Source organism: Micromonospora sp. DT227 (assembly GCF_049841835.1).
Lineage (GTDB): Bacteria > Actinomycetota > Actinomycetes > Mycobacteriales > Micromonosporaceae > Micromonospora.
Map to the genome: position 1 here is coordinate 38,345 of NZ_JBNCLA010000008.1, position 115,343 is coordinate 153,687.

At 73.1% G+C, this 115,343-nt stretch carries 89 protein-coding genes, 1 tRNA gene and 1 pseudogene (1 of these 91 cut by a window edge); 56 read left to right on the top strand and 35 right to left on the bottom strand.

What is annotated here, in order from left to right; genetic code table 11:
- Positions 1 to 202 precede the first annotated feature (202 nt).
- Positions 203 to 1,513 carry a serine hydrolase domain-containing protein gene (locus ACLQ2W_RS24870; protein ID WP_425789500.1) on the bottom strand — a complete coding sequence of 437 codons (1,311 nt, stop codon included), beginning with the start codon at positions 1,511 to 1,513 and terminating at the stop codon, positions 203 to 205.
- 88 nt (positions 1,514 to 1,601) lie between these two features.
- Here ACLQ2W_RS24870 and ACLQ2W_RS24875 point away from each other — a divergent pair, with 88 nt between their 5' ends.
- The 5 genes from ACLQ2W_RS24875 to ACLQ2W_RS24895 all read left to right on the top strand — a co-directional run bounded on the left by ACLQ2W_RS24875 (position 1,602) and on the right by ACLQ2W_RS24895 (position 7,161).
- A complete protein-coding gene (locus ACLQ2W_RS24875) occupies positions 1,602 to 2,075 on the top strand; it encodes an NfeD family protein (RefSeq protein WP_396861255.1) in 474 nt (157 codons plus the stop codon).
- 4 nt (positions 2,076 to 2,079) lie between these two features.
- Positions 2,080 to 3,186 carry an SPFH domain-containing protein gene (locus ACLQ2W_RS24880; RefSeq protein ID WP_425789097.1) on the top strand — a complete coding sequence of 369 codons (1,107 nt, stop codon included), beginning with the start codon at positions 2,080 to 2,082 and terminating at the stop codon, positions 3,184 to 3,186.
- Positions 3,187 to 3,317: 131 nt separating this feature from the next.
- Positions 3,318 to 4,112, top strand: a complete 795-nt coding sequence (locus tag ACLQ2W_RS24885; RefSeq protein ID WP_425789099.1) for a hypothetical protein — start codon at positions 3,318 to 3,320, stop codon at positions 4,110 to 4,112.
- A gap of 102 nt (positions 4,113 to 4,214) precedes the next feature.
- Positions 4,215 to 6,419, top strand: coding sequence for a transglycosylase domain-containing protein (locus ACLQ2W_RS24890; protein ID WP_425789101.1), 2,205 nt, complete (start codon positions 4,215 to 4,217; stop codon positions 6,417 to 6,419).
- Between the two features lie 181 nt (positions 6,420 to 6,600).
- Positions 6,601 to 7,161 carry a dihydrofolate reductase family protein gene (locus ACLQ2W_RS24895; RefSeq protein WP_425789103.1) on the top strand — a complete coding sequence of 187 codons (561 nt, stop codon included), beginning with the start codon at positions 6,601 to 6,603 and terminating at the stop codon, positions 7,159 to 7,161.
- Between the two features lie 76 nt (positions 7,162 to 7,237).
- Here ACLQ2W_RS24895 and ACLQ2W_RS24900 read toward each other — a convergent pair whose 3' ends face one another.
- On the bottom strand, positions 7,238 to 9,076 hold the full coding sequence (locus ACLQ2W_RS24900; protein WP_425789105.1) for a thiamine pyrophosphate-requiring protein: 1,839 nt from the start codon (positions 9,074 to 9,076) through the stop codon (positions 7,238 to 7,240).
- A gap of 111 nt (positions 9,077 to 9,187) precedes the next feature.
- Here ACLQ2W_RS24900 and ACLQ2W_RS24905 point away from each other — a divergent pair, with 111 nt between their 5' ends.
- Genes ACLQ2W_RS24905 through ACLQ2W_RS24915 form a run of 3 tightly spaced genes read left to right on the top strand, consistent with a single transcriptional unit; the run spans position 9,188 to position 13,431 of the window.
- Positions 9,188 to 9,997 (top strand): TrmH family RNA methyltransferase, encoded by an 810-nt coding sequence (locus ACLQ2W_RS24905; protein WP_405090325.1) that lies wholly within the window; start codon positions 9,188 to 9,190, stop codon positions 9,995 to 9,997.
- Positions 9,998 to 10,039: 42 nt separating this feature from the next.
- Positions 10,040 to 11,491 (top strand): argininosuccinate synthase, encoded by a 1,452-nt coding sequence (gene argG / locus ACLQ2W_RS24910; RefSeq protein ID WP_281938741.1) that lies wholly within the window; start codon positions 10,040 to 10,042, stop codon positions 11,489 to 11,491.
- Between the two features lie 50 nt (positions 11,492 to 11,541).
- Complete coding sequence (locus tag ACLQ2W_RS24915) at positions 11,542 to 13,431, top strand: PucR family transcriptional regulator (protein WP_425789108.1); 1,890 nt, start codon at positions 11,542 to 11,544, stop codon at positions 13,429 to 13,431.
- A gap of 95 nt (positions 13,432 to 13,526) precedes the next feature.
- Here the strand turns inward: ACLQ2W_RS24915 and ACLQ2W_RS24920 are convergent, their stop codons facing one another.
- Positions 13,527 to 14,876, bottom strand: a complete 1,350-nt coding sequence (locus ACLQ2W_RS24920) for a hypothetical protein (RefSeq protein ID WP_425789110.1) — start codon at positions 14,874 to 14,876, stop codon at positions 13,527 to 13,529.
- Between the two features lie 48 nt (positions 14,877 to 14,924).
- Between ACLQ2W_RS24920 and murD the strand changes: the two genes are divergently transcribed.
- The 7 genes from murD (at position 14,925) to ACLQ2W_RS24955 (ending at position 22,082) form a co-directional block, all read left to right on the top strand.
- Positions 14,925 to 16,274, top strand: coding sequence for a UDP-N-acetylmuramoyl-L-alanine--D-glutamate ligase (gene murD, locus ACLQ2W_RS24925; RefSeq protein ID WP_425789112.1), 1,350 nt, complete (start codon positions 14,925 to 14,927; stop codon positions 16,272 to 16,274).
- A 13-nt stretch (positions 16,275 to 16,287) separates the two neighbouring features.
- Entirely contained in the window at positions 16,288 to 17,052 is a 765-nt protein-coding gene (locus ACLQ2W_RS24930; RefSeq protein WP_425789114.1) for a protein phosphatase 2C domain-containing protein, read from the top strand.
- A 174-nt stretch (positions 17,053 to 17,226) separates the two neighbouring features.
- Positions 17,227 to 17,607 carry a hypothetical protein gene (locus tag ACLQ2W_RS24935; protein ID WP_425789116.1) on the top strand — a complete coding sequence of 127 codons (381 nt, stop codon included), beginning with the start codon at positions 17,227 to 17,229 and terminating at the stop codon, positions 17,605 to 17,607.
- A gap of 59 nt (positions 17,608 to 17,666) precedes the next feature.
- Positions 17,667 to 18,680, top strand: coding sequence for a UDP-N-acetylmuramate dehydrogenase (locus ACLQ2W_RS24940; protein ID WP_425789118.1), 1,014 nt, complete (start codon positions 17,667 to 17,669; stop codon positions 18,678 to 18,680).
- Between the two features lie 204 nt (positions 18,681 to 18,884).
- A complete protein-coding gene (locus tag ACLQ2W_RS24945; protein WP_425789120.1) occupies positions 18,885 to 19,220 on the top strand; it encodes a CATRA system-associated protein in 336 nt (111 codons plus the stop codon).
- On the top strand, positions 19,217 to 20,671 hold the full coding sequence (locus ACLQ2W_RS24950) for a CATRA conflict system CASPASE/TPR repeat-associated protein (RefSeq protein WP_425789122.1): 1,455 nt from the start codon (positions 19,217 to 19,219) through the stop codon (positions 20,669 to 20,671). Before ACLQ2W_RS24945 ends, ACLQ2W_RS24950 begins: the two co-directional genes overlap by 4 nt.
- Before the next feature lie 37 nt (positions 20,672 to 20,708).
- A complete protein-coding gene (locus tag ACLQ2W_RS24955) occupies positions 20,709 to 22,082 on the top strand; it encodes a hypothetical protein (RefSeq protein ID WP_425789124.1) in 1,374 nt (457 codons plus the stop codon).
- Here the strand turns inward: ACLQ2W_RS24955 and ACLQ2W_RS24960 are convergent.
- Genes ACLQ2W_RS24960 through ACLQ2W_RS24970 form a run of 3 tightly spaced genes read right to left on the bottom strand, consistent with a single transcriptional unit; the run spans position 22,075 to position 26,386 of the window.
- Positions 22,075 to 24,384: a CHAT domain-containing protein gene (locus ACLQ2W_RS24960; RefSeq protein ID WP_425789126.1), complete on the bottom strand. Its 2,310-nt coding sequence runs from the start codon at positions 24,382 to 24,384 to the stop codon at positions 22,075 to 22,077. The genes ACLQ2W_RS24955 and ACLQ2W_RS24960 overlap by 8 nt on opposite strands.
- Positions 24,381 to 25,541 (bottom strand): VWA domain-containing protein, encoded by a 1,161-nt coding sequence (locus tag ACLQ2W_RS24965; protein WP_425789128.1) that lies wholly within the window; start codon positions 25,539 to 25,541, stop codon positions 24,381 to 24,383. The genes ACLQ2W_RS24960 and ACLQ2W_RS24965 overlap by 4 nt, the downstream gene beginning before the upstream one ends.
- On the bottom strand, positions 25,538 to 26,386 hold the full coding sequence (locus ACLQ2W_RS24970) for an AAA family ATPase (protein ID WP_425789130.1): 849 nt from the start codon (positions 26,384 to 26,386) through the stop codon (positions 25,538 to 25,540). The genes ACLQ2W_RS24965 and ACLQ2W_RS24970 overlap by 4 nt, the downstream gene beginning before the upstream one ends.
- Positions 26,387 to 26,701: 315 nt before the next feature.
- On the opposite strand from ACLQ2W_RS24970, the gene ACLQ2W_RS24975 reads away from it, so the two are divergent.
- Positions 26,702 to 27,685: a hypothetical protein gene (locus tag ACLQ2W_RS24975; protein ID WP_425789132.1), complete on the top strand. Its 984-nt coding sequence runs from the start codon at positions 26,702 to 26,704 to the stop codon at positions 27,683 to 27,685.
- Entirely contained in the window at positions 27,682 to 28,680 is a 999-nt protein-coding gene (locus ACLQ2W_RS24980) for a hypothetical protein (RefSeq protein ID WP_425789134.1), read from the top strand. The genes ACLQ2W_RS24975 and ACLQ2W_RS24980 overlap by 4 nt, the downstream gene beginning before the upstream one ends.
- Positions 28,681 to 28,738: 58 nt before the next feature.
- Here the strand turns inward: ACLQ2W_RS24980 and ACLQ2W_RS24985 are convergent, their stop codons facing one another.
- The 3 genes from ACLQ2W_RS24985 to ACLQ2W_RS24995 form a co-directional block, all read right to left on the bottom strand.
- Positions 28,739 to 29,215 carry a DUF6114 domain-containing protein gene (locus ACLQ2W_RS24985; protein ID WP_425789136.1) on the bottom strand — a complete coding sequence of 159 codons (477 nt, stop codon included), beginning with the start codon at positions 29,213 to 29,215 and terminating at the stop codon, positions 28,739 to 28,741.
- Between the two features lie 2 nt (positions 29,216 to 29,217).
- Positions 29,218 to 29,847 (bottom strand): DUF6230 family protein, encoded by a 630-nt coding sequence (locus ACLQ2W_RS24990; protein WP_107156882.1) that lies wholly within the window; start codon positions 29,845 to 29,847, stop codon positions 29,218 to 29,220.
- A gap of 176 nt (positions 29,848 to 30,023) precedes the next feature.
- The gene (locus tag ACLQ2W_RS24995; protein ID WP_396771888.1) at positions 30,024 to 30,767 is read right to left on the bottom strand and encodes a TetR/AcrR family transcriptional regulator; all 744 of its coding nucleotides are present in this window, start codon (positions 30,765 to 30,767) and stop codon (positions 30,024 to 30,026) included.
- A 180-nt stretch (positions 30,768 to 30,947) separates the two neighbouring features.
- Here ACLQ2W_RS24995 and ACLQ2W_RS25000 point away from each other — a divergent pair, with 180 nt between their 5' ends.
- The 3 genes from ACLQ2W_RS25000 (at position 30,948) to ACLQ2W_RS25010 (ending at position 34,601) form a co-directional block, all read left to right on the top strand.
- Positions 30,948 to 31,634, top strand: a complete 687-nt coding sequence (locus ACLQ2W_RS25000; RefSeq protein WP_425789138.1) for a Tat pathway signal sequence domain protein — start codon at positions 30,948 to 30,950, stop codon at positions 31,632 to 31,634.
- 181 nt (positions 31,635 to 31,815) lie between these two features.
- Positions 31,816 to 33,114, top strand: coding sequence for an aspartate aminotransferase family protein (locus tag ACLQ2W_RS25005; protein WP_425789140.1), 1,299 nt, complete (start codon positions 31,816 to 31,818; stop codon positions 33,112 to 33,114).
- Positions 33,111 to 34,601, top strand: coding sequence for a CoA-acylating methylmalonate-semialdehyde dehydrogenase (locus tag ACLQ2W_RS25010; RefSeq protein WP_425789142.1), 1,491 nt, complete (start codon positions 33,111 to 33,113; stop codon positions 34,599 to 34,601). The genes ACLQ2W_RS25005 and ACLQ2W_RS25010 overlap by 4 nt, the downstream gene beginning before the upstream one ends.
- Here the strand turns inward: ACLQ2W_RS25010 and ACLQ2W_RS25015 are convergent.
- Positions 34,573 to 35,970, bottom strand: coding sequence for an acyltransferase family protein (locus ACLQ2W_RS25015; RefSeq protein WP_425789144.1), 1,398 nt, complete (start codon positions 35,968 to 35,970; stop codon positions 34,573 to 34,575). The genes ACLQ2W_RS25010 and ACLQ2W_RS25015 overlap by 29 nt on opposite strands.
- 212 nt (positions 35,971 to 36,182) lie before the next feature.
- On the opposite strand from ACLQ2W_RS25015, the gene ngcE (ACLQ2W_RS25020) reads away from it, so the two are divergent.
- From ngcE (ACLQ2W_RS25020) to ACLQ2W_RS25035, 4 genes are all read left to right on the top strand, one after another.
- Complete coding sequence (gene ngcE / locus ACLQ2W_RS25020; protein ID WP_425789502.1) at positions 36,183 to 37,532, top strand: N-acetylglucosamine/diacetylchitobiose ABC transporter substrate-binding protein; 1,350 nt, start codon at positions 36,183 to 36,185, stop codon at positions 37,530 to 37,532.
- Positions 37,533 to 37,539: 7 nt separating this feature from the next.
- Positions 37,540 to 38,451, top strand: coding sequence for a carbohydrate ABC transporter permease (locus ACLQ2W_RS25025; RefSeq protein ID WP_425789146.1), 912 nt, complete (start codon positions 37,540 to 37,542; stop codon positions 38,449 to 38,451).
- Positions 38,452 to 38,549: 98 nt separating this feature from the next.
- Positions 38,550 to 39,323: a carbohydrate ABC transporter permease gene (locus ACLQ2W_RS25030; RefSeq protein WP_199199721.1), complete on the top strand. Its 774-nt coding sequence runs from the start codon at positions 38,550 to 38,552 to the stop codon at positions 39,321 to 39,323.
- Positions 39,324 to 39,348: 25 nt separating this feature from the next.
- Positions 39,349 to 39,873 (top strand): hypothetical protein, encoded by a 525-nt coding sequence (locus tag ACLQ2W_RS25035; RefSeq protein ID WP_425789148.1) that lies wholly within the window; start codon positions 39,349 to 39,351, stop codon positions 39,871 to 39,873.
- A 386-nt stretch (positions 39,874 to 40,259) separates the two neighbouring features.
- On the opposite strand, the gene ACLQ2W_RS25040 is transcribed toward ACLQ2W_RS25035, so the two are convergent.
- The gene (locus tag ACLQ2W_RS25040; protein ID WP_425789150.1) at positions 40,260 to 41,249 is read right to left on the bottom strand and encodes an N-acetylglucosamine kinase; all 990 of its coding nucleotides are present in this window, start codon (positions 41,247 to 41,249) and stop codon (positions 40,260 to 40,262) included.
- A gap of 158 nt (positions 41,250 to 41,407) precedes the next feature.
- On the opposite strand from ACLQ2W_RS25040, the gene ACLQ2W_RS25045 reads away from it, so the two are divergent.
- From ACLQ2W_RS25045 to ACLQ2W_RS25080, 8 genes are all read left to right on the top strand, one after another.
- Positions 41,408 to 42,355: a MurR/RpiR family transcriptional regulator gene (locus tag ACLQ2W_RS25045; RefSeq protein WP_281938786.1), complete on the top strand. Its 948-nt coding sequence runs from the start codon at positions 41,408 to 41,410 to the stop codon at positions 42,353 to 42,355.
- Complete coding sequence (locus ACLQ2W_RS25050) at positions 42,352 to 43,101, top strand: sugar isomerase domain-containing protein (protein ID WP_405090291.1); 750 nt, start codon at positions 42,352 to 42,354, stop codon at positions 43,099 to 43,101. The genes ACLQ2W_RS25045 and ACLQ2W_RS25050 overlap by 4 nt, the downstream gene beginning before the upstream one ends.
- A gap of 25 nt (positions 43,102 to 43,126) precedes the next feature.
- Positions 43,127 to 44,536 carry an N-acetylglucosamine/diacetylchitobiose ABC transporter substrate-binding protein gene (gene ngcE / locus ACLQ2W_RS25055; RefSeq protein WP_405090290.1) on the top strand — a complete coding sequence of 470 codons (1,410 nt, stop codon included), beginning with the start codon at positions 43,127 to 43,129 and terminating at the stop codon, positions 44,534 to 44,536.
- 23 nt (positions 44,537 to 44,559) lie between these two features.
- A complete protein-coding gene (locus ACLQ2W_RS25060; RefSeq protein ID WP_425789153.1) occupies positions 44,560 to 45,501 on the top strand; it encodes a carbohydrate ABC transporter permease in 942 nt (313 codons plus the stop codon).
- Between the two features lie 13 nt (positions 45,502 to 45,514).
- Positions 45,515 to 46,471, top strand: a complete 957-nt coding sequence (locus tag ACLQ2W_RS25065; protein WP_425789155.1) for a carbohydrate ABC transporter permease — start codon at positions 45,515 to 45,517, stop codon at positions 46,469 to 46,471.
- 107 nt (positions 46,472 to 46,578) lie between these two features.
- On the top strand, positions 46,579 to 48,279 hold the full coding sequence (locus ACLQ2W_RS25070) for a bifunctional 3'-5' exonuclease/DNA polymerase (protein ID WP_425789157.1): 1,701 nt from the start codon (positions 46,579 to 46,581) through the stop codon (positions 48,277 to 48,279).
- A gap of 143 nt (positions 48,280 to 48,422) precedes the next feature.
- A complete protein-coding gene (locus ACLQ2W_RS25075) occupies positions 48,423 to 49,016 on the top strand; it encodes a nucleotidyltransferase family protein (protein WP_107156896.1) in 594 nt (197 codons plus the stop codon).
- A gap of 143 nt (positions 49,017 to 49,159) precedes the next feature.
- The gene (locus ACLQ2W_RS25080; protein WP_425789505.1) at positions 49,160 to 49,882 is read left to right on the top strand and encodes a VOC family protein; all 723 of its coding nucleotides are present in this window, start codon (positions 49,160 to 49,162) and stop codon (positions 49,880 to 49,882) included.
- 185 nt (positions 49,883 to 50,067) lie between these two features.
- Here ACLQ2W_RS25080 and ACLQ2W_RS25085 read toward each other — a convergent pair whose 3' ends face one another.
- The 4 genes from ACLQ2W_RS25085 to ACLQ2W_RS25100 form a co-directional block, all read right to left on the bottom strand.
- Positions 50,068 to 50,877, bottom strand: coding sequence for a metal-dependent hydrolase (locus ACLQ2W_RS25085; RefSeq protein WP_281938795.1), 810 nt, complete (start codon positions 50,875 to 50,877; stop codon positions 50,068 to 50,070).
- Positions 50,878 to 50,956: 79 nt separating this feature from the next.
- Positions 50,957 to 53,563: a protein kinase domain-containing protein gene (locus ACLQ2W_RS25090; RefSeq protein WP_425789160.1), complete on the bottom strand. Its 2,607-nt coding sequence runs from the start codon at positions 53,561 to 53,563 to the stop codon at positions 50,957 to 50,959.
- 76 nt (positions 53,564 to 53,639) lie between these two features.
- Entirely contained in the window at positions 53,640 to 55,025 is a 1,386-nt protein-coding gene (locus ACLQ2W_RS25095) for a glycosyltransferase family 4 protein (protein ID WP_425789162.1), read from the bottom strand.
- Between the two features lie 55 nt (positions 55,026 to 55,080).
- A complete protein-coding gene (locus ACLQ2W_RS25100) occupies positions 55,081 to 57,024 on the bottom strand; it encodes an amylo-alpha-1,6-glucosidase (protein ID WP_425789164.1) in 1,944 nt (647 codons plus the stop codon).
- A 42-nt stretch (positions 57,025 to 57,066) separates the two neighbouring features.
- On the opposite strand from ACLQ2W_RS25100, the gene ACLQ2W_RS25105 reads away from it, so the two are divergent.
- Positions 57,067 to 59,769, top strand: a complete 2,703-nt coding sequence (locus ACLQ2W_RS25105) for an MGH1-like glycoside hydrolase domain-containing protein (protein WP_425789166.1) — start codon at positions 57,067 to 57,069, stop codon at positions 59,767 to 59,769.
- A gap of 24 nt (positions 59,770 to 59,793) precedes the next feature.
- Here ACLQ2W_RS25105 and ACLQ2W_RS25110 read toward each other — a convergent pair whose 3' ends face one another.
- A complete protein-coding gene (locus tag ACLQ2W_RS25110) occupies positions 59,794 to 61,125 on the bottom strand; it encodes a hypothetical protein (RefSeq protein ID WP_425789168.1) in 1,332 nt (443 codons plus the stop codon).
- Between the two features lie 215 nt (positions 61,126 to 61,340).
- On the opposite strand from ACLQ2W_RS25110, the gene ACLQ2W_RS25115 reads away from it, so the two are divergent.
- The 3 genes from ACLQ2W_RS25115 (at position 61,341) to ACLQ2W_RS25125 (ending at position 63,908) form a co-directional block, all read left to right on the top strand.
- On the top strand, positions 61,341 to 62,024 hold the full coding sequence (locus ACLQ2W_RS25115; RefSeq protein ID WP_425789170.1) for an HAD family hydrolase: 684 nt from the start codon (positions 61,341 to 61,343) through the stop codon (positions 62,022 to 62,024).
- Between the two features lie 22 nt (positions 62,025 to 62,046).
- Positions 62,047 to 62,832, top strand: a complete 786-nt coding sequence (locus tag ACLQ2W_RS25120; protein WP_425789172.1) for a DUF4184 family protein — start codon at positions 62,047 to 62,049, stop codon at positions 62,830 to 62,832.
- 368 nt (positions 62,833 to 63,200) lie between these two features.
- Positions 63,201 to 63,908: an AMIN-like domain-containing (lipo)protein gene (locus tag ACLQ2W_RS25125; RefSeq protein ID WP_425789174.1), complete on the top strand. Its 708-nt coding sequence runs from the start codon at positions 63,201 to 63,203 to the stop codon at positions 63,906 to 63,908.
- Positions 63,909 to 63,953: 45 nt separating this feature from the next.
- On the opposite strand, the gene ACLQ2W_RS25130 is transcribed toward ACLQ2W_RS25125, so the two are convergent.
- From ACLQ2W_RS25130 to ACLQ2W_RS25150, 5 genes are all read right to left on the bottom strand, one after another.
- Positions 63,954 to 64,229, bottom strand: coding sequence for a hypothetical protein (locus ACLQ2W_RS25130; RefSeq protein WP_405090278.1), 276 nt, complete (start codon positions 64,227 to 64,229; stop codon positions 63,954 to 63,956).
- A gap of 47 nt (positions 64,230 to 64,276) precedes the next feature.
- Positions 64,277 to 64,708, bottom strand: coding sequence for a hypothetical protein (locus tag ACLQ2W_RS25135; RefSeq protein WP_107156907.1), 432 nt, complete (start codon positions 64,706 to 64,708; stop codon positions 64,277 to 64,279).
- Between the two features lie 206 nt (positions 64,709 to 64,914).
- Positions 64,915 to 65,202: a ribbon-helix-helix domain-containing protein gene (locus ACLQ2W_RS25140; protein ID WP_107156908.1), complete on the bottom strand. Its 288-nt coding sequence runs from the start codon at positions 65,200 to 65,202 to the stop codon at positions 64,915 to 64,917.
- Positions 65,199 to 65,474, bottom strand: coding sequence for a hypothetical protein (locus ACLQ2W_RS25145; protein ID WP_281938818.1), 276 nt, complete (start codon positions 65,472 to 65,474; stop codon positions 65,199 to 65,201). The genes ACLQ2W_RS25140 and ACLQ2W_RS25145 overlap by 4 nt, the downstream gene beginning before the upstream one ends.
- A 28-nt stretch (positions 65,475 to 65,502) precedes the next feature.
- A complete protein-coding gene (locus ACLQ2W_RS25150; protein ID WP_425789177.1) occupies positions 65,503 to 66,081 on the bottom strand; it encodes a DsbA family protein in 579 nt (192 codons plus the stop codon).
- A gap of 206 nt (positions 66,082 to 66,287) precedes the next feature.
- Between ACLQ2W_RS25150 and ACLQ2W_RS25155 the strand changes: the two genes are divergently transcribed.
- The 4 genes from ACLQ2W_RS25155 to ACLQ2W_RS25170 are packed head-to-tail and all read left to right on the top strand — an operon-like array spanning position 66,288 to position 70,619.
- Positions 66,288 to 67,571, top strand: a complete 1,284-nt coding sequence (locus ACLQ2W_RS25155) for an ABC transporter substrate-binding protein (protein WP_425789179.1) — start codon at positions 66,288 to 66,290, stop codon at positions 67,569 to 67,571.
- Positions 67,568 to 68,563 (top strand): carbohydrate ABC transporter permease, encoded by a 996-nt coding sequence (locus ACLQ2W_RS25160; RefSeq protein ID WP_107156912.1) that lies wholly within the window; start codon positions 67,568 to 67,570, stop codon positions 68,561 to 68,563. Before ACLQ2W_RS25155 ends, ACLQ2W_RS25160 begins: the two co-directional genes overlap by 4 nt.
- 1 nt (position 68,564) lies before the next feature.
- Positions 68,565 to 69,401 (top strand): carbohydrate ABC transporter permease, encoded by an 837-nt coding sequence (locus ACLQ2W_RS25165; RefSeq protein ID WP_281938826.1) that lies wholly within the window; start codon positions 68,565 to 68,567, stop codon positions 69,399 to 69,401.
- A 9-nt stretch (positions 69,402 to 69,410) separates the two neighbouring features.
- Positions 69,411 to 70,619 (top strand): ABC transporter ATP-binding protein, encoded by a 1,209-nt coding sequence (locus ACLQ2W_RS25170; RefSeq protein WP_425789182.1) that lies wholly within the window; start codon positions 69,411 to 69,413, stop codon positions 70,617 to 70,619.
- A 111-nt stretch (positions 70,620 to 70,730) separates the two neighbouring features.
- Here ACLQ2W_RS25170 and ACLQ2W_RS25175 read toward each other — a convergent pair whose 3' ends face one another.
- On the bottom strand, positions 70,731 to 71,834 hold the full coding sequence (locus tag ACLQ2W_RS25175; RefSeq protein ID WP_425789184.1) for a winged helix DNA-binding domain-containing protein: 1,104 nt from the start codon (positions 71,832 to 71,834) through the stop codon (positions 70,731 to 70,733).
- A gap of 201 nt (positions 71,835 to 72,035) precedes the next feature.
- On the opposite strand from ACLQ2W_RS25175, the gene ACLQ2W_RS25180 reads away from it, so the two are divergent.
- The 3 genes from ACLQ2W_RS25180 (at position 72,036) to ACLQ2W_RS25190 (ending at position 77,354) form a co-directional block, all read left to right on the top strand.
- Complete coding sequence (locus tag ACLQ2W_RS25180) at positions 72,036 to 72,554, top strand: hypothetical protein (RefSeq protein ID WP_425789186.1); 519 nt, start codon at positions 72,036 to 72,038, stop codon at positions 72,552 to 72,554.
- Positions 72,555 to 72,700: 146 nt separating this feature from the next.
- The gene (locus tag ACLQ2W_RS25185; RefSeq protein ID WP_425789187.1) at positions 72,701 to 76,789 is read left to right on the top strand and encodes a polymorphic toxin-type HINT domain-containing protein; all 4,089 of its coding nucleotides are present in this window, start codon (positions 72,701 to 72,703) and stop codon (positions 76,787 to 76,789) included.
- 10 nt (positions 76,790 to 76,799) lie between these two features.
- The gene (locus ACLQ2W_RS25190) at positions 76,800 to 77,354 is read left to right on the top strand and encodes a hypothetical protein (protein ID WP_425789189.1); all 555 of its coding nucleotides are present in this window, start codon (positions 76,800 to 76,802) and stop codon (positions 77,352 to 77,354) included.
- Between the two features lie 193 nt (positions 77,355 to 77,547).
- Here ACLQ2W_RS25190 and ACLQ2W_RS25195 read toward each other — a convergent pair whose 3' ends face one another.
- Positions 77,548 to 78,030: a GNAT family N-acetyltransferase gene (locus tag ACLQ2W_RS25195; RefSeq protein ID WP_425789191.1), complete on the bottom strand. Its 483-nt coding sequence runs from the start codon at positions 78,028 to 78,030 to the stop codon at positions 77,548 to 77,550.
- An 89-nt stretch (positions 78,031 to 78,119) separates the two neighbouring features.
- Here ACLQ2W_RS25195 and wrbA point away from each other — a divergent pair, with 89 nt between their 5' ends.
- From wrbA to ACLQ2W_RS25215, 4 genes are all read left to right on the top strand, one after another.
- On the top strand, positions 78,120 to 78,737 hold the full coding sequence (gene wrbA / locus ACLQ2W_RS25200; protein WP_405090270.1) for an NAD(P)H:quinone oxidoreductase: 618 nt from the start codon (positions 78,120 to 78,122) through the stop codon (positions 78,735 to 78,737).
- Between the two features lie 160 nt (positions 78,738 to 78,897).
- Positions 78,898 to 80,298: an FGGY family carbohydrate kinase gene (locus tag ACLQ2W_RS25205; RefSeq protein ID WP_425789194.1), complete on the top strand. Its 1,401-nt coding sequence runs from the start codon at positions 78,898 to 78,900 to the stop codon at positions 80,296 to 80,298.
- Between the two features lie 101 nt (positions 80,299 to 80,399).
- Entirely contained in the window at positions 80,400 to 83,018 is a 2,619-nt protein-coding gene (locus ACLQ2W_RS25210; protein WP_425789196.1) for a sensor histidine kinase, read from the top strand.
- Positions 83,015 to 83,437: a roadblock/LC7 domain-containing protein gene (locus ACLQ2W_RS25215; protein WP_425789198.1), complete on the top strand. Its 423-nt coding sequence runs from the start codon at positions 83,015 to 83,017 to the stop codon at positions 83,435 to 83,437. Before ACLQ2W_RS25210 ends, ACLQ2W_RS25215 begins: the two co-directional genes overlap by 4 nt.
- Before the next feature lie 68 nt (positions 83,438 to 83,505).
- Here ACLQ2W_RS25215 and ACLQ2W_RS25220 read toward each other — a convergent pair whose 3' ends face one another.
- Positions 83,506 to 84,996: a GH1 family beta-glucosidase gene (locus tag ACLQ2W_RS25220; protein ID WP_425789200.1), complete on the bottom strand. Its 1,491-nt coding sequence runs from the start codon at positions 84,994 to 84,996 to the stop codon at positions 83,506 to 83,508.
- 838 nt (positions 84,997 to 85,834) lie between these two features.
- On the opposite strand from ACLQ2W_RS25220, the gene ACLQ2W_RS25225 reads away from it, so the two are divergent.
- The 3 genes from ACLQ2W_RS25225 to ACLQ2W_RS25235 all read left to right on the top strand — a co-directional run bounded on the left by ACLQ2W_RS25225 (position 85,835) and on the right by ACLQ2W_RS25235 (position 90,641).
- Positions 85,835 to 88,732, top strand: a complete 2,898-nt coding sequence (locus ACLQ2W_RS25225) for a glycoside hydrolase family 48 protein (RefSeq protein WP_425789202.1) — start codon at positions 85,835 to 85,837, stop codon at positions 88,730 to 88,732.
- A 346-nt stretch (positions 88,733 to 89,078) separates the two neighbouring features.
- Positions 89,079 to 89,960, top strand: a complete 882-nt coding sequence (locus ACLQ2W_RS25230; protein WP_281938848.1) for a phosphatase PAP2 family protein — start codon at positions 89,079 to 89,081, stop codon at positions 89,958 to 89,960.
- Between the two features lie 9 nt (positions 89,961 to 89,969).
- Entirely contained in the window at positions 89,970 to 90,641 is a 672-nt protein-coding gene (locus ACLQ2W_RS25235; protein ID WP_425789204.1) for a maleylpyruvate isomerase N-terminal domain-containing protein, read from the top strand.
- An 85-nt stretch (positions 90,642 to 90,726) separates the two neighbouring features.
- Here the strand turns inward: ACLQ2W_RS25235 and ACLQ2W_RS25240 are convergent, their stop codons facing one another.
- Together ACLQ2W_RS25240 and ACLQ2W_RS25245 are read right to left on the bottom strand one after the other, a co-directional pair.
- The gene (locus ACLQ2W_RS25240; protein ID WP_425789206.1) at positions 90,727 to 91,611 is read right to left on the bottom strand and encodes a DUF1028 domain-containing protein; all 885 of its coding nucleotides are present in this window, start codon (positions 91,609 to 91,611) and stop codon (positions 90,727 to 90,729) included.
- Between the two features lie 128 nt (positions 91,612 to 91,739).
- Positions 91,740 to 92,951 (bottom strand): low temperature requirement protein A, encoded by a 1,212-nt coding sequence (locus ACLQ2W_RS25245; RefSeq protein WP_425789208.1) that lies wholly within the window; start codon positions 92,949 to 92,951, stop codon positions 91,740 to 91,742.
- A 143-nt stretch (positions 92,952 to 93,094) separates the two neighbouring features.
- Between ACLQ2W_RS25245 and ACLQ2W_RS25250 the strand changes: the two genes are divergently transcribed.
- Positions 93,095 to 94,075, top strand: coding sequence for an LLM class F420-dependent oxidoreductase (locus ACLQ2W_RS25250; RefSeq protein ID WP_425789507.1), 981 nt, complete (start codon positions 93,095 to 93,097; stop codon positions 94,073 to 94,075).
- 1 nt (position 94,076) lies between these two features.
- Entirely contained in the window at positions 94,077 to 94,877 is an 801-nt protein-coding gene (locus ACLQ2W_RS25255; protein WP_425789210.1) for an SDR family oxidoreductase, read from the top strand.
- Between the two features lie 74 nt (positions 94,878 to 94,951).
- Here the strand turns inward: ACLQ2W_RS25255 and ACLQ2W_RS25260 are convergent, their stop codons facing one another.
- The 6 genes and pseudogenes from ACLQ2W_RS25260 to ACLQ2W_RS25285 all read right to left on the bottom strand — a co-directional run.
- The gene (locus ACLQ2W_RS25260; protein ID WP_425789212.1) at positions 94,952 to 97,264 is read right to left on the bottom strand and encodes a transglutaminaseTgpA domain-containing protein; all 2,313 of its coding nucleotides are present in this window, start codon (positions 97,262 to 97,264) and stop codon (positions 94,952 to 94,954) included.
- Positions 97,258 to 98,412, bottom strand: a complete 1,155-nt coding sequence (locus ACLQ2W_RS25265; protein ID WP_425789214.1) for a DUF58 domain-containing protein — start codon at positions 98,410 to 98,412, stop codon at positions 97,258 to 97,260. Before ACLQ2W_RS25265 ends, ACLQ2W_RS25260 begins: the two co-directional genes overlap by 7 nt.
- A gap of 2 nt (positions 98,413 to 98,414) precedes the next feature.
- Positions 98,415 to 99,410, bottom strand: a complete 996-nt coding sequence (locus ACLQ2W_RS25270; protein ID WP_107156932.1) for an AAA family ATPase — start codon at positions 99,408 to 99,410, stop codon at positions 98,415 to 98,417.
- Between the two features lie 28 nt (positions 99,411 to 99,438).
- A complete protein-coding gene (locus ACLQ2W_RS25275; protein WP_425789216.1) occupies positions 99,439 to 102,066 on the bottom strand; it encodes a fibronectin type III domain-containing protein in 2,628 nt (875 codons plus the stop codon).
- Positions 102,067 to 102,208: 142 nt separating this feature from the next.
- Positions 102,209 to 103,093 (bottom strand): hypothetical protein, encoded by an 885-nt coding sequence (locus tag ACLQ2W_RS25280; RefSeq protein ID WP_425789509.1) that lies wholly within the window; start codon positions 103,091 to 103,093, stop codon positions 102,209 to 102,211.
- A gap of 1,974 nt (positions 103,094 to 105,067) precedes the next feature.
- Positions 105,068 to 105,409: pseudogene (locus ACLQ2W_RS25285) on the bottom strand (hypothetical protein); the annotation flags it as partial.
- Positions 105,410 to 105,439: 30 nt separating this feature from the next.
- Here ACLQ2W_RS25285 and ACLQ2W_RS25290 point away from each other — a divergent pair.
- A tRNA-Leu gene (locus ACLQ2W_RS25290) sits at positions 105,440 to 105,523 on the top strand.
- A gap of 2 nt (positions 105,524 to 105,525) precedes the next feature.
- On the opposite strand, the gene ACLQ2W_RS25295 is transcribed toward ACLQ2W_RS25290, so the two are convergent.
- Positions 105,526 to 106,740, bottom strand: a complete 1,215-nt coding sequence (locus tag ACLQ2W_RS25295; protein WP_425789511.1) for a recombinase family protein — start codon at positions 106,738 to 106,740, stop codon at positions 105,526 to 105,528.
- Positions 106,740 to 106,919, bottom strand: a complete 180-nt coding sequence (locus ACLQ2W_RS25300) for a hypothetical protein (RefSeq protein ID WP_425789218.1) — start codon at positions 106,917 to 106,919, stop codon at positions 106,740 to 106,742. Before ACLQ2W_RS25300 ends, ACLQ2W_RS25295 begins: the two co-directional genes overlap by 1 nt.
- Positions 106,920 to 107,599: 680 nt before the next feature.
- Between ACLQ2W_RS25300 and ACLQ2W_RS25305 the strand changes: the two genes are divergently transcribed.
- The 3 genes from ACLQ2W_RS25305 (at position 107,600) to ACLQ2W_RS25315 (ending at position 114,769) form a co-directional block, all read left to right on the top strand.
- The gene (locus tag ACLQ2W_RS25305) at positions 107,600 to 109,918 is read left to right on the top strand and encodes a TerB N-terminal domain-containing protein (RefSeq protein ID WP_425789220.1); all 2,319 of its coding nucleotides are present in this window, start codon (positions 107,600 to 107,602) and stop codon (positions 109,916 to 109,918) included.
- The gene (locus ACLQ2W_RS25310) at positions 109,915 to 111,357 is read left to right on the top strand and encodes an ATP-binding protein (RefSeq protein WP_425789222.1); all 1,443 of its coding nucleotides are present in this window, start codon (positions 109,915 to 109,917) and stop codon (positions 111,355 to 111,357) included. The genes ACLQ2W_RS25305 and ACLQ2W_RS25310 overlap by 4 nt, the downstream gene beginning before the upstream one ends.
- Positions 111,358 to 111,439: 82 nt before the next feature.
- Positions 111,440 to 114,769 (top strand): DEAD/DEAH box helicase, encoded by a 3,330-nt coding sequence (locus ACLQ2W_RS25315; RefSeq protein WP_425789224.1) that lies wholly within the window; start codon positions 111,440 to 111,442, stop codon positions 114,767 to 114,769.
- A 137-nt stretch (positions 114,770 to 114,906) separates the two neighbouring features.
- Here ACLQ2W_RS25315 and ACLQ2W_RS25320 read toward each other — a convergent pair whose 3' ends face one another.
- A protein-coding gene (locus ACLQ2W_RS25320; protein WP_425789226.1) for a TIGR02710 family CRISPR-associated CARF protein crosses the window boundary here: on the bottom strand, positions 114,907 to 115,343 show its final stretch. The gene runs 1,012 nt beyond the window's last position; the window shows 437 of its 1,449 coding nt (coding positions 1,013-1,449); the start codon falls outside the window, past its right edge; it ends in the stop codon at positions 114,907 to 114,909.

Below are 115,343 nucleotides of genomic sequence, written 5' to 3' on the forward strand. Positions count from 1 at the left end.
GGGCGGGGGGCGCCGGTGCCGGGCGCGGGGCGGTCAGGCTTGATCCCTGCGCCGGTCACGGTCGCCCCCGGCCCGTCGGGTGCCGTGTCCGCGGCTCGGTTCCGCAGTCGTGGGTGAGGTCTTGCGGGGCGCTACGAAGTTGATGGCGTGGACGGGTCGGGGGGTGAGTCGTCCATGTACTCAAGTTGGTAGGCGCCCCGGGTCAGGGGGCCTGGTCGGGGGAGCGGGTCAGGACGAAGGTGGCGATGTCGAGTGCGACCGCCTCGCCGGAGTCGTCGCGGACGACGGTGAGGACCTCCCCGTCCTGCGGGCCGGACCGGCCCCGCCAGCGGTCCGGCCCCTGCGGGGTGAAGCGGAGCGGCGGGCCGCCCATCGGCCCACCCACCAGGTCACCGGCCGGATCGGCGCGGAACTCGTACTCGACGCCCATCCACCACCAGCGGCCGGTCAACTCGGCCGCGTCGGCGGCGGGGGGAGCGGCCGGACGCCACGGGGCGGGCGCGGGCGGCTCGGCGTCCAGCACCCGGGTGAGCACGTCGCGGGCCATCCCCACGACGTGGTGCCCGCGCAGCCCGTACGCGTTGGCGAAGTCCACCACCGCGGTCCGGGTGGGGCGGTGCACCACCAGGCCGGCGACGAAGCCGGGCATCGACCCGCCGTGGCCCACGTACACCCGGTCGCCGACCCGGTAGAGCTCCACACCGAGGCCGTGGCCGCCGGTCCACGAGTCCAGGTCGCTGATCGCCACCGGGACGCACATCTCGGTCAGCGTGGCCGGGTCGAGCAGCGCCGGGTCCGGGTCGGCGAGGAACGCCGCCCAGCGGGCCAGGTCCTCGACCGTCGACCAGAGCTGCCCGGCCGGCGCCATCGCCCCGGTGTCGGTCAGCGGCTCCTCCCGCAGCGTCTGGTGCCACGGGTGCACGACGAAGCCGCGGGCGTACGGCTCGGTCGGCAGCACGGTGGTGCGGCGCATGCCGAGCGGCGTCAGCAGCCGCTCGGTCAGCAACGCGCGCCACGGGGTGCCGGTGATCCGTTCCAGCGCGCCGCCGAGCAGCCCGTACGCCAGGTTGGAGTAGTGGTAGACCCGGTGCGGCGGGTAGGCGATCTTGTCCGGGGTCAGCCCGGCGAGCAGCGTGTCCAGGTCGGTGCCGTCGGCGCGTTCCCACCATCCGCCGTCCGGCTCGCGTTGCAGCCCGCTGGCGTGCCCGAGCAGCTGGCGCACGGTGAGCGCGCCGACCGGGGTGCCGGGCAGGTGCTTGTCGAGCGGGTCGTCGAGGGTCAGCCGCCCGGCGTCGCGCTGCTGCATCACCAGCACGGCGGTCATGGTCTTGGTGATCGAGCCGATCCGGTACTGCGTGTCGACGTGGGGGCGGGGCTGTTCGCCGGCGACCGACACGTGTGCCAGCTCGCCGTCGCGGACCACCCCGAGGGCGACCGACGGTCCGCGTCCGTCCGCCTGGGCGTGGGCGACCAGCAGGTCCACCTGGCGTGCGGTCTCGGGCAGCAGAGCCATCTCGTCCTCCTCGTCGCCGTCCGGCCCGGCCAGCCTAGCGATCATGACAGTTCGATGACACGTGCTCCGACGTGTCACGATTGGCCACGTGGACGCCGTGTTCTGGATCGTTCTGGGTGTGGTACTGGCGGTCGCCGAGATCTTCACGACGACGCTCTTCCTGATCATGTTCGGGGTCGGGGCGTTCGCCGCGGCCGGCGCCGCCGCGCTCGGCGCGCCGGTGGCGCTCCAGGCGGTGATCTTCGCGGTGGTGTCGGCGCTGTCCCTGGCGCTGGCCCGGCCGGCGATCCGCCGCAACGCCCGGTCGGCGCTGGAGGCCGGCGAACAGCCGTTCGGCGTCGAGGCCATCGAGGGGTCCAGCGCGGTGGTGCTGGAGCCGGTGGACGCCGACCGTGGCATGGTCAAGATCGATGGTGAGCTGTGGACGGCCCGCTCGTTCGACGCGACGCAGACGTACGCCGTCGGCCAGCGGGTGCAGGTGATAAAGGTCCGGGGCGCGACCGCCCTGGTCTGGCAGGACGACATTTCCGCCCCGGGCGAGCTGCCCGAAGCGAGAGGGTGAAGATATGGAGTTTGCAGCGGTCCTGTTGATCGCCGTGGCGCTGATCGTGGTGGTCACGCTGGCCAAGGCGGTGCGGATCGTGCCGCAGCAGCGCCAGGACGTGGTGGAGCGGCTCGGCAAGTACAAGCGCACCCTGAGCCCCGGCCTGAACCTGCTGGTGCCGTTCGTCGACGCGGTGCGCACCAAGGTCGACATGCGCGAGCAGGTGGTCAGCTTCCCGCCGCAGCCGGTGATCACCTCGGACAACCTGGTCGTCTCGATCGACACGGTGCTCTACTTCAAGGTGGTCGACTCGGTCCGGGCCACCTACGAGATCTCCAACTTCCTCCAGGCGATCGAGCAGCTCACCGTCACCACGCTGCGTAACGTGATCGGCTCGCTGGACTTGGAGCGCGCGCTGACCAGCCGCGAGGAGATCAACCGGCACCTGTCCGGCGTGCTGGACGAGACCACCGGCCGCTGGGGCATCAAGGTGACCCGGGTCGAGATCAAGGCGATCGAGCCGCCGCCGAGCATCCGCGACTCGATGGAGAAGCAGATGCGCGCCGAGCGGGACCGCCGCGCCGCCATCCTCAACGCCGAGGGGCACAAGCAGTCCCAGATCCTCACCGCCGAGGGTGAGAAGCAGGCCGCGGTGCTGCGCGCCGACGGTGACCGGCAGGCCCGGATCCTCCAGGCGGAGGGTCAGGCCAAGGCGATCCGCACCGTCTTCGACGCGATCCACACCGCCAACCCGAGCCAGAAGGTGCTGGCCTACCAGTACCTCCAGGCGCTGCCGCAGATCGCCAACGGCACCGCCAACAAGGTCTGGATCGTGCCGACCGAGCTGACCCGGGCCTTGGAGGGCATGGGCGGCGCGTTGGGCGGGCTGGCGAACATGGTCGGCGACCAGCCGTCGCCGGAAGCGGCCAGGACCGCCAGCGAGGTCGAGCGGGAGGCCGCCGAGGCCGCCCAGGCCGCGGCCGTCGCCGCCCAGGAGATCCACGACGAGGTACGCGTGGCGGAGGCGCAGGCCACCGGCGGCAGCACGGCGAAGGGCCTGCCGGCCCCGGAGCCGGTGTCCCCGGAGTCCCTGCTCAACGACCCGGCGGACCAGCGCGAACGGGGCTGATCCCGGCAAATCCGAGAATCGCTCATCCGGCGCCCCGGCGCCTGCCACCATCGGTCTCAGGGACGGGTGGTGACCAGGGCCGGGGCGTCGTTGCGCGTACCGGGCCACCCGTGGCGCGAGCGAGGTGGCGCATGACGGAACCGGCGAATCGGCTCTTCTCCCGTACCCCGGTCCCCGGCGCGCACGACCCCGGCGGACCGCTCGGCTCCCGGCGTACCGGTGGGGGGTTCCGGGTCCTGCCGTTCGTCTCCGAACCGGGGCCGGGGGCCCCGGCCACGGACGCGAGCTGGGCCTGGTCCGTCCGGCGCTTCGCCCGCGCGGCGGTCTGGCTGCTCCCGGCGTACGCGGTCCTCTACGGCGTGGTCGCGATGGCCAGCGACGGCGGGGTGGGCAACGACCCCTACCCGGCCGACGGCCAGCCGCTCTACCTGGTGGGCTGGGTGCTGTCGGTCTGGCTGGGGCTGCTGGCCCTGCTCGCGCTCACCGGCCTGCTCGCGGCCACCCGGTGCCGCCGCGTCGCGCTGGCCGGGCTGCTGGCCAGCATCGGCGGCATGGTGCTGATGCTGCCGTTCGCCGGGCTGGCCGAGCAGACGCCGGTGTTCGGCCTGACCGCGCGCGGCATCGTGCTGTTCGGGGCCACCTGCTACAGCGTGGGCTGGGTGCTGACCGGCTGGTCGGTGGCCCGCTCCGGGATGTTCTCCTACGGCGACGGCACCATGCTGATGATCGCCGCGCCGCTGCTCGGCCTCGGCGGCGCGCTGCTCGGCTCGTTGCAGACGTTCGGCGCGATCTTCGTGCTGGTCGCCGGCATCGGTATCGGCTACCGCAGCGGCCGGCTGGTCCCGGAGACCATCGCCCGCGACGCCGCAAGCGCCAGCGTCGCCGCCCCGCCCCCGTCACCGGACGGCCCGCTTGCCGCCGGTTGACCGGTTCGCGGGCGCCGGCGGAGCTGGACAGTTGCCGTGAGGTAACTGACAGTTGCCTGGCGAAGTGGCCGGTAGGCGGCTTTCGTGGCAATCCTTGGCTCCATGCCGTCTCCCCGGTCCCCACTGTCGCGGCTGTTCACCGTGCTGCTCGCCGGCCTGCTCGCCGGGCTCGTCCTGGCGCTCGCCGCGCTCCCGACCGGCCTGCTCGGCGGGTTCGTCGCCAAGGCGAGCCTCGGCGCGTACGCGGAGCTGCCCGACGCGCTGCGCACCCCCGCGCAGCCGCAGCGCTCCTACCTCTACGCCAACGACGGCAAGACGCTGATCACCACGTTCTACGACGTGAACCGCACCGACGTGCCGCTGGCCGAGATCGCGCCGGTGATGCGTCAGGCGATCATCTCGGCCGAGGACCGGCGGTTCTACTCGCACGGCGGCGCCGACCTGCGCGGCATCGCCCGTGCGCTGGTGGCCAACGTGAAGGGCGGCGGCACCGAGCAGGGCGGCTCCACGCTGACCATGCAGTACGTCCGCAACGTGCTCAAGACCGACCCCACCCGCACCGCCGAGGAACGGCAGGCCGCCACCGAGCAGACCGTCGGGCGCAAGCTCCAGGAGATCCGGTACGCGAACGCGCTGGAGCAGTCGCTGTCCAAGGACGAGATCCTCAACCGCTACCTCAACATCGCGTACTTCGGCTCCGGCGCGTACGGCGTCGCCGCCGCGAGCCAGCGCTACTTCGGCACGGCGCCGGCGGACCTGACGCTCGGCGAGGCGGCGCTGCTCGCCGGACTGGTCCAGTCGCCCGACGAGTACAGCCCGATCGACGGCGACAAGGACGCGGCGCTGGCCCGCCGGGCGTACGTGCTCGACTCGATGGCCGAGACCGGCGCGGTCACCGCCGCGCAGGCGGCGGCGGCCAAGGCCGAGCCGCTGAGGCTGCGCCCGACCGCCCAGCCCAACGGCTGCACGGCGACCGCGCAGGGCCACGACGACTGGGGCTTCTTCTGCGACTACCTGCGCCAGTGGTGGCTCACCCAGCCGGCGTTCGGCGACACCGCCGACGAGCGCGAGCAGGCGCTGCGCCGCGGCGGCTACCGGGTCGTCACCACGCTCGACCCGAAGATCCAGCAGACCGCGCAGGCGCAGGCCACCAAGGTCTACGGGTACGACGACAAGCGCGCGCTGCCGATCGCGGCGGTCGAGCCCGGCACCGGTCGGGTGCTCGCCATGGCGGTCAACCGGCACTACAGCCTCGCCGACAACCCGGGCGGGCAGGCCAACCACCCGAACACGGTCAACCCGTTGATCTCCGGCGGCGCGAGCGTGGACGGCTACCAGGCCGGGTCGACGTTCAAGCTGTTCACCATGCTGGCCGCGCTGGAGGCCGGCAAGCCGCTCGCCACCGGCTTCGACGCGCCGGCCAAGCTGCCCACCCGGTACGCCTCCGACGCCGAGGGCAACTGCGACGGCATGTGGTGCCCGAGCAACGCCAACCCGGAGTGGATGGACGGCTACCGGATGATGTGGGACGGCTTCGGTCGCTCCGTCAACACGTACTTCGTCTGGCTGGCCGAGCAGGTCGGCGAGGACAAGGTGGTGGAGATGGCGCAGCGCCTGGGCATCACGTTCCGGGCCGACTCCGACGCCGCGTTCGCCCGGAACAACGCCGCCAACTGGGGCGCGTTCACGCTCGGCGTGGCCGCCACCACCCCGCTCGACCTGGCCAACGCGTACGCGACGGTGGCCGCCGAGGGCACGTACTGCACGCCGCTGCCGGTGGTCTCGGTCACCGCGCCGGACGGCGACGCGGTCGACGTGGGACAGCCGAACTGCAAGCAGGTGCTGGAACCGGACGTGGCGCGGGCGGCCACCGACGCGGCCCGCTGCCCGGTGGGCCAGCAGTCGGCGTACGGGCAGTGCAACGGCGGCACCGCCACCGGCGTCGACGGGATCGTCGACCGGCCGGTGGCCGGCAAGACGGGCAGCTCGGAGCGGAACGCCACCGAGACGTTCGTCGGGTTCACCCCGCAGGTGGCCGTGGCCGGCATCGCGGCCAACCCGGACGACGCGACCGACCTGGTCGGCTCCGCGGTGCAGGCGAAGGTGATCGACGCGGTGGCCCGGACCATCAAGGCGGCGGTCGCCGGCAAGCCGGTGCGGGACTTCACCGCGCCGAGCCGCGAGCTGGCCGGTGACCCGCAGCGCCCCCAGCCGCGCCCGCAGCCCCAGCAGCCCACCCAACCCCGCCCCGACACCCGGGACAACCTCCCCGCAGACATCCTCCGCTGGCTCCAGAACCGCAACTAGCCCCCACACGCCCACCCCACCCCACCACCCCCCTGTTTCACGGAAAGCGGGGTCATCCGCGCCCCGATGGCCACGCTTTCCGTGAAACAGCGGGCACGGAGGTGTCGGATTTGGGTGGGGGGCTCCGACTCGGTGGGGGAAGGGCGCGGTTGGGTGCCCCTGTGAGGTGGAGGAGCGCAGCATGGGCAGGGTCATCTACTGGGTGCACCAGTCGGTCGACGGCTTCGTCGAGGGACCGAACGGCGAGTTCGACTGGCCGGCGATGGGGGACGAGCTGTCCGCGTACTCCCTGGAGCTGGCCGGGCGGGCCGGCGCGTTCGGGTACGGACGGCGGGTGTGGGAGCTGATGGCCGGCTACTGGCCGCAGGTGGAGTCGATCTCCGACCATCCGCACGACCTGGCGTTCGCGCCGATCTGGCGGCGTACCCCGAAGGTCGTCGTGTCCCGCACGCTCGCCGCGGCCGACCACGGCGCCCGGGTGATCGGCGGCGGCGACCTGGCGGCGGAACTGGCCGAGGTGCGGGCCGGGCTCGACGGCGACCTGCTGGTCACCGGCGGCACCGGCGCGGCGGCGGCGCTGGCCGCGCTCGGGCTGGTCGACGAGTACCAGGTGATCGTGCACCCGGTGCTGCTCGGTGGTGGGAAGCGGTTGCTGCCCGGCCTCGACCGGCAGGCCCTGCGGCTGGTCGCCACGCGCGGCTTCGACGGCCGGTCGGTGCTGCTGCGCTACGAACGGGCGTGACCGGCCGGCGGCGAGCATCCCGCGCGGGCGTGACCGGCCGGCGGCGAGCATCCCGGGCGGGCGGCGGCGGGAGCGGTCAGCGGCCGCGCCGGCGGGGCCGGTAGGTGGCCACGGTGGCGGGCAGGCCACGCCGGAGGATGCCCGCCCGGTCGCTGTCGCCGCGCAGCAGCGCGGCGGCCGTCTTGCGGGCCTGCTCGGCGGTGAAGTGCGGCGGCAGCATCAGCTCCGCCGGGTCGACCACCGCGTTGACCACCACCGGCCGGTCCGCGCCGAGCACCCGTGGCCACAGGTCGGGGACCTGCTCGGGCGCGTCGACCAGCTCGCCGCCGAGCCCCAGCACCTCCGCCCACCGGTGGTACGCCACGTCCGGCAGGTCCTGGCTGTCCGGGAACCGCGGCGTGCCCTCGCCGGAGCGCTGCTCCCAGCTCACGAACGACAGGTCCCGGTTGTTGAGCACCAGCACCACGAACCGGGGGTCCGCCCACTCCCGCCAGTACTTCGCCACCGTGATCAGCTCGTTGACGCCGTTCATCTGCATCGCCCCGTCGCCGAGCAGCGCGATGACCGGGCGGTCCGGGTGGGCGAACTTCGCCGCCAGCGCGTACGGCAGGCCGCCGCCCATGGACAGCAGCGTGCCGGAGAGGCTGGCCAGCATGCCGGGCCGGACCCGCAGGTGCCGGGCGTACCAGGCGGTGGCCGTGCCGCAGTCCACGGCGAGCATGGCGTCGTCGGGCAGCGCGTCGTCGAGCGTGGCGAACAGCGACTGCGGGTTGACCGGGTCGGCCGGCTGCCCGGCCAGCTCCCGCTGGGCGGCCCGCCACTTGCCGGTGGCGTCGGCGATGGTGGCCCGCCAGGCGGTCGGTGCCGGGCCGGGGCCCAGCTCGTCCAGGAGGGCCCGCAGCGTCGGCCCGGCGTCGCCGGTCAGGTTCACCTCGGTCGGGTAGCGCAGCCCCATCCGGCTGCCGTCGAGGTCGATCTGCACCGCCCGGGCCTGCCCCTCGGGCGGGTAGAACTCCGAGTACGGCATCTGGCTGCCGACGATCAGCAGCCGGTCGCACTCCTGCATGAGCTGCCAGCTCGGGCGCGTGCCGAGCAGGCCGATCGCGCCGGTCACCCAGGGCTGCCGGTGGTCCACGGCGGCGAAGCCGAGCAGCGCGGTGGCCACCCCGGCGCCGAGCCGGTCGGCGATCCGGCGTACCTCGTTCTCCGCGCCGAGCGCGCCCTGCCCGACCAGCATCGCCACCCGCTCGCCGCCGCGCAGCGTCTCGGCCGCGAGGCGTACGTCGGCGGCCGGCGGCACGGTCGGCGCGCTGCTCGGCACCGCGCTGGTGTGGTAATACCCGTGCGCGTGCGGCGGCTGCGGCACCGCCGGTTCGTCCTGCACGTCGGAGGGGAGGACCAGGGCGGTCACGGTACGCCGCGCGAGCGCCGTGCGGCAGGCCCGGTCCACCAGGTGCCGGACCTGGGACGGGTCGTCGAGCTGGGCCAGGAAGCCGCCGGCCACGTCCTTGTAGAGGGAGAGCAGGTCCACCTCCTGGTAGTAGCCGCCGCCCTCGGCGGGCAGCGCGGTGTGCCCGAGCAACGCCACCACCGGCTGGTGGTCGAGCTTGGCGTCGTAGAGGCCGTTGAGCGCGTGGATCGCCCCCGGACCGCTTGTCACCACCACGCACCCGAGCGGGCCGCCGCCGTACTTGACGTGCGCGCCGGCGGCGAAGCCGGCGGTCTCCTCGTGGCGTACCTGGATGAACCGGGCGCGCCCCTCGGCGCGTTGCAGCGCCGACGTCAGGCCGTTGATGCCGTCCCCGGGATAGCCGTAGTAGCGGTGCACGCCCCACTCGGCGAGCCGGGCCACGATGTGATCGGCCACGGTGGCGCCGCGGGGCAGCCGGCCGTCGTCGGGGTGGTCCGCGCCCATCGTGGTGGTCCCTCCGTCGGTGTCCGCTTCCCCGGCTCCGTTCCCCGCCTCGGGCGGCGGAAACCCGGCCCGCGCCGGGGGTCGGGTCGGGGCACCGGGCAGAATCGTCGGGTGCCCGTCCACGAGATCACCGACCCCGACGACGACCGGATCGCCGACTACCGCGCGTTGACCGACGTGGAGCTGCGGACCCGCTGGGAGCCCCCGCACGGGTTGTTCATCGCCGAGGGGGAGCTGGTGCTGCGGCGGGCGCTGCGGGCCGGTTACCCGGCCCGGTCGTACCTGGTCGACGCGAAGCGGGCGGACCAGCTCGCCGACCTCGACACCGGCGACGCGCCGGTGTACGCGGCCACGCCGGCGGTGCTCCAGCGGGCCACCGGCTTCCACGTGCACCGGGGCGTGCTGGCCTCGTTCCACCGCAAGCCGCTGCCGTCGACGGACGAGGTGCTGGCCGCCGCCCGCCGGGTGGTGGTGCTGGAGGACGTCAACAACCACACCAACCTGGGCGCGATCTTCCGGGCCGTGGCGGCGCTCGGGGTGGACGCCGTGCTGCTGTCGCCGACCTGCGCCGACCCGCTCTACCGGCGCAGCGTACGGGTCAGCATGGGCGAGGTGTTCGCGGTGCCGTACGCGAAGCTGGAGCCCTGGCCGGGCGGGCTGGACCGGGTCCGCGCGGCCGGCTTCACGGTGCTGGCCCTGACGCCGGCGCCGGACGCGGTGCCGATCCAGCGGCTGACCGGCGACCAGCGGGCCCGCGCGGCGTTGCTGCTGGGCGCGGAGGGCGCCGGGCTGACGGCGGCGGCGATGGCCGCCAGCGACGTGCGCGTGGTGATCCCGATGCGTCGGGGCGTGGATTCGCTGAACGTCGCCGCCGCGACCGCGGTGGCCTGCTGGGAACTCGGCCGCGACGACCCACTGTGACGGTCGCTTGCATGACCATGCGGCTTGGTGCATAATCTTCCTGTGTCCAAGGTCCTCACCTCCCTGCCCACCGGCGAACGTGTCGGCATCGCCTTCTCCGGCGGCCTCGACACCTCGGTCGCGGTCGCGTGGATGCGCGACAAGGGCGCCGTGCCCTGCGCCTACACCGCCGACATCGGCCAGTACGACGAGCCCGACATCGCCTCGGTGCCCGGCCGCGCGCTCAGCTACGGCGCCGAGATCGCCCGGCTGGTCGACTGCCGAGCCGCCCTGGTCGAGGAAGGTCTCGCGGCGCTGACCTGCGGGGCGTTCCACATCCGCTCGGGCGGGCGGGCCTACTTCAACACCACCCCGCTCGGCCGGGCCGTCACCGGCACGCTGCTGGTGCGGGCGATGGTCGCCGACGACGTCCAGATCTGGGGCGACGGCTCGACGTTCAAGGGCAACGACATCGAGCGGTTCTACCGGTACGGCCTGCTGGCCAACCCGCAGCTGCGCATCTACAAGCCGTGGCTCGACACCGCCTTCGTCACCGAACTCGGTGGGCGCAAGGAGATGTCGGAGTGGCTGCTCGACCGCGACCTGCCCTACCGGGACAGCACCGAGAAGGCGTACTCCACCGACGCCAACATCTGGGGCGCCACCCACGAGGCGAAGACGCTTGAGCACCTGGACACCGGCATCGAGACGGTCAGCCCGATCATGGGCGTCCGGTTCTGGGACCCGACGGTGGAGATCCCCACCGAGGACGTCACGATCGGCTTCGACCAGGGCCGCCCGGTGACCATCAACGGCAAGGAGTTCGGCAGCCCGGTCGACCTGGTGCTGGAGGCCAACGCCATCGGCGGCCGGCACGGCCTGGGCATGTCCGACCAGATCGAGAACCGGATCATCGAGGCGAAGAGCCGGGGCATCTACGAGGCGCCCGGCATGGCGCTGCTGCACGCCGCGTACGAGCGGCTGGTCAACGCCATCCACAACGAGGACACCCTGGCCAACTACCACACCGAGGGCCGCCGCCTCGGCCGGCTGATGTACGAGGGGCGCTGGCTCGACCCGCAGGCGCTGATGCTGCGCGAGTCGTTGCAGCGCTGGGTCGGCACGGCGGTCACCGGCGAGGTGACGTTGCGGCTGCGCCGGGGCGAGGACTACTCGATCCTGGACACCACCGGCCCGGCGTTCAGCTACCACCCGGACAAGCTGTCCATGGAACGCACCGAGGACTCGGCGTTCGGCCCGTCGGACCGGATCGGCCAGCTCACCATGCGCAACCTGGACATCGCCGACTCGCGGGCCAAGCTGGAGCAGTACGCCTCGCTCGGCATGGTCGGCGGCACCGCCCCGCAGCGGATGGTCGGCGCCGCGCAGGCGGCCTCGACCGGCCTGATCGGCGCGATGCCGGAGGGCGGCGCGGAGGCCATCGCCTCCCGGGGCGTCCCCTCGGCGGAGGACGAGTGGCTCGACCGCGCCGCGATGGAGTTCGGCGTCGACTGAACCGGGACCGCACGGACGGGGCTTCGGTTCCGGTGGTGACGCAGGGTAGCGTGTCGCCCGTGTTCCCTACCGTGCGTGAGGTGCTCGGCCTGGTGCCGGTGCGCCACGGCGCGCCGCGCCTGGTCGCCGGCGACGCCGGGCTGGACCGCCCGGTGCGGTGGGTGCACGTCACCGAGGTGCCGGACATCGCCACCCTGCTCGGCGGCGGCGAGCTGGTGCTGACCACCGGCATCGGGCTGCCCGCCGACGACGCCGGGCTGCGCGCGTTCGTCGGCGACCTGGCCGACGTCGGGGTCTCCGGGCTGGTCGTCGAGCTGGGCCGCCGCTACGTCGGCGGCGTGCCCCGGGTGATGGCCGCCGCCGCCGAACGGCGCGGACTGCCGCTGGTCGAGCTGCGCCGGGCCACCCCGTTCGTGCGGATCACCGAGGCGGTGCACGCGCTGATCGTGGACGCCCAGCTCACCGAACTGCGGGCCACCGAGGAGATCCACCAACGGTTCACCGAGCTGTCCGTGGAGGGCGCCGAGCCGGCCGAGGTGCTGCGGCAGGCCGCCGAGCTGGCCGGCTGCCCGGTGGTGCTGGAGAACCTGTCCCGGCAGGTGCTCGCGTACGACCCGGCGGGGGAGAACGCGGAACTGCTGCTGAACGGCTGGGAGCAGCACTCCCGCCGGATCCGGCCGGCCGGGCGGACCGCGTACGACCCGGACAGCGGCTGGCTGGTCACCACCGTCGGCGCGCGGGGGCAGGACTGGGGTCGGCTGCTGCTGCGCTGGCCGGCGGCCGAGGCCGCGCCGCCCACCCGGCTCACCATCCTGATCGAGCGGGCCGCCTCCACGCTCGCCCTGGGCCGGCTGATCCGCCGCGACGCCGAGGGCCTGGAACGACAGATCCACCGGACGCTGCTGACCGCGCTCATCGACCATTCCCGCCCGGTGGACGAGGTGGCGCTGCGGGCCAAGGCGCTCGGCGTCACCCTGGACCGGCGGCACCTGGTCGGCGTGGTGGTCCGGCACCGCAGCGACGACCCGGCCGGGGACGCCGGGCCGGACGGCCACGACGATTCCGGTGCGACGCGCCGCCGTGATCCGGAGGCCGTCGGCCCGGAGGCCGGTCCGGCCCGCCTCCGCGATCTCGCCGAGGCGGTCGGCCAGGCCATGCGCGAGGCCAAACTGACGGCGCTGACCAGCGCCGTCGACGACCACGCGGTCGGCGCGCTGCTGGCGCTGCCCGACCCGGCCGACGAGGAGAGGGCGCTCGCCGCGTTCGCCGCCGCGTTGCGTCGGGTACGCCTCGACGCCGCCCCGCCCCGCCCGCCGGCCCCCCGCCCGGCCCGCCCGACGGACGGGGCCGGCCGGGCTGCGGGCACCGGGGGCGTGCGCCCGGTCGACGGGGCGGGTCGGGGCGCGGCTCCCGGCCCGGCGCGCCCGGTCGACGGGACCGGCCGGGGCGGCGCCACCGGGGGCGTGCGGCCGGTCGACGTGCCGGCCCGTCCGGCGGTCGTCGTGGCGGCCGGCTCCGGGGTGAGCAGCCTGCGCGAGGCACGCCGGTCGCTGGTCGAGGCGCGGCAGATCGCCGAGGCGGCCCGGCGGGACCCGCGTGACCTGCCCTGCTTCCGGCTGCCGCACGTCGGGCTGGCCGGCCTGCTGCACCTGCTGCGGGACGAACCCCGGTTGCAGACGTTCGTGGAGCGGGAACTCGGCCCGCTGCTGGCGTACGACGCGCAGCATCCCCGGGAGCAGTTGCTCGGCACCTTGCGGGCGTACCTGGAGCAGGGCCGCAACAAGTCGGCCGGCGCGGTGGCCGCGCACCTGTCCCGGCCGGCGTTCTACGAGCGGCTGGCCCGCATCGGCCGCATCCTCGACGCCGACCTCGACTCGGTCGACCAGTGCCTCTCCCTGCACGTCGCGCTGCTGGCCCTGGACGCCGTCCGCACCCCGTGACCGGGGCGGGTACGCCGCTCTTTCCCGGAAAGCGGGCCCATGGCGCGCGAAATGTCCACGCTTTCCGGGAAAGAGCGGCCATTCGCGGGGGAGGGTCAGATCAGGGACTGGAGGGTTTTGGCGTAGGGGGCGGGGACGAAGTTCGGGCCGGTGGGGGTGAACACGTCGGAGGTCGCGGCGGCCTGCCAGGCGGTGTCCGGCAGCGCCGCCACCAGGGCGCGCACCACCGGGGCGTCCCGCCACTGGTCCTGCTGCGCGAGCAGGCTCAGCGCCACCACCGACTCCTCCACCTCGCCGACGCACTCGAACGGCTTGTGCCCGTCCACGCCGAGCAGCTCCCGGTAGCCGGGGACCTGGGACTCGTCGGCCAGCAGGTCACCGCCGAAGATGCCGGTGAGCCGCTCGCGGGGCATGAACGGGGCCATGGCCAGGAAGACGAAGCGGCACTTCGGGCAGTTCCGGCACCAGCGCTCGCTCGCGTCGTGCAGCTTGAACGCGGCGTTGCAGCTCGTCACCACCGCGTCGTACCTGTCGATCTCGGCGAACAGCCGGGCGATGTGCAGCTCGGACAGGGAACGCAGGAGCGAGAAGTACGGCTCGGTGAGCCCGGCGTGCTCGGCCAGCGCGGCCCGCAGCAGCCCTTCCGCCTCGACGCCCTTGGACCACTGGTGGTTGATCTCGTGGCCCTGCCAGACCAGGTTCGGGTCGGACGCGGAGCGCTCGTTCGACATCACCACCGGCCCGAGGTCGTGCAGCACGGCGGTGGCGACCGCGATCAGCGAGTTGATCGCGGTGACCGGGATGTGCCCGTTGCGGGCCCCGGCCCGGTTCAGCTCGAACAGCACCGGGTCGAGTCGCCGCCGGGCGGCGAGCGGCACCAGATCGGACGCCTCGTTCACCGAGACGATCACGTGGTTCGGGTTGACCGAGAACGGCACCGGGTCGAGGCCGGCCCGGCGCAGCGCCTCCAGCGTGACGATGGAGTCCTTGCCGCCGCCCACCGCCGACAGCGGACGCCGGTCGGAGTTGTCCCACGGCGCCGCCGTCTCGACGGAACCGGCCGGGACCTCCGGGCGCAGCGTCAACACGTGCGGCAGCGCGTTGCGGTACGCGTACTCGGCGAGGCCCTTGGTGTAGACGGCGGTGACCAGCTCGACGGCGGCGGACCCCAGCGGCGCCGGCAGCACCAGCCGGGGCGGCGCGGCGGCCTTGTAGTAGCTGACGCCGGCGACCACGTGCAGCAGCTCCAGGACCCGGGCCAGCCGCGTCGCGGTGGCGTCGGAGACCGGCTCCGCCGGCAGCGGAAGCGTGATCACCTCGGTGAACCGCTGATCGCCGTCGGGGCCGGTCAGGGCGTAGTCGAACAGCACCTCACCGGTGGCGAAGTCGATCGAGTACGACGGGAAGGTGAAGGCGGCCATCCGTCCGAGCTGTCCGTTAAGCACAGGTCATACTAGTCCGGACCTACCGGGACGTGAGCAAGGAGATTCAACGTGCGCCTGTCTGACCTGCGCGGACGCTCTGTGGCGATCTGGGGCACGGGGCGTGAGGGCATGGCCGCCGCCCGAGCGGTCGCCGCGCACGGTCCGGCCGGTCTCGTCGCGGTGGACGACCGGGCGAACTTCCTGTCGCTGCCCTGGGAGGGCGCGCTGGCCGAGACCGCCCCGCTGGTCACCGGCGAGCCGGGGCGGGACGCGCTCCTCGCCGCCGACGTGGTGGTCCGTTCGCCGGGCGTGCCGCAGACCCACAGGTGGATGAGCGAGCTGCGGCAGCGCGGCGTCCCGGTGACGCAGGGCACCGCGCTCTGGATGGCCGACCACGCCGACCGGACCATCGGGGTGACCGGCAGCAAGGGCAAGAGCACCACCTCCAGCCTGATCAGCCATCTGCTGGTCGCCGTCGGCCGGCCGAACGTGTTCGGCGGCAACATCGGCGTGCCCACGCTGGAGCTGCCCGACGCGGAGCTGTACGTGCTGGAACTCTCCAGCTACCAGTGCAGCGACCTGACCGACTCGCCGCGGATCTCCGTGGTCACCGCGTTGTTCCCGGAGCACCTGGACGCGCACGGCGGGGAGCGGGAGTACTACCGGGACAAGCTGAACCTGCTGGCGCACGGCCCGCACGCCGTGGTGGTCAACGGGGCGGACCCCCGGCTCGCCGCGGAGCTCGGCGACCGGGCGGCGGTCCGCGCCGGCTCGCCGGACACCACCCACGTGGCGACCGGCCCGGACGGCACGCCCTGGTTCCACCTGCGGGACACGCCGCTCTTCCCCCGCGCGGTGCTGCCGCTCGTCGGCCGGCACAACGAGGGCAACCTCTGCGTCGCGCTCGCCGTGCTCGACGTGCTCGGCGTCGACGTGGCGGCGCGCAAGGACACGCTGGCCGTCGCGGTCGCGGAGTTCCAGGGACTCGCCCACCGGCTCACCGAGATCCCCGACCCGTCCGGGCTCACCTTCGTCGACGACACGCTCGCCACCAGCCCGTACGCGGCCATGCACGCCATCGACGCGTACGACGGGCGGCCGTTGACGGTCATCCTGGGCGGCACCGACCGGGGGGTGGACTACGCGCCGCTCCGCGACCACCTGGCCGAGCGCGAGATCACCGTGATCGGCATTCCGGACAGCGGCCCGCGGATCATCGAGGCGCTGACCGGGCTGCCGGGCGTGCGGTGCGAGATCGTCGACGACCTGTCCGACGCGGTGCGCCGGGCCCGCAAGATCACCCCGACCGGCGGGGTCGTGCTGTTGTCGCCGGCCGCGCCCAGCTACGGCCGGTTCCGCAACTTCGAGCACCGGTCGGAGGCGTTCCGCGAGGCCATCGCGGAGACCATGGCCGGCTGAGCCGGCCGCGACAGTGGACTTCGCCTTCGCCACCGCGCCCGGATCGGACCGGCCCAACGAGGACCACGTCGTGGTGTCGGCCGACTGGGCGTTCGTGCTGGACGGCGTCACCCGGCCGCCCGGTCTCGACACCGGCTGCGTACACGGTCCGGCCTGGCTGGTGCGGCAGTTGGGTGACTGCCTGGGGGGCGCGCTGACGGCCGCCCCGGCGGCACCGCTCGACCGGGTCCTGGCCACCGCCATCGACCGGCTGCGGGGCCGCCACGGGGGTCGCTGCGACCTGTCCAACCCGCACAGTCCGTCGTCGACGGTCGCCATGGTCCGGGCCGCAGACGACCAGGTGGACTATCTGGTGCTGTGCGACTCGTCGGTGGTGTTCGAGAACGCGGACGGCCGCACGGTCGTGCACGACGACCGCACCGACACCCTGCCGGCGTACGACCGGCACACGGTGGCCCGGCTGCGCAACCGGCCGGGCGGTTTCTGGGTGGCGTCGACCGATCCGGCGGCGGCGGCCGAGGCGGTGACCGGCCGGGTGGCCCGGTCCGGGCTGCGTCGGCTGCTGCTCTGCACCGACGGCGTCTCCCGGCTGACCGAGTTCTTCGCGCTCGACTGGGCGGAGGTGTTCGGGATCGCCGAGCGGTCCGGGCCCGGCGCCGTCATCGACACCGTCCGCCGCCACGAGACCGGCCGGCCGGAGCTGTTGGCGCGGCCGGGGCGGGGCCCGGTCAAGCAGCACGACGACGCGACGCTCGCCGTGCTGCTTCCCCGTCCCTGATCCGGCCCCCGGGCCCCGGGGGGCCGCACGGTGACGGAATCCCGACGGTGGTCTTGTCCCGCCGGGCGGGCGACGGTTCAATACTGCCGTTCTCGCCCACGCCGAGGACGCATCGCCAGGCGTCACCGCACCGGTTCCACGGACGGGCGGCCGGTTCGACGGAAGGTGCCAGCCGTGATCGAGGAGACGGGCGGTCCGATGTCCTCCGAGGACCTGTACCGGACGGCGGCCATGGACGCCAAGACGTTGCAGGACCGGATCCTCACGGCGGCCGGTCCCGGTGTCGACGTCAGTGACGGCCGCGCCCCGGCCCAGGCCCTCGCCGACGCCCTCCTCGCCGTGGTGCAGGACTACCTGGCGCAGACCTCGAACGAGCACGACGTGGAGCTGTTCCTCGAGGTCAACGGCCGGCCGCCGGAGGATCTCGCCGCCTGGCCGGTGAACATCCTGGCGGGCCTCGTCCTGCGCCGGACCCCGGCCGCCGACCGGCACGCGATCGGCGAGCGCGCGGTGCGGATCGCGGCCCGGCGGCTCCGGTCGGCCGCCGGCGCCTGACCGACGGGTCGCGCCGAGGAAGCCGCGGGCGGCGGTGAGCCGGTCAGTAGGCTGGCACGGTGACAACCACGTTTGCTGACCTGACCACGATGCGGGTCGGTGGTCCGATCGGTCGCATGTACGTGCCGGAGACCACCCCCGATCTGCTCGACCTGCTGCGCCGGACCACCGCCGCCGGGGACCCGCTGCTGGTCATGGGCGGCGGTTCGAACCTGGTGGTGGGCGACGTCGGCTGGGACGGAACGGTCGTCAGGTTGGCGACCTCGGAGTTCCGTATCGACGGGGAGCTGGTCACCGCCGCCGCCGGCGTCGAGTGGGACCATCTGGTGGCGGCCACCGTCGACGCGGGGCTCGCCGGCCTGGAGGCGTTGTCCGGCATCCCCGGGCTGGTGGGCGGCACGCCGGTGCAGAACGTCGGCGCGTTCGGCACGGTGACCTCGGACGTGCTCGACTCGCTCTCCGTCTACGACCGGCAGACCGGCGCTCTGGAGCGGTGGACGCCGGAGCGCTGCGGCTTCGGCAGCCACCGGCAGTCCGTCTTCAAGCACAGCGACAGGTGGGTCGTGGTGGAGGTGACGTACCGGCTGCGCCGCAGTGACCAGTCGCGGCCGATCGAGTACGTGGAACTGGCGAAGCGGCTGGGCATCGACGTCGGCGGCACCGCCGCGCCGGCGGACGTCCGCGAGGCCGTGCTCGCGCTGCGGCGCAGCCGCGCCATGGTTCTCGACCCGGCGGACCACGACACCTGGAGCGTCGGGTCGTTCTTCATCAACCCGGTCCTCGCCGAGGTGCCGGAGCAGGCCCGGGAGTGCCCCCGCTATCCGGACGTCAAGGGCACCAAGCTGCCGGCCGCCTGGTTGATCGAGCGGGCCGGCTTCCCCCGGGGCTACGGTCACGACTGGGGCAACGGCACGGTGGCGCTGTCCAGCCGGCACGCGCTCGCGGTGACCAACCGGGGTGGCGCCACCACGGCCGAGGTGATGAAGTTCGCGGCGCACATCCGCGCGGGCGTCGAGGCGCGTTTCGGTATCCGGCTGGGTCCCGAATGCGATCTGGTCAACTGTTCCTTCTGAACGGTCTTTCTCGGCGTGTCGGTTAACCGACAATGTGCCGGCGTCGATGCGAAGTGGCTGCGGTGATTGCGGTCGAACTGGTCGAAGGGCTGAACGTCCGGCAATTCGCGACCGGATCGGATGAGCGTCGGGCGACCGTTCCGGTGTCGGTACGCCTCCGACGGGCGACTTCCCCACAGGTGTCCTCGCCTATGGTGACTGTCGATGAACGAGACCGGTGCGCCCGACCCCGACGACATCCTGCAATACGCCATCGACGCGTTGGCCGACATCCGTGAGGCGACGCTCCCGCCGGAGAAATGGGAACAGTTCCGCAGTTGTCTGGTGCTGATGAATGAGGCACTGGATCGGCGCGACCTGGTCGCCGTCAATCGGTGCCGGCAACGGATCGAGGCGCTCGAGAATCTGTTGGGCGCCAAGGCGGACCTCACCAGGGACGTTCGGCAGTCGGTGCCGCTGCGGGGGCAGGCCGATCGGCTGACCGACCGGCTGCGCCAGGAGAAGGGAGACGGGTCGGAACCGGACGGCCGGGGCCGATGAGACTGCACGCGTACGCGCTCAACGCGTACACCTATTTCGACGGCCTCCGGGACACCGGCATCGCGACCCGGATCACCGCCGCCTGCCGCAGCCTCGGCATGCGGGAGCCCGACCGGGTGCCGCTCGTGCGCGGCGACGGCCTGCGGGCCCGGCAGTTCCTCACCGCCCCGGGCGACGGCACCCGGCAGGCGCTGCGGTACACCACGGCCCGCCTCGACGCGTTCCTGGTCTGTCTGGCGCCGGTCGACGGCACCGCGGACTGGCGCGACCTCGACCGGACGTGGCGGACGGCGGTGGGCGCGACGGCCGACGAGGACTGCACCGGTCGGGTGCGGCTGTTCTACGCGCTGTACGACGGCGACGGTGACGCCGACCGGCTCGCCGCCGCGGCGGAGGCCGCGCTGCCGGCCGGCGCGGACCTCCGTGGGGCGGAACCGACCGAGCCGGTGCCGGGCACCTGGCTGTGGGAGGTTCCGTCGCCCGACCCGGCCCGCCTGGAACGCGTCCTCGTGCTGCTGGCGCCGACCGCCGGCGAGTCGTTGAGCGACTCCTGGGTGTGGCCGGACGGCGACGCGCGGCTCCGGCCGCTGCCCGGCTACCTCTGGGAGATGGCCAAGGTCCGCCACGAGGCCCGCCGGTTCGCGGAGCGCCGCTCGCCGGACCGACAGGCCCGGTTGTACGATCTCGCGTCCCGCGTCGAGGCCAGTGAGCGGGCCGACCCCGAACCGACCGAGGCCCGGGAGGAGCGGCTCCGGAAACTCCGGCGGGAGACGGCGTTGGGCGCCGCCGACGAGGCCGACCTGCGCATCATGTCCCGGACGGTCACGGCCGAGGAGCACAACGCCCGGATCTGGCTGCGCGACTGGGCGGACACGCTCGCGGTGCCGGACCGCCTCGCCTGGATCGAGGGCCTGGCCGGGCCGGTGGCCGCGGACCTGGCGTACGTGGCCTGGCTGCTGACCGAGATCGACGACGCGGCGGACACGGCGCGCAACACGGTGGCCTACGCGGAGCCGATGGCCCAGATCGGCGCCGCCGACCTGGAACGGCGGTTGCGTGCCCTCGCCGAACGCAACGAGTTCCTGACCGCGCTGCACACGTCGGTCCTCGCCGCCGTCGGCCTGCTGCTGGCCGCGTCCCAGTCGCTCAGCTACGACTGGCCGATGTACGCGTCGCTGCGGGCGCCGTTCATCGTCTCGGTGGCCGCCGGTGGGCTGCTCCTGCTGCTCGCCGCGGCGCTCCGGTCGACCCGCCGGCGCTGGGTCGGCCTGGCCGCCGCCGGCTTCGCCGCCTCGGTGACCTGGTTCGTGGTGACCTGGCTGGTCCGGTGGCAGACCGCGCATCCGCCCGCCGCACCGCTCACCCGCGGCTGGTCGGTCGCCGCCGCGGCGGTGGCGCTCGCCGGCTGGCTGGTCCGCCGGGCGATCAGGTCCCGACGTGAACTGCGATGACCCATCCCGACCGTGTGCGACGACCGCAGGAGGATCCGTGACCGTGATGAACGCCGAGCGCCTCGAGGAACTCTGCCTTGCCCTGCGCCGGGGCGAGATCACCTGCGACGACGACCTGGTGGCCGCCGTCGAGGCCGACGTGGTGGCGTACGACCGTGACCCGCGTACCCAGGTGCCGCCCGACGACGTCGCCGAACTGTTGCCGCTGATGGGCTGGCTGATGTACGAGGCGACCTGGTCGGCCCTGGAGCGGATCCCGAACCGGCGGGGGAGCGACGGCGACCGGGACCGGAACCACGAGTGGATCCTGCGGATCGCGAACGCCGCCCTCGACCTGCCGTGGCCGGAGTACGCCCCGCGGTCGTTGGGCGCGTTGCGGTCGCTGGCGCTCGCCGAGTCGAAGGAGGACACACAGGCGTCCTACGACCGCGCGCAGGCCTTTCACCAGAAGGCCCGCAACCGGCACGCCAGTTGTCTCTCCTACCACCGGGATCCGAAGAACGTCCCCTCCCCGTTCGCCGGGTTCGAGCTGCACTACGACGAGATGCTGCTCCAGTTGGTGCTGGCGGAGACCGGGACCGCGTGCCGGATCGCCGAGCGGGTGATCGACAGGTGGGCGGAGGAGTTCGCGGCCGAGGGCGACGACGCGGACCGGCAGCGCCGCGAGGAACGCGTACAGATGATCTTCAGTGACCTGGCGGAGGGCGCGACCCGGGGCGAGGAGGCGCTCACGGCGGCCGAGCGCGTCGCGGAGCACGGCTTCGTCGACAGGCCGACGAAGGAGCGGCTGGCGCTGCCCACCAGCTTCGTCAACCCGGGCATCATGACCGCCCGGGCCATCCTGCTGATGCTGGGGTTGTATCCGGAGATGCAGCGGCTCGGCTATTTCCCGCTCGGCGACGACGAGTCCTGGGACGACAGTCGGAAGGCCCTGGCGGCCCGCTTCGACCACGCCTATTCCAAGATCGAGAGGCCGATCCTGACCAGCGGGGGCGAGCCGCAGGAGTTGCGGCACGGCCTCCGGCTCGCCGTGGTGCAGATCCGGTTGGCCGCCGGCCTGCTGATGCCGGGCCACCGGCTGCCCAGCACGCTGTCCTTCGCGCCGTGCCTGGCGCACGAGGTGCTCGACGACGACGCCGTGGAAGCCATGTCCGCCTGGCTGACGGAGCCGGTCACCGACGCGAAGGGCCGCGAGACGCAGCGCAGCCACCTGCGCGGGTTCGGCGGCTCGGTCATGCCCAACTTCTTCGACGGCGTCGAGGAGTGCCGCGTCGCGTTCGGCGGCCGGCCCGGCTACCGCGCGTGGCGCGCACGCTGGTTCATCCTCGACAAGTACGCCAACGAGCCGGGCCGGGCCGGGCGGGTGTCGGCCGTGCTGGGCCGGCCGGTGAACCGGACCCGCCCTATCTGACGTAGGCGTTGAACAGCGCCCAGTTCGCCACCGGCTCGCCCAACCGCAGGTAGTGCAGTTGGGCGAGCCGGAGCGCGTGGTCGAGGCGGATCCCGGACCGCCGGATGAGCCCCACGAGATGGGCGGCCATCCGGCTGGCCGGGAGTTTCGCCACCTCCTCGATCGCGGCGGCGACGGACCGCCCACCACCGGCCAGCACCGCCACCACGAGGCCGACCGGCTCGATGTCCGCCACGTTGGTCACCGCGCCGACCTGACAGGACACCATCAGCGTCGACGCCGGCCAGCGCAGGGCCAACGCGTACGCGGCGGACAACTGCGTCCCGGTGTCGGTCTCCTCCGGCAGGATCAGGTGCTGCCCGAGGCCGTGGCCGGTGCCGTGCGCCTTGACGTGGAGCAGTCCGCACTCCGTTCCCCGCCGGAGGGCCACGCTGATCCGCGGGGACGCGTGGGCCGTGGGTTCCTGTTCGTCGAACGGGCAGCGGCTCAGCGGGACGTCCCCCCGGTTCAGGTTCCAGGCTCTGCGTTCCAGGTTGTCCGACGGGCCGTCGTGGGCCAGCGGCACCAGCCGGACCAGCGCCGGGCCGGTGACCACCGGGGGCGGCGAGCCGGACAGGCAGGTCAGCACCGGGGTGTGGGTGAGCACGGCCCGGCGCACCAGTCGGGTGCCCCCGCTGTCGAGCACCAGCGCCGCCCAGGGCACCAGGCACAGCTCCTGGTGCGCCGAGATCACCAGTTCCAGCGGGTCCCCGGTCACCGCGTCGAGCCGGCCGCGCAGCTCGGCGGGGAGCAGGTCGAGGGCCAGCCGGTGCCAGTCCGGGTCACCCAGGTCGAGGTCGATCGGCGCCTGCGGGTCCCGGGCCCGTCGACCGGCGACGTAGGCGGCGAGCTGCGCACCGGGGGTGAACCGTTCGAAGAAGACACCGTCGCCCGGGGTGATCAGCGCGCGGAACCAGTTCGTCCCCGTGGCGAGGCTGTCCGGCAGGGCGGCGAAGTCGAGCGCGTACCTGTCGTCCAACGCGCGGCGCAGGGTGGTCAGGTCCGTCGGGGTGGGCAGCGTCATCTCCGCGAAGATCGGGTTCACCCGCTTCTCGATCCGCCGGTGCAGGGTGTCGATCTCCCGGTTCTGCTCCTCCCGCTGAGCCTGCACCGCACGCGCGTCCGCCCGGTGGTCGAGGGGGTCGTCCCGTTCGGCCTTGAGCACGTCGTCGATCAGGCCCTGAAGCTGGTTGGGCAGCAACGACACCTCGGCCCGCATCTGCGCGGCCAGCCCGGTCTGCTTGGCCGCCAGGCACATGCGCAGTCCCAGCTCGGCGGCGGCCGGACCGGGCAGGGCCGCGGCCAGCAGCGCGATGTCGCCGTAGACCCGGCGGAACGCCGTCGACAACGGGGTACGGGCCCGGGAGATCACCCCCCATCGGCTCCGGATTCCCTCGGCGACCGTCAGCGCCCGCCCCGCGAGCCCGACCGCGCGATCGTTCCCGTGCCCGGTCAGCGCGAGCAGCTCGGCGAGCGTGAGCGCCAGCGACAACTCGTAGACGTCGTGCTGGGGGTCGGCGATCCGGAACTCCTCCAGATGCGCCAGCGCCGCGGTCATCCGGGCGACGGCTTCGTCGGTGTCGCCGGTGGCCTGGTCGGCCAGCGCCAGGATGAAGCCGTAGCGGTGCCGGGTCGAGTAGGAGCTGGCCTCGGTCGACTCCCAGTAGGTCTGGGCCAGCTCGCCGAGCGCGCTGTGCACCTCGGCGGCCTGGCCCAGCTCCAGCAGGCAGGCGCCGGTCTCGAAGTCGACGTCGCCGGCGCACGGCTCCGCGCCGCTGGCGAAGAAGAACTCGCGGTCCAGGGCCGCCGCCAGGGCCAGCGCGTCCGCGGGTCGCCCCGACGCCCGGAGGCTGCGGATCAGCCGGTAGGTCACGGTGACCTCGGTCCACCTGTCGCGCACCGGCCCGTCGGCCGGACGGATCTCGGCGAGCGCCGTCCCGTACAGCTCCTCGACGGCGGGCGTCGCGGCCAGCGGATGACCCAGGTAGGCGCAGAACCGCAGGATGGTGGCCGCGTTCGCGTTGCCGTCGCTGCGGAAGGACCAGTCGTGGTCGACCTGTCCCGTCCATTCGCGGCGGGTGGTCGCCTCCACCAGGTACCGCTCGACCGCGACCCGGAGCAACGCCTCCTCGTTGTCGAACACCCGGGCCTTGTGGTCGTCCTTGCGCACGATGACCAACGCCTGCTCGGCGTCGTGGGCGAGCCGCAGCATGGTGTCGCGGGCCAGGGCGCGGCGTACCGCGTCGGCGAGGGCCTGGGTCACGTCGGGACACTCCACTTCAGGTGGTCGCGGTGACGTCGGCAGCGCGGCCCGCAGCTCGGACAGGCCAGCATGCCGGCGAGGGCACGCAGGGCCGCCGCGTCGGGCGTGGCGACCAGGTGGACGTACGGCAGGCTGCCCACCAGCGCCGGCGCGTACGGGATGAACCCGGGATCGCCGGCCTTCGGGTGTCCCCAGATCACCGCGTGGGCCAGCCGGGACAGTCGGCTGACCTGGGCCACCAGGGGCGTCGGATCGGCCAGCTCCCACCCGTCGGAGACGATCACCAGGTGCGCCGAGCGCACGACTCGGTGGCCGCCCCACACCCGGCCGAAGACGGTGACGGCGCTCCCGAGCCGGGTGCCGGCGTCCCAGTCCGTGCGGCGGGCGGCCAGCGCGCGCATCGCCGCCTGCGGATCGCGGGACCGCAGCTCCCGGGTGATCCGGTCGAGCCGGGTGCCGATGGTGAACACCTCGGTCGTCAGCGGTGCGGCGGCGACCGCCGCGTACCCGAACCGCAGCAGCAGAGCGCGGTACGCCCGCATCGAGTAGCTGAGGTCGAGCAGCAGGACCAGGCGACGTCGCGCGTGGAGACGACGGCGGTACCACAGCCGGGTCGGCTCACCCGCGGTGCGCATCATCGTCTGCGCGGTGCGGGACACGTCGACGTGCCGCCGCCCGCCGGAGGCACGGCGCATCGTGCGGCGCAGCGGAACCGCCGTGGTGAACGCCGCGACGAAGGACGCCAGTTCGGCGCGGTCGGCGGCGCTCAACGTCCACGGTGGGGCGGTCGCCAGCCGCTCGCCGGAGCCGGCCCGGGAACGGGCCGGTCCCGGGTCGGCGGTGTCGTCCCGACCCGGCTCCTCGACCGTCGCCGGGCGGACCCGCGCGGGGCCGGGCAGCGCGGAGTCACCCGGCCCGGTGGACGCGGCCGGCCCGAACCAGGCGGCGAACGCGGCGTCGAAGACAGGCAGGTCCTCGCGGCGCGAGCACAACGTCAACCGGGTCGCCCAGTAGACGGCGTCCCGGTCGAGCCGCTCGTACGCGCCGAGCGCGCGCATCGCGGTGGTCACCCGCGCCACCTCGACGCGGAGCCCGTCGGCGCGGAGCCGACCGGCGAACCCGACCAGGTCACGGACCGGGTCGTCGTCCGACGTCACGGGGCCTCCGCGCGCAGGACGTCGCGGACGGTCTCCTGGTCCTCGCGCTGCTTCACCAGCACCCCGAGCGCGTCGTCGGCGGCCTCGGCGACGGTGCGCCGGCCGAGCGCCGCGGCGGCCCGGGCGAAGGCGATCGACTCGGCGACCCCGGGCGGCCGCACCAACGACAGGTGCCGCAGCTTGGCCATGGCGGCCGCGATCTGCGTGGCCAACGGCGTGTCCGCCACCTCCGGCACGTTGCGCCGGATGATCTCCGCCTCGTCCGCTTCGGCCGGATGGTCGACCCAGTGGTAGACGCACCGCCGTTTGAGGGCGCCGTGCACCTCCCGGGTGCCGTTGGAGGTGAGGACCACGAACGGCGGCTCGTCGATCGTGATGGTCTGGTAGTCGGGAATGGTGAGCGTCTCGCCTTCGAGGACCTCCAGCAGGAAGGCCTCGAACTCGTCGTCGGCCCGGTCGATCTCGTCGATGAGCAACACCGACGGACGTTGCTGCACGGCCCGCAGAATGGGCCGGGGGATCAGGAACTCCTTGCGGTAGATCGACTCGCCGTCCGGCGTGCCGCGCAGATGCAGCAGTTGGCGGGTGAAGTCCCACTCGTAGAGCGCCTGGGACCGGTCGATGCCGCTGTGGCACTGCAACCGGATCGGGGTGACGCCGAGCAGCTCGGCGATCTTCCTGGCCAGCACCGTCTTTCCCACGCCCGGGTCGCCTTCGAGGAACAGCGGCAGCTTGAGTTTCATCGCGAGGAAGATCGCCGCGGCGAGTCCGGGATCGGCCAGGTAGTTCAACCTCGCGAGTTCCTCCGCGATCCGTTCCGGGGTGGAGAAGGAAGCGTTCGGCATCGGTCGAGATTCGGCCCGGGGCCGCACGCCTGTCGATCCTATGAACGGGTGAGCCGCCGTTACCGGTCGACCGAGCGGGCACGCCACGACACGTGCCGACCGGCCCGCCGTGCGGGTCCTCCCGATCGATTCCGCAGGTGTCGCGAATGCGGTGGGGCCGGCCGGGCGACGTGCGGTCGGATCCGTGTTGACCGGCCACGATGCACGGTCCGACGCCGGGAGCGCCAGCGACCGACGGACGTCGTTGTCGTCTAGAGTGCGAGGCGCGGTCGCGACTTCTCGGCCCGTCTGCGACGAGTTCCGCGAAGGAGAAACATGGTCAGTTTCGACGCTGTCGCCCTTCCGACTTGCGAGCCGAATTTCCGTCAGCAGGCGACGACCGAGCAGATTCTCGCCTGGATCTCGTCGCCGCCGATGCGGGCGCTGGTCGAGGAGTACGGCGACGCCCTGCCGTCGGCCGACGTGGGCGAGCTGCTGGAGTGGCTGGACGCGTTCTCCGACCGGCACTGGGACTTCCGCAAGCGGGGCAACGTCGAGCGCGACCAGGTGACCGCGCCGACGTTCGAGCCGGCCCGGGCGGCGCTCGTGCTCGCCGCGGCGACCGCCCTGCGTCTCGTCGAGCCGGTCGACCCGCCCCGCGCGGCGTACGACCACCTGCTCGTCCTGGGTGGTCTCGGGCGGGCCTGCCTGCAACGCACCGAGTACGCTGCCCGGCTGGTCCGCGACGGTGTCGTCTCCGTCGGCGAGGTGGCGGCGCTGGGCAGCTTCCGACCGCTCACCGAGCCGGAGACCACGCTGCCCGGCCTGGCCGACGGTCGGTTCGAGATGGACGCGATGGACGTCGGCGCGCGCCACGCGTTCGGGCTCACCGAGCCGGCGCGCGACGAGTCCTCCGAGGGGGCCGTGACGCACCGGTCCTGGCGGGTGCGCACCTACCGCCCCGCCGGCGGTCCGCCGGTGCAGGTGCTCGCCGCGCCGTCCAGCGAGCCCGAGCTGCGTCGCGCCAACACCCCCGACACGTACGACTTCTGGGCCCGGCGCTCCCGCCTCCGCCCGTCGGACCGGATCCTCGTCGTCACCTCGCCGATCTACGTGCCGTTCCAGCACAGCGACGCGATCCGCATGCTGGCGGCGCGCTACGGCTGCGGGATCGACACGGTCGGGTTCGATCCGGCGCGGGCCACCGTGCCGCTCGCGCCGGACGCCACCAACCCCGACCGCTACCTCCAGGAGATCCGGTCCGGGATCCTGTCGATGCAGCGGTTGCACCGGGCGCTGGCCGGGAGTCTGGCCGCGTGACGGCGACGGTCTTCGGCGCGGTGCCGTTGCCCACCACCGGGCCGCCGGCGGGCCGGGTGGACGGGGCCGGCGTCGGCTCCGGTCCACCGGACCGGGCCGGGATCGCCGAGGGGATCGCCTCCTGGGTGGACTCACCGGCCATGGCCGCGCTGCTGGCCGAGTTCGGTGGTGGACCGCGGCCGGTCGGTCCGCTCGGCGACCGGCTGGACGCGCTGGAGGAGTTCTCTGCCCGGTGGGACCACCGCAAGGGGCGGCTGGAGCGGCACCAGGTGGTGGGGGAGAGCTTCGCCGCCGACACCGACGCGCGCATCCGGTCGGCGGCGAGGTCGTTGGGTCTGGCCGGCCGGGTGACGCCGCGGCACCGGTCGTTCGACCACGTCCTGGTGCTCGGTGGTGGCGTCCGCACCATGATGGCCCGCGCACATCTGGCCGCCACGATCCTGCGTCGGGGGGTCCGCGCCGGTTCGGTCGCGGGGCTGGGCAGCCTGCGGCCGATTCCGGAGCAGAACGTGGTCGCCGCCGGGCTCGGGCTGGGCGCTGTCGCGACCGAGGGCGACGCGGTCGACGAGGCGCTGCGGCACGCTTTCGGCGCGGCGCCCGCCACCGAGCGGCGCTCCGGCACGACCGGGGCCGGCCAGCCCTGGTGGGTCCGGTCCCACCGGGACGTGGACCCGCCGGTGCACGTGTTGGCCGCACCGTCGACCCGGCCGGGGGAGCGGGCCAACACGGCGGACACCTTGGTCGGCTGGGCGGAGTTGGTGCGGCCGGCGTCGGTCGGCGCGCGGCTGCTGGTGGTCACGACCGACATCTTCGTGCCGTTCCAGCACTGTGACGCGGTCCGGCTGCTGGGCCTGCGGTACGGCTGCGCGGTGGAGACGGTGGGCTTCGACAGCGGCGACGATCCCTGGGTGCCGCCGCCGGCGACCTCCGCGATCCTTCAGGAGGTCCGGTCCGCCATCCGGTCCATGCGGGTGTTGTACCAGGCGGTCGCCTGAGCGTGCCCGGTGCCGCCTCGCCCGGCCCGTCCCGGTCGGGTCGGGCGAGGCGGCGCGGTCAGCCCCGGTCCAGCGGGATGACCTCCGTCGGGTCGTCCGCCGGCTCCCGCGGCGCGGGTGGTGGCGGCGCGGCGACCGGCGGGGCGCTCCCGGCCCGCTGTTTGTCCGGCGTCCAGGCGAACGCGAGCGCGCCGCCGACCAGCGCCAGCAGCATGCCGATGACGAACCCGCCGAGGTTCGAGGTGAGCCAGGAGACCAGCCCGAGCAGCAGCGACAGCAGCGCGTAGAAGACGCGTTGCTGCGGGGTGGCGATCAGCAGCGCCCCGCAGAGCACGAGGATCGCCGGGACCAGGTAGGCGGCCAGTCCCTGCGGCCCGACGTGCAGCAGCACCCCGAGCGGCGCGCGCAGCGTCACCAGCATCTCGATGCCGCCGAGCGCGATGAGCAGGCCGGCGGTGAACGGGCGGGCCCGCCGCCAGCGGCGCCAGCGCCCGCCGGGGCGGGTGGCCGGCGCCGCGTGCTGTCCGACGGACATCGTCAGCACCCGTCGGAGCTGAAGCCCATGTGCAGGTTGGGCAGCGTGAAGACCGCGGCGGTGGTGGCGTAGTTGTTCTGCCGCAGGTTGGTGATGGTCACCGAGTCGGCCTGCTGGGCGAAGACGCCGGGGTTGCCCTTCACGCCGGGGACCTGGTCGACGGTGCTGGCGTCCTGCCCGACGTTGATGTTGCGGAACGAGGCGTTGCCGGCGACCTCGTCGCCGTCGACGACGAGCGTGCGGGCGCTGACCGGCTTGCCGGAGCCGCCCGCGGTGATCCGCAGGTTGATTCCGCCCAGGCTGATGCTCTGGCAGAGGTTGGTCAGTTCGGCCTTGTCGATGGCCGACACGATCACCACCACCTGGCCGCCGGTGTCGCCCTGGTTGGGGCTGTCCGGGATCATCTGGTCGAGCGTGGCGAACTGCTCGAAGCCGGTGCCTTCGAGTTTGTCGGCGGTGACGGTGAACGGCATGCCGGAGATGGCGAACTGCGCGCCGAGCACGCCCTGCGCGGTCAGCACGACCATGCCGGCGGCGCCGGCCGCGACGGCGCCGAGCGTGACGGCGAAGCGGCGCCAGCGTACGCCGCTGCTCGGCTGGCCGGGCTCGATCGGTGCGGTCTGCTCCGACATGGCGGCTTCCTTTCGAGATCAATTCATGTGCGACGATGTGAATTGGCTTCGCAGGATTTCGCGCCAGGGGCGCAGGCCGAAGTTACCGCTGGGTAAAGTGGCGGTCAACAGAGAGTTCGCCGGCATGTGCCAAATGCGGCCAAAGTGAAAAACCGCAGCGGTTTCTCACCGGATCGTCAGTCGGCCGCGCACGGCGCGGTCGTGCTCGGGCCGTCGTCCGGGCCGGCGCGCCGGGTGGCGCGGCGCGCGCCCTCGGGGCCGAGGAACGGCGCGGTGGCCGCGTACGTGAGCACCGGCAGCAGCAGCGGCAGCTCCTCGGCCCGCCCCTGCGCCACCCGGGCGCGGATGGTGGCGTGGATGCCGCCGACCACGGTGGACACCAGCACGTCCCGGTCCACCCCGGCGACCGCCGGCCCCGGCCCGGCGTCGGCGAAGAACCGGCGGAAGCTGTGCAGCAGCGCGTCGCGTTCCCGGCGGGCGTCCGGGCCGGCGGCGTCCACCTCGACCAGCGCCATCCGCGCGAAGGCGGGCACGCTGGCCAGCACGTCGAGCAGGGTGCGCAGCGCGGCCCGGGCGGCGTCCGGCCAGGCCGGCCCGGCGTCGGCGTAGGCGGTCTCCATGAGCTGCGAGACCACCGCGATGCCGTGCCGGTAGGTGGCGAGGAACGCGTCCTGCTTGCCGCTGAACAGGGCGTAGAAGGCCGGCCGGGTGACGCCTGCGGCATGGCAGATGTCGGTGACCCGGGCGTTGTCGTACCCCCGGGTGGCGACCTCGCGGACCAGCCCGTCGAAGAGGCGGTCGCGCTGGGTCGCGGCCACCTCCTCGGCCGGTACCCGCCGGGGCCCGCGCTTAATGGCGCGGTCCGGATCGCGGCCGTGCCGGGCGCCCGGCAGCGGTGCCGGCGGGGGCGGGCTCTGCATGGTCAAGATATCGGCCTTCCTTGATGCGTTGACTTTACGACCCTCTGAGGTTTATAACTTTCGACACGCTCAGTTCACAACCCGTCACCATTGGTGATCACCACGGAAGGGCCCGAACGGCCGTCATTATCGCCGTCCGGCTCCACCACCACCCCCGTCCCACCGCCGGAAGGAACCACCATGCCCAGGTACGGACGCATCGGCGCGGGCCTCGCCGCCCTGGCGCTGCTGACCGGTCTGGTCGGCGCCACCCCCGCCACCGCCGCCCCCTCCACCTCGCTGGCCAGCGCCGTGCTGACCTACCCCACCGCGGCCGGCACCGCCGTGTCGGTCAACGACGTCATCCAGGCCAGCCTGAAGACCGGCACCAGCGCGACCTTCTACTCCTCGGCCAGCGGCACCACCGGCGTCAAGTGCGCCGCGTCCACGTTCAGCGCCAAGGTGCTGAGCAACCCGACCGCTCCCGGCACCGCCACCGAGAGCCTCACCGCGCAGTCGTTCACGAGCTGCACCAGCAACATCATCGGCACCACCGGCGTGCAGAGCGTGACCGTCAACAACCTGCCGTACACCACGTCGGTCACCAGCGGCGGCGTGGTCACCATCTCCGGCACCACGACCGCGCCGATCCAGAGCACCGTGGTGCTGAACTCGCTGCTCGGCCCGATCACCTGCGTCTACCGGACCAGCACCAACAAGCTGACCGGCGTGGCGGCCAACGCCACCAACTCGATCGCGTTCACCAACCAGACCCTGACCAAGTTCTCCGGCACGTCGCTCTGCTTCAGCACCGCGTACTTCACCGCGACGTACTCGCCGGTGCGCGACACCAGCAAGACCGGCAGCCCGGCGGTCTTCGTCAACTGACCGCCCGGCCCACGGGCCGGTGCGCGGCGGTTCGCCGTGCACCGGCCCCCCGCCGTGCGCCGACCCGATCGGGTACGTGGTGTCAGGTGGGCGGGGTCGCCGCGCGACACAGTGACAGTTGTCCCGGCCCCGGCGCGGTGGCAGCGTGCGGGAACCAGACCGCCGCTGAAGGGTGCGCCCGATGACCGACGACCTGCTGGCCCGGCACCGGGCCGTGCTCCCGTCCTGGATGCCGCTCTACTACGCCGAACCACTCGAACTGGTCGCCGGCTCCGGCCGCCGGGTGACCGACTCGGCCGGCCGCAGCTACCTGGACTTCTTCGGCGGCGTGCTGACCAACATGATCGGCTACGACATCCCGGAGATCCGCGAGGCGGTGGAGCGGCAACTGCGCACCGGCCTGGTGCACAGCTCCACGCTCTACCTGATCCGGCAGCAGGTCGACCTGGCCGAGAAGATCGCCCGGCTCTCCGGCATCCCGGACGCCCGCGTCTTCTTCACCAACTCCGGCACCGAGGCGAACGAGGCGGCGCTGCTGGTCGCCACCAACCACCGCCGCTCGCACCAGATCCTCGCGGTGCGCAACAGCTATCACGGCCGGTCGTACGCGACCATGGGCATCACCGGCAACCGCGGCTGGACGGCCAGCGCGCTCAACCCGTTGCAGGTGGCCTGGCTGCACTCCGGCGAGCGGCTGCGCGGCCTGCTGGCCCGGCTCGACGCCGCCGACCGGGTGGACGCCGCGGTCGAGGACCTGCGCGAGGTGCTCGCCACCCAGACCGCCGGCGACGTGGCCTGCCTGATCGCCGAGCCGATCCAGGGCGTCGGCGGCTTCACCTACGCCCCGGACGGGCTGTTCGCGGCCTGGAAGAAGGTGCTCGACGAGCACGGCATCCTGCTGGTCAGCGACGAGGTGCAGACCGGCTGGGGGCGCACCGGCGAGCACTTCTGGGGCTACCAGGCGCACGGCGTCACGCCGGACCTGCTCACCTTCGCCAAGGGCATCGGCAACGGCTTCGCGCTGGCCGGCGTGGTGGGTCGGGCCGAGGTGCTGGAGACGGTGCCGGCGATCAGCTTCTCCACGTTCGGCGGCAACCCGGTCTCCACCGCCGCCGGCAACGCGGTGCTCGACTACCTGCTCGACCACGACCTCCAGGCCAACGCCGCCCGGGTCGGCGCGATCCTCGCCGACGGCCTGCGGGCCGCCACCGACGGCCTGGACCGGGTCGCCGAGGTCCGCGGCAAGGGCCTCATGCTGGCCGTCGAGTTCGTCCGCCCCGGCACCGTCGAGCCGGACCCGGAGCTGACCACCCGGGTCTTCGAGGCGTGCCGGGCCGGCGGTCTGCTGGTCGGCAAGGGCGGCCTCTACGGCAACGTGGTGCGGATGGGTCCGCCGCTGACGCTGACCGAGGACGAGGCCCGCGAGGGCCTGGCCGTCCTGGTCGACGCCATCCGCTCGTCCGTCGAGGAGGCGGCATGACCGTCCTCGGGCACTACGTCGACGGCAAGCGGACCACCGGGGACTCCGAGCGGCGCGGGGACGTCTTCGACCCGGCCACCGGCCGGCGTACCGCTCGGGTGGCGCTCGCCGGGACCGCCGACGTGGCCGGCGCGGTGCAGGCCGCCGAGCGCGCGGCCCGCGGCTGGCGGGACGCCTCCCTGGCCCGGCGCACGGCGGTGCTGTTCGCCGTCCGGGAGCTGGTGCACGCCCGCCGGGACCGGCTCGCCGAGGCGATCACCGCCGAGCACGGCAAGGTGCTCGCGGACGCCGCCGGCGAGGTGCAGCGCGGCCTGGAGGTGATCGAGTACGCCTGCGGCATCGCCCCGGCGCTGCGCGGCGGGTTCAGCGAGAACGTCTCCACCGAGGTCGACTCGTACAGCCTGCGGCAGCCGCTGGGCGTGGTCGCGGTGATCTCCCCGTTCAACTTCCCGGTGATGGTGCCGCTCTGGTTCGTGCCGGTGGCGATCGCCTGCGGCAACGCGGTGGTGCTCAAGCCCAGCGAGAAGGACCCGAGCGCGGCGCTGCTGCTGGCCGAGTGGTTCACCGAGGCGGGCCTGCCCGACGGGGTGTTCAACGTGGTCAACGGCGACAAGGAGGCGGTCGACGCGCTGCTCGACCACCCCGGCGTCCGGGCCGTGTCGTTCGTCGGCTCCACCCCCGTGGCCCGGTACGTGCACCAGCGCGGCGCGCTGGCCGGCAAGCGGGTGCAGGCGCTGGGCGGGGCGAAGAACCACATGGTGGTGCTCCCCGACGCCGACCTGGACCTGGCCGCCGACGCCGCGGTCAACGCCGGGTTCGGCTCGGCGGGGGAGCGGTGCATGGCGATCTCCGCGCTGGTCGCGGTGGAGCCGGTGGCCGACGCGCTGGTGGCCCGCATCGCCGCGCGGATGGGCCGGCTGCGCACCGGGGACGGCCGACGCGGCTGCGACATGGGGCCGCTTGTCACCGCCGCGCACGCGGAGCGGGTCCGCAGCTACGTGGAGTCCGGGATCGCGGCCGGCGCGGTGCCGGTGGTGGACGGGCGGGACGTCACCCCGGACGGCGACCCCGGCGGCTTCTGGCTCGGCCCGACGCTGTTCGACCATGTCACGCCGGAGATGTCGATCTACACCGACGAGATCTTCGGCCCGGTGCTGAGCGTGCTGCGGGTCGACTCGTACGACGAGGCGGTGGAACTGGTCAACGCCAGCCCGTACGGCAACGGCACCGCGATCTTCACCAACGACGGCGGCGCGGCCCGGCGCTACCAGCACGAGGTGGAGGCCGGCATGGTCGGCATCAACGTGCCGATCCCGGTGCCGATGGCGTACTACTCCTTCGGCGGCTGGAAGGCGTCGCTCTTCGGCGACCTGCACGCGCACGGCGCCGACGGGGTGGCGTTCTTCACCCGGGGCAAGGTGGTCACCAGCCGCTGGCTCGACCCGCGCCACGGCGGGGTCAACCTCGGCTTCCCCACCCAGACCTGAGCAGCCGCAGCAGACCCGCCCCGGCCAGGTACGCGACCACCGCCGGGACGGGCAGGCCGAGCGGCTCCGGCGCGGCCTTCGGCGCGAGGCTGTTCAGCAGCAGTCCGGCGACCAGCCCGGCGTACCCGAGGACGGCGAGCGTGGTGCGCCGTCGCCGGCCGCCGTCGCCGGCCGGCCCGGTCGGGGGTGGGCGGCGGGTACGGGCCTCGACCGGGCCGAAGACGGCGACCAGCGCGGCCAGCACCACGGTCAGGGCGAGCAGCCACGGCACCCGCCAGCCCCACCAGGCCGCCGAGCCGACCGGGGGAGTGGGCAGCACGCCGAGCGCGTCCAGCAGGCCGATCAGCAGGATCGCGGCGGTCAGGTGCCACAGGAAGACGGTGAGCACCACCGCGTTGACCGCGATCACCGCCTGCCACGGGCCGGGCCGCCGCAGCCAACGGCCGGCCGGGCGGCGCAGCAACAGGATCAGCCCGAGCTGGGCGGTGGCGGCGGCGAGCAGCGCCAGACTCGGCGGCGCGGCGTTGTCCAGCCGTTCGCCGGGCACGTGCAGCATCGCCACCGGGTACGGCCCGACGACTGTCAGCAGCACCAGCGCGGTCAACCCGACCGCCAGCAGCGTGCCGCCGGCCCGGCGGCCCAGTGGCAGCCGGCGACGGCGCGGACCGGCCCGTTCGGCGGCGACACCCGGGTGGGGGTCGGCGGGGTGGGCCGCCGACCGGCTCGCGTCGAACCAGGCGAAACCGAGTTGGTGCACGGCCAGCCAGGCGAACAGGTAGTTGCCGTCGGCCAGGACCGCCGGGCCGAGGAGCCGACCGAGGTCGCCGAGCGCGACGAGCGCGACAAGCACCACCGGCACGGCCAGCCCGAACCGGCGGTGCAACGCGGTCATCGGCGGGGTCAGCGCCACCACCACGAAGTAGGCGACCAGGAACCAGAGCGGGATGGTGGCGAACCAGACCACGGTCCGGACCTGCGCCGGGTCGGCGCCGCGCGCCGAGGCGACCGCCGCGCCGGTGGCCAGCACCAGCAGCAGCGTGGTGGTCGGCCGGACCAGCCGGGCGCTGCGGTCCACCAGCCAGCCGGTCGCGGTCCCGCCCCGGCCCCGGCGGGCGGCCAGCGAGGCGGCGTTGGCGTAGCCGCCGACCAGGAAGAACACCGGCATCACCTGGGCCAGCCAGGTCAGCGGCCAGGCCCAGGGCAGGTCGGCGAGCGCCGAGTGGCCGGCCGGGCGGCCGTGGTCGTACCCGATCGCGGTCACGCCCCAGTGGCCGAGCACGACCATCGTGATGGCCAGCGCCCGGAGCAGGTCGACGTAGCGCTCCCGCCCCGGCGGCGTGCGCTCGGCGAGCTGCCGCAGGCGGCGCATGGACCCAGGCTATGCCAGTCGGCTCCGGCCGGGACGGATAACGGATCGGCCATGAGGTCTTGTGGTCCGCGCCGCGTCGGCGTAGAAATTCTTCAACGAAAATGTGCCCTGTGAAGAGAAGCGACGGAATCACCGAGGAGATGCGATGAAACAGGCGTGAGATCCTCCGGCGCAGTGCCGCCGCCGGTCTGCTGGCCACCCCCGCCGCCGGTCTGCTCGCCGGCTGCGCCACCTCCGGTGGCGACGACAAGGGTAACGGCGACACGTACCAGGGCACCAAGAGCGAGCAGAACCCGCTCGGCGTCAAGGAGGACGCGCCGCTCGAAGTGGTGATCTTCAACGGCGGCTTCGGCGAGGAGTACGCCAAGGCCCACGAGGCCATGTACCGGGAGAAGTACCCGAAGGCGGAGATCAAGCACTCGGCCACCCAGGAGATCAGCAAGACGCTCCAGCCGCGCTTCGTCGACGGCAGCCCGCCGGACGTGGTCAACAACTCCGGCGCCGGCCAGATCGACTTCAACGGCCTGGTCTCGCAGAACGCGCTGGCCGACCTCGGTGAGCTGCTCGCCGCGCCCAGCCTCGACACGCCCGGCAAGACGGTCAAGGACACGCTGCTGCCCGGCACCGTCGAGGTCGGCTCCTACGACGGCCGGTTCCTGGTGCTCAACTACACCTACACGGTGTACGGCATCTGGCACTCGACCAAGCTCTTCGCCGACCGCGGCTGGACCTACGCCAAGACCTGGGACGAGCACATCGCGCTCTGCCGGCAGATCAAGGCCGCCGGCATCGCCCCCTGGACGTACGCCGGCCTGCACCCGCGCTACATGAGCTGGCCGGTGATCTCCACCGCGATCAAGGTGGGCGGCCCGTCGGTCGCGCTGGCCATCGACAACCTGGAGCCCAACGCCTGGAAGTCGGACGCCATGAAGACCGCCGCCGACGCCTGGTACCAGATCGTCAAGGACAAGTTCATCCTGGCCGGCTCCCCGGGCCTGGACCACAAGCAGTCGCAGACCGCCTGGTGCCAGGGCAAGGCCGCGTTCATCTCCTGCGGGTCCTGGCTGGAGAGCGAGCAGAAGGACGTCACCCCGGCCGGCTTCAACATGACGGTCGCGCCGACGCCGAGCCTGGGCAGCGGCGACAAGCTGCCGTTCGAGGCGATCCGGGGCACCGCGGGCGAGCCGTTCATGGTGCCGGCGAAGGCGAAGAACGTAGCCGGCGGCCTGGAGTACTTCCGGACCATGCTGTCGCGCAGGGGCGCCCAGGACTTCACGAGGAAGGTCGCCAGCCTGCCCGTGGTCGCCGGCGCCACCGACGGCGTCGAGTTGCCGTTCGGGCTGGCCACCGTGGTCAAGGCGCTGGACGCGTCCGGCGCCAACGGGTTCAACTGGGTCTACAACAACTACTACCGCAAGCTGGAGCGCAACCTGGTCGACGCGGCCTGCGGCGAGTTCTTCAGCGGCCGGATCTCCCCGGCGGAGTTCCTCGACCAGTGCCAGCGGGGCGCCGACTCGATCGCGCAGGACAGCTCCGTCAAGAAGTACAAGCGGGCCGCGTGACGGTCGGATGCGCCACGGTCGATACCCACTGATCCTCAGCTTCCTGCTGCCACCGCTGGCGGTCTACGGCATCTTCGTGCTCTCGCCGTACCTCCAGGCGTTCCAGATCTCCACCACCGACTGGCTGGGCTACTCCGCGCAGGCCGACCAGGTCGGCCTGGCGAACTTCCGCACGCTGCTGCACGACGGGTACGTCTGGAACGCGTTGCGGAACAACGCGATCCTGCTCGCGGTGGTGCCGGTGGTGACCATCGCGCTGGGTCTCTTCTTCGCGAGCATGCTCACCATGGGCGGGCGCAAGGGCCGCGCCGGGGTGACCGGGGTACGCGGCACCGCGCTCTACCGGCTGGTCTACTTCTTCCCGCAGGTGCTCTCCGTGGTGATCATCGCGTTGCTGTGGAAGGAGATCTACAGCCCGACCAGCGGCCTGCTCAACGGCGCCCTGCGCGCGATCGGGCTGGCCGAGCCGCCGGCCTGGCTGGGCGATCCGCGGTTCGCGTTCTGGTGCGTGCTGGCCGTGATGGTGTGGAGCAACGTCGGGTTCTACGTGGTGCTGTTCGGCGCCGCCATGCAGGCCATCCCGCGCGACATCTACGAGGCGGTGCTGCTCGACGGCGCGTCCCGCGCCACCATGCTGCGGAAGATCACCATCCCGCTGCTCTGGGACACCATCCAGGTGGCCTGGATCTACCTGGCCATCGCCGCGCTCGACGGTTTCATCCTGGTGCAGCTCATGACCAACGGCGGGCCGAACTTCTCCTCCGACGTGATCGGCCTGCGGATGTACGACACCTCGTTCGGCAGCGAGAACAAGTTCGGGTACGCCTCCGCGATCGGCGTGGCCATGTTCTTCCTGACCCTCTCGGTGGCGGTGCTGGCGCTGCGCACCGCCCGGCGTGATCGGATCGAGTACTCGTGAGCACCGTACGGGCCGGGGTGCCGGCCGACCGTCCGCCGCGCCGCGAGACGGGCGTGGCCAACGTCTTCTCGCACGGCTTCCTGCTGCTCTGGGCCGCGATGACCATCCTGCCGCTGGCCTGGATGCTGCTCAGCTCGTTGAAGAGCAACGGCGAGATCATCGCCGACCCGTGGGGCCTGCCGGAGGCGCTGCGGTTCGACAACTGGGCGCGCGCCTGGACCACCGCCCACATCGGCCGGTTCTTCCTGAACAGCCTGGTGGTGGTGGCCGGCTCGCTGAGCCTGACCATGCTGCTCGGTGCCACCGCCGCGTACGTCTTCGCCAGGTACGAGTTCCGTGGCCGCCAGGTGGTGTACTACCTGTTCGTCGGCGGCATGATGTTCCCGGTGTTCCTGGCCCTGGTGCCGCTCTTCTTCGTGGTGCGCAGCGTCGGCCTGCTCGGCACCTGGCCGGGGCTGATCCTGGTCTACACGGCGTACTCGCTGCCGTTCACGGTGTTCTTCCTGACCGCCTTCTTCCGGACGCTGCCGACCTCGGTGGCGGAGGCCGCGATGATCGACGGATGTGGCCACTTCCGGCTCTTCTTTCGGGTGATGCTGCCCATGGCGCGACCGGGACTGATCAGTGTCGGCATCTTCAACTTCCTCAGTCACTGGAACCAGTTCCTGCTGCCCCAGGTGCTCATCCCCGGTGACGGGCCGAACCGGATGCTCGCCCAGGGCCTGAGTTCGCTGGCGGTCAGCCAGGGTTACGCCGGCGACTACGCCCAGCTCTTCGCCGGGCTCACCATCGCGGTGCTGCCGGTGCTGGTGGTCTACGTGGCGTTCCAGCGGCAGATCCAGGCCGGCCTGACCGCCGGGCAGCTCAAGTGAGGTGGTTGCCACAGGCAACGGGACAGTGTTTCTCATCTACACGCTGTTGTTGCTGCTCGGTGGCATCGCGATGGTCGCCGTCGGCGTCGCCATCAAGGAGCAGGGGACCGGGTCGCGCGTCCTCAACGTGATCGTCGGCCTGGCCTTCTTCGCGTACGGCTTCTACCTGCTGTTCCTCTTCGACGGCGGCAGCTACCGGATCTTCTTCTACGTCTTCATCCTGCCGATCCTGCTGATCGTGCGCGCGGTGAAGGCCCGCCGGGAGGCTCGCGAGCAGGCCGCCGCGCACCAGTTCGCCGGCGCGCCGCAGCCCGGCATGTTTCCCCCTGCTGCCCCCGGTCAGCCGGCGCCGTACGGCATGGCGCCGCAGAGCCACCCGGGCCAGCCGGGCCAGTCGGGCCAGTCGGGCCAGCCGGCGCCGCAGCCCCAGTACGGGCAGCCCGCCCCCCAGGGCTGGCAGTCGGCCCAGCCGGGGAATGCGGCCCAGCCGGGCCAGCCGATGGCGCAGCACCCGGGCCAGCCGGGACCGTCCGGTGGTCCGAACGGCTGACCACGTTTGCCCAGGGCCGGTCGACCTCGTGTCGTCCGGCCCTTCGCTTGCCCGGCGACACAGTCACTTGTCCGATTCTGATCGCTGCGGACCGGTCCACTGCGTCGCCCGCGCCCCACGCCGCGTCGGCGCACCTCCCCGGTGGCGTCGGCCGGCGTGGGACGGTGAGCCCCGAGAGCGGTACGAAGTGCCTACGAACTTGAGTACAGGGATGGGTCATCGCGCCGACCCACCTATGCGTTCAAGTTCGTAGGCACTTCGACCGGAAGTGCGGCCGGAGGCGGTTGCTTGCCGTTACCCCGCCGGTATGAGTGACGTCGTGACCGGAACCGGAGCCCGTCGCCCGTCGCCCGTCGCCCGTCGGCTTCAGGGCATGGGAGCGGCGGTCAGGTCGGGGGTGGGACGAGCCGGGCGTGCAGTGCCGCCGGGTCGGTGACCTCGGGCAGGTCCCGGGCGGCGAGCCAGGCCGCGGCGGCGGCGCCGTCCCCGGCGGAGTGCAGCGGGGCGGCCGGCCAGCGGCGGGCCAGTTCGGCGCGGACGACGGTGGCCAGCGGGGTGTCGCCGGTGAGCAGGCCGCCGCCGAGCACCACCGGGTCGGTCGCGTCGGTGGGACGGATCCGGGAGACGCTCTCGGCCAGCAGCGCGGCGGCCTCGGCGATGATCGCCCTGGCGGCCTGCTCGCCCTGGCGGGCGGCGGTGACGACGAGTGGCGCGAGTCGGGCCAGGTCCACCGGCGGTCGTCGGGTGACCGCCTGCACCACGGCCCCGGCGGTCTCCCGGGGGCGGGCGGCCACCTCGGTCGAGCCGGTCAGTTCCGCCAGCACGCGGCGGGCCAGTTCCCCCGGCGCCTCGGCCCGGTCCAGGTCGGTCAGGAGCCGGCGGACCGCCTCCCGGCCCAGCCAGAACCCGGAACCCGCGTCGCCGAGCAGCCAACCGTGGCCGTCGGCGACGCGGTCCAGGCGGAGCGCGTGCACCTGGGCGGCGATCGCGCCGGTGCCGGCGATCAGCACGGTGCCGTCCGGGGCGGCCGTGCCGGAGGCGTACGCGACCAGGGCGTCGCCGTGCACCGTGTACGGGCAGCGCAGCCCCGCCTCGGCCCACGCCCGGTCGAAGGCGGCGCGTCCCTCGGGATCGGCGCGGAGGCGGCCGGCGCCGGCGAGGCCGATCACGCCGGCGCGTACCCGGGTCGGGTCGACCTCGGCGAGCGCCGCGCGGAGGGCGGCGAGCAACTCGGCGGCGGCCCGGTCGGCGCCGTGGCTGGTCGGGTTGCCGCCCCCGGCCCGGCCGGTGCCCAGGCGTGCGCCGTCGAGGCTCACGGCGGTGGCGCGGGTGGACGTGCCTCCCACATCGAGGCCGACCACGACGGTGTCCGACATGGTCCTCATGCTGTCCGGCCAGGCCCTCCGCGCGCAAGATCGCGGTCGCGCGGCAGGTAACAGTTTGAAAACTTCGCCCACGCTCTTGACACGGAGGGGCCGTCAGTAAGAACTTTTACCACTAACAGTTAACACTCTTTTCCGAAAGGCTTTCGCCGATGGTCGAGCACGAGGTCGAGACTTCCGCGGCAACCGCGGTGGTCGATGCCGCGCCGGCCGACCGGCGGAGCGTCGACGGGGTGCTGGCCCGGGTCCGGGCCGGCGCGGGGGAGCTGACCGGGGCGCTGCGCCGGGTGGCCGAGCACGTGCTCAGCGACCCGGAGGCGGCGGCCCGGGCCACCATCGTCGAGCTGGCCGAGCGGAGCGGCACGTCACCGGCGACCATCACCCGGTTTTGCCGGGCGATGGGCTTCGAGGGCTACGCCGACCTGCGGCTCGGCATCGCCGCCGAGACCGGCCGGGCCCGCTCGGCGGGCTGGACCGTCGACATCGGCCGGGAGATCCAGCCCGGCGACCCGCTGTCCCGGGTGCTCGACCAGATCATGGCCGCCGACACGCGGGCCATGCACGACACCGCCGCGCTGCTCGACCTGCACGAGGTGGAGCGGGCGGCGATGGCCATCGCCGGGGCGAACCGGGTGAACATCTTCGGCGCCAGCGGCAGCGCGCTGGTCGGCGAGGAGATGCAGTTCAGCCTGCACCGCATCGGGGTGGCCGCCTGGGCCTGGAGCGACGTGCACGAGGGGCTGGCCAGCGCCGCGCTGCTGGGCGTCGGCGACGTCGCGCTCGGCATCTCGCACACCGGCCAGACCCGGGAGACCATCGAGCTGCTCGCCGAGGCGGGCAGTCGCGGGGCCACCACCGTCGCGCTGACCGGCTTCCCGCGCTCCCCGTTGGCCGAGCTGGCCGACATCGTCCTGGTCACCGCCAGCCAGGCCACCACGTTCCGGCCGGATGCGCTCTCCGCCCGGCATCCGCAGCTCGTCGTGCTCGACCTGCTCTACATCGCGGTGGCGCAGCGCACCCACGACCGCGCCCACGCGGCCTTCCGGCGTACCGCCCAGGCCGTCGACGGGCACAAGGCCGCCAAGGGGGCCCACTCATGATCAGTGCCCAGCGGTACGCGGACGCCGTCCGACCGGTCCTCGACCGGCTGGTGGACAGCCAGGCGGACGCGGTGGACCGGGCGGCGGACCTGATCGCCGGCGGACTGCGTGCCGGCGGCGTCCTCCAGGCGTTCGGCGCCGGCCACTCGGAGGCGTTCGCCGCCGAGCTGGTGGCCCGCGCCGGTGGCCTGGTCCCCAGCAACCGACTCTCCCTGCACGACCTCGTGCTGCACGGCGACGCGCCCCGCGACGTGCTCGCCGACCCCAAGCTGGAACGCGACCCGACGGTGGCGCACCGGCTGTTCGGGTTGGCGGCGCCGCAGCCCGAGGACGTCTTCGTGGTCGCCTCGCAGTCCGGCATCAACGGCTCGGTGGTCGAGCTGGCGACGCTGGTCAAGCGCGGTGGCCACCCGTTGATCGCGGTCACCTCGGTCGAGCACACCGCCCGGGTCGCCTCTCGGCACCCCTCCGGGCACCGGCTCGCCGACCTCGCCGACGTCGTGCTGGACAACGGCGCGCCGTACGGCGACGCACTGCTGCCGCTCGAGGGCGGCGGCGCGGTCTGTGCGGTCTCCTCGGTCACCGCGGCGCTGTTGGCGCAGCTGCTGACCGCGGAGGTCGTACGACGGTTCCACCAGGCCGGAGAGGTACCCCCTGTCTACCTCTCCGCCAACGTCCCCGGTGGGGACGAGCACAACCTCGCCCTCGAGTCGCGGTACGCCGGGCGCCTCCGGCGAACCGCCTGACCCGACACCACAAGGAGAGACAAAGATGTCGGTTATCCCCGAGAAGTCTGACCTGAGCCGTCGGACGCTGCTCCAGCGCGCCGGCGCGGCCGGTCTGCTGGCCATCCCGGCGGCCGGTCTGCTCAGCGCCTGCGCCGGCAGCGAGCCGAGCAAGTCCGACGGCGGCGGCGCGGCCAAGAGCAAGGACAACCCGTTCGGCGTCAAGGACGGCAGCGCGGTCAAGGTGGTCGTCTTCAACGGCGGGCTGGGCGACCAGTGGGCCAAGGAGGACAAGGTCGTCTTCAACGCCAAGCACCCGAACGTCACGGTCAACATGTCTTCCACCCAGAAGATCAAGACCGAAGAGCAGCCCAAGATGGCGACCCAGCCGAGCGACCTGGTGATGAACTCGGGCGCCGACATGATGGACCGCAGCACGCTGATCAACGAGGGCGCCATCGAGCCGCTCGACGACCTGCTCACGGCGCCCGCCTGGGACGGCGAGGGCACGGTCGGCGACTCGCTGCTGCCGGGCACCGTCGGCGACGGCACCCAGAACGGCAAGTTCTACGTGGTGAACGTCGCCTACACGGTCTGGGGCAACTGGTACAACGCGGCGCTGTTCAAGAAGGAGGGCTGGACGGCGCCGACGACCTGGGACGAGTTCTTCGCCCTGGCGCCGAAGATCAAGGCCAAGGGCATGGCGCCGTACGTGCACGACGCGGCGCACGGCTACTACCCGCGCTGGGCCCTGTTCGCCAGCATCTGGAAGGCGGTCGGCAAGCAGGCCGTCGTCGACATCGACAACCTGAAGGACGGCGCCTGGAAGGCCGACGGGATCGTCGCCGCGCTGGAGCCGTGGGAGAAGCTGGTCAAGGACAAGCTGCTGCTGCCGGGCAAGCTCGACCACACCCAGTCGCAGCAGGCGTTCCTCGACGGCAAGGCGGCGTTCATCCAGGTCGGCACCTGGCTGAAGAACGAGATGGCGGCGACCATCCCGCCCGGCTTCGAGCTGACCATGTCGGACTACTGGAGCAAGCCCGGCGACAAGGCCGCCAAGGACGTCTTCGCCGCCTCCGGCGAGGGCTTCGTGGTGCCCAGCAAGGCGCCGAACAAGGAAGCCGCGAAGGAGTTCCTGCGGGCCATCCTGTCCAAGGCCGGTTCGGCGAAGTTCGCCGAGCTGACCAAGTCGCTGGCCTCCACCAAGGGCTCCGGTGACAACGTCCAGGACACGGCGCTGGCCAGCGCCAACAGCCTGGTCAAGGGCGGCAGCGGCGAGCTGATCTCGGTGAAGTTCCCGGACTTCTACGCCGACCTGGACAAGGAGAGCCAGAACCTCTCCGAGGAGCTGATGGCCGGCCGGCTCACCGCGGCGCAGTTCGTCGACAAGATGCAGGCGGCCGCCGACAAGGTCGCCAAGGACTCGTCGATCAAGAAGCAGACCCGCACCGCCTGACGCTGTTCGAGGAAGTGAGTCCAATGCGGCACGGAGTCGCGCGTTTCGTCACGGGCTTCCTGGCCCTGCCCGTCGCGCTGTACCTGTTCTACGTGGTGTGGCCGTTCGCCCAGGCGGCGGGTTACTCGCTGACCGACTGGGGTGGGTACTCGGATTCCCAGCGCTTCGTCGGGCTGGACAACTACGTCCGGCTGTTCTCCGACGAGCTGATCCGGAAGGCGTTCTGGCACAACGTGTTCTTCCTGGTCACCGTGCCGCTGTTCACGATCGCGCTGGCCCTGTTCCTCGCGTTCCTGCTCAACGTGGGCGGACGCGAGGACAGGGCCGGCATCCGCGGGGTCTTCGGCTCCGCGCTCTACAAGGTGATCTTCTTCTTCCCGCAGGTGCTGTCGCTTGTGGTCATCGCCGTGATGTGGCAGCAGATCTACCGGACCGACGGGCAGGGCCTGATCAACGGCCTGCTGATCAAGATCGGGCTGGTGGACGCGGACAACCCGATCGCGTTCACCGCCGACCCGGAGCCGTTCCTCGGCGTGCCGGCGGTGCTGTGGTGGCTGCTGCTCATCGCGGTGTGGAGCGGCGCCGGCTTCTACATGGTGCTCTTCTCGGCCGCCATGCAGTCGATCCCGAAGGACATCTACGAGGCCGCGATCCTCGACGGCGCGGGCCGGTTCCACACGTTCTTCAAGGTGACGCTGCCGCTGCTGCGGGACAGCATCTCGGTCGCCTGGGTCTACCTGGGCTTCATCGCGCTGGACATGTACGCGCTGGTCTTCGTCATGACGCCGAGCCAGGGCGGACCGAACCACGCCAGCGAGATCTTCGCGTCGGTGATTCAGTTCAACGCGTTCCAGAAGGGCCAGTTCGGCTACGCCTGCGCGATCGCGGTGGCGCTCGCCATCTTCACCATCCTGCTGGCCGCACTCCAGCTACGTATCACCCGCCGTGAGCGGATCGAGTTCTAAGGAGGTTTGGACGATGAGCACGGTGACAGACACCTCCGGCCGGGCCCGACCCGACACGGAGCCGCCGTCCGGCCCTTCGGCGGGCCGGCGGACGCAGGGCGTCGGGAACGGCCTCGGCGGCCGCATCTTCAACGGCTTCTCCCACATCTTCCTCGCCGTCTGGGCGATCATGGTGGTCTACCCGCTGCTCTGGGTGGTGATGTCGGCGCTCAAGACCGACTCGGAGGTGATCCGCAAGCCGCTGTCGTTGATCCCCGCCGCGCTCCAGTGGGACAACTTCGCGCGGGCCTGGTCAGCCGGGATCGACAGCTTCTTCCTGAACACGCTGATCGTGCTCGTCTTCAGCGTGACCCTGACGATGTTGCTGGGCTCCATGGCGGCGTACACGCTGGCCCGCTACGAGTTCCGGGGCAATCGGCTGATCTACTGGATGTTCCTGTCGGGGCTGACGCTGCCGATCTACCTCGCCGCGGTGCCGCTGTTCAAGGGCGTCTACAACATGAACGTGGTGTTCCCGCTGCTGGGCCCGAACAAGTACCTCACGCTGATCCTGGTCTACGTGGCCTGGTCGCTCTCGTTCACGGTCTTCTTCATGCACTCGTTCTTCCGGACGCTGCCCGACTCGATCGCGGAGGCCGCGTCGGTGGACGGGGCCTCGCACACCCGCACGTTCTTCAGCGTGATGCTGCCGATGGCCAAGCCGGGCCTGATCAGCATCGGCATCTTCAACGTGCTGGGCCAGTGGAACCAGTGGTACCTGCCGACGCTGCTCATGCAGTCGGTGGCCGGTGAGCCGAAGCACCAGGTCATCGCGCAGGGGCTGATCGAGTTGTCGGTCAACCAGGGCTACAAGTCCGACTGGTCCGGATTGTTCGCCGGCGTGACCATGGCGATGCTGCCGGTGCTGATCGTGTACATCGTCTTCCAGCGCCAGGTGCAGTCCGGCCTCACCGCCGGCGTCGGCAAGTAGCCCCGCCCCACCCCACCCCGCACCCGCTGTGCCCGCAGATTCACGGAAAGAGTGGCCATTCCGCGTCGGATGGCCACTCTTTCCGTGAATCCGTGGGGAGGGTGTCGGTGGGGCGAGGCAGAATCGCGTTCGTGCGGGTGGTGGCGGTGGGGGCGGGGGAGCGGGGCGGCGGTGTGCTGCAACCGCTTGACGGTGACGGCCGTCCCGCCGGGGCGGTCGAGGAGGTGGCGGATCTCGCCGCCGCCGTCGGCGCCCGGGAGGCGGCCGAGCGGCCCCGCTGGGTGTGGGCCGGCGGGGCGGCGGTCTATCCGGCGCTGCTGCGCGCCGGCGTCCGGCTCGACCGCTGCCACGACGTCGAGCTGACCGAGACGTTGCTGCTCGGGCACGCCGGCCGCTGGGGCGAGCCGCGCGCGCTGCCCGCCGCCTGGGCCCGGCTGACCGGGGCGCCGGTCCCGCCGGACCCGACGCCCCGCCCGCCCGAGCCGCCCGGCCACGCCCAGGCCGCGCTCTTCGACCCGCCGTCCGGTCCGTCGGGCCCGGGCATCACGGCGTTGACCCGGGTGTACGCCGACCAGCTCGCCCGGATCGCCGCCACGACCCACCCCGGCCGGTTCCGGCTGCTGGTGGCCGCCGAGTCGGCCGGCGCGCTGATCGCCGTCGAGATGGGTGCGGCCGGCCTGCCCTGGCGTGCCGACGTGCACGACGCGATCCTGGCCGAGCTGCTCGGCGAGGCGTCCCCGGTCGGCGGGCCGCCCCGCCGGCTGGCCGAGCTCCGGGCCCGGATCGCCGCCGCGTTCGGCGTACGCCATCTGCACGCCGACTCGCCCGCGGAGCTGTTGCGGGCGTTCGCCCGCGCGGGGGTGGAGCTGCCGAACACCCGGGCCTGGGCGCTGCGCGGGGTGGAGCACCCGGCGGTGCCGCTGGTGCTGGAATACAAGGAGCTGTACCGCATCTGGACGGCGCACGGCTGGGCCTGGCGCGACGCCTGGGTCTCCGACGGCCGGTTCCACCCGGAGTACGTGCCCGGCGGCGTGGTCTCCGGCCGGTGGGCGACCCGCGGCGGCGGCGCGTTGCAGATCCCGAAGGTGATCCGGCGGGCCGTGGTGGCGGACCCGGGCTGGACGTTCGTGGTGGCCGACGCCGGCCAGCTCGAACCGCGGGTGCTCGCCGCGGTCTCCGGCGACGAGCGGCTGGCCGCCGCCGGTGGTGCCGGCGACCTGTACGCCGCGCTGGCCCGGGACGCGTTCGCCGGTGACCGGGCCCGGGCCAAGGTGGCGCTGCTCGGCGCCATGTACGGGCAGACCGGCGGCGCGGCGGTGCCGGCGCTGGCGGTGCTGCGGAAGAACTACCCGACCGCGTTCGGGTACGTCGAGGCCGCCGCCCGCACCGGTGAGGCGGGTGGGCTGGTCCGGTCGTGGCTCGGGCGCACCTGCCCACCGGGCGCGGTCGGCTTCGTCGACGGGGACGAGGCGACGCCGGACGGCGAGGTGGACCCGCACAACCCGTCCGCCCGTGCGGCCCGTTCCCGGGGGCGGTTCACCCGCAACTTCGTCATCCAGGCCACCGCCGCCGAGTGGGCGTCGACGTTGTTGGCCACGCTCCGCACGGAGCTGGCCGGCACCGCTGCCGAGCTGGTCTTCTTCCAGCACGACGAGGTGATGGTGCACTGCCCGGTCGCCGAGGCGGCGGCGGTCACCGAGGCGGTCTCCGCCGCCGGGGCGCGGGCCACCCGGCTGTTGTTCGGCGACACCCCGGTCCGGTTTCCGCTCGACCTGTCCACGGTGGACTGCTACGCCGACGCGGCATAGTCACACATTTTTCCGTTTTGCCCCGCTACCCGCTCGCCGCCGTGCTCGTTGGGCCCCATGTGCGTACGACGGGACGGACCGGGCGCGGCTGTGCCCGGTCCGTCCCCCTGGTCGAGGGGGCACCGCTGAACCGGATCGCTGCAATGATCATCGCCGCGGGTGGGGGACGCCGCATCGGCGGTCCCGAGGCGTTGCTGCACCAGGGCGAGAAGCCGCTGGTCCGCCGGATGATCGACACGATGACCGACGCGGGCTGCGCGCAGGTCGTGGTCGTGCTGGGCGCGGCGGCCGAACAGGTGCGGCGGACCACCGACCTGACCGGCGCCACCGTCGTGGTCAACCGCGCCTGGGGCACCGGCGTGGGCTCCTCGATCCGGGCCGGGCTCGCCGCGCTGACCGACGACGGCATCGAGGCGGTCGTCGTGGTGCCGGTGGACATGCCCGGGCTCACCGAGGTGGCGGTCCGCCGGGTGACCGCGCTGCCGTACCCGGACGTGCTGGTCTGCGCCACCTACGACGGCCTGCGCGGCTACCCGATGCTGTTCGGCCGCCGGCACTGGCCCGGCATCGCGACGCTGGCCAGCGCCGACGTCGGCGCCCGGCCCTACCTGCTGGCGCACAAGGACCAGATCGTCGACATCGCCTGCGACGCGGTGGCCGACGGCAGCCGGATCGACAGCCCGGAGCTGATGGCGCTCTACGGCCTCTCCATCCCCGAGCAGCGCATCGGCGCCTGATCCGGGAGCCGTTCCAGCGGCCCTTCAGGGTGGCCAGCGCCCGCAGCCGGCTGCCGATATTCGGCTGTGGGTGGCGGCGTTCCTCCCTAGTCTGAGCCACCAGCCGGACCGGGCCGGACGGCGGATCGGAGATGAACAGCGCGATGACGAGCCACCTCTACGCGATCAGCGTCGACGCGGAGACGCCGCTACGGCTGGCGCGATTCTGGGCGGAGCTGCTCGGCCGGGAGGTGGTCGACGACCCGTACGAGGGGGTCGCGCTGCGGCCCGACGGCGACGCCGGCCTGCGCATCCGGTTCCGGCCGACCGGGACGCCGAAGGCCGGGCAGAACCGCATCCACCTCGACCTGACCAGCGCGTCGCCGGAGGCGCAGCGGGACACGGTGGCCCGGGCGATCGGGCTCGGCGGGCGGCACGTCGACATCGGCCAGGGCGGGGAGGAAGGGCACGTGGTGCTCGCCGACCGCGAGGGCAACGAGTTCTGCGTCATCGAGGCGGGCAACAGCTTCCTCGCCGGCTGCGGGTCCATCGGCGCGGTGAACTGCGACGGTACGCAGGCGGTGGGCTACTTCTGGAGCGCGGCGCTGGGCTGGCCGCTGGTCTGGGACCAGGATCAGGAGACCGCGATCCAGTCGCCGCGTGGCGGAGCGAAGGTCACCTGGAGCGGTCCGCCGCTGATGCCGAGGCACGGCCGGGACCGCGTACACCTGGATCTCGCGCCGCCGGCCGACGGCGAGCGGGAGGCGGAGATCGACCGGCTGCTCTCGCTCGGGGCGGCGCGGGTCGGCGCCGGCCGGCACACCGCCGACGACGTGGTGCTGGCCGATCCGGACGGCAACGAGTTCTGCCTGCTGACACCCCGCTGAGGCCGGCCGACGCGGAACACCTACGAACCTGATGGCGTGGACGGTTCAGGCCCGGCTCCCGCCGGCCGACGGTCCTGAGTCGTTTACGCCATCAGGTTTGCAGGCGGTCCGAGGCCAGGTCCAGAGGCGTCACCGCCGCGGTGATCGGCCCGGCCACGCCCCGTGCGCCGCGCTGCTGCCCGGCGTCAGACCTGGATGTCGAAGCGTTGCAGCACCGACGGGGCGACCAGGCCCAGCGCGGCGAGCACGGCCAGCACGGTCAACGCGCCCCGCAGCACGACCGTCTCGGCCTTGCTGCCGGTGCGCAGCGCGATCTTGTTGGGCAGCCCGATCATCGTCCACATCCGCCGTCTGATCGGGATGGGCCAGAGGATCGGCACCCCGGCCCGGGTGATCATGTCGCCCAGGATGTGCACGAAGCAGCCCACGCCCACCGCGAGGCCGATCATCGGATAGCCCCGGTCGCCGGGCAGGTTGGCGAACGTGAACCAGGCCGCGGCGGCGGACACCAGCGTGACCACCACCCAGCCGGCCCGCTCGGCCCACTCGTCGAAGAGCCCGCGCAACGCCAGGCCGATCATGAAGAACAGGATGCTGACCACCGCCCACTTGCCGTAGTGGGCGCAGAGCGCGGTGGTGCCCCACCCGACCAGCACGGTGAACGGCACGGTGTGGGTCAGCGTGCGGTGCCCGTTGTTGCGGCGCGGATCCTTGCTGAGTTTGGTGGCGTAGTAGACGCCGAGCGAGATCTTCTCCATCACCTCGGCGACGAAGAGGCTGAACACGCCGAACGTCCGGGCCACGGTGGCGCCGCCCTGGTTGCGGGTCACCTTGCCGGAGAGGTCGAGGTCGGGGAAGAGCGCCCCGCCCGCGCAGACCGCGGTGCCCACCGCCAGCGCCAGCGGCGTCTGGTGATAGTCGGCGAACTGGTCCAGCGCCCAGGAGCCGGTCAGCCACACCGCCGCGCCGGACAGCGCGTGGGACGGTCCCATCATCTCGGCTCGCCCTTCCCGAAGATCTTGATCGACGAACTACGCCACTGTAGTCAGTCGGTGCGACGGCGGGACGCCCCGGTCATCCCGCCGTGCGGGTGGGTCGGATCGGCCGGATGCTGTCCCGGATCAACGCGAACTGGTCCTCGGCGGCGGCCCAGTCGGAGTCCGAGGTGGTCAGGCCCAGCGTCCACCCGGCCTCCTCGCCGGGCAGCACCCGCAGCGCGTGCATGCGTTCCCCGTACGGCGCGTCCCAGCGGCACTCCCACTCCGCGCCGTCGCCGGCGGCGCCGAGCCGGACCCTGTCGTAGCGGGGGAGGCGGCCGGCGGAGGTGAGGTCCCGCTCGGCCGAGCGCAGCCGACCGACCGGATCACCACCCGGGTACGGCTCGACGCCCAGGATGCGCCGGGTGGCCGGGTCCTGGAAGCAGGTGGTGTCGCCGGAGCGGAGCTGGAGCCACCCGGCGGGCAGCGCGATGTGGAACCCGCCGGTGTCGGCGGGCCAGACCCAGCCGGCCGGTATGGTCACCGCCGGGTCGGCCGGCGGTGGGCCCTTCTGCACCGGCGTGCCGGCCACGTCGGGGCGGATGCAGGGGAACGGCGGGGGCGGCGGCCCGCCCGGACCGTGGCCGGGCGGGGGCGGTCGCTCCCAGGGCTGGCCGGACGGCGCGCCCTGGTCGTCACCGTCCGGCTGATGCCGGTGGTCACCGTCGACGGCGAGGGCGGTGCCGACGCCGGCCAGCACCGCCAGCAACGCGGCCCCCGCGGCGAGGAGCCAGCGCCGGGTGGCCGCCCGGCGTCGGTCGCCGTCGGCGGGGTCGTCCGGCGAGCCGATGCCACCGGTTCCGGGCCGGCCGGGCACGCCGGGCGTCAGGCCGCCGGAGGCGGTGCCGCTGTCGCCGACCACGCCTGACGGCGCGTTCCCTCGCGCGCGGTCGTCATGGAGCGCGCCACTGCCGGTCGGACGGCCGGCTGCCGGGTCGACCGGGCCGCCGGAGGTGACCGGGGGCGGGCTCGTCGTGGGAGCGCCGCCGAGCCCCGGCGCGTGCACCGGGCTGGCGTCGGCGCGGGCGGCCGGCCCCTCCGGGCCGGTGGGACTGCCCGGGTCCACGAAGCTGGTCAGGACCGTGGGCCCGAACCCGCCCACCGGCCGGTCGGGGGTGTCCCGGGCCCGGCCGCCGCTCTCCGGCTGCTCCGGCTCGCCCGAGCGGCGCTCCCGGTCGGGCCGCGACTCCGGCTCGCCGTCGGCCGGGCGCGCCCACTCGCTGCCCAGCGCCGCCCGGCTCCACGCCCGGGCCGCCGCGGCCGGCGGCATCAGGTCCGGGTAGGCCACGGTCGGCGGAACGGCGGGGTCCGCGTCGTCCGCAGCGGCAGCCGGGCCGGCAGGTGCTCGCCGAGCCGGGCCGTCGGCCGGGTCCGGGCGGCCCGGCGCTACGGCGTCCGGCTGCGCCCGCACCTCACCGGAGGTCGAGGGCGCCCCGGCCCGGCCGGTCGGACCCCTCGGTGGCGGCCCGACCCCACCGTCGGGCCGACCCGGGGACCGGGCCCCGTTGGCCGGCGGGACGGTCCGGGTGCTCCCGCTCGCCGGTGGGGCACCGCCGCCGGTTCCGCTCGCCGGCGGCTCGGCCGGGTCGGACCGGGGCACCGGCGGGACGCCGATGCTGGAGCCGCTCAGCGGTGGGACGGTGGGGGCGGGCCGGGGGACCGGCGGGACGCCGATGCGGGAGCCGGTCAGCGGCGGGACGGCCGGCCCGATCCCGGAGCCGTGCCCCGCTGCGGACCCGCGCCCCGCTCCGGACTTGCGGCGGTCGGACGGGACGGGCTGGTTGGGCACGGTCGGGGCGTCGATGGCCGGCCGGGGTGGGGCGTCGGTGACCGGCTCGGCGGCGTCGGCGAGCAGCCCGGCGACGTCGTCGTGGCCGAGCCGGTGGCGCGGGTCGCGGCGCAGCAGCCCGACCAGCACCGGCATCAGCGGGCCGGCGTGCGGGGCCGGGTCCGGGGGCTGGCTGGCCAGCGCCGCCAGCGTCGCCATCGCGGTGCTGCGGGCGTACGGGGACCGGCCCTCCACGGCGGCGTGCAACGTGGCGCCGAGTGACCACAGGTCGGCCTCGATGCTGGACACGCCCTCGGCGGCGCGCTCCGGCGCGACGTACTGCGGGGAGCCGAGCACCAGCCCAGGACGGGTCATGGCGCCGTCCCCGCCCTCGAACACGGCCAGCCCGAAGTCGGTGAGCAGCACCCGGCCGTCCCGGGCCAGCAGCACGTTGGCGGGTTTCACGTCGCGGTGCAGCACACCGGCCTCGTGCGCGGCGCGCAGTGCGGCGTGCACCGCCATCCCGATCGCGGCGGCCCGCCGGGGCGGCAGCCGGCCGTCGGCCTCGATCAGCTCCTGCAAGGACCGGGACGGGACGTACTCCATGATCAGCCATGGGTCGCCCTGGACCCGCACCACGTCGTAGACCCGGACCACGTTGGGGTGGTTGAGCCGCGCGGCCGTGCGCGCCTCGCGCAGCGTCCGGGCGCGCAGCTCGTCCCGCTCGTGCTCGGCCAGCCAGTTCGGTGGGACGACCTGCTTCACCGCGACCTCGCGCTGGAGCTCCTCGTCCCGGGCGCGCCAGACCTGGCCCATCCCACCGCGGCCGACCAGCTCGATCAGGCGGTATCGTCCGGCGATCACCACGTCCCGCACCGCACTCCTCACCGCTGGTCGTGGTCCACAATAGCCAACGGATCGGACGGTACCTATCCCGTCCGGGCGGGTCGCCTCAGCTCGCCGCTCCGGCCAGCAGATTTCCCTCCGGAATCGCCACCGCGGACCGGCCCCCGGCCAGCATCGCGGCGGCACGCCGGGTCTGGAACGTGTGGTGCTCCCGCCGGGCGGCGGTGTAGCTGGCGGCGGTGCGGGCCGCGATGGCCGACCAGGCGTACTGCCGGGACACCATGGCGCGCGCCTTGCGCGCCACCCGGCGGGCGAAGACCTCGTCGCCGAGCAGCCGGTCGACGGCGCCGGCCAGCGCGTCCGGGTCGCCGTGCGGGAACGTCACCCCGGTCACGCCGGGCTCGACGATCTCGGCCAACCCGCCGGTCCGCGCCACCGCGAGCGGTGCGCCGGCCGCGGCCGCCTCCAGGGCGATCATGCCGAACGGCTCGTAGAGGCTGGGGATCACGGTGGCGTCGGTGGCGGCGAGCACCGCCGGGAGCTGGGTGGCGTCCAGGAAGCCGGCGAACCGCACGGTGTCGCCGAGGCGCAGCCGGTGCGCCTGGTCGACCAGCTCGTCCTTGTACGGCCCGTCCCCGGCGATCACCACCCGCAGGCCGGGGTGCCGGTCGGCCAGGCGCGGCACGGCGTGCACCAGGTGCTGCACCCCCTTCTCGTAGACCAGCCGGCCGGCGTACCCGACCAGTGGCCCGTCGCCGGCGAAGCGGGCGCGGGCGGCGGCGACCGCCTGCGGGCGGGCCCGCCAGGCGCGGTCGTCCACGCCGTTGGCCACCACGTCGATCCGGCCGGTCGGCAGCTCGAACAGCCGGGCCACCTGGTCGCGCATGTAGCCGGAGCAGGCGATCACCCGCGCGGAGGCGTTGCTCAGCCAGTGCTCGACGCCGTGGATGGTGCGGTTCATCTCCTCGGGCAGCCAGCCCTGGTGCCGGCCCGCCTCGGTGGCGTGGATGGTGGTCACCAGCGGCACGTCCAGGTGCTCGGCCAGCGTGATCGCGGTGTGCGCGACCAGCCAGTCGTGGGCGTGGATCACGTCGTACGCGCCGGACTCGGCGGCGCGCAGCGCGGCCCGGGTGAGCGTGTGGTTGAACGCCATGGTCCAGGCCAGCAGCGACCCGGTGGCGAGCGGGAAGGTGACCGGGTCCTCGGCGGCGCGGACGACGCGCACGCCGTCGGCGTACTCCTCCAGCGGCGCGCCCTCGGCGTGCCGGGTGACCACGGTGACCTCGTGCCCGGCGGCGGCCAGGGCGACGGAGAGCGCGTGCACGTGGCGGCCGAGGCCGCCGACGAGCACCGGCGGGTACTCCCAGGAGAGCAGCAGCACCCGCAGGCGCCGGGCGGGCTGGATGTCGATCACTTCGGCGTCAGCTGACACGCGGCCCCCTTGGAGTTGTGGACGTCCCGACCCGTCGGCGCCGGCGGGGTCGCGACCCATCCTGCCCAGGCGTCGCTAACCGGCGGAGACGCGCCGGTTGCCGGTCTGTAACGCGTTACCGGCGCATCCGCCGCGCGCGCAGCAGCTCCGCCACCGACCAGGCCTGGAACGGGCAGCCGGTGGCGGTGTGCGGGGCCGCGCCGTCGGCGGTCTCGCTCACCGAACCCAGGCCGTCCTCGACCAGGTGCCCGTCCAGCCCGACCAGCAGGTCCGCGGTGGGCAGGCCCGCCTTCCGGTACGCGTCGAGCAGCGGCCCGGTCAACCACGGCCAGACCGTGCCCTGGTGGTAGCCGGAGTCCCGCTCGGCCGGGCCGCCCCGGTGCCGGTGGGTGAAGCCGGGGGAGTCGGGGGCGAGGCTGCGCGGCCCGAGCGGGGTGAACAACGCCTCGGTGAGCCGGCGCAGCGTGGCCTCGTCCGGCTCCAGCGGCGCGAACGGCAGCGACCAGGCGAGGAGCTGGTTGGGGCGCAGCAGGTCGTCGTCGTGGTGCGGGGCGCCGCCGAGCGGGTACGCGGGCGCCGGCGCGTCCACCACGTCGTGCAGCCAGCCGGCCGGCGCGGGAAACCGGTCGCGGAACGACGTGGCGGCCCGGGAGTGCAGCGTCCACAGCGCGCCGGCGTCCCGGCCGGCCAGCTCGGTCAACTCGGCGAGCCCGGCCAGCCCGTTGATCCACAGCGCGTTCACCTCGACCGGCTTGCCGGTACGCGGGGTCACCGGCACCCCGTACACGCGGGCGTCCATCCAGGTCAGCGCCACGTCCGGCGGGCCGCCCTGGGTGAGCAGCCCGTCGGCGGGGTCGACGCCGATGCCGTAGCGGGTGCCGGCGACGTGCGCCTCGACCACGCCGTGCAGCGCGGGCAGCAACTCGTCGCCGAGGTCGGTGTCGCCGGTGACCGTGACGTGCCGGCTCACCGCGTGCAGGAACCAGAGCGTGGCGTCGACCGTGTTGTGCTCGACCCGGCCGGTGTCGGCGGTGTTCGCCAACATGCCCTCGCTCAGCGTGCCCGCGTACGCGCGCAGCAGCTCCCGGCCCTCGTCGGCCCGGTTGGCGCAGAGGAACAACCCCTCGTAGGAGATCATCGTGTCCCGCGACCAGGCGCCGAACCAGGGGTAGCCGGCCACCACGTCCGGGCCGGTGGCGGTGCGGACCACGAACGCGTCGGCGGCCAGCGCCAGCGTCGCCTCGACCGCGTCGGCGGGCTTCGCGGCGGCCACCACCGCCCGGCTGCGCCGCCGGGCCGCCTCGACCACGGCGGTCGCCGGTGGCGGCTCCTCGGCCAGGTCGTCCGCCCAGGCCAGCACCGTCACCGTCGCGCCGGGCTCGTCGAGCGCGCCGGAGAACCGGCCCGCGTACCAGAGGTCCTCGTCGGGATTGAGGCCGCGGGCGGCCTCCGCCCGGTGGTGGACGCCGAGCCACCACTGGCCCTCCGGGGTCCAGTCCGGCCCGGCGAGCCGGAACGCGCCCTCGACCACCGCGCCGCCGGCCACCGGCTCCAGCCGGGGGACGGGACCGTCGGCCCGTCGCTCGCCGTGCGCGTCCCGCCAGGTGCAGGCCGCGGCCAGGTCCAGCCGGACCGGACCGCCGGAGACCAGCCGGTGGACCACGGCGACGCAGGACCGGCCGTACGTCATGGCGACTTCCCGCTCGATCACCACGTCGCCGATGCGCCACCGCCAGCGCGGCACCCCGTCGGTGAGGTCGAAGCGTTCCAGCAACTCGAAGCCGCGCGGGTCGACCACGCCGGAGTTCCACTCGTGCGCGCCGAGCCGGACCTGGCGACCGGACGGCAGCGTCACCGCCGGGTCGAGGCTCACGAGTCCCACTTTGCGGGACGCCGGTGTCTGGCCGGGCACCACCAGCAGACCGTGGTACCGCCGGGTGCGCAGCCCGGCCACGGTGCCCGTGGCATAGCCGCCGCGCCCGTCCGTGACCAGCCATTCCCGCCCGGCGGCGGCGGACAGCGTCCCGCAGAGCTGCGGGCCGAAACGAATGTCGATCAACTTTCCTCCACCGGCAGCGAGGTGTGACAGGCCACGACGACAATGGCCGCTGTGGAGAAGTACTCCGGCGGCGTCGAAGATGTGCGGGTGATCACCGACCGCCCGACCTCCGCGACCCCCGACCCCGAGCGGCACCGGCTCGCCCAGGCCGATGCCGGGGAGCAGGACTGGCGCGCATGGGGCCCCTATCTGTCCGAACGGGCGTGGGGGACGGTACGGGAGGACTACAGCGAGCACGGCACGGCCTGGGACTACTTTCCCCACGATCATGCGCGGTCCCGAGCCTACCGGTGGAACGAGGACGGCATGGCGGGCGTCTGCGACGACCGGCAGACGTTCTGCTTCGCGCTGGCGCTGTGGAACGGACGCGACCCGATCCTCAAGGAACGGATGTTCGGCCTCGGCGGCGACGGCGGCAACCACGGCGAGGACGCCAAGGACTACTGGTGGTATCTGGACAGCACGCCGACGCACTCCTGGATGCGCTGGCGGTACCACTACCCGCAGGCCGCCTTCCCGTACGACGAGCTGGTCGCGGTGAACGCGCTGCGTGGCCGGGACGACACCGAGTACGAACTGGTGGACACCGGCATCTTCGACGACGACCGGTACTGGGCGGTCACCGTCGACTACGCCAAGGCGTCCCCGACCGACATGTGCATCCTGGTCACCGTGGCCAACCGGGGCGACGAGGACGCCACCCTGCACGTGCTGCCGACGCTCTGGTTCCGTAACACCTGGGCGTGGGGCCTGCCGGGCGCCGACCGGGTCCCCGAGCTGCGCGGCGCCGGTTCCCGGCTGGTCGGCGAGCACTGGGTGCTCGGCCAGGTGCTGCTGGAGGGCGACGGCGACCCGACGCCGCTGTTGTGCGACAACGAGACCAACGCCGAGCGGCTGTGGGGGCTGCGCGGGCGGTCGGCGTACCCGAAGGACGGGATCAACGACCACGTGGTGGCCGGCGCCGCCACCGTCAACCCGGAGCGGGTCGGCACCAAGGGCGCGCTGCACTACTTGCTGGACGTGCCGGCCGGCGAGCAGCGGCGGATCCGGCTGCGGCTGACCCGCACCGCGCCGCCCCCGGCGGGCGACCCGCCCGCCCCGGCCGACCTGGGCGACGGGTTCGACACCGTGCTCTGGGCCCGGCGCGCCGAGGCGAACCGGTTCTTCGACAGCGTCATCCCGGCCGCGGCGACCGCCGACGAGGCGCTTGTCGCCCGCCAGGCCATCGCCGGGCTGATGTGGGGCAAGCAGTTCTACCACTTCGACGTCAAGCGGTGGCTGGAGGGCGATCCGGGCTCGGCGCCGCCGCCGGCCGGCCGGCGGCACGGGCGCAACAGCGCCTGGTGGCACATGACCAGCTTCGACGTGTTCTCCATGCCGGACCCGTGGGAATATCCCTGGTACGCGGCCTGGGACCTGGCCTTCCACTGCGTCACCATCGCCCGCGTCGACCCCGGGTTCGCCAAGGAGCAGCTCCTGCTCCTGCTCCGCGAGTGGTACCTGCACCCGAACGGGCAGATCCCGGCGTACGAGTGGGCGTTCGGCGACGTGAACCCGCCGGTGCACGCCTGGGCCGCGTTGAAGGTCTTCGAGATCGACGGCGCCCGGGACCACGACTTCCTCGCCCGGGTGATGCAGAAGCTGCTGCTCAACTTCACCTGGTGGGTCAACCGCAAGGACACCGGCGGCAACAACGTGTTCGAGGGCGGCTTCCTGGGGCTGGACAACGTCGGCCCGTTCGACCGTTCGGCCGCGCTGCCGGTGGCCGGCACGCTGGAGCAGTCCGACGGCACCGGCTGGATGGCCATGTACGCGCTCAACCTGCTCGACATGGCCATCGTGCTGGCCGAGCACGACCGCGCGTACGTGGACACCGCGACGAAGTTCTTCGAGCACTTCGCGTACATCGCCGCGGCGGCGTACTCCCAGGGGCTCTGGGACGCCGAGGACGCGTTCTTCTACGACGTGCTGCGGCTGGCCGACGGCACGCAGGTGCCGCTGAAGGTCCGCTCGGTGGTCGGCCTGCTGCCGCTGGCCGCGGTCACCAGGCTCACCACGCGCACCATGCGCCGCCTGCCCGAGCTGAACGCCCGGCTGCGCTGGTTCCTCACCAACCGCCCCGAGTACGCGGACGTGATCGGCGCCCGCCGGCTCGGCCCGGACGGTACCCAGCAGCGGCTGCTGTCCATGGTGGGCCCGGAGCAGGTGGTGCGGCTGCTGGCCCGGATGCTCGACACCGACGAGTTCCTCTCCGAGTACGGCCTGCGCACGCTGTCCCGCGCCCACCTGGACAAGCCGTTCACGGTCACGCTCGGCGGGCAGGAGTTCAGCGTCGGCTACGAGCCGGCCGAGTCGACCAGCGGCCTGTTCGGCGGCAACTCGAACTGGCGCGGCCCGATCTGGATGCCGACGAACTTCCTGCTGATCACCGCGTTGCGCGACCACGCCGCGTTCTTCGGCGACAACCTCCAGGTCGAGTACCCGACCCGGTCGGGGGTCAAGCGGACGCTGGACGAGATCGCCGACGACCTGTCGGCGCGGCTGATCTCGCTGTTCACCCGGGACGGGTGGGGGCGGCGACCGATCTACGGCGCGGCGCAGTTGTTCCAGACCCACCCGGACTGGCGGGACCTGATCTGCTTCCCGGAGTACTTCCACGGGGACAACGGCGCGGGGCTCGGCGCGTGGCACCAGACCGGGTGGACGGCGCTTGTCGCCGACCTGATCCTCACGCTGCGCCGCTGAGCCCGCGCCGTTGTCCCGGCCCGGTCAGGCCAGCGGGAAGAACGCCACCCGGGCGTGGTACTCGCCGGCCACGGTCACCGTGTCGCTGCCGACCCACAGGCCGCGGTCGGTGGCGTACAGCTCGGCGGTGCCGACCCCACGGTCCTTGGTCGGGTTCCACGCCAGCGCCTTGCCGGTGGTCGGGTGGATCGCCCCGACGCCGGGCCGGGACACCGCGCCGGGGCCGGCGGAGTTGCGCCCCGACGGGTTGTCCAGCCAGCGCTGGTGGCCGCCGACGTAGACCGCCGCGCCGGTCACCGCCACCGACAGCAGCGTGTCGCCGCCGGTGTGGTTGGCCCAGGTCGGCTGCTTGCCCGCGGTGGCGGCGCCGAACTCGAAACGCGCCGCGGTGTCGCAGAGCGTCCCGGGGAACGGGCCGCCGGTGGTGACCACCGCGAACCAGGCGCCGTCCGGCGAGATGTCCACCCCGCGCAGGTAGGCCGGCATCGTCTTGGCGCACTGCGGTTGGTAGCGCGTGGTGGCCCAGCCGGAGAGCGTGGCGCCGGTGGCGCTCAGGTCGGCCACCGCGAGCTGGTGCCGTGCCGCGCCGGACACGGTGCTGAAGTTGCCGGCGAAGACCAGTCGGCCGCCGTCGGCGGAGACGTCCAGCGCCTCCACCTTGACCGGCGAGGTGGCCCCGGAGGAGGTGACCCGCGCGCCGTCCAGCCGCAGGTCGACCGAGGCGTCGGCGGCGCCGGTGGTCGCGTTCAGGGCGGCCAGGCCGCGCCGGGTCACCCCGCCCACGGTCTGGAACGCGCCGCCCACGAGCAGCCGGTTGCCGACCAGCCGCATGTCGTTGACCTGGTTGTTGAGCGCAGCCGGGGCGAACCCGGCGACGCGCGCGCCGGTGGCCGCGTCGATCCGGGCCACCCGCGGCGCGGCCACGCCGTTGACCGTGGTGAACGCGCCGCCGAGATAGAGCGAGCGGCCGTCCGCCGAGGCGGCGAGCGCCTTGACCGTGCCGTTGACCACCGGCTTGAACGCGGTGTCGATCCGGCCGGTGTCGGCGTGGAACGCCACCAGCCGGGGCATCGCGAGCTGCGCGGTGGTGTTCGCGTTGCGCACCTTGGTGAACGAGCCGGCCAGGTAGACCCGGTCGCCGATCTGGAGGATCCGGTACACGGTGCCGTCGAGCGCGTGCGGCGTCCAGGCCGCCGGCCGGGCGCTGACCACGGTGGTGTGCGTGGCGTTGACGGCGAGGGCCGGAGCCGGGGGGAGGGCGCCGGCGGTGGTGGCGAGCGCGGTCACCACGGCGATGGCCGCGACTCGCCGGCGTCGGGCCCGCTGCGGAGGTGGTGGGGCGGGTGCGGGAGTCATGGTCGAAGCATCCCGCCGGAGCAGGCGATCCACAGTCGGGCAGCCGCTCCGCGCCGGTCGACGATCGGCCGGTCCGCGCGGTCCGTCCGGCGGTAAGGCGGGGGCCCCGCTTAACACTCCGGCGTTGAGCGGGGGCCCCGCCTCTACCAAAAACGTTAAGCGGGGCCCCCGCCTTCCAGTAGTACGGTGTGCGGGGCCGCGACGGGGGAGGTGCGATGCGATCGGTGCTGGTCTTCGACGCCGACGACACGCTCTGGGAGAACAACGTCCTGTTCGAGCGCGTGATCGAGGATTTCCTCACCTGGTTGGACCACCCGACGCTGGACCGGACGCAGCTCCGGGCCGTGCTCGACGACGTGGAACGGGCCAACGCGGTCGCGCACGGCTACGGGAGCAAGGTCTTCCTGCGCAGTCTCGGCGAGTGCCTGGCGAAGCTGCGGGAGCGCCCCGCCACCGAACGGGAACGCCGCGAGATCGAGCAGCTCGCCGCCGCGCTCGTCGGCCACCAGGTCGAGCTGATGCCGGGCGTGGCGGAGACGCTCGACGACCTCGCCACCCGCCACGAGTTGCTGCTGCTCACCAAGGGCGAGCGCGAGGAGCAGCAGCGCAAGCTCGACGCCTGCGGGCTGCTGCACCACTTCCGGGCGGCGCACATCGTGCCGGAGAAGGACGTCACCACATACCGTTGGCTGGCCCGCGAGCACGCGTTCGACCCGGCGGTCGCCTGGATGATCGGCAACTCGCCGCGCTCGGACATCCTGCCGGCGCGGGCCGCCGGCATGAACGCGGTCTTCATCCCGAACGAGAACACCTGGGTGCTGGAGCACGACGAGCTGGACCCGTCCGACCCCGGGGTGATCCGACTCGCCGCCTTTCCCGACCTGGCCCGGCACTTCTGAGCCGGCCGGTAACGTCCGGAACGTGCCGCTCACGTTCCCGTCGCACCTGGCCCCGGTGCTGCCGCTGAAGTTGTGGCGGCCGCGCTGGTTCGACGGGGTGGCGTTGGCCACCGGCGCGGTCGCGCCGGACGTCGGCTACCTGTTCACCGGCACCCGGTTCGACCTCGGGATGCGCACCCACACGCTCGGCGGGCTGCTCTGGTGGTGCCTGCCGGTCGCCCTCGGGTACGCCTGGATCGCCCGCCGGGTGGTCGCCGGCATCGCCGTGCACCTGCCCGCGCCCCGGCTGTTCGGCTGGCCCCGGTACGTCGGGCTGGCCGGCGTACGGCATCCCTGGCAGGTCACGGTCTGTTCCGCGCTGATCGGCGCGTTCAGCCACGTCGGGTGGGACCGGGTCAGCCACAGCGAGCGGCTGCCGCGGCTGATCGGCATCGCCGACTTCCACGGCCTGACCGGGCTGTACTGGTTCCAGTTCGCGGACGTGTTCGCCAGTGGTGGCGGCGGACTGCTGGTGGTGGCGCTGGCGATCCGCGCGGCCCGCGACGGCGAGATCTTCGACGGCGAACCCCCGCCCGCCCCGGCCGCGAACCCGCTGGTGTTCTGGCGGGTCGCCCTGACGGTCACCGGCCTGGGGGCGCTGTTGCTGCCCGGATTGCCGGCGGCCACCGTGCCGGGGCCGGCCGGCGTACGCGTGCTCCACGTCGGCGGGCTGGCGCTCATCGCCGGCGCGGCGGCGGCCCGGTCCGCGCCGGTTCGCGGGGCCGAACGCGCCCGGCGTCTCGAAGACGAACAGCGTCGGCCCGGCTGACCCCGTTACGTCGACATGCCGCGTTTCGACATAGACATCAATCACAACCGTCCGCCCCGGTCGAAGCTTGTCCGACCTGCGCGGACGCGCCTAACCTGAGCCGGCGTCCACGCCTCGTCGGGGTGAGTCGGGGGCGCACCGGAGTCCGGTGGTAAGAGCACCGTGGAGCTGAGTGCGGGCAGAGCGGCTCGCCGTCTGGAGCCCGGCGTGGGCGTCGTGCCGCACCCGCCGTGTTCCCGCGGCGTGCGCCGTTACCACTTCCGGACGACCGGGGTCAGGGCCGGGGAGTTGCGGACCCGGTCCTGACCCGTCCGGGCCGCTGCGGCACACCCCTGGTGCGCCGGCCGGTCACGGAGCGACACTGAACCATGACTCTCCAGCGCGTACCGCTGCTCGCCGGCCTGGTCGTGCTGCTCGCGGCGGCCTGCACGACGACCGGCCACGACGGCGCGCCCCCGGCGCCACCGACCACCGCCCCGGCCAGCACATCGGCCCCGGCCGCCACGACGGCCGCCGCACCGCCCCCGGCCGCCACCCGACCGACGTCGACCGACCAGGGGACCGCCGGGCCCTGGCGGGTGACCTGGGGCTGGGGGGTCCCCGGCACGTCCGCCCGGATCACCCACCCGGTGCGGGTACCGGTCACCGCGGCGCCCGGCGCGTCGTTGCCCGTCCTGGTGTCGGTGCAGGTCGGCGACCACCCCGCCGAGGGGTTCAGCCGGATCACGTTCGCGTTCCGCGGGCCCACCCCGTCCTACCGGGTCGGGTACGTGCCGCAGGTGGTGACCGAGGGGCGCGGCGCCCCGGTCGAGTTGCCCGGCACGAGCTACCTGTCGGTGCGGTTCTTCCCGGCGCAGGCACACGACGCGCGGGGTGGCCGGACCGCCGACGTGCCGCCGGCCGCGGTCGGCTACCCGACGCTGCTCGGCTGGGCTGCGGCCGGCGACTTCGAGGGGCACCTGAGCTTCGGGCTCGGCCTGCGTCCTCCGGACGGCGCACGGCTGCCGGTGCGGTTGGGTGAGTCCACCCGCCCGGACGGCGCCCACGTCGTCTCCGTCGACGTCCGGCGCGGCTGACCACCGGCCCGCGCCGCCCGGGTCGGGGCCGGCGCGGGCCGGTGGTCAGCCGGTCTCGCCCCGGACGATCGCCACCGCCACCCGACAGAACTCGTCCATGTCCGGCTGGAACCCGGCCGCGATGTCGGGGTGCAGGCCGGACCGGGTCTCGTCGAGCAGCCGCCGGCAGACGTCCTCCACGGGCTCGCCCGCGTAGCCGGCGCGGATCCGTTCGGTGGCCGCCTGCAGGGCCGAGGTCAGCTGATCCTCCAACGGGCCGCGCAGCTTCTGCTGCACCGGATCGAGCCCGCTCGGGTCGAGCGTGACATGTGGCTCCGACATCGGCGCTCCCTTCGTCGGCGTCCGCGGTACCCCACCGCGTCCGTCGGTCAAACCATCGTCGGTACGGCCGCCACCCGGACCAGGTACGAGAAGTCCTCCGCCGGCTCCTCGGCGTACGACAGCCGGCGGATCTGCCGGTCGTCGGACCAGAGCGCGACGTCGACCAGCACCCCGAGGTGGGCGAGGCCGATGGTGGACACCCGCTTCTTGTCCTGGAGCACCGCGCACACCCCGCCCAGCAGGGTGCTGGCGTCGGAGGTCCGGTGCCCGGGCGGGCAGCGCAGGGTCAGGTCCACCTCGACCGGCCCGGCGAGCGGGGTCCACCCGGTGCGCTGGGCCGCCGTGCAGGCGGCCTGGAGCAGGGTGCGGACCCTCGTCGCCTGCCGGTGTCCGGCGGCGAAGATGGACAGGGCCTCGGTCTTGACCGGGGGCAGGCCGCTCACCTCGAACGACAGGGCGAGAGCGCGGGTGTCCTGCACGACGGCACCTCCTCGGGGCGAATCCTGCCCAACCGGCACGCACGGGGGCGGCGGTTCCCGGGAGAACCCACCGATCGAGCAGGCTGTGGGGGACAGCCGGCGGCGGGTCGACAACGGTGGCGACGCGCGGGGCCACGGAGTGAGGGAAACGCTAGTCCAGCCCCGTCCCGCCCGGTAGTCTCGCCGTTCACCTGGTGGGACGCGGCTCAGGCCGCCTCACCGGCGTGTCGGGCCAGGTACTCGTCGATCGCCCGGCGGATGAGACCGGACCGGCCGCCCTTGTCGTTGCCGGCGAGTTCGTCGAGCTGCCGGACGATCGTCGAGGGAAGCCTGACTCCGGTCACCACCATCGGGACGCTCTCCGGCGCGGGCGTCGGCCCGAGGTCGGGCCCCCGGGTCGCGTCCCGCAGCAACTCGGAGATGTCGCCGCCCCGGTCGAAGTAGGCGACCAACTCCTCGCGGCTCATCGCCCGCGGATCACGGCCAGCGCTCATCGCGTTCCCTCCATCCACTGCTTGACCTCATCGGGCGTGGCGGGGCGCACGGCCAGGATCGCGTAACTGCTGACCTTTCCGATCCGTTCGCAGAGCACCATGACCACCCGGGCGCTCTCGGCCAGGCCGGCGACGGCGAGAAGGAGCGTCCCGATGTGGTTCTCGATCCGCTGCGGGGAATAGAGCGCGTCGATCGCCTCCTGCTCGGACACGTCGTGCCGGGCCGCGCTGGCCTTGCCGGCGTCGGTCCACGCGTACTCCCGCTCCGTCACCCGCTCAGCGTACAACGCGTAAAACGCATCAGCGGCGGGCGCGCTTGAGCTCGTGGAACGTGTCCAGGCGCAGCAGCGGCAGCATCGAGTCCCAGATGACAAGCGCGTCCTCGGTGCCCGGGACCTCGGTGATGATCGGCCCGTGGATGCCCCGGCCGGCGTCCGGCACCATGAGCACCGGCGAGCCGATGTCCGGGCCGGCCGAGGCGTACGCCAGCGCGTGCGACTCGCGGACCGCCTCGTCCCAGCGCTCCTCGTCCAGCGCGGGCGCCGCGTCCGTCACACCGGCCGCCTCCACCGCCGCCGCGACGGTCCGGTCGCCGAGCGGGTCCCCGGCGTCGTGGCTGCGTGCCCCCAGCTCGGTGTAGAGGCGCCCCGCGTCCTCGTGCCGGCCCTGCGCCCGCAGCGCCTCCACCAGCCGCAGCACCCGGCCGGAGGCGGCCATCGCCTCGGCGTACTCGGGGGCGATCTGCCCGCCGTTGAGGATGGCCAGGCTGAACGCCCGCCACTCGACGGTCAGGCCGCGGGCCTGGGCGACGGCGACGAGCCAGCGGGAGGTGCGCCAGGTCCACGGGCAGACCGGGTCGAAGAAGAAGGTGGCGTCCATCCCCCCAACCTAGGGGCGGACGGGTCGGCGCGCAGCGCGGCGGTCACCGTCACGTGACCGTGATGTTTCGCTTCGTCGCAGGTCGGGCACGTTCTGCCGCACGAAACGCCCGGGGCGTCGGGCGCAGGGCCGGTGCCTCGACCGTCTCGCCGTGCGCCGGGGCACGGGTGACCTCCCCGGCTCTCGCCGAAGAGAGGGGGAGGGTGATGACGACAGTCCCCGACACGGCCGCACGGCGGCCGGCCGGACGCGCGGCGGCGGCGGCCGCCGCGCTCGCGTTGGTGGCCCCGCTGGCCGCCTGCGGGTCCGGCGGCGACGGTGGCACGCCGACGATCAACCTGTACTACCCGCCGGAGCAGAACCTCCAGAAGGTGGTCGACGACTGCAACGCGCAGGCCCAGGGGCGCTACCGGATCAGCTACCGGGTGCTGCCGCGCGAGGCCGACGAGCAGCGGGTGCAGATGGTGCGACGGCTCGCGGCGCAGGACAGCGGCATGGACGTGCTCGGCCTGGACGTCACCTGGACGCAGGAGTTCGCCAGCGCGGACTGGATCCGGGAGTGGACCGGCCAGGACAAGGCCGAGGTGGAGCAGGGCACGCTCGCCGGCCCGCTGGACACCGCCAAGTACGAGGACAAGCTCTTCGCCGCGCCGAAGAACACCAACGTGCAACTGCTCTGGTACCGCGCCGACCTGGTGTCGCAGCCGCCGAAGACCTGGGACGAGATGATCTCGGCGGCCCAGCAGCTCAAGGAGCAGAACAAGCCCTACCGGGTGCTCACCATGGGCGCCCAGTACGAGGGCCTGGTGGTGCTCTACAACACGCTCGCCGAGAGCGCCGGCGGCAAGATCCTCAGCGACGACGGCAAGAAGGCGGTCATGGACGCCGGCACCGTACGCGCGCTGGAGCAGCTCAAGACGTTCGCCACGTCGGGCGTGACCTCACCGTCGTTCAGCAACGCGGTCGAGGACCCGGTCCGGCTGGAGTTCCAGTCCGGCGGAGGCGCGTTCCAGGTCAACTGGCCGTTCGTGTATCCGGCGATGCAGGAGGCCAACCCGGAGCTGGCCAAGGACGTCAAGTGGGCGCGGGTGCCCGGCATCGACGCGAACACCCCGAGCAAGGTCACCATCGGCGGGGTCAACCTGGCGGTCAGCAAGTACTCGAAGCGCCCGACCGAGTCGTTCGAGGCGGCCCGGTGCATCCGCGACGCGGAGCACCAGAAGTTCTCCGCGGTCAACGACGGCGTGCCGCCGACCATCGAGGCGGTCTACGACGACCCGGAGATGGCCGAGGCGTACCCGATGAAGGAGACCATCCTGGAGGAGCTGAAGGAGCCGGCGGTGCGACCGCTGACCCCGGCGTACCAGAGCATCTCCACGGTGATGTCGGCGATCCTGTCGCCGCCCTCGGGGATCAACCCCGAGCGGACCGCGGACGAGCTGCGCAAGGCGATCGCCGACGCGCTGGAGTCGAAGGGTGTCCTGCCATGAGCGTGAACGCCACGCCGGCCGGCGCGGAGGCCGCTGCCGAGGCGGAGCAGCCGGCCGCCAGGCACGCCGCGGTGCCCGCCCAGCGGGCCCGCCGGGGCGCCCGCGCTCCGCTGAGCGACAACAAGCGGGCCGAGCGTCGCCTCGGCTGGCTGCTGTGCGCGCCGGCCGCGCTGGTCATGGTGCTGGTCACCGCGTACCCGATCCTGTACTCGATCTGGCTGTCGTTGCAGCGCTACGACCTGCGGTTCCCCGACGAGCGGCAGTTCGTCGGGCTGGAGAACTACGTCACCGTGCTGACGAACGACTTCTGGTGGACCGCGTTCGGGGTGACCATGCTGATCACGGTGGTCACCGTGGCGATCGAGCTGGTGCTCGGCATGGGCCTGGCGATGATCATGCACCGGACGCTTGTCGGCCGGGGCATCGTCCGCACCGCGGCGCTGATCCCGTACGGCATCGTCACGGTGGTCGCGGCGTTCTCCTGGCGGTACGCCTGGACGCCGGGCACCGGTTACCTGGCGAACCTGTTCGACGGCAGCGCGCCGCTCACCGAGCGGGCCAGCTCGCTGGCGATCATCATGCTGGCGGAGATCTGGAAGACCACCCCGTTCATGGCGCTGCTGCTGATGGCCGGGCTGGCGCTGGTGCCGGAGGACCTGCTCAAGGCGGCCTCCACCGACGGCGCGACGGCGTGGCAGCGGTTCACCAAGGTGATGCTGCCGGTGATGAAGCCGGCGATCCTGGTCGCGCTGCTGTTCCGCACGCTCGACGCGTTCCGGGTCTTCGACAACATCTTCGTGCTCACCAACGGCGGCAACGAGACGTCGTCGGTGTCGATGCTGGCCTACAACAACCTGATCCGGGGCCTGAACCTCGGCATCGGCTCCACGATGTCGGTGCTGATCTTCATCACCGTGGCGATCATCGCGTTCGTCTTCGTGAAGCTGTTCGGCACCGCTGCTCCCGGCAGCGACGATGGGGAGAGGCGCTGACATGGCCGTGGAAACCACCACGCGGGCGAAGCTGCGCTGGGGCGTGCTGGACGTCGTGGTCGTCGTCTTCGCGCTGGTGCCGGTGCTCTGGATCGCCTCGCTGTCGTTCAAGACCCCGGGCACGCTCACGGACGGCAATTTCTGGCCGCGGGAGTGGACGCTCGACAACTACCGGACGATCTTCGACACCGACCAGTTCGTCCGGGCCCTGGTCAACTCGATCGGCATCGCGCTGATCGCCACCGCGATCGCGGTGGTGCTCGGCACGATGGCCGCGTACGCGATCTCCCGGCTGGACTTCCCGGGCAAGAAACTGCTGGTCGGGGTCTCCCTGCTGATCGCGATGTTCCCGCAGGTGTCGCTGGTGTCGCCGCTGTTCGAGATCGAGCGGCAGCTCGGCCTCTTCGACACCTGGCCCGGCCTGATCCTGCCGTACATCACGTTCGCGCTGCCGCTGGCGATCTACACGCTGTCGGCGTTCTTCAAGCAGATCCCGTGGGACCTGGAGAAGGCGGCGAAGATGGACGGCGCCACCCAGGGGCAGGCGTTCCGGCGGGTGATCGCCCCGCTGGCCGCGCCGGGCGTGTTCACCACGGCCATCCTGGTCTTCATCTTCTGCTGGAACGACTTCCTGTTCGCGATCACGCTCACCTCGACCGAGCGGTCCCGCACGGTCCCGGTGGCCCTCCAGTTCTTCACCGGCGAGTCGCAGTTCGAGGACCCCACCGGGGCGATCTGCGCCGCCGCCGTGGTGATCACCGTACCGATCATCCTGTTCGTGCTCTTCTTCCAGCGCCGCATCGTCTCCGGCCTGACCTCCGGCGCAGTCAAGGGATAGGTGACAACAATGGCTGACATCTTGCTGGACAAGGTGAGCAAGCGGTTCCCGGACGGGACCACCGCGGTGCGGGACGTCGACCTGGAGATCGCCGACGGCGAGTTCGTCATCCTGGTCGGCCCGTCCGGCTGCGGGAAGTCCACCACCCTGAACATGATCGCCGGGCTGGAGGACATCAGCGACGGTGAGCTGCGCATCGGCGGCGAGCGGGTCAACGACAAGGCCCCCCGGGACCGGGACATCGCCATGGTCTTCCAGTCGTACGCGCTCTACCCGAACATGACGGTCCGGGAGAACATGGCCTTCCCGCTGCGCCTGGCGAGGATGGACAAGGAGACCATCAACCAGAAGGTCGACGAGGCCGCCAAGGTGCTGGAGCTGACCGCGCTGCTGGACCGCAAGCCGGCCAACCTCTCCGGCGGCCAGCGGCAGCGGGTGGCGATGGGCCGGGCGATCGTGCGCCAGCCGAAGGCGTTCCTGATGGACGAGCCGTTGTCCAACCTGGACGCCAAGCTCCGGGTGCAGATGCGCACCGTGGTGTCCCGGTTGCAGAAGCAGCTCGGCACCACCACCGTCTACGTGACCCACGACCAGACCGAGGCGATGACGCTCGGCGACCGGGTGGTCATCATGCGGGGCGGCGCGGTGCAGCAGGTCGGCCCGCCGCAGGAGCTGTACGACCACCCGCGCAACCTCTTCGTCGCCGGGTTCATCGGCTCGCCGTCGATGAACTTCGTGCACGCCGCCGTGGAGGACGGGAAGCTGCGGACCGCGCTGGGCGACGTGCCGATCGGCGAGCGGGTCCGCCGCGAGCTGGAGGCCGGTGACGCGCCCCGCGAGCTGATCCTCGGCATCCGGCCGGAGCACTTCGAGGACGCCGCGCTGATCGACGACGAGACCCGCCGCCGGGGCCTGGAGTTCGAGGCGCCTGTCGACATCGTCGAGTCGATGGGCTCGGACAAGTACGTCTACTTCACCGTGGAGGGGGAGCGGGCCACCGCCGCCGAGTTGGAGGAGTTGGCCGCCGACGCCGGCGCCGCCGACTTCGCCGGCGCGGGTTCCAGCCTGGTCACCCGGTTGTCGGCGGAGTCGCCGGCGCGGGAGGGCGAGTCCCGCCGGGTGTGGTTCAACCTGGAGAAGATCCACCTGTTCGACCCGGGCAGCGGGCGCAACCTGACGCTGCACGAGGGGCGGGCGGCCGGCGCGCTCGCCGACTGAGCGCTCCGCGTGCAGGGGCCGGCGGCGGGTGCCGTCGGCCCCTCCGCCGTCTCCGGGCGGACGCGCCGTGCCGGCCCACCGTGCCCGCCGGGCTGCTGCCACCGCGCGGCGTCACCAGGAGTGACGCAGCGCCAGCCCGAGGAAGCGGGCGTAGCGGGCCAGGGCCGCGTCCACCCGGGCGCGCAGCTCGGCGTCGAACGGGACGAGCTGCCGCACCGTCACGGTCACCGTGGTCGCCCCCAGCGTCCGCCGCCAGGTGCCGACCACCCGGCCGCCACGCACCACGGTGGACTGGAACATGCCGTTGTTGCCCGGCACCACGGCGGCGGCGTGTGCCGGGTCGAGCATCAGCGAACGGTCCCGGTAGCCCAGCAGGTACTCGTCGAAGCCGGGCAGCGTGTGCAGGTCGTCGACCGGCTCGCGGGGGGTGTCGAGCAGCGCGGCGTCGACCACGGCGGGTTCACCGTCGACCTCGACCGGGGCGAGGAGGTCACCGGCCAGCGTCACGGCCCGGGTCGCGTCGGTGACGGTCAGGCCGCTCCAGCGGGCCAGCTCGTGCCGGGTCACCGGGCCGTGGCCGCGCACGTAACGGTGGGCCAGCAACGCCAGCGCCTCGTCCCGCTCCGGACGGTGCGGGTCGGGCACCCACTCGTCGAGCAGCACGAACGTCTGCTCGGTGCCGACGTGCGGGGCGATGCAGGTGATGCCGCGCTGGCTCGCGTACCAGAGCAGGTGGTAGCCGCGCTGGCCGGTGGTGTCCAGCCCGGCGGCGCGCAACGCGGCCAGGCACTCGGTGCGGGTGAGCCGGCCGCCCCCGCCCAGCGCCGCGCCGAGCACGTCGCCGGCGTGGTCCCCGTCGGTGAGCGTCAGCCCGAGCTGCCGCCACCGGGCCGCCGATCCGGCCAGGGCGCGGACCCCGGTCACCGCCAGCATCCAGTGCGCGTCCCGCGCCGGCACCAGGTGCACCGTGCCGCGCATCGGCCAGGTGCGCAACGCCTCGCGCCGCTCCAGCGCCGCGTGGACGTCGTCGCGGGTGCGGCCGGGCAGGCGTACGCCGAGCGACCACAGGCCGCTGGCCGCGTCCTGGGCCTGCATGGCGCCGAACCACTCGACCACGTCGGCCACCCGCTCCGGCCGGGCGACCGGGTGCGGGCGTAGCAGCAGGCCGGTCATCCGCAGCGCGAGCGCCTCGGCGCGGGTGAGGCGTACGGTCACGGCGGGCCTCCCGTCGACAGGTGGACGGTCAGCTTAGGACGCCGGACCCCCGCCGGAGGTGCCCCCACACATCGATCGACCTGTGGAATGATGACTCCGCCGCCGACGGCACCGGGTGTGCTGGCGGTGACATTCGGTGATGCGGCGACCTGTCGTCGCCTCACCGCTATTTTGTTTCCACGTGATACGGGGGTAAGGCGAGTGTCGTCTCGCACGTTCAAGGCGGGTGCCGTCGCGGCAACGCTCTCACTCGGTCTGGCCGTCGTGGCCCTGCAACAGTCCTCGTCGGCCGCGGTCGACACCCAGCCCTCCCTGGAGGAGGACTTCACCTACCCGGGCGCCGCGCAGGTGCTCACCCAGCGGGGCATCAAGCTGCTGAAGGGCGACGGGCACATCGTGCTGGCCGACTGCGGCGCGACTCCCAACAACCCGCCGGCCGATCTGATCCTGGTGCAGAGCAACGACTTCAGCCTGCCCGCCGGCAAGAACTTCTGCTTCAAGGCGAAGGGCGCCAGCGGTTACCTCACCATGGAGATCCCCATGGTCTACTTCGTCCGGGGTGACTCGACCAACACGGTCGACGCGAAGGTCGAAGTCAAGGACGACCCGACCGTGGTCGAGACCGAGCAGGTCGACCCGGGCGAGTGGCAGCCCGTCGGCGAGGGACAGTCCCGGGGCACGGCGACGCTGCTCGAGCTTCGCTTCCCGACCGCCAACTGACGCACCACCGGGAGCCGGCCTCGCACGCCGAGGTCGGCTCCCTCCTTCTCGCCATCCGCAGCGACGTGTGCTCGCTGCTCTGACGCGTCAGTTCCAGGGGAGGGACCGTGTCGGCAAGACCCAGTGGTATCCGGCGGACAAGTGCGGTGCGAAGGCGGGCAGGGCTGGCGACCAGCCTCGTCCTGACGTTGCTCGCCGCGTTTCTCGTCGTGCCCGGCCCGTCGTACGCGGCGGACGAGACGGAGCCGGGTGAACTCCGGCTCCGGGCGCTTCTCCTGCTGAAGTCGGGCGGCGCCAGTGTGGAGCGAGCGGCGGCGGAGGCGCTCGTCGGGGACGACGACGCGGTCGCCGACTTCCTCGACGAGGGCTACTTCACCGCTCGCCAGCAGGACGACCTGGTCCGGGTCGAGGAGTACGCGGGCCTGGGCGGCCCGACGATGAAGCAGGCGGCGGTGGCCGCGCTGGGCGGTTCCGTCGAGGACCGCCGCGCGTTCCTCAACGGCGGATGGGAGGCCGCCTTCGCCGTCGACGAGCGCATCCGCCTCGGGCAGGTGATCAACGCCGGTGGGAACGAGGTGAAGCGCGCCGGCCAGGCGGCGCTGAACAGCACCGACGACGCGATCACCGAGTTCCTCCGCACCGGTCAGTACGAGGCCCGGGAGATCGACGACCGGATCCGGATCGGGCAGATCCTCACCGGCGGTGGTCCCTACGTCCGGGCCGGCGCGCAGGCCGCGCTGAACGGCACGGCCGAGGACATCCGGGAGTTCCTGCTGTACGGGCAGCACGTGGCCCGCGCGCGCGACCAGGAGATGCTCACCGTCACCCAGCTCGCCGACCTGTCCCAGGAGGCCGGCCGGCTCGCCGCGCAGGAGACGCTCCAGGCCGAGCAGGCGGCCGACCGTGCGGTGGAGTCCGCCCGGCTGGCGAAGGAGGCCGCGCAGCGTGCCGCGGCCGAGACCGCGGCGGCGAAGGACTCCGCGGAGGACGCGGCGGCGGCGGCCTCGCGTGCCGCGTCCGCCGCCGGTCGTGCCGCCGCGGCGGCGCAACGCGCGATCGGCGCCGCGAACGCCGCGAGTTCCGCGGCGAAGGTCGCCTCGGCGTCCGCCGCGCGTGCCGCGCAGGCGGCGGCGCTCGCCGGGAACGCCGCCTCCCGCGCCAACACGGCGGCATCGAAGGCGGCGGGGGACGCCACCAAGGCACAACAGGCCCGCGACGCCGCCCGGATCGCCCGGGACGCGGCGAAGCAGGCGCGGAAGGCGGCGGACGCGTCCGAGGCGTCCCAGCGTGCCTCCGTCGCCGCCGGCAACGCCGGCACCGCGGCGGCGAGCGCGGCGGCCAACGCGAAGCTGGCGGCCGACGCGGCCGAGCAGGCCGCCGGTCAGTCGAACGTGTCCGCCGCCGAGGCGGCGCGGGCGCGGGAGGCGGCGGCCCGGGCGCGTGCCAAGGCGGAGGAGTCCCAGCGGGCGGCGAACGCGGCCAGCGCCGAGGCGCGGCGCGCGGCGACCGCGGCCGGCCAGGCGACGACCGCCGCGCGAGCGGCGGCCACCCACGCGGACAACGCCGCCGCGGCGGCCGAGGACGCCGCCGCGCACGCCGGGGAGGCGGCCTACGCGGCGCAGATGGCCACGCAGCACGCGGTCAACGCGATGAAGGCCGCGGAGGACGCGGAGAAGTACGCCAACCAGGCACGGGACGTCGAGACGGCGGCCCGTCAGGCGGACGTCGAGCGGCTGGCGGCCATGACGGCCGAGGGGGTGATGGCCGCCGAGGTCGAGCGCAAGGAGGAGGAGACCCGCCTGGCGCAGGCGGCCTGGGACGAGGCGCAGGAGACCCAGCGGGACGAGGAGACCCGCCGCTGGCTGGCCGAGGCCACCGCGCCGAACGCGCCGGCCGACGTGGTGCTGACCAACGGCCGCCGGGTCGCCGTCCGGCTGCTGACCACCGGGGGGACCTGGACCCGGGCGGCCGCCGAGCGCGCGCTCACCGGTTCGGAGCTGGACGTCCGGGCGTTCCTGACGACCGAGCTGCCGCTGGCCGCCGGCCAGGACGACCGGGCGGTGGTCGGCCACCTCGCGGAAACCGCGACGAAGCCGGCGGCGAAGACCGCCGCGGTGGCCGCCCTGGCCGGTGACGACGCGCAGGTGCGCGAGTTCCTCCGCACCCGGGCGTACCCGGGCAAGGCCGACGACGACCGGATCCTCATCGGTCAGTTGATCACCACCGGTGGGTCCACCATGAAGACGGCCGCCGAGGCCGCGCTGAACGGGACCGACCAGGACCGGCACGAGTTCCTCCGGTCCGGCCGCTACGACGCGGCGGAGCAGGACGACCGGATCCGGGTCGGTCAGATCATGACCGCGGGTGGCCCGGAGGTGAAGGCCGCGGCGACCATCGCGCTCTCCGGCCCTCGGGCGGCGCTCCGGCACTTCATCGACGCCGGCCAGTACAAGGCCCGTCTCCGGGACGAGGAGACGACGGCGCACGTGGCCAAGGTCCGGGCGCTCGTCGCCGACGCGGCGCGCAACGCGGCCACGGCGCGGGTGGACGCGGCCCGGGCGGCCGAGGCCGCGGCCCGGGCCCGGTCGGCGGCGGCCGAGGCGGCGGAGTACGCCCGGCAGGCGGAGCTGTCGGCCGCGGCGGCGCAGGGCTACGCCGACCAGGCGCAGCAGTCCGCGCTGGCGGCGCAGCAGTCCGCCGCCGCGGCCGCGCAGTCGGCGGCGACCGCCCAGGCCGCGGCGGCCCGGGCCCGCAGCGACGCGCAGGCCGCGCAGCAGTCCGCCGCGGCGGCCACCGTGTCGGAGCGGCGCGCGGCCAACTACGCCGCGGCGGCGCAGCAGTCCGCGGCGCGGGCGAAGGCGTCGGCCGAGGAGGCCGGCCGGAGCGCGGCCGAGGCGCGGCAGGCGGCGACCGAGGCGTTCCAGGCGGTGGTGGCCCTGCAACGTCAGGAGGCCGAGGCCCGACGTACGGCCGGTCAGACGGACCCGGGCAGCGTCGAGTGCAACCTCTACATGCACCTGAACCGGATGTGCCACAACCCGTTGCTCGGCGCGCTCGAACGCGAGGACAACTGGTGCACGATCCAGTGGGGCCACGGTCCGCTCTGTGATGGCGTGGTCAAGTACTTCGACCAGAAGGACGCCGAGGAGGGCAAGCTCGTCGGGCAGCTCGTGCTGACGATCTGCGGGTTCATCCCCGTGGTGGGGGAGCCGTGCGACGCGGTGGACGCGCTCATCGCCTATCTCGAAGGCGACACGGAGGGCGCGCTGCTGTCGCTCGCCGGGATGATTCCGGTGGTCGGCTGGATCGGCGGCGGCAAACGCGGCGTGGACCTGCTGCGCGAGCTGTACCAGTTCGGCAGCAAGGCGTGCAAGAAGGCGAGCAGCTTCCTGCCCGGCACGCCGGTGCTGCTGGCCGACGGCAGCCGGAAGCCGATCGAGAAGCTGCGGATCGGTGACCGGGTGCTGGCCACCGACCCGGTCGGGCGGGTGACCGGGGCCAGGGAGATCACCCGGACCATCCAGAGCGAGGGCGAGAAGAACCTCGTCCGAATCCGGTTGGACGTCGACGGGGCCGCCGGCCGGGCGACCGCGACGGTCACCGCGACCGAGAACCACCCCTTCTGGGTGCCCGCGCGCAACGCCTGGGTGTCCGCCGGTGAGCTGCACCGGGGCCAGTGGCTGCGCACGGCGGCGGGCACGTCGGTGCAGGTCGAGCAGGTCAGCCGCCGTACGGTGACGACCCGGGTGCACAACCTGACCGTCGCTGAGCTGCACACCTACTACGTCGGGGTCGGTCGGACGTCGGCGCTTGTGCACAACACCAGCGCCTGCAAGGTCACCAACACCGGCAAGATGAACGACGTGGAGATCGCCCAGGCGCACGAGCTGGGCAACCACGTCGGCGGCAAGGAGTTCGTGGGGCAGCCGGTGCGGGACACCCCCGGCATCGACGGCTGGCTGGACGGCGTACCGACCAGCCTGAAGGCCACCGACAGCGTCAGCCCGAGCGCGGTGCTCAAGCACCTGTCGAAGGCCGAGTCCCAGCTGCGCAACGCGAACTACCGCGACGCGATCGTCTACGTCCGGGCGGACAAGCTCGACCATGCCCGGTTGCAGAGCTTCATCGAAGGTGGGCCGGCGATCAGGGACATCACCCGGCAGGGCATCGTGAAGGAGGTCTACATCAAGACCGCCACCGGCTGGATCCATTGCCTCGCCGGGTCCTGTAGCTAGGGTTTGCGGCATGGCGATCGAGTGGCACCTACGGGTGAACCGTCGGTTCACCCTCCACGAGGCCGTCGATCTCACCCGCGTCCGGCTGGCCGACCTGCTCGGCCAGCCGGACGCCCCGCCGCCCGTCCGCGTCGTCGAGGCGTCCGCGGAGCGCCGGCGCGGCGGGCCCGGGGTGCCGCTGCCGGCGGACGCCCTGGACCGCGTCGCCGAACCCGCCGGCCTCGGCGCCGACGTCGACTTCTTTCTCGAGATTCCCGAGTGGCGCGCCGGCGCGCTGCTGAGCCTCAGTGAGTTCCTGCCGGGCGTCGACGACCCGGAGGCGGGGGTGTTCGTCTGGGTGACGTCGCAGCACGATCCCGCGTCCCAGGTGCTGAGCATCGCCGCCTGCGTCGCGTTCGCCGAGTGCGCCGACAGCGAGGTGGTGGACGAGTACGGCTATCTCGCGAAGACCCGGACGAACTCGCCGGAGGCGCTTCTCTACCAGCTCCGGGTGACGTCGCCCGTCGAATCGTTCACCGCCGCGGCGGACCTGGTTCTCAGCCGCACCCGGCTGCGCCGGCGCTGACCACGGCACCCCTGATCGCGCTGCGCCGGCGTCGTTGCCGACGGAGCGCGATCCCCCGTTCAGGCTCCCGGCGCGGGGGCGGCGGTCGGCCGGCGCCGGTCTGACCAGGATCCCCGGCGCGGCCGGCCGGGAGCGCGGTTGCCCGCCGAACTTGCGCAAATCTTGAGCCGTGGTCAGTCCAGCCGGCGGTGCATCACCAGCAGGTCGACGTACCCGTCGGGGGGGGGGGGGGGGGCCCCCCCCCCCCCCCCCCCCCCCCCCCCACCACGTCGAAGCCCAGCGACCGCCACAGGCGTACCGCGCGGGTGTTGCTGGCCACCACGGCGTTGAACTGCATGGCCCGGTAGCCGTCCGCGCGGGCCGCGTCCAGCACGTGTTCGGCGAGCGCCCGGCCGACGCCGCGGCCCCCGGCGGCCGGGGCGACCATGAAGCCGGCGTTGGCCACGTGGTCGCCCGGGCCGGCCTGGTTCGGCGCCAGCCGGGCGGTGCCGAGCACCGTGCCGTCCGGGTCGACCGCGACCAGGGTCCGCCCGGGCGGCGTCGCCATCCACTGCCGGCGGGCCTGCTCCTCGGTGACGTCACGCGGCCAGGTGTACGTCTCCCCGGCGGCCACGATGTCGTGCAGGAACGGCCAGATCAGCGGCCAGTCGGCTGCCGTCGCGGTACGGATCTCCACCGGTCGAGCATGGCACGGCCGACGTTTGACGTGGCAAACAACGGGTAGTCGCCGAAGCTCACCGGCGAAATCGCGAAGGAGAAGCTCTGATGGATGGCCAGGTCAAGGTCGCGGTGATCTACTACAGCGCGACCGGCATCACCTACCAGATGGCCCGGGCGGCGGTCGAGGCGGCCGAGGAGGCCGGTGCCGAGGTGCGCCTGCGCAAGGTGCGTGAGCTGGCGCCGGACGAGGCGATCCGGTCGAACTCGGGCTGGCAGGCGCACCGGCTGGAGACCCAGGACGTGATGGAGGCCGAGCCGGACGACCTGTCCTGGGCCGATGTCGTGATCATGGGCTCGCCCACCCGGTACGGCATGATCGCCGCCCAGCTCAAGCAGTTCATCGACACCACCGGACCGCTGTGGGCCAACGGCGCGCTGGCCGACAAGGTCTACACCGGCTTCACCTCGACCGCGACCTCGCACGGCGGTCAGGAGGCGACCCTGCTGTCGCTCTACACCGTCTTCTACCACTGGGGCGGCATCGTGGTGACGCCCGGCTACACCGACCAGAGCCAGTTCGTCGCCGGCAACCCGTACGGCGCGTCGCACACCAGCAACAACGGCGAGGTCGCCCCGGACCACGTCGCGTTGGCCGCCACCGCGCTCACCGCCAAGCGGGCCGTGTTGATGGGGGCCGCGCTGAAGCGGGGCATGGCCGGCTGACCGGCCCGGCGCGCGGGTGACCGGTGGCCGGACGGGGGCTCTCGAACCCGTCCGGACCACCGGTCGTCCTTCGGCCTACCCGCGATCGGCCCCGCCATGCGCGCTCGGGGCGGGGGAACCCGATCGGAGTCGTCGCCGGCGCCGGGTAGGTTGACCGGCGATGGACATTCTCGCTCTGGACCTGGGCACCTCGTCGGTACGCGGGCTGGTGCTGGACGCGGACGCGGTACCGCGCCCGGGCGCGCTGGCCCGTCGCAAGGTGCGCCTGGCCACCGGCGACGACGGCGCCGGGACGCTGGACGGCGCCGGCTACCTGGCCTGCCTGGTGGAGTGCCTCGACGAGTTGGCCGCCGGCGGGCACCTGCGGGCGGTCGGGCTGGTGGCGACGTCCGCGCAGTGGCACTCGGTGCTGCCGCTGGCCGCCGACGGCACCCCGTCGGGTCCGGTGCTGACCTGGCTGGACACCCGGCCGACGCCGCCCGTCGGGGGCGCCGGCCCGGCCGACCCGGACGACTACCATCGGCGCACCGGCACCTGGTGGCACCGCTGCTACTGGTCGGTACGACTGCCGTGGCTGCGGGAACGCGGGGGCGACGTGTCCCCGCGCTTCGTCGGCCTGGCCGAGTACGTCCTCGGCGCGCTGCTCGACGACGCGCCCATGTCGATGTCGCTGGCCTCCGGCACCGGCCTGCTCGACCTGCGCCGCCTGGACTGGGACGCGGAGGCGTGCGCGCTGGCCGGCGTACGCCCGGATCGGCTGCCGTCGCTGGCCCCGGCGGGCTGGCACGGCCGGTTGAACCCGGAGCACGCGCGGCGCTGGCCGCAGCTGGCCGAGGCGCGGTGGGCGGCGCCGGTGGGCGACGGCGCGGCGTCCAACGTGGGCTCCGGCTGTGTCGACGAGTCCCGCGCCGCGGTCACCGTCGGCACGTCCGCCGCGGTCCGGGTGATCCAGGCCGTGCCGGCCGGCGCGGAGCTGCCGCCGCTGCCGGACCAGCTCTGGCGGTACCGGGTCGACCACGACCACGTGGTGACCGGGGCGGCGTACTCCAGCGGCGGGAACCTGTTCGCCTGGGCGAGCCGTGAGTTGCGGCTGCCGGAGGGCGACGAGTTGGAGGCCGCGCTGCGCCGTGCCGGCGGCGCCCGGACGCTGCGGGTCAATCCCCGCTTCGGCGGCGACCGGCCGCCGGGCACGGCGCCGGCCGGGTCGGGTGAGTTGGGCGGGTTGAGCTTCGGCACCACCGCTGTCGACCTCCTCGCCGGCCTGATGGGTGGGCTGTGCCGGCTCGTCGCCGACGACCTCGCGCTGCTGGAGGCCGGTGTCGCCGACCCGATGGAGGTGGTGCTCGGCGGCGGGGCGCTGACCGCCTCGCCGTGGTGGCGGGCGGCCTTCGCCGAGGTGCTCGTCCCGCGTACGGTGCGGTGGCAGCGCAACTCGGAGATCGGGGCGACCGGCGCCGCGCTGGTGGCCCTGGGGCGGGTCGCGGAGGCGGCCCGCATCGGCGGCGTCGGTGATGTCGACCGGTCGTACGCCGACGAGCCGGGCACCACCCCGACGCGCTGACCGTCCTGCTCATGCCGTCCGGGCGGGCGTTGACACCGCCCGTCGGCCTGGTTGGATGGATCCCGCTCCCCGGCGTGGTGGAGTCGGACGAGGAGGCAAGTGTGGGCGCAGGTCCCGACCCGGTTCGCGGCGCGGCCCCACCGCCGCACCGGCGGCGCTCCGGGTTCCGGCTGCGGGACTGGCGGCTGAGCACCAAGCTCGCCACGGTGCTGGTGATCCCCTCGGTGGCGTTCCTGGTGCTGGCCGGCGTGCAGACCCGGGGGCTGGTGGGGCAGACCACGACGTTGAGCGACTTCGCCGAGCAGGTCGGCATCGGCCGGCAGATCACCGCTGTGGTCGACCGGCTCCAGCAGGAGCGGGACCGCTCCGCCGGTGAGCTGGCCGCGTTGCGCCGGTCCGGCACCGGCGCCGACCGGGACGCCGCGGTCGCCGCGCTGCGGCCGTTGCAGGAGGCCACCGACCGGGCGGTGGACGAGCTGCGCACCGCGGCCGAGCCGCTGGCCGACGCGGACGCCGCCTGGCGGGTCTCCTACTCGGAGGCGCTGGAGGCGTACGACCAGGTGGTGAACATCCGGGCCGCGGTGCCGCCCGCGGTGCTCTCCGGCGACACCGTGCTCGGCAACTACCACCGGGCCGTCGCGGCGCTGCTCAACCTGCTGGCCGAACCGTCGCCGGGGGAGGGGCGGCGGGCGCTGACCGAGGCGGTGCTGCGGTACGTGCAGCTCGCCCGCGTCAAGGAGCTGTCCTCGCGGATCCGCGCCGAGCTGTACGCTGCCGCCCGCGCCGGCCGGTACGAGCCGGACGCCCAGGTGACGCTCAGCGACCTGCGGGCCCAGCAGCTCACCGCGTTGGGCGCGTTCCGGGTGGCGGCGACCGCCGAGCAGATCCGCCGCTACGACCGGACGTCGGTCGATCCGGCCTTCGTCGCGGCCACCCGGTTGGAGGAGCAGACGCTGCCCACCGGCGAGGCGACGCCGGCGCTGCTGTCCGCGCCGCAGTGGTGGGCGGCCACCGAGCAGCGGCAGGAGCTGTTCCGCCAGTTGGAGAGCGAGATCGTCGACGACGCGGTGGGCCGGGCCGACGACGCGAGCGCCCGGCAGTTGCGCGAGACGCTGCTGGTGGCCGGCGGCATCGTCACGGTGCTCCTGGTCGCCGTGCTCATCTCCCTGCTGGTGGGCCGGTCGGTGGCCCGGGCCATGCGCCAGTTGCGCGGCCAGGCGTTGCGCATCGCGCAGGTGGAGCTGCCGATGACGCTGGAGCGGCTGCGGGTGATGGACCGTCCGGTGAACCGCATCGACGTGCCGCCGGCGGTGATCGACTCCCAGGACGAGCTGGGCGAGCTGGCGGAGGCGTTCGTGGCGGTGCACCGCAGCGCGGTGGACGTCGCGGTCGAGCAGGCGATGATGCGCCGCAACGTGAACGCCATGTTCGTCAACCTGGCCCGGCGCAGTCAGGTGCTCGTCGAGCGGCAGTTGGAGCTGCTGGACGACCTGGAGCGTGAGGAGAGCGACCCGGACCAGTTGGAGAACCTGTTCAAGCTGGACCACCTCGCCGCCCGCATGCGCCGTAACGACGAGAGCCTGCTGGTGCTCGCCGGCTCCGAGTCGACCCGGCGGTGGAACCGCCCGGTGGGGCTCGGCGCGGTGCTGCTGGCGGCGAGCGCCGAGATCGAGCAGTACCAGCGGGTGCGCCACGAGAACCGGGCCGGCCTGCACGTGGTCGGGCACGCCGTGGGTGACCTGGTGCACCTGTTCGCGGAGCTGCTGGAGAACGCCACCGCGTTCTCCCGGCCGGACACGGCGGTGCGGGTCGTGGTCGGGCCGGACGGACCGGGCGCGTTGGTGGAGATCGTGGACCAGGGGCTCGGCATGAGCCAGGTCGCGCTGGCCGAGGCGAACGCGGTGCTGGCCGCGCCGCCGGCGGCCGACGTCTCCGCCTCCGAGCGGATGGGCCTGTTCGTGGTGAGCCACCTGGGCGCCCGGCACGGGGTGCGGGTGCAGTTGCGCGCCGGCCGGGAGGGCCTGGTGACCCGGGTCCGGATCCCGGGCCACCTGCTGGCCGAGGCGCCCGCGCCGGGGCTGGACCCGCCGGTGCCGGCGCGGATGCTGACCGGCCAGGCCGCCGCGGCGTCCCGCGCGCTCGGCGCGGCGACCGCCGAGCTGCCGGTGGCCGGTCGGCACCCGGTGTCGCCGCTGCTCCGGCCGCAGCCGGGTCCGTCGCCGCACTCGGGCCAGTCGCCGCAGCCGGCGCTGCCGGTGTCGCCGCTGACCGGCCGGCCGCTCGGCGACGTGGCGGAGCCCGCGCCCGCCGGCCCGCCGGCGCTCGCGCCCGCCGGCCCGCCCCGCGTGGCCCCGCGGCCCCGGCCGGTGCCCGGCCGGGCCGAGGACGTGCTGGCCCCGGCCGTTCCGGCGGCGGCCGACGGCGGCTGGTTCACCCGCCAGGGACCGACGTCGTCGGTGCTCGGTGTGACGCCGGCGCCGGCCCGGACGCCGGTCACCGGGGGGACCAACGAGCGCGGCCTGCCGGTACGCGTGCCGATGGCCCAGCTCGCCGCGGTCTCCTCGCCGGCCGGCCCGGACCGCGCGGCGGTACGGCACGAGCCGGACCCGGAGGCGGTCGGCGGTATGCTGTCCCGCTTCTACGGCGGGGTGCGCCGGGCCGAGGCCGAGGAGACGACCGAGATGTACCTGCCGCGTGACGAAGGGGGACGACGACAGTGACGACGTTGAGCCAGGAGGCACGGGACCTGAGCTGGTTGGTGAACGCGTTCGTCGAGCGGGTTCCGGGTGTGGCGCACGCCGTGGTGGTGTCCTCCGACGGGCTGCTGGTGGCGCTCTCCGCGCACCTGCCGCGGGACCACGCGGACAAGCTCGCCGCGGTGACGTCGGGCCTGATGAGCATCACCGCGGGCGCGGCCCAGATGTTCGACGGCGACGTCGTCAAGCAGACCGTGGTCGAGATGGGCCGCGGCTACTTCCTGGTGATGCAGATCCGGGACGGTTCGATCCTGGCCACGCTGGCCGGCGGCGACGCCGACATCGGTGTGGTCGGCTACGAGATGGCGCGGCTGGCCAAGCAGGCCGGTGAGATGCTCACCCCGGCGCTGCGGGCCGAACTGCAACAGGCGCTGCCCCGCTGAGCCGAACCAGGCGCTTCCGCGCTGACCGGGCACCCGGCCGGCGACGCCGCCGGCCGGGCCACGCCCGCCTAGAGTCCGTTGCGGCGGATCACGTCGCGGTACCAGTGGGCGCTGCGCTTGAACACCCGCCGCTGGGTCGGGTAGTCCACGTAGATCAGGCCCCAGCGCTCCTCGTACCCCTCGTTCCACTCGAAGTTGTCCATCAGCGACCAGACGTGGTAGCTCTCCAGCGGCACCCCGTCCCGGATGGCCCGGTGGGCGGCGGCGAAGTGGTCGCGCAGGAAGGCGACCCGGCCGGCGTCGTCGATGGTGCCGTCCGGGCCGGGGGCGTCCGGGCAGGGCAGGCCGTTCTCGGTGATGGTGATCGGCACCCGGCCGTAGTCGCGGGTGACCCGGGTCAGCGTGTCGTACAGGCCCTCGGGGTAGATCTGCTGCCAGCCGGCCTCGGAGGTGGGCCACTTCTGGATCGTGTCGCCGCTGCCGGTGACGTAGATCGGGGTGTAGTACTGCACCGCGAGCAGGTCCACCGGGCTGGAGATGATCTTCAGGTCGCCGTCCCGGATGCCCCGGGCCATCCGGCTGCCCGGCCCCAGGTCGGCCAGCACGTCCCGCGGGTACTCGCCCTTGAAGACGGAGTCGAGGTAGAGGCGGTTCTCGTAGCCGTCGTAGAGCCGGGTCGCGGTGGCCGCCTCGGCGCTCTCGTCGGCCGGGTAGCAGGGGTGCAGGTTGAGTGCGGGGCCGATGCGCCCGGGCACGCCGGAGGCGCGCAGCGCCTGCACGGCGAGGCCGTGGGCGAGCTGGAGGTGGTGGGCGACCAGGTACGCCGCCGCCGGGTCCCGGTGGCCGGGGGCGTGGTGGCCGGTGAGGTAGCCGTTCTGCACCACGGTCTTCGGCTCGTTGATGGTCAGCCAGACCGGCACCCGCTCGCCGAGCGCGCGGAACACCGCGTCGGCGTAGTCGGCGAAGCGCTCGGCGGTGTCCCGGTTCTCCCAGCCGCCGGTGTCCTGGAGCGCCTGGGGGAGGTCCCAGTGGAACAGCGTGGCCATCGGCGCGATGCCGCGCTCGTGCAGGCCGTCCACGATCCGGCGGTAGAAGTCGAGGCCACGCTGGTTCGGGCGGCCGGAGCCGTCGGCCTGGATGCGCGGCCAGGAGATGGAGAACCGGTAGCTGCGCAGCCCCAGGTCGCGCATCAGGTCGAGGTCCTGGGCGTACCGGTGGTAGTGGTCGGCCGCGACGTCGCCGGTGTCGCCGTTGCGGGTGCGTCCCGGGGTGCGGCTGAAGGTGTCCCAGACGGACTCACCCCGCCCGTCCTCCTTGGCGGCCCCCTCGATCTGGTACGCGGAGGTCGCCGCGCCCCAGCCGAAGTTGGGCGGGAAGCGCAGCCCGCGGTCCGGCTCCGAGTCGGTGCGCCGCTCGGGTGGGCTGTCGCAGCCGCCGAGGGCGGTGGTGGCGGCGACCCCGGCCGCGGTGGCACCGGCGAGCCCGGTCCGGACCGCGCCGGCGGCGCTGGCGGACAGGGCGGCGCGGCGGAGCAGGCGCCGTCGGGTAAGTAACGACATGAGGCTTCTCCTCGAAGTGACGGGCCGCCCGGGGCCGGGAGCGCTCCCAGCATAGGCCGGAGGCGGCCGGCCTCGAATCCGGCGGTCGCGGCGCGGGCGGCGGCGCGGCCGGCGGGCGGCCGGAATGGGGTGGGCGGGTGTCGCTCGGGGGCTGGGGGCGAGCGGCGAGAGTGGGGCAGATAGCGAGAAAGGCCGTCCGGGTGGCGTGTCACGCCTGTCCCGTCGGCCTCTTTTGCCGTCGACAACGGGGGTTTAGTGTGGGGACGGGGGAGGGCAACCCCCGTCCCCACTGAGATGCACACACGCACGATTGGGAATTGGCGTCCGTCGTGCGTGTCGCGCGGGAGCCGGGCCACGCGAGTGGCTCTGGTTCCACCTCCCTCCGTCTGGCGGGTGAGGGCCGGCGGCGGCGTCCGGGCTGGTTCGCCGCCGGCCACTGGGCCGGTAGCCGGGCACGGGTGTCCCCGGCGCTTCAGTAACTTACATGTCCGTCGATGGAAGCGCTCCCATCGGCGATGCTGCGACTGTAACGCCCGTCACGGCTTTGTGAAAGCCCCTAAACGAGATCGAAACATGGACGTGGGTATCTGCCCTGGACATTGTGGTGGGAGCGCTTCCATGGCACACTCTCGTCACGCGACGAGGAGCCAGATCTCGCGAGCGCGGGCCGCCGAGGGCACCCGGACATCCGGTGCGGCGCCCCGATTCCCGGCACGACCGGGACGACCATCTTTCCGGACGCCTCCGTCCCCCCGCGTACGCCCGTCGACGCGTGGAGGCGCCCTGCCGGGGCCCCGGCCCCGGCCCGGTCCGAGGAGACACCGCCCACATGAGACTCATGGCCAGACGTCGCCGCACGGCGATGCTCGCCGCCACCGCCCTCGCCATCGGCGGGGTGACCCTGCCCGCGAGCGCCGCCCAGGCCGCTCCCGCCTGCGACGTGACCTACGCGACCAGCGAGTGGAGCACCGGTTTCACCGCCACCGTCACCATCAAGAACCTGGGTGACGCGCTGAACAACTGGTCGCTGAAGTTCGCGTTCCCGAACAGCAGCCAGCGCGTGACGCAGGGCTGGTCGGCCAAGTGGAGCCAGAGCGGCAGCGACGTGACCGCGACCAACGAGTCGTGGAACGGCAGCCTGCCCACCGGCGCGTCCACCAGCATCGGCTTCAACGGTTCGTTCAGCGGCAGCAACCCGAAGCCGACCGCGTTCACGCTCAACGGGGTCGCCTGCAACGGCGCCTCCAGCAACCAGCCGCCGTCGGTCTCCCTCGGCGTGCCGGCCGGCCCGTTCACCGCGCCGGCGGACGTTCCGCTGACCGCCACCGCGAGCGACGCCGACGGCACCATCAGCAAGGTCGAGTTCTACCGCAACGGCCTGCTGGTCAACACCGACACCACCGCCCCGTACGGCTACGACCTGCTGAGCCTGCCGGCCGGCAGCTACACCGTGCAGGCCAAGGCGTACGACAACGCCGGCGGCACCGCGATCGCGGAGAAGTCGTTCACGGTCGGCGCGGCCACCGGGCCGAAGCTGGTCGCCACCCCGTCGGCGGTCAGCGTCGACGAGGGCGGCAGCGCCAGCGTCCGGTACACGCTCAGCGCGGCGCCCACCGCCAACGTCCCGGTGACGCTCGCGGTCACCGGGGACAGCGACATCACCGTTTCGCCGGCCTCGCTGACGCTCACCCCGAGCAACTGGAGCACCGGCGTCACCGCCACCGTCTCCGCGGCGGAGGACGCCGACACGGTCAGCGGCACCGCCACCATCGCCGCGTCGGCGACCGGTGTCGCGGGGGTCTCGGTGGTCGCCACCGAGATCGACAACGACTCCCCGGGCGGCGACAACGCCTACATCAAGAAGTTCCTCGACCAGTACGGCAAGATCAAGAACTCGGGTTACTTCAGCCCCGAGGGCGTGCCGTACCACTCGGTCGAGACGCTGATCGTGGAGGCGCCCGACCACGGGCACGAGACCACCTCCGAGGCGTTCAGCTTCTGGATCTGGCTGGAGGCGCAGTACGGCCGCGTCACCCAGAACTGGAGCCCGTTCAACAACTCGTGGACGGTGATGGAGAAGTACATCATCCCCAGCCACGCGGATCAGCCCACCGCCGGCGCGCCGGGCACCCCGCAGTACGCCGCCGAGCACAACCTGCCCAGCCAGTACCCGTCGGCGCTGGAGGCCAGCGTCCCGGTCGGCCAGGACCCGCTGCGCTCGGAGCTGCAGTCCACCTACGGCACCGGTGACATCTACGGCATGCACTGGCTGCTCGACGTGGACAACACCTACGGCTTCGGCCGCTGCGGCGACGGCACCACCAAGCCGGCCTACATCAACACGTTCCAGCGGGGCACCCAGGAGTCGGTGTGGGAGACCGTGCCGCAGCCGTCCTGCGACACGTTCAAGCACGGCGGCCAGTACGGCTACCTCGACCTGTTCGTCAAGGAGTCCAACGCCCCGGCCAAGCAGTGGAAGTACACCAACGCGCCGGACGCCGACGCGCGCGCCGTGCAGGCCGCGTACTGGGCCCTGACCTGGGCCAAGGCGCAGGGCAAGGAGGCCGACGTGGCGGCCACCGTGGCCAAGGCCGCCAAGATGGGCGACTACCTGCGCTACGCGTTGTTCGACAAGTACTTCAAGAAGATCGGCAACTGCGTCGGGGCCAGCACCTGCCCGGCCGGCAGCGGCCGTGACTCGGCGCACTACCTGCTCTCCTGGTACTACGCCTGGGGTGGCGCGTACGACACGTCGCAGAACTGGTCGTGGCGGATCGGCTCCAGCCACAGCCACTTCGGCTACCAGAACCCGTTCGCGGCCTGGGCGATGACCAACGTGCCGGAGCTGAAGCCGAAGTCGCCGACCGCGGTCTCCGACTGGCAGAAGAGCATGGACCGGCAGCTGGAGTTCTACACCTGGCTCCAGTCCGCCGAGGGCGGCATCGCCGGTGGCGCCACCAACAGCTGGGACGGCAACTACGGCACCCCGCCGGCCGGCACCGCCACCTTCTACGGCATGTTCTACGACGTCGACCCGGTCTACAACGACCCGCCGTCGAACCAGTGGTTCGGCATGCAGGCCTGGTCGATGCAGCGCATCGCCGAGCTGTACCTGCAGACCGGCAACGCCAAGGCCAAGGCGCTGCTGGACAAGTGGGTCCCGTGGGCGATCGCCAACACCACCACGGGCACCAACTGGTCCATCCCGTCGGACATGAAGTGGACCGGTCAGCCGGCCAACTGGAACCCGAGCAGCCCGCAGCCGAACTCCAACCTGCACGTCGAGGTGACGGTCAAGGGTCAGGACGTCGGCGTCGCCGCCGCCTACGCCCGCACGCTCATCGCGTACGCGGCCAAGTCCGGCAACACCGCGGCGAAGAACACCGCCAAGGGCCTGCTGGACGCGCTCTCGGCGGCCGCCGACAGCAAGGGCGTCTCGATGCCGGAGAAGCGCGGCGACTACAAGCGCTTCGACGACGTCTACAACGCCACCGACGGTCAGGGTCTCTACGTCCCGCCGGGCTGGACCGGGAAGATGCCGAACGGTGACGCGATCGCCGCCGGCAAGAGCTTCCTGGACATCCGGTCCTTCTACAAGAACGACCCGGACTGGCCGAAGGTGCAGGCGTACCTGAACGGTGGCGCCGAGCCGGTCTTCAACTACCACCGGTTCTGGGCGCAGGCGGACGTCGCCATGGCGTACGCCGACTACGGGACCTACTTCCCGCAGGGATGAGATGACGACTCCTCCGTGGGCGGGTGAGGCCCCGCCCACGGAGGAGGCCGACCCGGCCGATGGGGGAACGGAGCGGCCGGGTCGGCGGACGGCCTGACGCCCACGGTCAGGCCGGGTGGGCCGGCCGTCCGGCCGACGCAGCGGACGGACCGGCCCACCACTCCGCCCGGGGCGACCCATGGCGCGAAAAGGCACCGAAAAATCAGCGCTCCACGGGATCACATCCGTGGCGCGGACGGAGTAACGTATTTGGCGGAGAGGCCGCTCCCCCCGTGGCGGCCTCTCCACTATTTTTTTGCCCGGCCTCCACCGCGCGCCGCACCGGCCCGACCGCTAAGTTGTCCGGGTGCGGGAGACGGCGAGGGGTTGGACGGCGGTCTGGTTGGTCGTACTGGCCTTGGTCCAGACGGCCGCGTTTCTGGTGGTGTGGCGGTTCGCCGTGCACACCGAGCTGGGGCAGTGGCTCGACACGGTCGCCCTGACCGGCAACCAGATCGGCCAGGACCGGGTCGACGGGCCGGTGGACACCATCCTCAACGCCATGTCGGTGGTGTCGTTGCTGGCCGCGACCGCGGTGATCGGCTTCATCGCGCTGATCCGGGGCCGCAAGGCGCTCGCCGTCACCGCCACGCTGCTGATCGCCGGCGCGAACGTCAGCACCCAGGTGCTCAAGTACGTCCTCACCCGACCCGAGTTCGGTGTCGACCCGGAGCGGGCCGCCGCCGGCAACAGTCTGCCCAGCGGGCACACCACGATCGCGGCCTCGGTGGCGGTCGCGCTGATCCTGGTGCTGCCCCGGCAGTTGCGGGTCGCGGGCGCGTTCCTCGGCGCCGGCTACGCCGCCGCCGCCGGGGTGGCCACGCTCTCCGCCGGCTGGCACCGACCCAGCGACGCGGTCGCCGCGTACCTGCTGGTCGGCGCCTGGGCCGCGGTGGCCGGGCTGGTGCTGCTGGTCTTCCAGCGGGAGCGGGCCGTGGTGGAGCCCGGCGACGCGCACCGGCTGGCCGCCGCCGTGCTCGGGGTCGGCGGCGCGGTGGCGCTGCTGGCCTCCGCGTTGGCGTTGTCCTGGCTGGTGGACCGGTCCACCGTCGCCGTCGAGGAGCTCGGCCGCCGTCCGCTGTTCATCGGGTACGCGGGCAGCGCGGCCGGCATCGTCGGCACGATCGCCGTGGTGGCCGCGCTGGTGCTCGCCCTGGTGCACCGGTTGGTGCCCCGCTGGAAGGGCTGAGGCGGCCCGATGGAGCCGGCACGGGCCGCGTTCCGCGACGAGTGTGAGCGGCTGGAACGGGTCCTGCGCGGGCTCGACGAGGCGGCGCTGGACCGGCCCACCCCGTGCCCGCCGTGGCGGGTCCGGGACCTGCTGGCCCACGTGAGCACCGGTGCCGGCCGGCTGGCCGGGATGCTTGCCGAGCCCGCGCCGCCCCGGGCCGAGGTGACCGCCGCCGGGTACTTCGACGCGGCCAAGTTCGCGCCCGCGGTCGACCGGGACCGCATCGACGGGGCCCGGGCGGCGGCCCGGGAGCTGCCCGGCGCGGCCGACGTGACACGGGAGTTCGGGCGGGCCTGGCGGGCCACGGACGCGGCGGTGGCCGCCGAGCCGCCCGACCGGGTGGTCCGCACCCGGCACGGTGACGCGATGGCGGTGACCGAGTTCCTGCGTACCCGCGTGGTGGAGGTCGCGGTGCACGGCCTCGACCTGGCCGACGCGCTGGACCGGCCGCCCTGGACGGCCCCGACCGCGGCGGCCGTGACGGTCGACGTGCTCACCGCCGGGCGGCCGGTGCCGGAGCGGCTCGGCCGGGACGCGCTCACGGTGCTGCGCAAGGCCACCGGCCGGCTGCCGCTGACCGACGCGGAGCGGGCGGCGCTGGCGGCGGCCGGCATCCGCCGACTCGCCTTCGGCGGCTGAGCCGGGTCGCCCGATCGCCGACGCCGGTCGGCCGGTCCCGTCGGCGGCCGGGTCGAACGGGCCAGCCGGTCGCGGGCGGGCCCGGTCAGCCGGTCGCGGGCGCCGGCCCGGCGGTTTCGTCGGCACCCGACCGGTCGGCCGCGCCGCGCCGCAGGTGGTCCAGCACGATCGGGTCGATCCGGCCCGGCACGAAGCGCTCCTCCAGGTTCTCCAGGCCGGACCAGGCGGCGAGCGCGTCGTCCAGGCCGGCCGGGCCGACCGGGTGCCCGGCGGCGGCGAGCAGCTCCGCCACCTCGACGGCGAGCGGCCCGGTGAGGTCGCGCAAGGTGGCCGGGTCGGGCCGGCCGAAGATCATGGTGTGCAGGCCGAGCAGGCGGCGCAGCTCGGCGACCGGGTCCGGATGGTCGTCCACCCGCAGATCCACCAGTTCGTCGCCGGTGCCGGCGTACCCGCCGTGGCGCTGCACCACCAGCAACGCGGCGCTCTGCCGGCCGCGCCGGTCGCCGCCGGCCCGGTCGCCGGCGGTCAACGCGGCGAGCAGCCGCTGCGGGAACGGCAGATCGACGCCGGTGAGCCAGGCGTCGCGCAGCGCGTCGATCACCTGCGGGCCGCTCAGGATGTTGCCCTGCGCGGCCCAGCCGTCGCCGGCCTGACCACCCGCCCAGGGATGACAGCGCGGCCCGGTCCAGGTCGCTCCGGCCCCGGCGGCGCCGACCACGGCGAGCTGCCGGTCGTCACGCCCCGGGTCGGCGGCGACCAGGCCGGCCACCGTGTCGGCGGCGGTGACGCCGGTGCGCAGCAGCGCGAGCGCCTGCGCCCGGTAGGCGAGGTTGGCGTGCGCCTGGGTGGCGACCGCCCCGACCCGTGCCTCGGCGGCCGGCACCAGCGCCCCGGCGGCGAGGAACCGGCTGGCCACGGCCACGCCGTGCAGGTGCCCGTCGGCGGAGCGGGCGACGAGCGAGAACGTCACGCGCGGATCCTAGCCCGGCGGCGGGCGCGGCGTCGGCACACCGGCGGGAGGCGGCGGACGCGGCCGGCACGGCGACGCGGGCGGTCGGACAGCAGTGCGGGCGGGGTCGGAGAGCGGTGCGGGCGCGGTCAGAACGGCGGCGCGGGCGCCTCCGGCGGGCGGCCCCAGGCGCGCCGGAGGTCGGCCACCGCCACCGCCGCCAGCACCACGACCGCGTACCCGGCCGCCACCAGCAGCGGGACGCGCACCAGCAACGGCACGGGCAGCAGCAGCGCGACGATCGCCACCAGCCGGGACGGGGAGACCCGGCCGAACACCTCGTACTCGAAGCGGGCCCGGCCGGCCAGGAACAGCGCCGGCCCGCCCAGCACCAGGGCGAGCCACGCCAGCTCGTTGTGCCCGGCGGGGTGCTCGACGGCCAGCTCGTAGCCGATCGCGGTGGCCACCACGCCGACCACCATCACCAGGTGGGTGTCGGAGGCGGAGCGGCCGATGGTGGCCGGGTGCTCGGCCCCGGTCACCGCCTCGCCCAGGATCTGCCCGGCCCGCTGCACGTAGATCCGCCACAGCAACACGGACGTCGCCAGGGCGGCCGAGAACGCGACGATGCTCTCCCAGCCGCCCGGCGAGCGGGTGAAGGTCAGGCCGGCGACCAGGATCGTCTCGCCGATCGCCACGAGATAGATCTGCTGGTACCGCTCGGCCAGATGCCGGCCGTGGATGTCCCAGCGCGAGATGGTCGAGCGGCCCAGCCCCGGCACCGGCCAGCCGAACCGGTTGCCGAGATACTCCACCACCAGCGCGGCGCTCCAGAGCACCACCCGGGGGTTGGTGGGCAGCACCGCGCCGGCGAGCCAGAGCACCCCGGACACGACGTACGTGATCAGCATCCGCAGCTTCAGCCGGCGGTACTGGATCCGGCGCAGCACCAGCAGGAGGATCGCCGAACGGCCGACGTTCGCCACCACGTAGGCGACGGCGAACGCCAGGCCGCTCCCGGTGAACGCGCGGGGGATCGCCACCCCCATCACCATCGCCGACACCAGGGCGGTGATCACGATGACCTGCAACCACAGGTGGTACGGGTCGTAGCGGCTGGTGGTCCACGCGGTGCCCTGCCAGAGCATCCAGAGCGCGATCAGCAGCAGCAACGTCTTCCCGCCGCCGGTCACCGCCGACCAGGTGGTCTTGCCGCCCTCCAGGGCCAGGTCCTCGAAGGCGCGCGCGGAGATCCGGGTCAGCGCGAACACGTAGACCAGGTCGAAGAACAGCTCCAGGAACGTGGCCCGGTCGCCGTCGCCGTCGTCCGAGCGCAGCGCGGCGGGCTCGGCGATCCTCACCGCCGTGCCCCGCCCGCGATCGCGTCCACCCGGCAGTCGTAACACCCCCACCGGCCGCGGCGGCGCGGATCGGTCGGATCGCCCCCGATCTTGCTCCGGCGCTGCCGGGCGGGCACGATCGACGGGTGACGAACCGATGGGGCATGACCGTGCCACTGGGCGGCGTGCCGCTCGCCGACCACGCCGAGGTCTACGCGACGCTGGAGCGGGCCGGGTTCACCGACGTCTGGTCGTCGGAGGTGGCCGGGACGGACGCGTTCACCCCGCTCGCGCTCGCCGCCGCCTGGACGCCCCGGCTGCGCCTCGGCACCGCGATCACCCCGGTCTTCACCCGGGGGCCGGCGCTGCTGGCGATGAGCGCCGCCGCGCTGGCCGAGGCCGCGCCGGGCCGCTTCGCGCTGGGCGTCGGCGCGTCCTCGCCGACGCTGGTGCGGGACTGGAACGCGGTGCCGTTCGACGAGCCGTACCGGCGGACCCGGGACGTGCTGCGCTTCCTGCGGGCGGCGCTGCGTGGCGAGACCGTCGACGGCGCGTACGACACGTTCACGGTCCGACGGTTCACCCTGGAACGCCCGCCGGCCGTGCCACCGCCGGTGCTGCTGGCCGCGCTGCGCCCCGGCATGCTGCGGCTCGCCGCCGCCGAGGCCGACGGGGTGATCCTGAACTGGCTCGCCGCCGACGACGTGCCGACCGCGCTCGCCGAGCTGGGGGAGCGCCGCCCCGGCTTCGAGGTCGCCGCCCGGATCTTCGTCTGCCCCACCGAGGACGCCGCGTACGCCCGCGCGCTGGGCCGCCGCCTGATCACCGGCTATCTCACCGTGCCCGCGTACGCCGCCTTCCACCGCTGGCTGGGTCGGCAGGAGACGCTCGGCGAGATGTGGCGGGCCTGGGCGGCGGGGGACCGGCGCGGGGCCGCCGCCGCGGTGCCCGACGACGTGGTCGACGCGCTGATCCTGCACGGCTCACCCGAGCGGTGCGTGGCCGCCGCCCGCCGGTACGCCTCGCACGGCGTCGACGTGCCGGTGCTGGCGGTGCTGCCCACCCCGGAGACGACCGAGGGCGGCGCGACGGCCTGGGCCGACCTGCTGCCCCGGCTCGGGGCCGGCGCCGAGGACGGGAGCTGAGATGAACCTGACCGACCGGGTGGTGGTGATCACCGGCGGGGCCGGTGGCATCGGCGCGGCGCTGGGCCGCCGCTTCGCCGCCGAGGGCGCCGCCGCCGTGGTGCTCGCCGACCTGGCCGCCGACGCGGCCCGCGCGGCGGCCGACGCGATCGGCCCGGTGGCCGCCGGCGTCGGGCTGGACGTCACCGACGAGGCGGCGGTCCGCGCGCTCGTCGACGAGACCGAACGCCGCCACGGCCGGATCGACCTGTTCTGCGCCAACGCGGGCGTCGCCACCGGCGGCGGCCTCGACGCGCCCGACGCCGACTGGGACCGGGCCTGGCGGGTCAACGTGCTCGGCCACCTGCACAGCGCCCGGGCGGTGCTGCCGGGGATGCTGCGCCGGGGCCAGGGCCACCTGCTGCTCACCTGCTCGGCCGCCGGCCTGCTGACCGCCGTCGGGGACGCGCCCTACACCGCCACCAAGCACGCGGCGGTCGGCCTCGCCGACTGGCTGGCCATCACCTACCGGGACGCCGGCATCCGGGTTAGCGCGCTCTGCCCGCAGGGCGTGGACACTCCGATGCTCGCCGACGGGCTCGCCGAAGGCCACCTCGGCGCCCGGGTGATCGCCGCGTCCGGCGCGATCCTCACCCCCGACCAGGTCGCCGACGCGGTCGTCGCCGGGCTGGCCGAGGAACGGTTCCTCATCCTGCCCCACCCGGAGGTCGCCGACTACGCCCGCCGCCGCGCCGAGGACCCGGACGGCTGGCAGGCCGGCCTGCGCAAACTCGTCCGCAAGCTGCGCGCCGCCGACTCCTGACCGGCCCGCGCCGCGCCCGCGTCCGCGTCCGCGCGCCACCGTGCCGCGGTCGGCAACCAGCGTGCGTGCGGGCGTCAGCGCCGCCAGCGCAGCGGACCCGGGTGGACCCGCCACCACAGCCGCCGCCAGCGTGGCCGGGCGTCGCGCAGCGCCTCCCCGTACGCGGTGACGAGCGTCGCCGCCCGGTCCGCCTGCTGCCCGGTGGTGCTGCCCGGGGCGAAGGCCACCTGGTTGACCAACCCGGCCAGCTCGCCGACGTCGCCACCGGACGCCCCGTCGCCGGAAGCCCTGTCGTCGGAAGCCCGGTCGCCGGCCGGCGACGCACCGGTCGCCGCGCGGGCCTCGGCCAGCACCCCCCGCGCCCGCTCGGCGACCTCCGCCGCCGCCAGGTCCGACCCGGCCGGGTGGCCGGCCAGCCGCAGCGCGTCGGTCAGCTCCCGCCAGGCGCCGGCGACCCGCTCGCCGGGAGCACCCCGGTCCAGCCGGGACCGGCTCAACCGGCGGCGCGTCGCCGCCAGGGCCGCCAACACCGCGCCGACCACCAGCAGCAGGCCGCCGACGCCGCCGCCCACCAGCACCGGCGTACCCGGGCCGCCGCGGGCCCGGTCCGGCCCGGACGCCGCGGCCGGGGGAGAGGCCGAGGGCTGCTCGGTCGGCGCCGGCACCTCCGACGGCGGCGGCTCCTCCGGCTGCGGCCGGAAGTCCTCCTCCACCGGGCGGGGCGCGGAGTCCGGGCGCGGCAACGGATCGAACGACACCCAGCCGACGCCGTCGAACAGCACCTCCGGCCAGGCGTACGCGTCGGCGGCCCGCACCGGCCCGTCCGCGTTCGGCGCGAACCCCACCACCACCCGGGTGGGCAGCCCGGCGAGCCGGCCGAGCACCGCGAACGCGGCGGCGAACTGCTCCGAGGTGCCCCGCTGCCCGCCGCCGTTACGCGGCCCGAACAGGAAGAACGTCAGATTCGGGTACGCGTGCCCGCTGGGCGCGTCCGCGGTCAACCGGTAGTGCTCGGCGAGGAACGTGGCGATCGCGTCGGCCCGCGCGTACGGGGCGCCGTTTGCCTCGGCGAGCTGGGCGGCCAGCCGGCGCAACTGCTCCGGCGCCCCGTCCGGCACCCGCAGCACCCGGGCCACCGCGTCGCCGGCCGGCACGTTCGCGGTGCTCACCAGGTTCACATCCGGGCGCTCCCGCACCGAGGACACCTCGTACCGCAGCCCCGGCACGAGCCCCTCCGGGCGGATCAGCGTCCCGCTCGCCGGGTCGTACGCCACCCGCGCGCCGCCCACCTCGCGCGGCGTCGGCACCGCCGGCAGCAGCCGCCCGGTCAGGTCGCCCACCGTGATCTCCTGACGCACCGCCTCGGTGGTGGCCCCCGGCGCGGGCTCGACCGCCGGCAGGATCCGCCCCGCGTTGCGGTACGTGGCCCCGACCCGCCAGGTCACCCCGTCGTAGTCGCTGAGCACCGCCAACCGGATCCGGGGCGGCCCACCCTCAGCCGGCCCGACCACCGTGCGCACGTCGAGCAGCCGCTGGTCCGGGTTCAACGCCCACCCCGAGATCCGGATCAGCGGGTTCTCGTCCAACGACTCCACCTGCGGCGGCTCCACGTACCGGCGTGGGTCGACCGGACGCGCGTCGACCTGACCGGCGACCACCGGCGCGAGCAGCGCGGCCAGCGCCACCACCAGGGCCAGGCCGGCCGCGCTCGCCGCGGCCAGCCGCAGCCGCACCGCCGCGCGTACCGCCGGGGTGAGCCCGGCGACCGGGTCGGCGTCCGCCGCCGGGTCGGGCCGGCGTCCCGGCGCGGCCAGGCCGACCGCCGCGACGGCCGCGAACAGCACCGTCGGGCCGACCGCCGGCTCCGCGTTCGGCCCGACCACGTAGAGCGCGCCGGCGTAGAGCAGCGCCGGCGGCAGGTACCCGGCCAGCACCCGGCCGGCGCGCAGAGCCACCTCGGCGGCGGTCAGCCCGGCCAGCCAGGCGGCCACCACCGGGACCAGCACGGTGTCCGGCGTCGGCTGCACCGGGATCATCGCGGTCAGCAGCCGGGGAATCGCGTTGCGGGCGGCGTCGGCGGCCACCTCGCCCAGCCCGCCGGGCAGCGCCGCGTGGCTCGCCGCCAGCCGCAGCGACAGCAGCGTCCAGCCGGCCAGCGCGGCCACCGACAACGGCGCCACCAGCCACGACGCCAACCGTCGGGCCGCCACGCTGACCGCCACCGAACCGACCGCCGCGCCGACCATCAGCCGGGTCAGCAGCGGATCCGCGTACACCCGGCCGAGCACCACGCCGGCGAGCGCGACCAGCACCACCAGCGCCACCGGCACCGGCGCCGCCCGCAGCGCCCGGACCGCCCACTCCCGGGCCGGCGTCCCGGTCACCACCGGCGGATCCCGTCCCACTCGGCGGCGAACGCCGCGCCGTCGGCCGCGTCCAGCACCACCAGGCCCGCCGCGCCGGCCGCCGTCGGCGCCGCCGCGCCGAACATCCCCACCACCACCGACGGGTACGCGCCGCGCAGCGCGCCCACGTGCCCCAGCTCGTCGGCGGCCCCCGGCCCGGTGAGGAAGACCAGCGTGTCGCCGAGCCGCTCCTGGCGCAGCCGGCCCGTCGCCGCCGACAGCACCTCCGGCCCGCCGCCGGCCAGCTCGGTCGCGGCGAGGCGGTCCAGCGGCCCGGCCACCCCGGCGGGCTCGGCGTCGGCCGGCGCGACCAGCAGCAGGTGCACCGGGAGGGACTCCCGGACCGCCGCGGCCACCACCGACGCCGCCGCCTCGCACGCCGACTCGAACGACTCCGCCACCCCGGCCACCCGCCCCGGATGCGCGGCCACCCGGTTGTCCAGCACCACCACGAGGCGCGGCAGGCTGGTGTCCACGTTCTCGCGCACCATCAGCTCACCCACCCGGGCGCTGGTCCGCCAGTGCACCCGGCGCAACTCGTCACCGACCACGTACTCACGCAGCGAGTCGAACGTGATCGACCCGTGCGGCACGCTGTCGGTGCGCCCGTCCAGGCTGCGCCCGGCGCCGGTGGGCACCGCGGACATCGGGTGGATACGCGGGTGCACCCACACCGGGACCGTGCCGCCGTAGCCACGGGCCAGCGCCACCAGCCCGAGCGGGTCCCGGCGCACCACCCGCAGCGGGCCGACCGGCACCACCCCCCGGCGGTGCGTCGGCACCGGGTAGCGCACCACCGTGTCCCGCCCCGGGCGCAACCGCAGCACCGGCACCGGCACCAGCGCGCCGGCGCAGCGGTCCTCGGCGACCAGGTTCGCCGCCCGCAACCGGCCGGTGTTGCGCACGGTCAGCTCCATCGCCGCCGGCTCGCCCCGGGCCACCCGGTCCGGGTCGGCCCGCCGCGCCACCGTCAACCGGGGCCGCCAGGCCGCGGTCACCCCGGCGTAGCCGACCGCGACGCCGGCCGCCGCGCCGAGCACGGTCAGCTCCGGGTACGCGTACCGGAAACCGACGCCGAGCAGCACCAGGGCGGCGACGAGCAACCCGATCCCCCGGGCGGTGATGCCCACGCTCAGCCGTGCACCGGGGCGGGCTGGCCCGACGGCAGCGGCACCGGCACCGAGGCGACCGCCTGGCGCAGCACCTCGGCCGGCGTCACGCCCCGCACCTGCGCGTCCGGGGTGAGCAGCAGCCGGTGCGCGAAGACCGGCTCGACAAGCGCCTTCAGGTCCTCCGGCATGATCCAGCCCCGACCGTCGATCAGCGCGTACGCGCACGCCGCCCGCGTCAACGCGATCACCCCGCGCGGACTCACCCCGACCCGCACCTGCGGATGGGTACGGGTCGCCGCGGCCAGCCGCACCGCGTACGCGTACAGCGGCTCGGCGATGTGCACCCGCCGGGCCATCTGCACCATCTCGCCGACCGTGGCGGTGTCGGTGACCGCGCTCAGCGAGTCGGGGGAGCGGACCGTGGCGCCGCGCAGCACCTCCACCTCGACCGCCTCGTCGGGATAGCCGACGGAGAGCTTCACCAGGAACCGGTCGAGCTGCGCCTCCGGCAGCCGGTAGGTGCCGTCCATCTCGACCGGGTTCTGCGTGGCCACCACCAGGAACGGCTGCGGCACCGGGTGGCGTACGCCGTCCACCGTGACGGTGCGTTCCTCCATCACCTCCAGCAGCGCCGACTGGGTCTTCGGCGACGCCCGGTTGATCTCGTCGGCGATCACGATGTTCGCGAACACCGGCCCCGGGTGGAACTCGAAGCCGCGGCTGGCCTGGTTGAAGATGGTCACCCCGGACACGTCCGAGGGGAGCAGGTCCGGGGTGAACTGGATCCGCCGCCACTCGCCCTGCACGGTGGCCGCGACCGCCCGGGCGAGCGTGGTCTTGCCGACCCCGGGCACGTCCTCCAGCAGCACGTGCCCCTGCGCGAACAGCGCGGTCAGCGCCAGCCGGACCACCTGCGGCTTGCCCAGCACGACCGCGTTGACGTTGTCGGCCAGCCGGGCGGCCAGGGCGGCGAAGCCCTGCACCTCCGGCTGGCTGAGCGGTTCGTGCGTGTTCACGGGGTGCCTTTCGAGGAAGAGATCGTGGTCAGCAGGCGGGCAGCAGGTTGAGGTTGTCGCCGCCCTCCAGGTTGAGCCAGGCCCACGGGATGTAGGTCTTGCCCTTGTAGTCGACCTGGATCCACCAGGTGCTCTGCTTGTTCTTGTTGTAGATCCAGGCGTCCACGTTCTCGCCCTTCGCCTTGCAGTAGGTCCGCAGCCGGTGGCCGTCCGGCACCCAGCCCGCCTGGCGGTCGTCGTCCTGCCGGGTGACCTCGAAGATCTCGTTGCCGTTGCGGCCCGAGACGTCCTTGTCGCAGTACGTCCGCTGGTCGCCGTCCGGACCGTTCTTGCAGGTGGCGACGCCGTAGAGCGGGTCGGTGGGCTGGGCGCGGGTGGCCGTGCCCTTACCGGCCGCGTTGCTCGCGGTCAGCGCCACCGAGTACGCCGTGCCCGGCGTCAACCCGGTCACCCGCAGGCTCGCACAGCTCCCGGTGGCCGTCTTCCCACCGGTCGCGGCCGTGCAGGTGGCCTTTCCACCGCCGGCGTCCACGGTGAACGTCACCGTCACCGACGTGGCGTCCGCCGACGAGCCGGTCACCGTGATCCGGGGCGCGGCCACGGTGCGCGCCGTGGTGCTGGCCTCCGCGCCGGGCCCGGCCTCGTTGACGGCCTTCACCGTCACCGTGACGTTCTGGCCGTTGCCGAGCCCGCCCACGGTGGCCCGCACGTCGGTCACCTCGACCGTCTTCCCGCCGGCCTCCACCACGTACTTCGTCACCGGGCGACCGTTCTCCACCGCCGGCGACCACTGCACCGCGACCGTGCCGGGCTGATCGGCCACCGTGGACGCGCGCAGCTCGGTCGGCGCCTTCGGCGCGGTGAACGGCACCACCGTGTTGCTCACCGGCGACGCCTTCGACCCGGCGCCCTTGTCGCTGACCGCGGTCACCGTGAACGCGTACTGCGTGCCGTACTCCAACTGCCCGGCCGGCACCACCAGCTCCGGCTTCGGCGACTCGCCGGCCGGGGCGCTCGCGCCGGCCGAGGTCGCGGTCACCGCGTACCGGGCGACCTTGTTGCCCTGGCCGTTGGCCTCGGGCCAGCTCACCCGGACCGTGCCGTCCGGGCGCGCCTCGGCGGTCACCGCCGTCGGCGGGTCCGGCACCTCGGCCGTCGGCACGACCGGGTTGCTGCGGCGCGCCGGACCGTCGCCCTTGGCGTTCACCGCGTGCACCGAGAACGTGTACGTCTCGCCGTTGGTCAGGCCGGTGATCTCCAACGCGCGCTGGTTCGCGCCCACCTGGTGGGTCTGGCCGGCACCCTCCACCTCGTACCTGATGATCTCGGCGCCGTTGGACGCGGCGGCCTGCCAGCTCACCCGCGCCGACGCGTCGCCGGCGGCGGCGGTGACCGCCTTCGGCGCGCCCGGCCGGCTCACCTTCGGCTTCTTCGGCGGGGGCGGCGGCGGGGGCGCCGGCGGCGGGTCACCGCCGAGCACGTCGTTGGCGTACTTGTCGACCTCGCGCACCCGGTTGTGGTCGTCGACCACCTGCGCGGTCGACGAGTCCGGCGGGTTGATGAACAGGTGGTTCTCGCGGACCTCCAGCTCCACCGGGCCCGGCCGGCCGGCGCCCTTGATCGCCTCCACCAGTTGTCCGGCGGCGTCGAACGAGTAGACCGTGCCGGTGCCCTCGTCGGCGACGTAGAACCGACCCGCCCAGGCGACCGCCGGGCTGAGCCGGGCGCCCTCGCCGGGCACCGTGAACCGCTTCACCTCGGCCCCGTCGCGCACCACGTGCACCGACCGGTCACCGGGGACCGTGACCGGCACCTGCGGCCCGCTGGTCCGCGTCGGCAGGCTGCCCGGCGCGGTCATGGTCAGGCCGGCCCGCCGCGTCCGGCCGCCGCTGACCGTCACCAGCGACGCGGAGGTGCGGTCCAGCACCGCCACCCCCTCGTCCAGCGTGGACACCACCAGCTCGTGCGCCGGCTCCGCCACCTCGTACGTCTCGACCCGTTTCGGGCTGAGCCCGCCGGCCGGCGCGTCACCCGGCGTGGCCGGCAGGTCGGCGGCGGTGACCGCCGAGACGGTGCCCTCGCTCGGCACCGCGATCCACAGCTTGCCCGCGCCGTCGAACGTCCCGCCGGTGATGCCCGGCGGGTAGCGGACCGGCTCGCCCACCGGCGTCAACGCCCGCGGGTCGAGCTGCCGGACGATGCCCTGCACCGCGTCCACCACGAACGCCTCGTCGTCGTGCAGCGCGACGCTCACCCCGAGCCCCGGCGTGGTCGGCGTGGTGGCGGTGATCTGCAAGGTGGCCAGATCCAGCGAGCTGACCTGGCCGGTGTTCAGGTCCCGCAGGATCAGCAGCCGGTCGGTCTGGGCGACCTGCGTCTGGTGCCGCCGCCCGCCGGGCACCTCCATCCGGGTGTCCACCCGGGCGGTGATGCCGTTCACCCGGGCCAACTCGCTGCGCGTGGTGCTCCACAGCCAGGACGACGAGTCGAAGTTGGCCACCGCGTTGTCGGCTGCGCCCAGCCCGAGCACCGTCAACCCCATCGCCGCCAGCAGCGCGGCCACGGTGCCGATGGTCACCAGCCCGCCGCGCATCCGCTTCCGGGGGCGGGCCGTCTCCGGCCCGGCGGTGCTCGTGACGTCCTCGATGGTGGTCACAGCCGGCTGCCTTCCCGTCGGTGGAGGAGGGTGCCGCGCCCGGCCGACCCTCCCCAGAGCCGGAGCCATCATAGGGGCCGGCCGGGGCAGGTGAAACCCGCACCGTCCCCCTGTGGACACCGAGCGTGTCCTCGGTGGCCGGTCAGTTCGGCGTGGCGCCGGCGCCCTCCCGGTCCGTGCACACCTGACCCGACGTGGCGTACGAGTCGGTCGAGTAGACCGCCAGCACCGTGAAGCAGTAGTCCAGCCGCGCGCTCAACCCGTTCACGGTGTACCGGGTCTGCCCGGCGTCCACGGTGGCCATCACGCCGAGCTTCTGCCCGGCCCGGCCGCCGGCCACCACGAACGGCACCCCACCGTCCGTCGGGTCGGTCCAGGTCACCGTGATCGTGGTGGTGTCGTCCCGCAGCCGCAGGTCACCCGGGGGCGGGCCGGTCACCTTCGGCTTCACCGCGCCGGGCGCGGGAGCGGGCGGCGCCGCGTCCCGGTTCAGCCACACCGCGCCCCCGGCGACCACCGCCACCAGCGCGAGCACCACGCCGCCGACCACCAGGGCCGGCACCGTCCGGTTCCGGCCGCGCGACTCGGGCTCCACCGCCACCGGGTACGCGGCCGGCTGGTGGAACGCCGACGGCACCGCCGGCCAGGAACCCTGTTCCGGGTACGCCGCCGGGTCCGGCCGTTCCGTCTCCGGGAAGTCCGGCAGCCCGTCGTGGACCGGCAGCGGCCAACCCCGGTCCGGCGCACCGCCGTCGACGTCCCGGTCGTGCCGGTCGTGTCGGTCGTGTCGGTCGTGTCGGTCCGTGCTCCGGTGCTCCGCGACGGCACCGCGCCGCTCCTCGACGACGTTCGGTCCCGCCTCGGGGGCGTCGACGGTGTCCGGCGCCGGTTCGGGGTCGGGCCCGGCAACCGGCTGGGGCGGTGCCACGCTGCTCCAGGGCGGCGCGGTCATCCCCCACGGGGGCACCGGCGTGCCGCTCACGGGTGCGGCGCTGACGGGCGTGCCGCTCACGGGCGTGGCGCTCACGGGTATGCCGCTGACCGGATATTCCGGCGGTCCGCTCACCGGGTGGCCGGGCGGTCCGCTCACGGGCCGGGTCGGTGACCCGCCGCCGGCGTGCACGAACGCCTCACTGCCCGGCGGGACCGGCGAGTACCCCGGTGCCACCGCTCCGGCGGCCGGACGTGCCGGCGCGGCCGGACCGCTCTCCGGGAGTGGACGGGGCGCGGGTGGGCGCGCTGGTGCGCTCGCGGGTGGGCCGCTCACCGGGGCCGTCTCCGGCCGAATTGCGCTCGGCGAACCCGCAACCGACGGCGGTCCGTCCGACGGCGGTCCGTCCGGCAGGTGTCCGCCCGGCGCCCCGCTCGTCGGTTGCGGGCTCGCCGGGAAGTGGGTGCTCGCCGGCGCCCCGCCGACGGAACGCGGGGCGGCCGGCTGCCCGCTCGTCGGGACGGTGCCGGCCGAGGGCATGGCGGCGGCCTGCCGCTCCGCCTCCTCGCGCAGCAACGGGCCGATCTGCCGCACCTGAACGGTCGGCTTGTCCCAGCCCGGGCCGGGCGTCGGCGGCCCGGATCCGGGTCCGCCCGCCGTCGCCCCGGCCGGCTCGTCGGGCCGGTGTGCCGGCGCGGTGGTCGACGACGGCGTAACGGGTGTCCCCGCCGACGTGGTGCCGAGGGCTGGCGACCCGGGCCCGGGCTCCGGGATCCGTGGCGTCGGCGGTACGGGTGTGCCGGACTCGCGTTCCTCCCCGGTGAGGCGTGCCAGGGTGGACGGAGACGTCGGTGTCGCATCAGCCTCCGTTGCGGGCGTCGGCGGCGGGACGGCGGCATCCGGAAGCGCCCCGGTGCTCGCCCAGGGGGAGCGCGGCGACGGCCGGCGAGGCGGGGGGACGACCGGCGGCGGTGGTAGCGCGGCGGCGCCGGTGGTCGACGCCGCCGGATCGGGAGGCGGAAGCGGGGCGACCGGTGCCCGGGACGGTACCGGCGTCACGCCGGGAGCGGGCGGTACCGGCGTCACCCGATGGCTCGCCGGGATCGGCGGAGCCCCGTGGCCCGCGGGGATCGGTGGAGTCCCGTGGCCCGATGGGACCGGCGATACGCCGTGGGGCGGCGGGATCGGTGGCGCTCCACGGGGCGTCGGGACCGGCGGTGCGCCGTGGGTCGTCGGGATCGGCGGTGCCCCGTGCGCCGCGGGGATCGGTGGCGCCCCGCTGGGCGTCGCGATCGGCGGCGCTCCGTGGCTCGGTGGGGCCGGCGGGCCGCCGGCGTCGGACGGAGAGGGCACGGTCTCCGGGCCCGCTTCCGGCGGAGCCGGCGTGGCCGAGAGGCCCGGTCGGGGTGGCGGGGGCGCCCAGGGGCTTGCCGGCCGGTCAGCCCCGGTGCGCGGGAGCGGGGACGGGACCACCGGCGGCGGCAGCGGGCCCGGCCCCGGGGCGGACCGGGGCGACGGGAGCGGGGGTGGAACAAGGTGCGCTCCGGCGCCGGACGAGGCCCCGGGCGCCCGGAACTCCGGGGCCGGCTGCGGTGCCCGGAACTCCGGGGCTGGTTGTGGCGCCCATTCGGCGCCGGGCACGGGCGTGACACCAGGCGGTGCGGGGACGGTGGAGGGCGGCGGGGTCGCCCGGGACGGCTGCGTCGGCGCGACCGCCGGCAGCGACACGGTGGGCCCGGCCAGCGCCGGATCGGGGTGCCCGCCGGCAGCGGCGGCGGAGCCGCCGGGGAGTGGACCGGAACCGGCGGGAGCGGCGGCGGAGCCGCCGAGGTAGTGGCGCGCCGCGCGTACCGCGGGGTGGTCCGGACCGAGCACGGCGGGCCCGGCGGTGGCCACGCGGCCGTAGTTGCGGCGGGCCTCGTGCCGGTTGCCCAGCTCCTCCGCGACCCCCGCGAGGTCGAAGCTGAGCGCGAGCATCAGCGGGTCGGCGTCGCCGCGACGGCGCTCACCGGCGGCGTACGCCTCTTCGAGGACGCGACGGGCGGCGGCCGGGTCGTCGGCCTCCCGGTGCAGTCGGGCCAGCAGATGGCCGGTGGCCAGCACGTCCTGGTGGTCCTCGCCGTACGCCGGTCGGGCCGCGGCGATCGCGTCGTCGAGCAGGCGACGGGCAGCGGTCAGGTCTCCCGCGGCGCGGAGCGCGAGGGCCTGGTGCTGCGCGGCGGTCAGCGGGGAGGGGTGGGACACGTGAGCAATGCTGCCCGGAATCGCCGGTTGCGCGCTACCCGCCCGACCGTGGGCGGCGTTGACCTGCGAAGACGTGCGGCGCCGGAGGTGATGTGCATGATCGTTTCGACCCGTGTACAGTAATGCCCCGTGCGGCCCTCGGGCCGGCCGAACCGGTGTGAACGTCACCGCGGCCGACCAGGTAGGCTGGACGAGCAGGTCCGGGTGGCGGAATGGCAGACGCGCTAGCTTGAGGTGCTAGTGCCCGTATAGGGCGTGGGGGTTCAAGTCCCCCCTCGGACACATTATTTCCCCACGAGGCGTGATTTTTCCTCGCGTTTCGAGCGATCCCCGTCCCGTTGGGCGGGGATTTTTGCTGTGCGGGTCAGGGCGCTCGTCGGGGCCGTGAGCGGGAAGACCTCCGTGTCGGTTTCGATGGTCCAGGCGTCGTGGTCGCAAACGATGACCATGTTGTTGAGCCGGAGGTAGCCGGCGACGCTGTTTGGATCCTGGTCGCGCATCGCGGGGTGGTGCCGACGCAGGCGGCCGTCGTGTCGAATTCTGTCCAGGAGATGGTCTTCCCGGATGTAGAGGGTCTTCTGTCGTCTCGATGAGGTGGGTCGGGTGCTGGTGTTGCCGTGTCGGCAGCGGTAACCGGCACGGTCGTGGACCCAGTGGGAGTCCATGTTCCGGCCGCACACGCCGCAGCAGATCACTCCGGCCAACACGTAGCAGCGGGGGATGCCGTCGGCTGGGGTCGGTGCGGTATGGACTGTCTGGACGGCGACGAAGTGTTCTTCGCTGACCAGCGGAGTGTGTGCGATCTCGCGGGAGATGACCCAGTCGGTGGAGGCGCTCCACCGTTGGATCTCGTGGTGTCGATCGAGGGTTCCCTTGTCAGGGAGAGCATCGCGGTCGGTGCGTTGACGGTTCCAGACCTGCCGGCCGGTGTAGCGGGGATTGGCCAGGATCGCCGCGACAGTGGTGAGCATCCATTGTCGGCCGCTGCGGTGGGGGTTACGCGCTGGGTCGGCGCCGGACGGGCACGGGACGCCGGTGTCGTTGAGGGCGCGGGCGATGCTGGCCACGCTCCGGCCGGCGAGCCGCTGCTCGAAGATCCACCGGACGTGGGGTGCGGTGGCAGGGTCGGGCTCCAAGCGGTGCAGGCGGCGTCCCCAGGCGGCGTGGGTGCGGTTCGGATGAGGGCCGGCGTCGGTGAGCCGGTAGCCGTAGGGTGGACGGCCGCCGAGATGTCGGCCCTGTACCTCTGCCTGAGCGCGCATGGCCGCGGTCGTGCGGTGCCGGGCTCGGGACACCTCCCGCTGGGAGTGCACGCCGAGCAGGTCCAGCAACGCCAGCTGCCGCGGGTTGTTGAAGTCCACCGGCCCGTAGGCTTCCGGCAGCCACAACTGCACGCCGTGCCGAACGAGGGTAGGGGTCAACTGTTCAAGCTGCTGGCCGTGGAAGGCGCGCTCGTACTCCCCGACGACGACCGCGTCGAATCCGCGTGCCGAGTCCATCACGGCGTCGAGCAGCCGTGACGCCTGCGGCCGGTCCGGTCCGGCCAAGGCGCACGGCGGGAGACGCCCTCGTCGAAGAACTCCACCACGATTCGGCCATGACCGGCGACCAAGTCTTCGGCGTAGTCACGCTGCCACCGGCACGACGACGCCCGATCCTGAAAGTCGACGGTGGACATCCGTCCATAGAACGCGAACCGCAGTCCGTCCGCGGACGGGGTGAACCGTTGTGGCCGTAGCTTCCGCTGCCCGGCAGCCCAGGACGAAAGAGTGCTCCGTCCCGGTTCTGCCGCCGCCCTCGTCGCCATAGGACCTCCACGATCGGTGCGTCTACCCCGTCCTGGTTCCCACATCCAGGGTAAGAGGTATCGCACAACTCGTGCCGTTCGATCACACTTTCGGGTGATATTTGTCTTTCCTGGCTGACCCGGCTGACCCGGGCTGTTCCGGCTGGTCTGCAGCGCCAAGCGGCGCAGCGTGACAACGGAGCTAGTCGTCGACCCGGTGCTTGCTGGTTCAGCAACGCGGCACCCGCCGGCGGGTGCCGCCAGGAAGGGTGTTAACTGCGCCTCGCAGGTGTCACTGTGTTTTCGCGCTTGGCTGATGAGCCAGGCGTTCGCTGCTCCCCCTGGCGTACCCGGTTTACGCCATCGGCCGATCATCCCTGAGCCAACAGTGCCACTTTCCGACCGAAAGTACGGTCCTCGCCACGAAGGGTCACAACCTAGGCTTTGGTCCGCTCTGTTCGCGGGTGCCTTGACCGGGCGGAAAGGTGCGAGGTCGGGCGGGCCAGGTCAGGCGGTCGACACCAGACCTGCGCGGCGACAAGAGTCGCCGGTCATGGGGGAGTGGGGGTTGTGTGGGCATCTTCGACAGGCTCCGACGTATTGCGGCGCAGGATCAGGGATCCGGCCCGGCCGGTCGTGTGGCGACGGGTCAGCCTGCGCCTGCGTGGCACCAGCCGGCGACACCTAGACAGGTGGCTCCGCCGGTCCGGACCGCGAGCCAGCAGACGATCTGGGTTCCGGCCGGACAGCCGACGACCGTCGCCGGATATCCGATCCCGGGAGGCTTGATCTATGTCGGCAGGCATCTGACGGCTCCCAATGGCGGGACCGAGCCTGCACTCATTGACCCGACGCTTCGGATTGACAGGAATCGGCCCGACTGGGACGGGAAAGGGCTGGACTACTGGCCGTCGTACGGCTCGCTCCCTGCGAGCAGTAGGGCCGCTTACCTGACGTGGCTAGCCGATGGGCGTCGCTTCGACGCCGTGCCCATTGGTTACGTCTTCCTCTTCTTCTATGGCCTTGAGCGGCGCGTTCTGGTCGACATGCCGAACGACCGGGCCCTACGTCGAGAGTTACCGGCGATGGCAGCCGAGGTCCGTCGGCTCCTCGGCACTTATGGTGCCAACGGCTCGTTCCGCTCCTACGCTCGCCGATTTCTCGAGGTTCTCGAGTTGATCGGCGCGGCTGAATCCGGCGCCAGCGAAGCACGACCACCAAAGCTCGCGCCTGACCGGTGGCCCATCCCGATGCAGCTACGGCTTGCGTTAGGTGAGTTAGCCGCCAGCGGCACTCCCGTACCAGCCGAATGGGCGCGCGTCTGGGCGTGGTACCTGCCGTCGCTGTACCCACGCACCCCGCAGACCCGGTGCCCTGAAGAGTTCGACCGACTGTTCGCCAGGCGGTACGCGGACCGGTTCAAGGACGGCTTCCGTATCAGGCCAGGTAAGGCGCGAATCGGGGTGACCTACCGGACGGCCAGTGCGGGGATCGACAGCGCCAGTGTGCAGCTCGATCTGCCTGACGTCGTCGAACTCGCTGGACCGGCCCGCAAGCTGACCGAGCTCGTCGATGCCGTCACCGACGACCTGGACGCCTACAGCCGATGGCTTGGCCGCAACCCAGATGGTCGTGGGTCGCTCGCCGCAGCCGCCGTGCTGCCTTCCGAACTGCTTGACCAGCAGGCAGGGCAGGTCGGCGCCCTGCGCGCTTGGTGCGACGCGCGCCTGGCAGACGGGACCGACGTGGTGGTCGAGGCGGCAGAACTCGTCGCCTTCTGGCCACCGGCTCAACCGGGAAAGACGACCAAGGCTGAGGCAGTGTCCCTCGCCCAACTCCTCGGGCGTATCGGCATCGGCGTGGAGCCGGACGTCCGACTCGGCGGATCACCACTGTCGGCCGGACCTGCCGTCCTGTTTCGCACCACGGCCGATGCCCCACATACCGCAACGCCCGCCTACACCGCCGCAGCCACCGTGCTGCACCTGGCGGTCGCGGTCAGCGCCTCAGACGGCACCATCAGCGACCAGGAACAGCATCACCTGACAGCCCACCTCCAAACCGCGCTGCATCTGACAGCCCCCGAAAGAACCCGCCTGCAGGCGCGCCTACGGTGGCTGGCCGTCACCGGCGTCAAGCTCACCGGGCTGAAGAAACGCCTCGATCTGCTCCGGGCAGACCAGCGTGAGAACATCGGCGACTTCCTGATCACAGTAGCCGCCGCCGACGGAGTCATCTCGCCGGAAGAGGTTACGAGCCTCACGAAGATCTACAAGCTTCTCGCCCTTGACCCGGACCTCATCTACGGTCGCCTCCATCAACAGGTCACTGGTCCCGCCGCTTTCGCAGTGAACCAACCTCCAGCCGCAGTGCCCGTCGTCGTGCGTGCGGCGGGGCCCGCACCAGCGGGATACACGCTGCCGCCCGCACCAGCGGCAACTCACCGATCTTCTACCTGGGGCAACGGTCAACAAGTACCAGCAAGGGCTTCCGGCGTTGTTCTCGACGAAGACGTCATTGCCGTGAAGCTGGCCGAGACGGCGGCCGTCTCGGCGCTGCTGTCGACCATCTTCACTGACGACGAACCGCCTTCACCCCAGCTGGCCGCAATGTCGGCTGTCCCCAAGGGCGGGCCGGCAGCTCAACCCACCACGCAAGCCCTCATTCCCGGTTTGGATGCCGTGCACAGCGAACTCCTGCGGTCCCTGGCGACGCAGCCGACGTGGACCCGCTCGGCGTATGAGGACCTCGCCGAGCGGCACGGCGTGATGCCGGCTGGAGCGTTGGACCTGCTCAACGAGGTCGCCATCGACGCTGTGGGGGAACCTGTCGCCGAGGGCGACGATGATATTGAGATCAACGACTACGCGCTTCAGGAGCTACTGCGATGAGCGTTACTACCCCCACCGGCCAGGGCGCCGGTATCAGGCCCCGCGAGCGCGACGCGATCATCCAGTCGCTGCGCGCGGGAGTGGTGCCCCGCGCCGGGCAACAGCACGTCCAGGTCGGTCGGGCCGCGGAGGTGCAGGCTCTTGTTGCCGACACCACCCGCATCGCCGACGGTGGGGCCGGCAGTCGTTTCGTGATCGGAGAGTACGGCTCAGGCAAGACGTTCTTCCTGCACCTGATTCGCTCCATCGCGTTGGAAAAGCGTCTGGTCACCGTTCACGCGGACCTGTCGCCCGACCGTCGGCTGCATGCCACCGGCGGTCAAGCACGCAGCCTGTACGCCGAACTGATGCGCAACATGGCCACCCGCGCCAAGCCCGACGGTGGTGCGCTGGCCAGCGTCGTCGAACGGTTCGTGACCCAGGCGCTGACCGAGGCACGCGACACTGGCCAGAATCCACAGGTGGTCATTCGTGTCCGCCTCGACGCGCTCAGCGAGCTGACGGGCGGCTACGACTTCGCCGATGTCATCGCCAAGTACTGGCAGGGCCACGACACCGGCAACGAGCAACTCAAGATCGACGCCGTCAGGTGGCTGCGCGGCGAGTTCTCCACCCGCACCGACGCCCGCAACGCCCTCGGCGTGCGCACCATCGTCGACGACGCGTCCTTCTACGACCACCTCAAACTGATGTCCCGGTTCGTCCGCCTGGCCGGCTACGACGGCCTGCTCGTCTGCCTCGACGAGATGGTCAACCTGTACAAGCTGGCCAACTCCCAAGCCCGCAACGCCAACTACGAGCAGATCCTGCGCATCCTCAACGACAGCCTGCAAGGAACCGCGTCGGGCCTCGGGTTCCTCTTCGGCGGAACACCCGATTTCCTGCTCGACACCCGCCGCGGCCTCTACTCCTACGCCGCCCTGCAGTCCCGCCTAGCTGAGAACACCTACGCCACCGCCGGGCTCGTCGACTACTCCGGTCCCGTTCTGCGCCTGGCCAACCTGTCACCTGAGGACTTCTACGTCCTACTGGCCAAGCTGCGTCACGTCTACGCCGCCGGCGATCCGGCGGCCTACCTCCTGCCTGACGAAGCCTTGCACGCCTACATGAACCACTGCGCCTCCCGCATCGGGGACGCCTACTTTCGCACGCCGCGAAACACCATCAAGGGCTTTCTGGATCTGCTTGCGATCCTCGAACAGAACCCCGGACAAGACTGGAGGTCCCTCATCGGCGCGATTCACATCGCCGCCGAGACGGACCCGGACCTGGAACCTCTCGACGACGCCGGCGACCCAACCAGCCAGACCGCCGAGGAACAACACCAAAAACTGTCCGCTTCCACGGGAGGCCATAGCTTCTCTCACACACCAGCCGTAACGGTGACCGCCAGCCAACTGCCTCCCGATGACGACGAACTTGCCTCCTTCCGCCTCTGACCCTCAGCAGCAGGTCACGACAACAGCCGAGCCGCGACGCGCTGCCGGCTCATCGTCGGCATATCACCTACTGCATCCGCAAGTGCAGCGGTGGATTCACGATCAAGGCTGGGACCAACTGCGGGACGCGCAGGAACGCGCCGCTCGACCGATCCTCGCAGGCGACACCGACGTCATCATCGCTGCCGCGACCGCCAGCGGGAAGACGGAAGCAGCCTGGTTGCCAATCTGCTCAGCCATCGCAGCTCGGCGGGACGCGAGCGACGACGTTGCCGGAGTCTGCGCGCTCTACGTCGGGCCACTCAAGGCCTTGATCAACGATCAGTACGAGCGGCTTACCTACCTGTGCGAACGGTTCGACGTTCCGGTTCACCGATGGCATGGCGACGTGGCGGGCTCGCGCAAGTCGCGCGTTCTGCGCGAGCCGGACGGCATTCTGCTGATCACGCCCGAATCGCTGGAGTCACTGTTCGTCAACCACGGGGACAAGGTCGCTCGCATCCTCGGGGACATCAGCCACGTCGTCATCGACGAGCTGCACGCGTTCATCGGCACCGAACGCGGCGCCCAACTGCAATCACTGCTGCATCGGGTGGACCTCGTTCTGCGACGCAGGATTCCTCGTATCGCCTTGTCGGCTACCCTCGGCGACTTCACTGCAGCGGCAGAGTTCCTGCGCCCGGGCTGCGGCGAGGCGGTGAGCGTTATCGCGTCCGACGATGACGCCCGAGAGATACGACTGCAGCTTCGGGGCTACGTCGCCGCCGCCCCGTCCCCCTCCGGTAGGGCGCCCGCCGCACCTCCATCCGGCACCGCCACCGCTGAGTCGGACGACGAGGATGAATCGTGGGACAAGGCTGGGATCGCCGACCACCTCTTCCGTACCCTGCGGGGAAGCGACAACCTCGTCTTCGCCAACTCGCGCAGCGCCGTCGAGCTCTACACCGACATGCTTGACCGGCGGTGCAAGAACAACAACGTCCCCAGCGAGTTCCTCCCGCACCACGGCAATCTCTCCAAGGAGATCCGTGAGCACGTCGAAGCACGACTCAAAGACCGCACCACGCCGGTCACCGCGATCTGCACGTCAGCCCTGGAAATGGGAATCGACATCGGTTCCGTGGACTCGGTGGCTCAGATTGGAGCGCCGGCCAGCGTCGCTGGAATGCGGCAGCGGCTCGGCCGCTCCGGCCGCCGAGCCGACCAGCCCGCCGTGCTGCGGATGTACGTCTCGGAGCCTGAACTCACCGACCGCACACCCCCCGCTGACACGCTGCGCAGCCAGCTCGTCCAAAGCGTCGCGATGGTCGACCTACTGCTCGCCAAGTGGTACGAGCCACCGGACACCGCGAGCATGCACCTGTCGACCCTCACCCAACAGATCCTGTCGGTCATCGCCCAACGCGGCGGTGCACAACCTCAGCAGCTCTACGACGCATTGTCCGGACACGGCCCGTTCGCGCGCGTCGACAAGAGCACCTTCATCGCTCTCCTGCGCTGTATGGGCAAGCAGGACCTGCTCACCCAAGACTCGCAAGGCCTGCTGCTGCCCGGCGGCGTCGGCGACCGTCTCGTCAACCACTACAGCTTCTATACCGCCTTCACAAGCCCGGAAGAGTTCCGCCTCGTCGCGGATGGCCGCACCATCGGATCGCTGCCTGTCGACAACCCGATCACCCCTGGGATGCTGCTGATCTTCAGCGGCCGACGGTGGAAGATCGTCGCGATCGACACGAGGCAGAAAGTCATCGACCTGGTCAGATCCGGTGGTGGCCGCCCCCCGAGCTTCTCAGGCAGTGGTGGCGAAGTCGCCGACGCCGTCCGACAACGCATGCGCACGATCTACGCGACGACCGAGATACCCCGCTACCTCGACCGCCAGGCCCAAACACTCCTCCAAGAAGGACGTGCAGCCTTCAACAGGTACGCGCTGGACAGTAACGCGATCCTCGGCTGGGGCAACGACACCCTCCTGTTCCCCTGGCGAGGGGACAAAATCATGAACACCCTCGCCGTAGCCCTCACACGAGAAGGACTAGAGGTTGGCCACGACGGCGTCGCTCTGACCATCCGAGGCACCGACCCTGCCGGGCTATGGGAAACCATCAGGCACCTCGCAGACGAGACGCCACCCGCCCCTTCGGTGCTCGCCGCAGCGGTGCCGAACATGGCGTCAGACAAATACGACCAGTACCTAACGGAAGATCTGCTCACCATCGCCTACGCAGTGCGGGCCCTCGACGTACCAGAAGCCTGGCACGCGCTGCGGTCGATGGCCGCAATGCCTCGCCCCGAGCAAGCCTCCGCGCTCGCGGCCGAGACCGTCAACCACGATCGCAGCTACGCGCCGCCTACACCCCGCCCCGCACCTGGCGGATCAGCAGCACAGCCCGTTATACGGCCGCTGGCTCAGCTCGGACAGACCCCCTTCGCGGTCATCGACCTGGAAACCACCGGCTTCGCCTCACACCGAGGCGACCGGATCATCGAAGTCGCGGTCGTGCGACTGTCTCCCGCTGGACAGATCGAACATCGATGGACCACCCTGATCAACCCTGACCGAGACCCAGGACCCACCCGCGTACACGGCCTCACCGCCGCCGACCTCGCCCTCGCTCCGCGTTTCAGTGACATCGCCGGCGAACTCGCCAACCAGTTGCGCGGCGCCATCGTCGTTGCGCACAACGCACGCTATGACCTCAGCTTCCTCGACGCCGAGTTCCACCACCTCGGCTACACCGCCCCGGCCTGGCCTGCACTCTGCACCCTCAGCATGTCCCACCGGTATGGAGGCGGGGCAACCCGCCGACTCGCAGACCTCTGCCTTGCCGAAGACATTCCCATACAAGCAGCGCACTCCGCGCTCGGCGACGCAACGGCCACCGCACAGCTACTCAAGAGGTACCTGAATCGTGCCCGGCAAGCCGGCGTCACCGACCTCGCCGAACTCGGCTGCCATCCCCTCGAACTCCCTCTCGCTTTGACAGCGCCGACCGGCCACGGCGCCACCCTGGCGCGTCCGTCGGCTGGCGTCGGCCGCGGTGCGCGCAAACCCAATCCCCATATCAGTCTTGCCGGCGTAGCCGCCCGCGTACAGACCGCAACCACCGGCGACTCCCGCGCCGACGCATACCTCGACGTACTCGACCGTGCCCTTGCCGACCATGTCCTCAGTCACGCAGAGGTGACGGCCCTTATCGAAGTGGCCCGGACATGGGGACTCTCCGGCGACCGAGTGCACGTTCTCCACCAGCAATACCTCGCCGCTCTGCTTCGCGAAGTGGCGGCAGCCGGAACTCCGGGGCAATTCGCTGACCTGGAAGCACAGCTACGCAAACTGACCCAAGCCCTACAATCCGCTGCATCAGCCACCCAGGAATTCCGGCCACAGAGAAGGCTCCGAACCGGGTGAGACCCCTGCAGTCACAGACCCATGCTGCGGCGATCGCCAGTCGCGCGAGAGTCCGAATTAGCGACTGGGTACCTCCCAGGCATCGGCTCCCACAGGCCGGATGAGGTTTCGGCGGGGGCCCGTGTGGTTACGAAAGCTCATCGGTCATTTGATATAAACTGTAGTCGACCGCATAGTGCGCGGACGTCGGTGTCTGTTCCGTGTAGCTGCCAGAATATCGACAGTAGGTGCTCGGCGCGACCGCGCAATCGCTCGGATTGTTCGGGGGTGATTGTGCGGTATCCGTGCGCGAGAACCGAGTTGTTGCGAATGTCCGCTAGATCGCGCAGGTTGGCGATTGCCGAGGGGGTGTTCAGCTTCGCTTTAGCCGCGAACCTATCGCCGAGCGAGTAGAGTAGGGTGGCGGACTGGATGAGGCTGATGCTTGATGGCAATTCGCTGCTGGGCCGACCCCCTGTAGCCTGTAGTGCCCGCTGGTAGCTGCTGGCAACGGTATCCAAGCTGCCCAAGAGACTGTAGTCGGGATTTTTGCAGGCGAAGCCCGGAGATGTCAGTTCAAGGTGGCGCGCCAGGC

Coding starts and splice junctions, on each gene's coding strand:
- ACLQ2W_RS25105 (WP_425789166.1), top strand. CDS start 57,067: ATGGCCGCTGTGGAGAAGTACTCCGGCGGCGTCGAAGATGTGCGGGTG.
- ACLQ2W_RS25005 (WP_425789140.1), top strand. CDS start 31,816: ATGACCGACGACCTGCTGGCCCGGCACCGGGCCGTGCTCCCGTCCTGG.
- ACLQ2W_RS24890 (WP_425789101.1), top strand. CDS start 4,215: ATGCCGTCTCCCCGGTCCCCACTGTCGCGGCTGTTCACCGTGCTGCTC.
- ACLQ2W_RS25040 (WP_425789150.1), bottom strand. CDS start 41,249: ATGTCGGACACCGTCGTGGTCGGCCTCGATGTGGGAGGCACGTCCACC.
- ACLQ2W_RS24995 (WP_396771888.1), bottom strand. CDS start 30,767: ATGCAGAGCCCGCCCCCGCCGGCACCGCTGCCGGGCGCCCGGCACGGC.
- ACLQ2W_RS24950 (WP_425789122.1), top strand. CDS start 19,217: ATGAGACTGCACGCGTACGCGCTCAACGCGTACACCTATTTCGACGGC.
- ACLQ2W_RS25140 (WP_107156908.1), bottom strand. CDS start 65,202: ATGAGCGCTGGCCGTGATCCGCGGGCGATGAGCCGCGAGGAGTTGGTC.
- ACLQ2W_RS25085 (WP_281938795.1), bottom strand. CDS start 50,877: ATGATGGGACCGTCCCACGCGCTGTCCGGCGCGGCGGTGTGGCTGACC.
- ACLQ2W_RS25255 (WP_425789210.1), top strand. CDS start 94,077: ATGAACCTGACCGACCGGGTGGTGGTGATCACCGGCGGGGCCGGTGGC.
- ACLQ2W_RS25130 (WP_405090278.1), bottom strand. CDS start 64,229: ATGTCGGAGCCACATGTCACGCTCGACCCGAGCGGGCTCGATCCGGTG.
- ACLQ2W_RS25160 (WP_107156912.1), top strand. CDS start 67,568: ATGAGCGTGAACGCCACGCCGGCCGGCGCGGAGGCCGCTGCCGAGGCG.
- ACLQ2W_RS25310 (WP_425789222.1), top strand. CDS start 109,915: ATGAGCGTTACTACCCCCACCGGCCAGGGCGCCGGTATCAGGCCCCGC.
- ACLQ2W_RS25295 (WP_425789511.1), bottom strand. CDS start 106,740: ATGGACTCGGCACGCGGATTCGACGCGGTCGTCGTCGGGGAGTACGAG.
- ACLQ2W_RS25110 (WP_425789168.1), bottom strand. CDS start 61,125: ATGACTCCCGCACCCGCCCCACCACCTCCGCAGCGGGCCCGACGCCGG.
- wrbA (WP_405090270.1), top strand. CDS start 78,120: ATGGATGGCCAGGTCAAGGTCGCGGTGATCTACTACAGCGCGACCGGC.
- ACLQ2W_RS25170 (WP_425789182.1), top strand. CDS start 69,411: ATGGCTGACATCTTGCTGGACAAGGTGAGCAAGCGGTTCCCGGACGGG.
- ACLQ2W_RS25220 (WP_425789200.1), bottom strand. CDS start 84,996: ATGTCGTTACTTACCCGACGGCGCCTGCTCCGCCGCGCCGCCCTGTCC.
- ACLQ2W_RS24970 (WP_425789130.1), bottom strand. CDS start 26,386: ATGCCGAACGCTTCCTTCTCCACCCCGGAACGGATCGCGGAGGAACTC.
- ACLQ2W_RS24895 (WP_425789103.1), top strand. CDS start 6,601: ATGGGCAGGGTCATCTACTGGGTGCACCAGTCGGTCGACGGCTTCGTC.
- ngcE (WP_405090290.1), top strand. CDS start 43,127: ATGTCGGTTATCCCCGAGAAGTCTGACCTGAGCCGTCGGACGCTGCTC.
- ACLQ2W_RS25165 (WP_281938826.1), top strand. CDS start 68,565: ATGGCCGTGGAAACCACCACGCGGGCGAAGCTGCGCTGGGGCGTGCTG.
- ACLQ2W_RS25190 (WP_425789189.1), top strand. CDS start 76,800: ATGGCGATCGAGTGGCACCTACGGGTGAACCGTCGGTTCACCCTCCAC.
- ACLQ2W_RS24990 (WP_107156882.1), bottom strand. CDS start 29,847: ATGTCGGAGCAGACCGCACCGATCGAGCCCGGCCAGCCGAGCAGCGGC.
- ACLQ2W_RS25205 (WP_425789194.1), top strand. CDS start 78,898: ATGGACATTCTCGCTCTGGACCTGGGCACCTCGTCGGTACGCGGGCTG.
- ACLQ2W_RS25115 (WP_425789170.1), top strand. CDS start 61,341: ATGCGATCGGTGCTGGTCTTCGACGCCGACGACACGCTCTGGGAGAAC.
- ACLQ2W_RS25065 (WP_425789155.1), top strand. CDS start 45,515: ATGAGCACGGTGACAGACACCTCCGGCCGGGCCCGACCCGACACGGAG.
- ACLQ2W_RS25010 (WP_425789142.1), top strand. CDS start 33,111: ATGACCGTCCTCGGGCACTACGTCGACGGCAAGCGGACCACCGGGGAC.
- ACLQ2W_RS25155 (WP_425789179.1), top strand. CDS start 66,288: ATGACGACAGTCCCCGACACGGCCGCACGGCGGCCGGCCGGACGCGCG.
- ACLQ2W_RS25225 (WP_425789202.1), top strand. CDS start 85,835: ATGGCCAGACGTCGCCGCACGGCGATGCTCGCCGCCACCGCCCTCGCC.
- ACLQ2W_RS25095 (WP_425789162.1), bottom strand. CDS start 55,025: ATGGGTCGCGACCCCGCCGGCGCCGACGGGTCGGGACGTCCACAACTC.
- ACLQ2W_RS25125 (WP_425789174.1), top strand. CDS start 63,201: ATGACTCTCCAGCGCGTACCGCTGCTCGCCGGCCTGGTCGTGCTGCTC.
- ACLQ2W_RS25250 (WP_425789507.1), top strand. CDS start 93,095: ATGACCGTGCCACTGGGCGGCGTGCCGCTCGCCGACCACGCCGAGGTC.
- ACLQ2W_RS25150 (WP_425789177.1), bottom strand. CDS start 66,081: ATGGACGCCACCTTCTTCTTCGACCCGGTCTGCCCGTGGACCTGGCGC.
- ACLQ2W_RS25030 (WP_199199721.1), top strand. CDS start 38,550: ATGACCATCCTGCCGCTGGCCTGGATGCTGCTCAGCTCGTTGAAGAGC.
- ACLQ2W_RS25025 (WP_425789146.1), top strand. CDS start 37,540: ATGCGCCACGGTCGATACCCACTGATCCTCAGCTTCCTGCTGCCACCG.
- ACLQ2W_RS24880 (WP_425789097.1), top strand. CDS start 2,080: ATGGAGTTTGCAGCGGTCCTGTTGATCGCCGTGGCGCTGATCGTGGTG.
- ACLQ2W_RS25060 (WP_425789153.1), top strand. CDS start 44,560: ATGCGGCACGGAGTCGCGCGTTTCGTCACGGGCTTCCTGGCCCTGCCC.
- ACLQ2W_RS25045 (WP_281938786.1), top strand. CDS start 41,408: ATGGTCGAGCACGAGGTCGAGACTTCCGCGGCAACCGCGGTGGTCGAT.
- ACLQ2W_RS25080 (WP_425789505.1), top strand. CDS start 49,160: ATGACGAGCCACCTCTACGCGATCAGCGTCGACGCGGAGACGCCGCTA.
- ACLQ2W_RS24945 (WP_425789120.1), top strand. CDS start 18,885: ATGAACGAGACCGGTGCGCCCGACCCCGACGACATCCTGCAATACGCC.
- ACLQ2W_RS24885 (WP_425789099.1), top strand. CDS start 3,318: ATGACGGAACCGGCGAATCGGCTCTTCTCCCGTACCCCGGTCCCCGGC.
- ACLQ2W_RS25235 (WP_425789204.1), top strand. CDS start 89,970: ATGGAGCCGGCACGGGCCGCGTTCCGCGACGAGTGTGAGCGGCTGGAA.
- ACLQ2W_RS25015 (WP_425789144.1), bottom strand. CDS start 35,970: ATGCGCCGCCTGCGGCAGCTCGCCGAGCGCACGCCGCCGGGGCGGGAG.
- ACLQ2W_RS24870 (WP_425789500.1), bottom strand. CDS start 1,513: ATGGCTCTGCTGCCCGAGACCGCACGCCAGGTGGACCTGCTGGTCGCC.
- ACLQ2W_RS25050 (WP_405090291.1), top strand. CDS start 42,352: ATGATCAGTGCCCAGCGGTACGCGGACGCCGTCCGACCGGTCCTCGAC.
- ACLQ2W_RS25075 (WP_107156896.1), top strand. CDS start 48,423: ATGATCATCGCCGCGGGTGGGGGACGCCGCATCGGCGGTCCCGAGGCG.
- ACLQ2W_RS25300 (WP_425789218.1), bottom strand. CDS start 106,919: ATGTCCACCGTCGACTTTCAGGATCGGGCGTCGTCGTGCCGGTGGCAG.
- ACLQ2W_RS24975 (WP_425789132.1), top strand. CDS start 26,702: ATGGTCAGTTTCGACGCTGTCGCCCTTCCGACTTGCGAGCCGAATTTC.
- ACLQ2W_RS24985 (WP_425789136.1), bottom strand. CDS start 29,215: ATGTCCGTCGGACAGCACGCGGCGCCGGCCACCCGCCCCGGCGGGCGC.
- ACLQ2W_RS25000 (WP_425789138.1), top strand. CDS start 30,948: ATGCCCAGGTACGGACGCATCGGCGCGGGCCTCGCCGCCCTGGCGCTG.
- ACLQ2W_RS24900 (WP_425789105.1), bottom strand. CDS start 9,076: ATGGGCGCGGACCACCCCGACGACGGCCGGCTGCCCCGCGGCGCCACC.